This is a genomic window from Anatilimnocola floriformis (genome assembly GCF_024256385.1).
Taxonomy (GTDB): Bacteria; Planctomycetota; Planctomycetia; order Pirellulales; family Pirellulaceae; genus Anatilimnocola; species Anatilimnocola floriformis.
In genome coordinates, this window is sequence record NZ_JAMLFW010000002.1 from 458,336 (window position 1) to 573,678 (window position 115,343).

Below are 115,343 nucleotides of genomic sequence, written 5' to 3' on the forward strand. Positions count from 1 at the left end.
AAGTTCAACGGCGGGATGGAGGCGGGAGACGAGGGGGCGAGAGGCGGGAGGAAAGCAGGCACGTTTTAGTTAGAAGTCGGATGAACCGGCGGGATTTGGGTGGCGCACGGAATTTGGTATCCTCGCTGCATGAGCACTGAATCTGAAAATTTGCCGCTAACGCGAAGTCTGGAACTGATGTCGGTCGGCGATACCGGGCTGCTGGTCGTCGATATGCAGGGAAAGCTGCTGACGATGATTGCCGGGCATGAGCGGGTGACTTGGAACTGCCGGCGGCTGGTCGACGGGGCGAAGCTGCTCGGCATTCCGGTGGCCGGGACGGAGCAGTATCCGCAAGGGTTGGGGCCGACGACGCCGGTGCTCGCCGAACGCATTGGGCCGATGCCGGCGAAGAAGCTATTTAGCTCGCGCGAGTGCGCCGAGATTTTTTACGGCTGGCGCGATGCGGGCATTTATAAGGTGCTGGTCTGCGGCATCGAAGCCCATGTGTGTGTGCAGCAGACGGTGCTCGATTTACTCAGCGAGGGCTTTCGCGTCTATCTCGCCGTCGATGCGATCGGCTCCCGCGGCGTGCTCGATGCCGAGGTTGCCGTGCGGCGGATGGATGCCAGCGGCGCGACCATCACCACCACCGAAGCGGCTCTCTTCGAGTGGTGTGAAACGGCGGCCAATCCGCAGTTCAAGGCGATCAGCGGATTGGTGAAAGAATCGGCGCCTGCTTGAGAGAGGACGCCTACCTAAGTAGGACGGACCATTGGTCCGTCCGGGTGCGGGTACACACGCCAAATTTCATCAGTTCGCTGCCCTTAGACGGACCAATGGTCCGTCCTACGGCGACAACGAGTAATTACTTGACGTGAACAGGCGCTGCCAGGTCCGAGATCGAAAAGCTGGTCTGATCAACGGGCGGCGTGGGAACCTGAATCGGCGTGGTCGTGGCAGGTGCGGCAGGAACCGGAGCAGGCGCACACTGCGTGCAAGGAGCACCAGCGGCAGCGCACTTTGCACAAGGAATGACGCGGCAGACCTTCACCGGCACCCGTTGGACCACCGGCTCCGGCACGCACTTCGTCGTGCATTCTTCGCTGACGACGATTTCCTTTTTGATCAGCACCTTCTTGTAGCGGGCACAGCATTCACATTCCTTGCATTGCTCGCAGCAGGTGTCGTGCTTCAGCGGGCAAGAGAGCTTGTGTACGCAATAGGGAACTTCCTTGCATTCGTAGACGGTCTTCTTCTTTTGCTTTTTGTCAGGATGCAACTTGCAGACGTGTGTGACGACGTCTTGGTAGACGATTTCCTCGACCACCTGGCAATGAGGGCAGCCGCAGTGATGGCCTGGGAACATTTCAGCCGCCGAGACGTAGACTGCTGCGATTGAGGCGAGCAGGCAGACGGCGGTGATGAGGCGATGGGAAGTAGACATGGACATAAGATGATCCTTGCGGATTTGATTTTGGTTCTTGTGTGGTTGGGTCCTGTTGCAGGTTGGCCCCTCACCCCGGCCCTCTCTCCTGAGTACAGGAGAGAGGGAGTAAGGAAAGAAGAGGAGCCTGCGGCGATTAAAAGTCGTGCGCGAGACGCATGCCGAAGCCTTGGATCAAGCCATCGCCGGTGTTGCCCGGCAGCGGAGCGTCGCGGTGCGTGGCCATGTAGTTCCACTGCACCTTCATGTTTGGATTCAGGAACCAGTTGAGACCGACCGTGACGTTGTGCAGCACGCCACCGTTGAGGCCGGCGTCGTTCAGGTCAAGGTAGTTGTAACGAGCACCGATCTGCCAGGCACCGCGGCCGAAGCAGTTGCAGCCCGAGCTATCCTTCACGAGGAAGAAGTTTTCGGCCGGTTTGACGCGTTCGAAGAAGCCGGTCTTCTTGCTGTAACTGTCGCTTTCGCCGGTGAGGAAGTAGAGGCACTGCACATAACCACCGTGATAGACGGCAGTGTTACCAAGCGGATCGAGCGGGTTGAGGCGAGCGTCTTGCAAAGCGTTGACCAGGTATTCGGCTTGCATGGTGAACGAGCCGTTGACCATCACGAGTTCGGCGTTGGCCGTTTGTTCGTCATCGCCGAAGAGAGTGATGTTCGCGGGGGTCGGCCAGTTGGCCGAGAGACCGGTGCGGATCGCATCACGAGTACGGAATTGATGCGAGCGGAGATCGGTCGTCGAACCAGCGCCAACGTTGGTGCTGGTCGCTGTCGCCTGACGGAGCGAGCCACCAATGTGCAGCAGCTGGCGGCCATCGTCTTCGTACCACATCAAATAGGTCATGCGTCCGGTGAGCGAATAATCGCCGTCGCCGGTGTTGAATGCAAAAACATTGTTCGTCGGCTTAAAGACACCGATGTTATAGGTGCCGATTTCGTCTTCGCCATAAGTTCCGAGGCAGGTAATGCCCGGTTGAAAGCCGTTGAACAGACCACCGTAGAACGTGTCTTGGTTGTACGAACGTTCCATGAAGGGTTGAAATCGGCTGCTCACCATGTGCTCGAAGCCGATCGCCTCTTTTTGATTGCCGATCTTGATGTTCTGGACGAACGGCAGTTCTTTGATCTGCCACCACAGGTCGGTGGGAGCAGTCACCGTGCGGGCCGTGCCGGCGAAGGCAGCGGAGTTGACGAAGTCATACTCGGCGGCCCAATCGATCACTTCATACATCGTGCCGTCGATGCGGAGACGAGCACGGCGCACATCCACGCCATCGCCATACACGTTGCCGAGGCCTGGAGTCGGGGTGTTGATGCCGCCCACCTGGTTATAGACGTTTGGGTCGACATTAAACCAACCGGCGTCGAACTGTGTTCGGCCACCGATGTGAACGCGGAAGTCTTTGTTCTTGGTCGCGAATTCGAGACCGTTATTCCAGCTTCCCGTCATCTTCAGATCGGAGCCGACTTCGTGCCCCTTATCGGCAGCGGCGGCTGCTTCGGCGGCCATCGCCTCGAGGTTGGCCGAGTGGACCGACATGTACTCTTCGACGATCGAGCGCAACTGTTCGTTGTTCACTGGCGGCGCACCGATCTCGGGCGCGAAGTTATACGGCGCAGGCGTTGCTACCGGATACTGTGGCCGTTGTTGTTGCTGTTGTTGAACAGCCGATCGCAACTCAGCGTTTTGCGCTTCGAGCGCGTCGAGCCGCGCCTTGAGCGCAGAGAGTTCCGATTCTGGAACTTGTCCCCAGGCAGGGGCTGCCATGGCGATCCCCGCGCACATGGCTAAGAACAAGACAATCCGTTTCATTTGTCACCCGCCAAAAATTCAGTTTGTACCGGTCCTACCGCACATGAGGGCGGTAGCGGTGCTAACGAATCTTTCGGAGGTATTGGTTTTCCTACCTAATTGTTAAGATTGTGAGGAAAACAAATTGTGCAGCTTGCCTGGCTTCAACAAGAAACGCCGTCAGCCAACCTCGCCGAAACAGCGCTAGTTGGTGACGATGCTGGCAACCGATGGTATTCGCTGCAATGACAGCGGCGAGCCGGCGAGCGAATCGTTGCGAAGTGTCGGGGCCTGCTTCTTAGTAATTGAATTGAAACTGGCAGCGAAGGATCTCGCCTTCGAATTGTTGATACGAGCGGACATTCGCCTGGCTGAAGGCCGTCGTGTTGGTGCGGTCGGTGATGGTGTAGCCGACGGTCAGTTCCATGTGCTTGTCGATCTGCCATTCGAGGCCGAGTTCGACTTCATCGACAAAGCTGTAAGGCGCGTTGCGCTCTGGCTTGTAGCCACCCTTGAAGTAGTTGTAGCGAGCGAACGGAATGAACGTGCCGTGGCAGTAGCTGTCGTACTTGTAGAAGAGCTGGGCATAGCCGCCCTGCAACGGCCGCACGATGACTTGCGTTTGGGCATCATTGAGCGCGGGACCTTCGCCCCAGTTCCATTCGGTTTGAAAACCAATCGGCTGCGGATACCAAATGAACGAGGTTGCCATCCGCTTGTCGAGCAGACCGTCGCGATTGTCATTGAGCGTGCCGGTTGGAGTAACGGCTGGGCCGACACCGAGCGGGCTGATGGCGGAGCCCAGCACGGTATACATGCCGGTGTAGCCCTGAATGCCGACTTCCATTCGCTGACCGTTGTCGAAGACATGCGGCAGCGTGAGCCGCGCGACGAAGTGCAGGTTGTCGTTCTGCTCTAAGAACGACCCACCTTGGCCGTTATAAAAACCGCAGCCAAAGACACCGTAGTTGCCCGAGCCCTTCAGTCCCTGGTCGATCACTTCTTTGAAAAACTGCTGAGCCGGTTCTGGCGTCCAGTAATAAAACACGCCGAGATCCCGTTCGTTTCGAACGGCGCTGTTGAGCGCGTCGTTACGATCGAGCGCCACGCGGTTCATACTCGATTGCATGTTCTCCCAGCCATACGGCACCTTCGATTGGCCGACGCGAAAGCGATGGACCTTCGTCGTGTCGACGTAACAATCGGCGTACCAGTCGCGGATCTGCACGAACTGATTGGCGTCGGTGCTGCCTGGCGGATTTGAAGCAAAATCGGGCTGCAGATAAACGTAGGTGTGCTCCCCGACATCGCCCGAGAGAATGACGCGGGCTCGGCGAATGAGAAAACTCTGGTTTTCGCCGATCGAGCGATCGCCCACGTACTGCGCCGGCGCGCTGCCGGGATCTTCGTGCGTCACTTCATTGATGCGGATCTGAGCGTAGCCGCGAATGCTGAGCTTGTCGTACCACTTCTTTTCCTTGGGCTTGTCGTCCTTCTTTTTCTCCTCCGGCTTGAGCGCGTCATTGAGCATCGTTTCGGCGGAGTAGAACGAAGCGTCGTAGTTGTTCGGCGCTGGACTCGTTCCTTCGGGAGTAAACTGCTGCGTTTGCATGTGTTGCAGCGCGGCTTCGGCACGTTCCAGGCGTGCCAGGATTTGCTCCATCGATGGCCCGGGTGCCGCCGTTTGATAAGGGTCGTACGGCTGCTGAGCTTGGGCAACGGTGCTGACCAACAACGACAACGCCACGCTCGTGAGAGCTAGCAGGATAGCGCGCATGAATACCACGATTACAAGACTGTAAGGTTGCTTGTTTGAATGGACGGTTTAATCGTCACGGTCGATTTAACGACTACAACCCCAAGGGCCTCTTCATCCACTATTAACAATCCGCCGCTGCGCGCTCATTCGGCGGGTGGAAGTCGCGGCGTGCTAGCGAAAATTGCTCACGCCTGGCCAGCAGATCAAGCAGCCAGCTTGGCTGAAGTGTTCAACGCTTAGTAGTTGAACTGAAACTGAAACCGCGCGATCTGACCTTGGAACTGACCGTAAGAGAGGTCGTTCGCCGCGCTCATAGCTACGGTGTTGGTGCGGTCGGTGAAGACATACATGCCGACCAATTCCATCTGCTTGTTGATCTGCCACTCGACGCCGAAGTCGTATTCATCGATCGACGCATACGGCGCATTGCGCTCTTCTTTGTAGCCACCGCGATACGTCGCGTAGCGCGCGAATGGAAAGAACGTGCCATGGCAAGGGCTGTCGTACTTATACATGCACATCACGTAACCGCCGTGCAGCGAACGGACGACAACTTGTGTTTGCGTGTCGTTCAGCGCCGGACCTTCGCCGACATTCCATTCGGCTTGAATGCCGAAAGGCTGTGGATACCAGACGAACGTGCCACAGACTCGCTTGTCGAGCAAGCCGGCCTGGTTGCCGGTCTCGAGCGTGCCGAGCGGTCGCACTGCCGGACCGATGCCCAGCGGACTGATCGGTGATGACAGGACCGTGAACATACCGGTGTAGCCCTGCACGCTGAGTTCCATTAGCTGGTTGTTCTCGAACGTGAAGGGAAGCGTCAGCCGAGCGCCAAAATGGAGATTGTCGTTTTGCTCCAGCAGCGAGCCACCTTGGCCGTTGTAAAAGCCGCAACCGAAGACGCCGTAATTTCCCGAACCCTTCAGGCCCCAGTCGAGCGCGTTCTGAAAAAACTCCTGCGCGTATTCCGGCGTCCAGTAATAAAACACGCCGAGGTCCCGTTCGTTGCGCACCGAGCTATTGATCGCATCCGAGCGATCGAGCGGAATGCGATTGCTGCTCGATTGCATGTTCTCCCAACCGTAGGGCAACTTCTGCTGACCGACGCGAATGCGATGGACCTTCGTGGTATCGATGTAGCAATCGGCCCACCAATCGCGAATCACGGCGAAGTAAGTCGCGTCGGTGCTCCCTGGCGGCGTGTTCGCAAAATCGGCTTGCACCAGCACGGCCATGTGATCCGACACATCGCCCGAAATCGCGAGCCGAGCACGGCGAATCAAAAAGCCTTGGTTGTCGCCCACCGAGCGATCGCCCACGTGTTGCGGCGGCGCCGAGCCCGGTTCGAGATGCGTGACATCGTTGTAGCGAACCTGCGCGTAACCACGCAGGCTCAGCTTTTCGTACCACTTCTTTTCATGCTCCGTCTCCGGTTCGTCATCTGGTTCGGACGTCGGCGACAGCTGTTGCTTTTGAATAACTAAGAGGGCGTTTTCGGCTCGTTCTAACCGGGCCAACACTTGTTCCAGCGACTGGTCCGCTGCGGGCGGAACTGGTTCGTCTTGGGCAGGCAAGTTGCTAGCAAAACAGATTGTCGCTAGCAGCAACCAAGCTGAGAAAGAGAAACGCCTCATCAAAAGTAGAATGCATGCGAGATAACAAGCCGGCCCGTGGCCGCGATCTTCATCGTCAAAGTTTGCGCTATCGCTACATATACATTGTTAAGATCTTCACAATTCTCCAGCTTCCCAATTTCGGCGACAGTCTGTCGCTAGCAAAATTCCTCTTCGCGCTTCTGGGCCAATTCGGTAAATACACGCACCCGCATTTCTTTCCGCATCTGTTTTTCGCGCGTGAATGGCTGCACCCATGGACCTGTCCGTCATTGTTCCGATTCACAATGAGCTTGAGAACATTCCCGTCCTGCACGAGCGCGTCACCACGGCGCTCGCGCCGCTGGGGCTCGATTTCGAACTGGTGCTCGTCGACGACGGCTCGAAAGACGGCAGCACGCAGCTGCTGCGCGAGTTATCGGAACAAGATAAACGCGTCCGCGTGATTGAGCTGCGCCGCAACTTCGGCCAGAGCGCTGCCATGCTCGCCGGCATTCGCGAGAGCAGCGGCAATTATGTGGTGACGATGGACGGCGACCTGCAGAACGACCCGACCGATATTCCGCGAATGATTGCCAAGCTGGGCGAAGGTTATGACTTGGTGCACGGCTGGCGACGAGATCGGAAAGATCGTTGGCTCGATCGCAAATTGCCGTCGCTGCTGGCGAACAAACTGATCTCGAACGTGACGAAGTTCACCGTGCATGATCTCGGTTGCACGCTGAAAGCGTTTCGCCGCGAAGTGGCCGTGGAACTCGAACTTTACGGCGAAATGCATCGCTTCATTCCGATTCTCGCCGACATGCGCGGCGCGAAGTGCTTTGAAATGGAAGTGCAACATCATCCGCGGATCTTCGGCAAAACCAAATACGGCATCGATCGGACGCTCCGCGTGCTGCTCGATCTGATCACGGTTGCCTATCTGAAGCGGTATGCGGCGAGCCCGATGAAATTGTTTGGTCGCTGGGCGCTCCTTTGCTGCGTGATTTCGATCGCGATGATCACCACCACGGCTCTGCATGCCGTGTTGACGCAAACGATGAGTGCGCCGCTGCTGGTCGGCAGCATTTTGGTCACTGGCCTGGCAGCCCAGTTCTTTGCCTTTGGGTGGGTGGCCGAAGTGGCATCGCGGATTTACTTCGCGGGGCGTGAAGAATCGGTCTACGCCGTCCGGCATCGCTGGGATCAGCGGGCTACTGCAGCACAGCAAACAGCAGCCAAGTCGGGCATTTGGCGGAAGGCGGGCTAAGCATGAGCATTTTGATCACCGGCGCCGCGGGTTTCTTCGGCAGTCATTTGATTCCGCTGCTACTTGAAACGAGCGATGATCGCCTCATCTGCCTCGATAACTTCAACGACAGCTATTCGCCCGAGCGTAAGTGGGCCAACCTTGCGCCGTTCAGCGATCAGCCGCGCGTGAAGATCGTGGCCGGCGACATTCGCGATGTGCAATTGCTGCGCAATACGTTCGAGCGCAACCAGGTCACGCAAGTCATTCATCTCGCCGCGCACGCCGGTGTTCGCCGCAGCGTCGACGAGCCGATGGAATACACCGACAACAATGTGAACGGCACCACGGCAGTGCTGGAGCAATGCCGCAAACAGCCGCTCGAGCGCGTGGTAATCGCTTCGTCGTCGACCGTGTATGGCAAGCAAGCCACCGTGCCGTTTGTCGAAGACGCGCCGCTCGGCACGCCGGCGAGTCCCTATGGCGCCACGAAGCGGGCCACCGAGTTGCTTGCGCAGACTTATCACGAGTTGCATGGCGTACCTGCCGTTTGCATTCGGCCGTTCAGCGCCATCGGTCCGCGCTTGCGTCCCGATCTGGGCATGAGCATCTTCGCTCGCACCATGCTCGCCGGTGAACCGCTGCCGCTTCTCGGCGATGGCTCGGTTCGTCGCGACTTCACGCATGTGCATGACATTTGCGTCGGCATTGCCTCGGCCCTCACGGCAGATAATGTGGTCGGCGAGTGCATCAACCTCGGCCACGATCAGCCCTGGACGATTCGCGAGTTGATCAACCTGCTCGAGCGCGAGCTCGGGTGTCAGGCGAAGATCAAACACCTGCCGCCGAATGCTGCCGATCTGCCGGCCACCTGCGCCGACCTGACGAAGGCCCGCCGGCTCCTTAATTACGAACCGCGGATCGATCTGGCCCAAGCCGTGCGCGAGTTCGCCGTGTGGTTCCGGCAAGAAGGAGTGTTTGCCCAGCGGTCGTCCAGTTCTTCCGCGCCAGCCGACATTCTTCCCTTTCGCGCTCCGCGTACCGATAAAACGCCTCGCCGCCGAGCTGCGTAACCCACTGCATAGGATCAGCATTGGTTGATCACATGCCTCGTTAGATCATCTTTTCCGCGACATTCTGTCGCGATGCCGCCAATTGGTCGCGTGATCGCTACAAAAGCCCCGTTTCGCGGCCAAATCGCTGTGAATTCGCGGTGAATTCCAGCGAATTCGTGGACATTTTCCCCCTCCGTATTCATAGTGAATCCGGCATTCGCGCAATCCCACAAACCAGCCGCGAAAACAGTCTTACGCACACGAACAGAACACAGAAGGAAGCCTCTCCATGTCATCCACCAAACGTCGCGCTGCCACGGCGCGCCGCCAGACGACCCGCCGTCAATTTTTGCAACTCGAACAGCTCGAAGAACGGTCGGTTCTCGCGGGGAACGTCACCATCATGGAGGCTGGCGGCATTGTGACGATGTTGGGTGACAATGCAGACAACCAAGTCACCGTCACGCTGAGCGGCACGAATGGCGCGGTGATCACGGGCCAAAATGGAACGACCATCACCAACGGCCTGACCGGCGCGAAGGGGAGCACCCAGAATGTCGCCAACTTCGCGACCTTCTTGAACGTGAATATGCTGGGCGGCAACGACTCGCTGACGTTCAACGGTTCGACCACGCAGCAGCTGCGAGTATCGAGCGCCAGCCTGATCAACTTGGGCGAAGGGAACGATACCCTGCGCTTCAACAACTTCTCGGCCGCGGGCGGCTTGATTGTGTACGGCGGCGGCGGCGACGACACCGTGGAAGGTTTGAAGAGCACCGACTCGACCGTCAACGGTGGTCTACGGGTGAACGGCGTCACGGTGCTGAACCTGGGCAACGGCAACGACAACCTCACGCTTCGCAACTCGGCGTTCAACAAGTCGTTCGTGGCCGATGGCGGCCTGGGGAACGACAAGTTCGATTTCACGAACAACGAGTTCCGCAATTTCACCAGCATCTCGGGTAGCCTCGGGAACGACTCGTTCAACAACTCCGGCAACACCTACACCCTGCCGCCGTTCGTCACCGGCATGGAAACCACCACGACGGCTCAGCCGCCAGTCGCAGTGGCCGACAGCGCGACGGTCGCCGAAGGCGGCAGCACTGTTATCAATGTGCTCACTAACGACACCGCTCCGGTCGGCAGCACGATTGTGCCGGGTAGCGTCGCCATCGTCACTCAACCGACTCGCGGCACGGTCAGCGTGAATACCACGACCGGCGCCATCACCTACACTCACAACGGCAGCGAGACCACCAGCGACTCGTTCACCTACCGCGTGACGGCTGCCAATGGCGCTGTGTCGGCTCCGGCTACGGTCAGTCTCACGGTGACTCCGGTCAACGATGCTCCGGTTGCTGTCGCCGATGCCTACACGGTCAACGAAGGTTCGACCACCACGTTGAACCTGGCTCAGAACGACACCGACGTCGACAGCCAACTGAACCTCGCCTCGATCGTCATCACGCAACAGCCGACCAACGGCACCGTGACCGTGAACAACGATGGCACGGTAACGTATGTCGCCAATGTCGGCACCGCGACCAGCGATTCGTTCCAATACACCATCGCCGATCAAGGCGTGGCTCCCAACGGCGGCGCTGTTTCGCAGCCAGCCACGGTCACGATCACGCTGACCCAGGTCGCCAACGCTCCGACGATCAGCGCGATCGACGACCTCACCACCAACGAAGATACCGCCACTGCCGCGATTCCCTTCACGGTGGGTGATGCCGAAACGCCGGTTGCCAATCTGACGGTCACCGCTGTCTCGGACAACGCCACCCTCGTGCCGAACAACGCCGCTAACATCACGCTCGGCGGTAGCGGCAGCGCTCGGACGATTGTGATCACTCCCGCCGCCAATCAATCCGGCACGGCCACCATCACCGTGACGGTAACCGATGGCGACAATCAAACGGCCACGGAAACCTTCGTCGTGACGGTCGCGCCGATCAACGATGCTCCGACCATCACCGGTGCTGCCGACATCACCACGCTGGAAGACACTGCCACGGCTGCCCAGACGATCACGGTTGGCGACATCGAAACCGCTGCTGCTGATCTGACGGTGTCGGCTACCTCAAGCGATGTCAACGTCGTCGCCAACAACGGTATCGCGATCACCGGCAGTGGCGCAACTCGTCAAGTCGTGGTCACTCCCGTCGCCAACGCCTTCGGCACGTCGACCATCACGCTGACTGTTTCCGACGGCACCACAACCTCGCAACAGACGTTTGTCGTGACGGTGACTTCGGTCAACGATGCGCCGACGCTCGCCGCGATCGATCCAGTGACCGTTGCAGTTGGCACGCCGATCGATCCGGTTAACTTGAGCTACAGCGATGTCGAAACGCTGGCCAGCGACCTGGTCTTTTCGGCCACTTCAGACAACACCGATCTGATCACCAATGCTGGCTTGCAATTTGTTGGCAGTGGCGCGACTCGCTCCCTGCAGATCACCCCTGAAGCAGGCGTGACTGGCTCGGCCAATATCACGGTTCGCGTTACGGACGCTGCCGGTGACTTCACCGAGCAGATCTTCACCGTCGTGATCGACTCACCGCCGACGATTAGCGCGATTGCCGATCAAACGGTGACCGGCACTTCCGTGGGCCCGCTCCCCTTCACCATCGGTGACACGCAAACCGCTACCGCCGATCTGACGGTGTCGGCCACCTCGTCGAACACCGATCTCGTCCCTGTCGCGAACATTGTCTTCGGCGGTTCGGAAGCGAATCGCGCAGTGACGGTGACCCCCGTGTCGGGCGTCACTGGCACTTCGACGATCACTGTCACGGTCACCGACGCGAGCGGTTTGACGGCCTCGGAAACGTTCCTGGTCACCGTCCAAGCGGCCAACACGCTGCCGACAATCACTCCCGATCCGATCGCTGACATCAACGTCGACGAAGATGCCCCGATTGCTTCGTTCGTGATCACGGTGAATGACGCGGAGACGGCGGGGAGTGCTTTGGATGTGAGTGCCACGAGCAGCAACACCGCGCTGATTCCGAATAGTGGGATCTCGATCAGCACCACCGGCAACGATCGTACGGTATCGATCACTCCTACTCCCGATGCTTTCGGCACTGCGATCATCACCATCGAAGTGGATGACGGTAACGGCGGCATCACGTCGCGTTCGTTCACCGTGAACATCGCGTCGGTCAACGATGCCCCGGTTGCCGGTTCCACGACCGTCACAGTTTTGGAAGGAAGCACGACGGTGATCGATCTGGGTGCGCTCTCCAGCGACGTCGACAGCGCGCTGAATACTGCCAGTGGCATCGTCGTCACGCCTTCGGCGACTTCGCACGGCACGTTGAACCTCAACGGTGACGGCACGGTGACCTACGTTCACGACGGTAGCGAAACGACCAGCGATTCGTTCACCTACACGATCGCCGACATTCAAGGAAACGTGTCAGCTCCCGCGACGGTGAACATCACCATCACCCCCGTCAACGATGCCCCCGTCGCCGGTGATGACGAGAATGTCGTTTCGTTCGTCGTTGGTTCGTCGATCCCGGTCGCCGTCAGCGGCAATGTGCTGACGAATGACACTGATGTCGACACCGCTCACGCGTTGCTCGCAGTGTCTGCTCAGCAGTCGGGTACGGTCGGCCAAGAGGTCCAGCTGACCTACGGCGACTTGACCATCAACAGCGACGGCTCGTACACCTACACCGTCGATCCAGCCTTGGTGGACCAGATCGTGACCGACGTCGATGAAGTGTTCAGCTACACGGTTTCGGATGGCGATCTGACCGATATCGCCACCCTCACGATTCACCTGCAATTCGTCACGGCCTAGTAAAGACTGCTGGCAGACCGAATAATCGCTACGATTCGCAAACTTGCGTACTCGCAGCAACCATTCGCGGGCCGGAGTTTCTTAAGTGGAACTCCGGCCTTTTTTATGCGCGCATTGCAACTTGCTGTCAGCGCACTCGCGAGTTAGAAGTGAGTCATGCCAACTCATCACTTCACGCAGCCGCTGCGCGGCATTGTTCCTCCGGTCGTCACTCCACTCACCGGGCGCGACCGGCTTGATCGGGACGCGCTCGCGCACTTAGTTGAAAGGATGATCGACGGCGGCGTGGCCGGGCTATTTGTACTCGGCACGACCGGTGAAGCGCCGGCGCTCGATTATCGCTTGCGCTACGAACTAGTCGAAGCAGCTGCAGAACTAATCGCGGGCCGCGTGCCGCTGTTGGTCGGCGTGACCGATCCATCGCTGACGGAATCGCTCGATCTGGCCCGTCACTCTTCCGAATGCGGCGCTGCTGCCATCGTCGCCGCGCCGCCGTATTACTTTCCGCTGCAGCAGCGCGACCTGGTTCGTTACTTCACACTGCTCGCCGATGAATCGCCGCTGCCGGTGTTTCTCTACAACATGCCGGCCTGCGTAAAGATCGACATCAGCCTGGAAACGATCGCCACGTGTACTCGCCACGCCAACATCTGCGGCGTGAAAGACAGCGGCGGCAACCTCGATTATTTCAAACAGCTGCTGACGCTCCGCGAGCAACGTCGCGACTGGACCTTTCTCATCGGCCCCGAACACCTGCTCGCCGAAAGCGTGCTCCTCGGCGGCGACGGCGGCGTGAACGGCGGCGCCAATCTGCATCCCTGCCTCTTCGTCGATTGGTTCGCCGCAGCCGTCGCCCGCGACCTGCCTCGCATCGCCGCCCTCCGCGAGCAAGTTCAACTCCTCGGCCAGATCTACCGCCAGGCGGATGAGTTCATGGCCGTCGTCCGTGGACTGAAGTGCGCGCTATCGATTGCCGGCCTCTGTTCCGATCAACTGTGCGAACCAGTCACCGCCTGCGATGCGACAACTCGCTCGCGGATTGCTGCGATCGTCGAGCAGTTGGGGCTGCTACCCGCAGAAAGTCCTCTCGCCTTAATGCACCGCGGCGAAGCCTGACGCAGTCCACACTCTTCGCCACCGTAGCAGTCTTGAGCCCGCGCGGTGGAATATATAACAGGTTTTTGAATTTCGCGCGATTCCGACAAGCTATTGGCAGGCAACGCCTTACGGCAAAACAAGGCCGTTATATCGCCCCCAGCCTATAACCTTTTTATAACCAGCGACGATCTTTCGCACGCGATTCAATCGATCGCGCCGCAGTGCTCCCTTCAACACCGATCGGCTCCTCTCAGCGCGCACCGGTAGCGCCGCGACAACTGTCGCTTTCAAAAAACATCAACCAAAGTGACAAAGATCACGCGTCAATTAAATACGCATGTAGTGACAACTTAGGTCAGAGATACGCACTGAATGTGACCCTTCACGCTGTCGCTGATTTTGGGAGGGCGAGGCTCCCGCCGAGCCGCGCCGGTCGAAAGCAGTCGCTAGCGGCCTTCGCAATTCCACCTCGGCGGCTCGGCAGGAGCCTCGCCCTCCCGTCGCTCACTCACGCGTCGGGCTTCCTGTTCGTTGCTGCGCAACGAAATCAAAATGCCGGGCGCAGCGAGGTAGAGGTAGCCCGACGCGTAAGCGAGGAAGAAGCGGGTACAACCGTGCCAGTGTGAATGGACCAAAAAATCTCAGCGGGCCAGCGGGTCGTCGTTAATCCAGGCTCAACGAATGCTTCGCCTCAACATTAATCATCCGCCGCATCCCCGTCCTTGATCACAAACCGCGCCTTCAGCCGTGCAACTTCCGTTGCCAGGCCAGCGAGCGCAACGCTGCGAAGAACTTCTTCGAAATCCTTGTAAGCAGCCGGCGCTTCGTCCTTCGGATAGGAGCGGCAGTTAGTCAGGATGTCAGCGGCGTCGAACGATTGGTCGACGCTGGCCTGGTCGAGTTCGCGGATCGCGCGTTTGCGGCCGAGCATGCGCCCCGCGCCGTGGTTCACGCTATAGCAGCTCACGCTCGCGCCCGGATCGGCGACCATCACGCTGGATCCTGCCTGTGGGTTGCCCGGCAGCAGGATCGGGTGGCCGGTGTTTTCGTAGATCGAACCCTTGAGCGCGTGGTGGCCCGCTGGGAACGCACGGGTCGCTCCCTTGCGATGCACCCACGCTGGTTGGTTGTCGACGATCTCCCGCCGCGCGATGTTGTGGCTGATGAAGTAGACGAGTTCCCCCTTCACGCCCGGAAACACTTGCTGAAACGCCTCGAGCACGAGGACGTTGATCAGCAGGTGATTGAGCGTGGCGAAGTTGGCGCCGAGGGCCATGTCGTCGAGATACGCGTCGGCTTCGGGCGTGCCGAGCGGCGCGTAGACGAGTTCGCGGTCCTCGCCTGGCAGCGGAATATCCCACTGCGCAAACTTGTGCTGCAGCGCGCGAAACTGTCCCATGGCCAGGTTATGGCCGATGCCGCGCGAACCGCAGTGCGACAAAAACGCGACCTTACCATTCTGCAGACCGAACACATCGGCGGCAGCGCGAGCGCGGTCGTTGTCTTCAACGTGCACGACTTCGCACTCGCCGAAATGATTACCGCCGCCGTACGAGCCGAGCTGCTGCACCTTTTCGGTGAACTTGTTAAACGTGCTCACGCGCAGATGCTTTTCCAGGCGATCGCCGAGGGCATCGTGCGTTTCATCATGACCAACGTGTGCATGGTCTTCGCACCGCTGGGCCCAATGCGTAGGAATGCCGAGCTGCGTGCAAACCGCTGCCGAAGCACCTTCGCGCAGCAACTGCTTACCCGTTTCCACCTCGATCTTACGGCCGTTCTTCGCATGCCGCTGACCACGACCCGCACCCGTGGGAATGCGTTCGCAAACCGCATTGATCAGCGCACGCCGGACCGGCCGATCGACGATCGCTTCCGCGTCGAGATCGAGCTGCAGCAAGCTCATCGAGCACTTGATGTCGACGCCCACCGGCCCTGGATAAACGTGCGTCGGCGACACGAGCACGCAACCGACCGGTGCACCGTAGCCGCAATGGCCATCAGGATTGAGCACGAGCTCGCTCACCCCCGGCGCGAGCCGAGAGTTCACTGCCTGGCGGAGGCAGCCTTCATCGAAGGTGCCGCGAATGGCTTCGGTGCCGATGACCGTAATCGGCTTGGTCTTTCCGCCGGTGGGGAGAATGGCGGTGGCTTCGCCGGTGGGGATGATTTCGTGCATGGGTTGGTTCTTTGTTCTTTGTTCTTTGTTCGTAGTTCTTTGTATTTGCTCCCTCGCCCCGCTTCGGGGAGAGGGTTGGGGTGAGGGGTTGAAGCGGAATCAAATCTCGGCATGCAGTAAGGATTTCCAGCGTTTCAAGATCACCGCTGCATTTATCACCTAATGAAATCTAGTCGTCGCACAGTTCTGCCCCTCCCCCGGCCCTCTCCCCGAAGCGGGGAGAGGGAGTAGGCACAAGGGATCACGCGGAGACATCTGCCGGCACGACGAAAGGGATGAAACATTTCCGCGCTCTGCCGTTGAGCTACAGCCCCTGTTGTTGCTGCGAGCACGCAGGTTGATGCTGCATGCTTCGCAAGTGGAGCTGGCGGGAGTCGAACCCGCTGCCTCGTCTTCCTAAAAGATGTAGTTCCATCGGCATTCGTGCCGGCAGGTGTCTCCGAGTGTAGTGATTTAAAAAGCCGACGACAAAAATTGCCGAGAGTTCTCTGCAACGCGATTCATTGCTGAACCGCGCGGCAGGGCGGGATTCGAACCCGCTGAGGCACCATGTACTCCCAGGCGGCATTCGTCGGTGTTTCGAGTTGGTTCGTTGATTTTTGAAAAACAGCCAGGCCGACAAAGGTTTGTTGAGATCCATTTGGAAGATGTAGTCCCAACGGCATTCGGCCTGATTGTTTCTCTACTTGCCTGATTCTTGTTTGATCCAAGTCTTCTCACGGACCGGCCCCTCACCCTAACCCTCTCCCCGGAGTACCGAGGAGAGGGAACAGGATTTAGGAGGTCTCTCACTAGTGAGGGACTTTACAACTTCATCTTCTGGATCTCGCGCACCCAGTGGTCTTTGTTGCTACTGCCGTTGGCGACGTCGGCGAGCATTGTGAAGACCTGATCGCTAAAGCCGCCGACGTTGATGATGTCTGCTCGCTCCGGAGCCTGCGTCGTCGACGTCGGCTGCAGATCGATGCACACCATCTTCGCGTGCGGGTTCCGCTGCTTGAACTTCGCCCATTCTTGCAGCGTCGCGGTCGCGCTGCCGCCGAAGCGGCCGTGCGTACCCGAGTCGATCCACGATTCGTTGTCCGAAACATAGACGATCAGGTCGGCGCTGGCCTTGCGCTCGTTCAAGTGCTTCAGCGGAGCGCTGCAGTTCGTACCGCCGGCTGGCAACGACGTGAGCGCCTTGGCACTCGTCATTACCGAATCGCGCGGGTTGAGCCGCAGACGCACCACATCCGACTCGAACGGGATCACTTCCGCCCGCGGGTTTCGCCGCAGGATGGCCGCCGCCACGAGGGCAGCGACATCGATGCAGCGAACCTTGGACGTCGCACCTACACGCACGCCCGTTACCGGCGAGTGCATGCTACCGGAGACGTCCGGGCAAACCACGACGCGGCCCGGCACGTGCGGCACGTTGCTGATGGCGAGCTCCATCGCGTCTTGCAGCGCCTCACGGATTTCGTGCGGCACTGTTTCCGACGCATTCAGGAACGCGGCCAGCAACTGGTACGGAAACACGCGAGCCTCTTCGATCAGCCGCGGGTTGCGCAGCCGGTTCGCAATCAGCTCGACGAGCTTCTCGCACTTGAAGACCTCGTGCCGTTCGAACGTGTTGAGGTTCATCCGCGTCATTTGCCAGGGCGCATTGCGAGCGATCTGCTTCCAGTCGCCCGCGGCCAGCGGCAAGGACGTCAACATTTGGAAAGGAACGTTCGGCACGTTGCCCTTCCGCTGCTTCGGATGAGTCTTGAACACTTCGTACTCCTGTACGACCTCCGGCAATTCCGCATGGATGTATTTCCGGCCGAGCAGGTACGCAAACAGCGCGGCCCGCGACGTGGTCGCCGGCTTCGGGTGAACGAGCTTGATCACGTCGGCCAGCGACGGATCGTTGCCGACCGAACCCGCGAACAACTGCACGTCGCTGCGCGACTCGATCCATTGCTGGATCAGCCGCTTCGGCAACGTACCGAGGCTCTTGCGGCCCACGACACCCGACCGCATGATCTGCACGAAGTTGCGGAGCATCTTCGGCGAGTCGATCACGCGATCGAAAATCTCAGCCATCAAGCCTGGCCCCTTCACCGACAACACGGCCAGCAGCAGCGCCGGCATGTCCTTCATGAACCCCTTTTGCCGCGAGTAGAGCGCCACGCGAGCGATGAACTCCGGCGCCACTTTTTGGCAGAGCTTCAGAACGGCAGCGAGTTGCTCATCGCCCGTCGCATAGAACGTGCTGTTGAGGCAGCCCGTCACGGCGTACTGAGCGAGTGCTTGTTCAGCCGAGCGCGAATAGGCCAGGCCGCCGGCTTCATTGCGAGCATTTGCCGGCGGCAGCAAAGCACCCTTGATCGATTGAAACAGCGACTTGTTGGCCACGATTGATTCTCCCTATTCAGCGACTTGATTCGTTGATGCGGGGAGGTAAAGCACGGCCAGTGCCAGAGCGAACAAAGATTTCGAATAATCGCGCAAGATGCTCCTGACAATGCACTTATGCCAATCTGCAGTTTGCCATCTGCGATCTGCAATCAGCCATTCGCGATAACTTGCTATCGTCGTTTATAATTAATTCTATGAACCAACCCCGCCATCACGTCGTCATCGGTATCGTCGGCAGCAAGCTCGATGCGGGCTTGGGGGAGAAACGTTGGAACCACTGGCGGCCCAGCGTGGCGCTTTGCCAGTACGACGACCTGCTCGTTGAGCGCTTCGAGTTGCTGCATCACGCTCACGATCGCAAGTTGGCCGAGGTGCTGAAGGCCGATATCGAATCGGTCTCGCCAGAGACGACCGTGCGATTGCACGAACTACCGATTCGCGACCCGTGGGATTTCGAAGAGGTCTTCGGCGTGCTGTACCAGTTCGCTCGCAACACAAAGTTCAAGACCGACGACGAAGACTATTTGATCCACATCACCACTGGTTCGCATGTGCAGCAGATCTGTTTGTTCCTGCTCGCCGAGTCGCGGCACTTGCCGGGGAAGCTGCTGCAGACTTCGCCGCCGAATCCGCATCGCAAGGACGACGAGCCGTATTCGATCATCGATCTTGATCTGTCGCGCTACGATGCGCTCGCCACGCGTTTCGCGCAAGAGCATCAAGCTGGGCTGACGTTCTTGAAATCGGGTATCGAAACGCGCAATAAGGAATTCAATCAGCTCATCGAACGAATCGAACGCGTGGCCATCGCCACTACCGCGCCGCTGTTACTCACTGGCCCGACTGGCGCAGGCAAATCGCATCTCGCGCGGAAGATCTACGAACTCAAGCGCCAGCGCGAGCAAGTTCGCGGCGAATTTGTCGAGTGCAACTGCGCCACGCTCCGCGGCGATCAAGCCATGTCGGCCCTCTTCGGTCATGTGAAGGGCGCGTTCACCGGCGCGACAAATGCCCGCGGCGGTTTGCTGAAAGGAGCCGACGGCGGTGTGCTATTCTTGGATGAAATTGGCGAACTCGGTAGCGACGAGCAAGCGATGCTGCTGCGCGCCATTGAAGAAAAACGCTTCCTGCCGGTCGGCGCAGATAAAGAAACGTCGAGCGATTTTCAACTGCTCGCCGGCACCAACCGCGATCTGGCCGCTGCCGTCGCTGCGGGGCACTTTCGCGACGATTTGCTCGCGCGGATCAACCTCTGGACGTTTCGTCTCCCCGGCCTCGCGCAGCGCCGCGAAGACATCGAGCCGAATCTCGATTATGAACTGGAACGTTATGCTACTCGCACCGGCCAGAAGGTGACCATCAACAAAGAAGCCCGTCAACAATTTGTACGCTTCGCCGAATCCCCCGAGGCCATTTGGTCGGCTAACTTTCGCGACCTGAACGCTGCCGTCACGCGCATGGCAACGCTCGCCGCCAGCGGTCGCATCACCGTCGATGATGTCGCCGAAGAAACGACGCGGCTAAGATCCTCCTGGACTCAAAGCGCACCAACCGACGGCAGCGAAATCCTGTCGGCCATTCTCAGCGACGAACAGCTAGCGAACATCGATCTCTTCGACCGTGCGCAGCTAGCCACTGTCATCCGTATCTGCCGCGCGAGTGAGTCGCTATCGATCGCTGGCCGGCAGCTGTTTGCTGTCAGTCGTCTGGCGAAAGCACAGCCGAACGACGCCGATCGGCTGCGCAAATATCTCGCGCGGTTTGGGCTGACTTTCGAACAAATTCGCGAGTAACGAAAACTATTCCACAGCGATTTTTACATCGCAATTTGTCTTCAGCCAATCTTTCCACTTCACGACAAACTCGAGTTGCTTGTCAGGTTCGATCTTGCCGCCGATCATGGTGCCGGTCGAAGACACACCGAGCCCAAAAGAAGAAAAACCTCCGTCGCTTCCAGATGCCGTCATCCAAGGACCCTCGGAATACGAGTACGAGGCGACAATTCCGTTTTCCTTTCTTGGATCGTTCTCGCCGGTCAGCGAAAAAAGCAGCGAGAGCAGCCAAGCACGCTTTCCCGGTGACAGATCTTTCTTTTGCACCTCATCGATGAGCAGCGGCACTGCCGGCCTGCCAAAGCCGAGCAGCTTGCCAGCCGCTGAATTCGGTGAAATCAAGTCATGGGCCCAACGGCCATACTTTCCGGCAGCAATCTTGAGCGGAGCATCGCCATCGAGTTCGCCAACAAACTTACGCACCACAGCGGCATCGGCGGCTGAAACATTGATCTTGAACTTTTCGATGTTCAGTTCGATCGGCTTGGATTTGCACACGATCAAGCTGCCGATGTCTTCCATTCGCGCGAGGTCGCACTCGTTGTGAAACAAGATTTGCAACGTGTATTTGCCCGGCTTGGGCGTTTCGATAAAGTTGCGCACGACAATTTGCACGCCCCAAGTCTCCCCATACTCCAGCGGACCGGAAGTGGACAAGCCGCCGCCCGTAAAGCCGAATGACAGGATCGGTTTGACTTCGTTTCCTTTCTCATCTTTGACGATGACGCGCCAGCGCTCTGGCCGGCCCGTGCGATAGTCCCCGCCTCGTTGCAGAAAAGCGGGTTCTTTCTTCGCGTCCACGTTCTTCACGGCCACTTTGAACTCTGGGAGCCGATCGGCCGAAGTGGTGATGGCTGGCTTGTCGATATCGATGACGACTTCGAGCGGATCGGGCAAGCCTTCCGCGCGTCGCAATGCCGTCAACACTTCGATGTTCCGCCCAGCGTCGTCGCCAGCCTTCAAGCGTTCTCGCAATTCAGGCGTCGCCCACGGATATTGCAACGGCGCAACCTTGGCCAGCAATGGAATTGCCCACTTTTTGTCGCGCTTCAGCATCTCCGACAACACAAAATCGCCGGCTCCTTCGACGGGATAAACAGGCGGTTGCTTAACTGGATTCATGAGCCGGTTCTCGAGTTCCACGTCCGACATCTTCTGCAATTCGGCGCGCAACGCACTACGGCGCTTCAGCACTTCTTCATCCGCGCGACTCGCGGTTGCGAGCACCAGGCCGGCTAGAAAAGCAAGAAATGCCAAGCCAAGACGAAAATCAGACACAAACATCGCACGCTCCCTTTCCCGACAGGAATGAAAAGATCGTGAACCAACGTTTTCAAGCAGAGAAGTGCTGTGCATTCTAAAAAACAGTGATTGGCGGCGACATCTTTTTCTAATTCGCAGAATGTGATTCAAGTTATTCACCGCTAGCAGCCGGAGCGCGAGATCATCGCGGCAACCTACACCGGCAGGGAGCATCGGTAATAGAGAATTTGACGGCGTTTGCCGAAAGCATTCTGGTACGGAATGCGGCAGAGGGGCGGGAACTCTCCAGCGGCAAGACGCCGCGAATGCATTCCTACGTAGCAATCTACGCGGAAGCGCGACGAAGATGGATTTTCGACGCAGCGGACAGCTCGACGAGCGCCGCCGGCGCGTTCTCATGGATGAGAGTGCAGCGCCAGGCAGCGACAGCGAGAAAGCTCAGCCGACATCGGCCAAGGGCCCCGTTCGCGCCTACAACGAAAACGTCCTCAGCGATCGCCAGCGGCGGGTGAGCGAGCTCATTCCGATCCGCCCGTTCAAGGTCATCGCGACCATTCTGCTGCTGATCACCGCCGTCGCCGCCATCGAAGCCCTTTATATTTTCACGGCGCCCCTTGCCGGGCACACGAAGGGTGAGCATCCCTTTGCCGCGCTCGATCTGGCCGCCCGCGGCAACATCGGCGATTGGTTTTCGTCGTTGCTGTTTGCATCGGGCGCGATGGCCGTGATGGGGCTGCTGTCGATTCGTTCGCATCGCGTCGACGACTACAAAGGCCGCTATCGCGTGTGGTGGTGGATCGCCGCCGCCCTGCTGTGGGCCAGCGTCGATACGGCGACCGGCTTGCACGATGCACTTGGCCACGGCATTCAAATGCTGGCCGGCGACAAGATGCCCGGCGGCGCACGACTGATGTGGGTCGGCATGTATGGTCTGATTTTTGGCACGCTGGCCACGCGGGCCGCGTTTGAAATCTGGTCGTCGTCGCTGTCGATCGTCGGCTCTTCACTGGCCGCGTTGCTGTACTTTGCCTGCATCGCCTTTCAACTCGAAATGACACCGCCGCTCGGCGATGCCGTGCTGACCACCGTCGTGCGAAACAGCGTCGAGCTCCTCGCGCATGTGTCGCTCGTCAGCAGCGTGCTCCTGTACGCTCGCCACGTTCATCTCGATGCCCAAGGCCGGCTGATGATTTCGGCCGATGGCGCCGCCAATCCCAAGAAGAAGCCGAAGAGCAAGGCCAAGCTCGCCGTGGTTGCCGACGACGAAGAGAAGGTCGAAAAGAAAACGACCGCCAAGGATACGGCGAAGGACAAGGACAAGAAAGAGCCCGAAAAGAAAGAAGCGGCTGCCCCTGCTGCCCCCGCCAAGCCTGCTGCTGCTTCGGCTGCGGCGGGACTCAAGTTCGGTTCGTCGACTGCTCCTGCCGCCTCGGCCAGCATCGGCAAAGTAACGCCCGCTACGACGAACAAGCAAGCCGATGATGACGATGAAGACGAGGATGAGGACGAAGACGACAGCGTCTCGAAGTCCGATCGCAAGCGCCTGAAGAAAATGGCCCGCCGCGAAGCGCAGCAAGGACGACGGGCAGCGTAGTCGGCACTCTTTGATGCGACGGATCATTGGTCCGTTGCGCGCGTTACCTCTGTAACGATCGCAACGATTCCCCGTGTGAAACGGCAACAAATATCGCGTGCGAACCGAACGCGCAAGTTTTGTATGCCAGATTACAGGTGAGTCATTTTCATGAGCGATCGGAAGGGCTGCGCTTGCGCACCTCCCGGAAAGGAAGTCTCCACCCGTGCCCGCTGTGCTGAAGAAATCGAACGAACCGATTCCAGGCTACAAGCTGATGCAACGCATTGGCGCCGGCGGTTATGGCGAAGTTTGGACAGCCGAAGCTCCGGGCGGCTTGATCAAAGCGCTCAAGTTCGTCTACGGTCTGCTCGATGAAGATCGCGCCACGCGCGAAATGAAAGCCATCCAGCGCATCAAGGGTGTGCGACATCCGTTTCTTCTGTCGATCGAACGCATCGAAGTCGTCGACGGCCAACTGATCTTCGTCACCGAACTCGCCGACAACAGCCTCAAAGACCGCTTCGATCAATGCCGCAAGGAAGGCCGACCCGGCATTCCCCGCGACGAACTGTTGCAGCACTTGCGCGACACAGCCGACGCGCTCGACTACATGAGCGAGCACCACTCGCTGCAACACCTCGATGTGAAGCCCGAAAACCTGCTCCTCGTTGGTGGGCGCATCAAGGTGGCCGACTTCGGCCTCGTGAAAGATCTGCACGAGGGGAGCGCGTCGATGATGGGCGGCCTCACGCCGATCTACGCGCCGCCGGAAGTTTTTGAAGGACGGCCGACAAAGCACAGCGATCAATACAGCCTGGCCATCGTTTATCAAGAAATGCTCAGCGGCGTGTTGCCGTTCCCGGGCAAGACGGCTGCGCAACTTGCGGCGCAGCACTTAAACGCTCGCCCGCGGATGGCTGCTCTGCCCGAAGCCGATCAGCAAGTCATCGGTAAAAGCCTTTCGAAAAATCCGAGCGAGCGATATCCCAATTGCCGCGAGATGGTTGCCGCGCTGAACAAAGCCACGCAAGCCATCGTCGCCGCGCGCATGACGCAGAGTCGCAGCGACATCACCCACGAACTGGGTCGGCACATCACCCAAGGCGCGACGCAGGCCAACACTTCGCCACCAGCGCCAGTGCAACCCGCGCAGCCAGTGACCGAACAGCCGCTGCCGCCGATGTCGTATGCGACCGAAGCGGTGCGCACGCCCGATCAGATGCTGGCCAATCTCGACGAAGCGTCGCAAGCAGCCGATTCTCTGCAAGCCAGCCCGGCGCTTGCCTCGTCGACCGATAATCTGACCGTCAATCTGCAACAGATTCTGTGTGCCGCCGACACCGCGCCGCCGGAGTTCGACGTTCTCAATTGGTCGCCACAGCCCACGCTGATTGTCGGGCTCGGCGGACTCGGCGGCAAAGTCATCGGCCGACTGAAGCGAACCTTCGCCGAACAACCACTCGGCGCCGCGCTGCAATTGCTGGTGATCGATACCGATCGCCGCGAAGCCTCCGAAGCAAACATGGTCTCGTCCGGCACCAGCACTTGCCGCAACGGCGAATTCGTTCACGTGCCGCTCCGCAAGAGCTGCGACTATCGCGAAGACTCGCGTAAAATGCTTGAGTGGCTCGGCCGCCGCTGGCTCTATAACATTCCGCGCTCGCAACAAACCGAAGGGCTCCGACCCCTCGGCCGCTTGGCGCTCGTCGATCACAACGAAGTCATCTGGAACAGCTGCCGTAGCGCTCTGAAGAAGCTCGCTCAGCCGTTGCCGGGTAGCGATCAACCACAACAGCCACGGATCGTCGTGCTCAGCGCCTCGGGAGGCGGCACCGGCGGCGGCATGGTGCTCGACCTGGTCGTCGGTCTGCGTCAGTTGCTCGACGAGCTGAAACTGAAAGACACCAAAGCCAGCGACATCAGCGTGATCCTCGCCCACACGACGCCGCGCAACGCCGCCGGCTCGCAACTGGCGATGGCCAACACCTGTGCGCTCCTCGCCGAATGGCAACACCTGCTGCATCCCGGCGCGCAGTTTCCTGGCGATCCGGCCTGTGCTCTCAAGTCGCGCACGATCGATCAGCCGCCGCGGACCCGACTCATCGACATGGGTGAAGAGCTGTCGAACGAAGCCTTTGAACTGGCCTGCAGCCGCCTGGCCGATTTGATTGCGCTCGACGTTTCCACACCGGCCGATAGTTTCTTCCGCGCCAGCGAACAAGCATCGGCAGGCCGAATCACCGATCAAGAAGCGGTCGTGCTCCGCACGGCTGGCCTCGTTCGCGTCGGCTTTACGCAGGATGAATTGGCCACTCGCGCTGCTCGCCGGTTGTCGCATGAGTTGCTGGTGCGCTGGGTCGGTAAGCCAAAACCGCCCGAATCGCCGAAGACCTCCACGACGAATCGCGCGACGAGCATCCTGCCGGTTCGTCAGACGCAAGACAACACCGAATGCAAGATGAAAGATGCATTCCTCGAGCTGCAAGCGCAGAACCAGTTGCGCAGTTGGGGGCTCGACGCCGAAACGCTCATCAATCATTGGATCGAAGTCGCCGGCGCTCAGCTCGGTGCGAACACCGATCGCTTTTTCCTCGACCTCACGCAAGCAATTGCCAAGGAATCGGCCACCCTCTCGCCAGTGCCGCGCTGGTTGGCTGCGACGACCGAGATCTTCGGCGCACGAACCTCCGAAGCCACGGCGCCCGGTCAGGCCGCCACCGTGCCCGCCCTCGTGCAAGCCACCGAAGGCGCGCTCAAGGAACGCATCACCGCAACCGGCAAGGCTGTCCGCGAATGGCTGCTGCAATGGCTCGATGATCCGCAGCAACGACTATATGCTTCGCAGAAAGCGCTGTCGTGCTTGCAGGGGCAGTTCCGGGCCATGCTCGATCAGTTCCGCGAACTCCGTCGCCGTTTCGCGCAAGAAACCGGCTCGCTCGAGCAATACCTGGTTTCTTTGCCCAGCGATTGGAAGAAAGCCCGCGCGAACGTCAAGAAGTCGCAAGGCCCCGATCCAGACGTCGCCATTCAACAGTTCTGCCGGCTTCGGCTGCAAGATTTTGCCGTGATTCTCGCGGGCAAGTTCATCCAATCGTTGCAAAGCGTGCTCAGCGGCACGGGCGATCTGCTCGTCGATTTGAATCGCGAGTTGCAAGTCCTCGTCGGTCAGTACGACGACGGCGGCGAAGAGGATGCGGGCGCTGCTCCGGTGCTCTTCGGTCAGCTACGTAAACTCGTCAGCGAACAAGTCGAAGCCGGCACGGCAGCTCAAGCCGCGGTGCTCGATGAAGTTCTTACCAAACAGGTTCTGACTCCGTTTGGCGGTTTGCTCAGCGCGCTGACCGGCGGCGGCGACTATCGTCACAAGTTGCTCGAAACGCTCGAAGCCGAAAGCCGAAAAGTTATTTTGCGGCTCCTCGAAACGCTCGATATCGCCGCTGTGCTCGCCGAAGGCGCTGCGATCGATCCCCAACTGGCAGCCGACTGGAGAACACTCGTCGATCAGGCTCGCCCGCGCTGGCAAGGCGTGACGGCCGATCGCCGGCTGCTGTGCGTATTGCCCGAACGCTCGCAAGCGACTCGCGAGCCGCAACTGTGGAAGCAATGTCTGCAGGCGACTTCGTTCCAGCAAACTCCCGCGCTCATTGATGCGCCGGGAGCGGACTTGCTCCTCTGCTTCGACGTCGGCCCGCTCAGCGTGACCGACTTGCTTTCGCAACTGCTCAACGAATGCCCCGACCTGGGCGAAGCCGCCGGCCGATTGCACACCCGGGCCGACGTCTCGTGGCCCGAAATCGTGGCGAGCTAAGCAGACCAGTTCAACTACTCGGCCTGGCCCCACACGCGTGGCGCCTTGAAATTCTCTTCGGCTGGCGACGACTTCGGCGTCACGGCCTGAGCAGCGTGGGCGGCCAATTTGCTCTGCAGCTCTTTGACTTTCTCCGGCTGCGCGTCAGCGAGGTTCTTTGCCTCGCTCACATCGTGCGCCAGGTCAAACAGTTCGATCTTCTCTTCCTTCTTGGCACGGTGCACGACCAGTTTCCAATCGCCCACGCGAATGGCACCGGAATCGGGCGCGGTGTTGAGTACGAATTCTTTCCGCGTCGATTCGGCTTTTTCCGTTAGCACCGGCCAGATGTTGTGACCGTCAATCGGCAGCTTCTGTTCTGCTTTAGCGCCGGCCAGTTGCAGCAACGTGGGATACCAATCGGTCACGTGCAGCGGCGTTTCGACATCGCCGGCGGGAATGCGACCTTCCCAATGGGCAAACGCACACACGCGCACGCCACCTTCATAGACGGTCGCTTTGCCGGCTCGGAGTTTGCCATTGTCGGTCAATTTTTCAGGATTCGGCCCGCCGTTGTCGCTGCTGAAAATGATCAGCGTGTTCGAGAGTAGCTTCTCGTCGCGCAGCGCAGCCACCACGCGGCCCACGGCTTCGTCGACTGCCGTCACCATGCCGGCGTAGATCTTCCGCTCTCCCTTGTACTGGGTGTAAGGGGCCGAGTACTTTTCCGGCACCTGATGCGGCGCATGCACACCGTTGAACGGCACGTAGAGGAACAACGGCTTGTCCTTGTTCCGCTCTTTGATCAGACGCTCGGCTTCTTTGGCGAGCAGTTCGGTCGAATAACCTTCGTCCCGATTTTCTTTGTCATCGCGATGCCAATCGAAGCCGCCGTCGCGAACATGCGTGAAGTAATCGAGTGCGCCGTTGTAATGGCCATACTGATGATCAAACCCGCGGCGCGTCGGCAGATAATCCGGCTGAAAGTGCCCCAAGTGCCATTTGCCGACGATCGCCGTTTCATAACCTGCATCATGCAAGGCCGCGGGCAACACACGCTCTTCCAACGGCAAACCATATTGCGCCCATGGCCTCACAACGCCCGTTTGAAAACCATAGCGAAACGGATAACGCCCCGTGAGCAGCGCGGCCCGCGTCGGCGAACAAACCGGTTGCACATAAAACTGGTTGAGTCGCGCACCTTTCGCGGCCAAGCCGTCCAGGTTCGGCGTCTTGATATCGCTGCCGCGCCAACCGACATCGTGCGATCCCAGATCGTCGGCAAGCAGAATCACAATGTTCGGCCGCGCGTCGGCAGCCTCGACCGTAGGGCCGGCGGCGAACAGACAGATCACCAAACACAGCCCAGAGATGTAGGTTCGCAATGAATATCCTTTCAAATGAGTTGCTGAGTACAAATTTTTAGTACCGCCGGTCGTTGCCATAGAACGGCGCACTAAAGTCGCTGGTGAAGTCATTCGCTTCCGCATAGAAGTCGTCATCACCAGTGCCGCCGGAGAGTTGGTCTGGGGCATTGTCGCTGCCCGCGAGGAGCGCGCCGAGCAGGTTGGGCGTGTGGAAGCTCGACCAGTTGTTCAGCAGCGAAAGCAACGCGTTGTCGGCTGCGTCGCTGATCGAGGTGCTGCTGCCGATGGTGAGCTCGCGATCCACGAGTACATCGCTGCCGTCTTGGCCGTTCAGCGAATCGGCGCCAGCGCCGCCGATCAGCAGGTCGTTGCCGGTGCCGCCGTTGAGTGTGTCGCTCCCCGCGCCACCGGAGATCACATCGTCGCCGTCGCTGCCGTAAAGTTGATCGAGTCCTTCGCCGCCATAGATGCGATCGTTGCCGCTGCCGGCGTCGATCACATCGTCTCCCGCGCCGCCATAGACATAGTCGTCGCCGTCGCCGGGAAAGAGTTGGTCGTTACCGCCGCCGCCAAACAGCAGGTCAAGACCGCCGAGCGAGCTCAGGACGTCGTCGCCGCCGATCGGCGAATCCTGTTCGTTGAGATTGTCGCCCCACACCACGTTGTTGCCGCCGCTGGCATTGACCCGGTCATTGCCGAGGCCGCCGATGATCGTGTCGTTCTGCACGCCGCTCGAGATGTAATCATCTCCCGCGCCGCCATCGATCGTCGTTGGCGTCAGCACGCCGGCGACCACGATGTAATCGTTCGAATCGGCGCCGTTGATAACAAGCTGATTCGTCACCGCGAAATCACCAAAACCGAATTGCGTGCGTACGCGCACCGTCGTCGCCGTCAGGTTCGACACGATGAGCTGATCGGGACTCGGCGTGCCGACAACGATCAAATCGCCGCCGCTCTGCGTGATCGTTGGTGCTGCTCCTTGCACCACGATCCGCACTGTCGCCGTATCGCTGCTGATTCCATCGGTCACGCGGAACTGAAACAGGTCGAGGCCCGATGCGCCGGGAGTCGGCGTGTAAGTGAACGCGCCGGTTGTTGCGTTAAATGCCGTCAGCGTGCCAAGCACCGGCGGCGTGATGATCGAATAAGTCAGCGTCGGGCTGTCAACATCGGTCGCCGACAACACACCACTGATCGGCGTGCCGGCGACAGTCGAGCGGGTCGCATCGTTGGCATCCGGCGGTGCGTTGTAAGGAACAACAATCACGCTGAACTGCGTCGTTACCACACCATCGTCACTCGTGAGGAACGAACCATCAGGCCCGGCGTCACGCACCGTCACCGTGATCGTCGCCGCGCTGGTCTGAGTCGCCGATGCGAGCGTCAGCGTGCCGGTGGCATTCGGCGAGGTGTAACCGATCGTCGGATTGGCCACGATCGACGGATTGTTGCTCGTCGCCGTCACTTGCAAGGCTTGCGTTTCGCCAAGACCTGCCGTGATGCCGCTGAGCTGCACGATCGGCCCGGCGACGCCGACCATTTGTGTGACATTGGCGATTGAGTTGATCGTCGGCAGCGCGTTCAGCGGAGTCGGCAGAATCGTGATTGTGAACGTCTGCGATGCGCTGGCATCAACGCCGCCGTTCGCCACACCGCCGTTATCTTGCGCGAAAACTGTGACCGTCGTAGTGCCACTCGCGCCGGTTTGCGGCGTGAACGTCAACGTGCCATTCGCAGTAATCGCCGGTTGCACGGCGAAGAGCGACGTGTTGTTGTTGGAAACGTTGAACGTCACCGTTTGGCCGTTTTCATTGGCAGGACCGGCCAAAATCGCCGTAGCCCAAGCAGCAAACGTTTGCGCCGGTTCGCTGAGATGCACGCTGATGTCGGCCCCCTTGGTGAATGACGGCGCGTCGTTGACGGCCACGATGTTGAAGCCAACGGTCGCGCTGCCGGTCGAAAGCGGCGCGGCAGCGCCGTTCGTCGTGCCGTTGTCCTGCGCGATGTAGCTGAAGGAAGCAGCGCCGTTGAAGTTTGCCGTTGGCGTAAAGATCACATTCGTGCCGCTGATCGTTACTGTGCCGCCCGCGATCGCAGTCACACTGGTGACCGTCAGCGTCTGTGCGCTTTCGTTCGTTGGGCCGGTTGAGTCGTTGGCGAGAAGCGCGCTGAACGGAATCGTCCGCACGCCGCTGTCTTCGTTCACGCTTGTAAGCGAATCGTTGTTCGCCGTCGGCGCATCGTTCACTTCGGTGATATTCAGCGTGAAGGTATCAACCGAGTTCAAGCCAGCGCCGTCGGTCACGGTGAGCGTGATCGTCACACTGCCGTTGATGTTCGCAGCCGGCGTGATCGAAACGGTTCGACCACCACCGCCGGTGTTCGCGACAATGATCGCGGCATCGGGAATGATGGCTTGATTCGAAGAACTGCCGACAACCGAGAGCGAAGCCGCAGCCGTTTCGAGATCACCCACCGTGAACGCCACCGGCACGAGGTTGCCGTCTTCGGCAATCGTTTGGTTCGGCACATCGCTGATCGTCGGCGCTGTGTTGGCTGCGACGTTGACGGTAAACGTATCGCTAGTCGTCGTCGTGCCATCGCTTACCGTCACTGTGATGATGGCCGAACCGGTCTGGCCAGCGGCAGGAATGACGTTGATCGTCCGGCTCGCGCCGCTGCCGCCGAGCACCAGATTCGCCGCATTATTCGGCACAAGTGTCGCGTTGTTGCTCGTGGCAGTGACGATCAAGCTCGCCGCCGCCGTTTCGACATCGCCGATCGTAAAGCTCAGCGCGCCGGTGCTGCTGTTCACGCCGATGTTCTGATTCACGATGTCGCTGATCGTCGGATCGTCATTCACGGGCGTGATGGTGAACGATACATTCCCCGTCGCCGTCAGCGGCGGCAAACCGCTGTCTTGCACGACATAGGTGAACGACGCCGGACCGTTGTAGTTGAGCGTTGGCGTGAAAAGAACATTCGTGCCGCTGATCGCCACCGTGCCGCCCAACGGCGAACTCACGCTGATGATCGTCAACGTCTGCGTGCTTTCGCCAGGCCCAGCCGAATCGTTGCCCGTCAGCGCACTGAACGCGATCGTCCGCACGCCGCTGTCTTCGGCAATGTTCGACAGCACGTCCGCCGTCGCCGTTGGTGGATCGTTGATATCGGCAATCGTGAACGTAACGGTTCCCGTGCCGGACTGTGGCGATGAAATCCCACCGCTCAAACCATTGTCGGTGATCGTGTATTGAAACGACGCCGTGCCACTAAAGCCCGCAGCTGGCGTGAACGTGATCGTCGTTCCCGCGAGCGAAACGGTGCCGCCCACCGGCGAACCAACCGACGTGATCGCAAACGTCTGCCCGCTCTCGTTCGGCGCACCAGCGTTGTCATTCGCGAGCAACGTGGCGGCTGCAATCGTAAAGGCCGGGCCGTTTTCGGTGGCTAATACACCGAGCGAATCCGCCGTAGCGACCGGCGCATCATTCACATCGACAAGGGTGATGTTGAATGAATCGGTGTCCGTCAGCGTGCCATCGCTGGTGACGATCGTCACCGTCGTCGCGCCATCGCTTGGAGTATTCCGATTCAGCGCCGGTGTGAACTGCAACGTGGCCAGCGCGAGATTGATCTGTACCTGCGGCCCAGCGATCGTGATCGAATTGCTGCCCCCACCGCTGATCGTCGCCGTGCCGCCACCGTTCGTCGCCGCAAACGTACCAACGCCAACCGGCACCGAAATAATCGTCGAAATCGGCGAAGCCCCGGCATCGCCATCGCTCACACTAATCGCATTCCCGCCGACAAAACTCACGACCACATCCTCGGTCGAAAGAATCGGCCCCACCGGCGCACTATTCACCGGCGCCTGCGGCCCACCGGCAGTCACCGCCACGGTCTGCGTCGTCGTCGCGGTCAATCCACCATTCTGCGCGATGGCCACATTGAGCACGCGATTCCCCGCCGCCGCACTGGTCGCAAACGTCACCTGCCGCAGCAACGCCTGCACCCCCGCACTCAGCACTGGATTCGCCGAGCCATTGGCATTAAACGTGACCACCAGGCTTGTGTTATTCAAACCACTCCCTGCGCCACTCGTCGGATAGGTGCCAATCTGCGTTCCATTGAAAGTCACAACCCCCGCGCCAGCGACGATGCCATTCCCATCGATCAGCCCCAGGTTGTCTCCAGCCAATCCGCCGGACGCGTAGGTGATCCTCAAGGATCCACCAGCCAGATTCGAAGCGTCGTTAAACGTTGCAGCGTTAGCAAAGCTCGTCGCCGCAGCCCCCGAAGAATAATTCGTCGTTCCACCTAAACCACCGATGGCGGTGATCCCTTCATCGGGCGTGGCGACGATGCCGCGATAGGCTTGCCGCGATGGCGCGGTGGCGAGCGCGCTCGAGATAGTCGCCGCCGGTGCGGCGTTGTAGCCCGACGTGTCGACGATCGATACAAAGTTGGCTCCGCCGCGCGTCGAATATAGCGTGACAGTGTTGCCGCTGACCAAACCGGTGAGGCCGCGATAGTTGTTCGAGCCCACGCCGATCGAGCCGTTCAGCACCCAGGTCGTGCCATCGAACGAATACTTGAAGACGCCCCCCGTCGTATCGGAATCATCGGCGAGGTAGAGCGTGTCGAGGCCCGCGACGCTCGCGTTCAAATCGGCAAAGAAATATCCGCTGGGAGCAAACACGGCAGTGCCGTCGCCCACCGCCACACCGGGCAATGCCACTGGCGCCGAAACCGTAGTGGTTGGCAAGTTCGCTCCGACCGTTGCCAGGCGGCTGTTGTTGGTGGACGTATTGTTCGACGTCGACGCATACAGCTGACCGTTGAAAATATTCAGCTGACGAATCTGCACGCCGGCGACAAGCGAGATCGGCGTGGCTGCGAGCGACGACAGATACCGCACGCCCCCTTCACCGCCGTACCAGATCTGATTGCCGTCGGTCGAAACCACGGTGCGAATCGCCGCTCCCGACATATTGCTGACCGAAACCGTGCTGTTGACCGCGCAAGCTTGATCGACGCGAGCGATGCCACGATTCACGCCAGTGCTCGCGGCCAGTCCTGTCGAACCGCCGAGCGTCGTGTTGTAACCCGTCAACAGCAGGTAGCGGCCATCGACGGAACGCGTCAGATATCCTTCCGCCGCTTGCGAGCCGGCGGCGATGATCGGTTGATTCGCGCCATCCACGACCGTTGGCATGGCGATCGATTGCACCAGCACACCCGCCGTCGTGTATTCGTCGATGATGATCGAACTGCCGTTGTTGGTCAGCGCAGCCGTGCCATCGCCGACGCGATAGATGGCGAGATTGCCTGGCGTAAACGGCATCGGCGTGGCGAGCGTGATCGAGAAGGTATCGGTGTCGGCCAGTGGCGTGCCTGTGATCGGCGCGCCAGTCGCATCGGTCGCCGAGCCGCCGCTGTCGTTCGTGACGACGGTCACTGTGGTCACGCCGTTCGCGGCAGTGTTGCGGTGCAGCGTGGGAGAATAGTAGAGCGACGTCAGGGCAACATTGACCTTGGCCCGCATGCCAGTAAAGGTGATCGATGTGGTGCCGCTGCCAGTCACCGTGACTGTCGATTCGCCGCCGTTGGTCGCACCGAGTGTGCCCACGCCCGCAGGAATCGACACCGTAACGCTGATCGAGGCTGCGCCAGAATCATCGGCGATGCGAATCGCATTGCTGCCGTTCAGCAGCACCGGCACATCCTGAAAACCAGCAACCGTTGTCGGCACGGTGTTGACCGGGGCTGCATTCGCGCGATTGGCGGGGGCTGCGGTGGGAACAAACGAGACGCCGCGAAAACCAACGTTCGTTGCCGCCGTCATCAGCACCGTGATTGGTGAAGCCGACGGATTGCCAGTGAAACCGCTGGTGTCGACGATCGATACAAGTTCGCCGCCGCCGGCAGCGCCATTGATCACCTTCCGCGTCGCATACAGCGTGACGGCGGTTCCCACGACTTGGGCTGTGAGACCGCTGTACGAGTTCGCACCGGCGTCGATCTTGCCGGCCAGTGTCCAGTTGGCGCCTTGATTGGCCGACGAGTATTTCAAAATCGATCCGCCTGCTGCCGTGGTATCGACGAGATAGAGCAAGTCGGGGCCGGGCAACGCATCGGTGCTCGCGAAGAAAAAGCCGCTCGTAGCGGCGCCGGTGTTGATCGTTCCCGGCAAGTTGGTGAGACTCGCGGTTCCTTCGATCGGCACGCCGGTTCCCACCGTGGCAAAGCGACTGCCGGCGGCGACATACAGTTGGCCGTTGAAAATCCGCAGTTCCTTGCCGTCGACCGTATTCGCCGTGACCAGCGTCGATGTGGTGTTGCCGATTGTCGCGTAACGAATACCGCCAGTCCCCGCCGAATCGGCGCTCACCCAGAAATCGGTGCCATCGGTCGAGTAAACCGATTTCGGACTCGAACCGCTGCCGTAATCGGTGAGCGCGGTCGAGGTATCGATCGAGCCGTCGAAGCCCACGCGGCCAACGACGCGCGGCACGGTCGCCGAAGTGGTGCTTTGCAGCGCACCCGAAGCCGGCAGTGTCGTGGCATAACCGGTCAGCATCAGATAGCGGCCGTCCTGGCTCAGCGTGAGATGTCCTTCTTCCGACTGCCGCCCTTGCGCGACGAGCGGTTTGTTCGAACCGCTCGCGGTCGTCGGCATGGCGATGGTTTGCACCACGGTGCCGGTCGGCGTCACCTCATCGAGAAACACCGCATTGCCGGTATTCGGCATTGCCGGGCCACCCGCCGTACCCACGCGATAGATCACCAGGTTCCCCGGTGTGAACGCCGCCATCAGCGAACGATCTTCCAGCGATTCCAAAAACAAGCGGCGGCTGCGGCGAAGCCGATTTGAGACCAGACGGACCGTGGGCGATGTGGGTTTCATGTGTGTGGTGGGCAGCGCATCCTTGCGTGCGGTCGGCAGGGGCGTCTGCCTCCGGGAGAGCGGTGGGCAGTTGCAGGGCGGAAAACTTCGTCCGGTCTTCGGATCGAGTCGGGTGGTGATCCCGTGGCCGCTGCGAATTGCGATTGCTATGCCAAGAGTAGGGAATATGCCGCCAAACGGGGATTTCCCGAAAAAGGCCCTGAAAACGGGCCTTTGAGCCAGAGCACCGTCGCTGTGACTCAAGCTGTCAGCAGGTCGGCGAATTGAGCCCAGCAAAAATCATGGAATTGCCCGTGAGCCGTCACGGCTGTCGCCCAGCAAAACCATCAAGCAATGATTCGACCGCCGAGGCTAGCATCCTCGCTACCTTCGACAGACATTTGATCGACGACCTTGATCACGCCGGCTACGTGCTTCGTGGCGGAGTAAATCATTTGTCGCTGGTAGTACGTTGGCACGTTGCCGGAAAGGGTGACCGCGCCTTGCTTCACTTCGATCTTCACGCGCCCGCCAAACGTCAGTTGGCGGTTTTGCAAGTGCAGCGCGACGCGCTCTTGCAGGAGTCGTGAGGCGCTATCGATGGAATAAATCGGCAGAGTGATCATGGTTGCCCATCACGGCTTGAGGTTGACAGATGCGACCCAAGCCGTAATTGCAAAGCCTATGCCGCGTTTAGATGCCGCCGCCACCATCGAACACATCGCTACGCACCTTCGCCTGAGTAATGTTGCTTCCCGGCGGCACGCTTTGCGTCAGCCAGACATTGCCGCCGATGCTCGAGCCGCGGCCGATGGTGATCCGGCCCAGAATCGTCGCACCCGCATACACCACCACATCGTCTTCCACGATCGGATGCCGCGGCGCGCCCTTGATGAGAATGCCCTGTTCATCTTTCGGAAAGCGTTTGGCGCCGAGCGTCACGGCTTGATACAGCCGAACTCGCTGGCCGATGATCGCCGTCTCGCCGATCACCACGCCCGTGCCGTGATCGATGAAAAAGCTCCCTTGAATCTGCGCGCCGGGATGAATATCGATGCCGGTCACCGAATGAGAAATCTCGGCGATCATCCGCGCAACGAGTGGTGCACCGAGCACAAATAAATTGTGGGCCAGGCGATGATTGCAAATCGCCGTGATGCCTGGATAGCAAACGAGGACTTCATCTTCGCTGCGAGCCGCGGGATCTCCTTCGTAGGCCGCCCGCAGATCGCTTTCGAGCAACTTGCGCACGGCAGGCAGCCGCGCGGCAAATTCGCGAGTGATCTGACTCGCCCGGCTCCGCTGATCGGCGTGTAAACCCTCGAGGGCAGCCGCATATTGCAGCTCGAGCAGCACCTGATCGAACAAATCACGCAGCGTCAGATCGAGCGTATGCGCGACAAAATAATCGACCCCTTCGCCGGTCAGATCGGAACGGCCCAAACGATTGGGAAACAGCGTGATGCTTAGGCCGTCGATGATTTCGATGAGTGCTTTGCGCGACGGCATCTTGGTTTGTTCTTCGGTCCGCTGCCGCGAAGCCAGCGAGTCGTTGCGCAGCTTGCCGAGCTCGGCGACCACGCCGCTGATGTTCCAATTAGCCTCGCGGGGCCGTCGTTGAATTTCTTCCGTCGCGCTCGTCATGGGCATCGCACTTTGCAAACAAGAGAAGGAACGAATGCTGCCAGAACACAAAAAAAGCCAGCAGGCCGCGAGCGCGACGTGCTGGCTTCCGGTCTTCCGGTCAGCGATTGAATTACTGGCAAACTAGCCGCGAATTTCCTTCTCTGTCAAGCCGTCGTCGTTCGCCCCGCTCGCTCTCGGCGCGCGAGCGCGGCATATTGTTGGCCGCGGCAGCCTGTTGTTGTCATCTCCATTCCGGATTCAACCATGCCCGGCTCCAGTGATCTCGCCCGGCCTTTTTCGCGTCGTCACGTGCTCGCCGCGCTCGCCACCCTCGGTGTGGGAACGGCTGCCTTTCAGCGCGCTCTCGCTGCCCAGGCCGAGCAAGCGGGCCGCGTCACGCCAGAGCTGATCGATCAAGCCGCCTGGATTGCGGGAATTCAAATCAGCGAAGACGACCGCCAGGCCGTGGCCGACGCAGTGCAACGCGATCAACGCAAATTCGCCGCGATCCGCAAAGTCGAACTAAAGAACAGCGTGCCGCCAGCTCTCTCGTTTTTTGCCGCGCCGCCCCCAGCAACCACGACGACCATCGATCGCCAGGCAATCCAACCGCTGCCGAGCAAAGCTGCCATCGAACGTCCCGATAACGACGATGACCTTGCCTTCCTGCCGGTCACAAAACTGGCCGCGCTGCTCAAGGCGAAGAAGATCACTTCCACCGAACTGACGAAACTCTATCTCGCGCGGTTGAAGAAATACGACGCACAGCTGAAATGCGTGGTCACGCTCACCGAAGAGCTCGCGCTAAAGCAAGCCGCCCAAGCCGATGAAGAAATTGCGGCTGGCAAGTATCGCGGACCGTTGCACGGCATGCCGTGGGGTGCGAAGGACATCATCGCTGTGCCTGGTTACAAAACGACCTGGGGAGCGGGGCACTATCAAGAGCAAGCGTTCGACGCGCCGGCCACCGTCGTTCGTCGTTTGGACGAAGCCGGCGCAGTACTCGTCGCCAAGTTGACCGTCGGCTCGCTCGCGCTCGGCGATGAGTGGTTCGGCGGCATGACGCGCAATCCGTGGAACACCGACGAGGGCTCCAGCGGTTCTTCGGCGGGTTCCACTGCTGCCGTCGTCGCCGGCCTCGTCGGCTTCGCCCTCGGCAGCGAAACGCTGGGTAGCATCATCTCTCCTTGTCGTCGCTGCAGCGCTTCCGGATTGCGGCCGACGTTCGGCCGCGTCAGTCGCGCGGGCTGCATGACGCTGTCATGGAGCATGGACAAGATCGGCCCGATCGCGCGCTCGATCGAAGATTGCGCGCTCATCTTCGGCGCCATTCACGGCAGCGATCCGCAAGACATCACCGCCGTCGATCGCCCGTTCGCCTGGCCTGCCGCGACCGACATCAAGTCGCTCAAGGTCGGTTACTTCGCAGCCGACGATCGACCGGCCGGTGAGAAGCGAGCGGTTGATCCGCTGAAGGAGCTCGGCGTGACGCTAGTGCCGATGCAGTTGCCGAGAAAATATCCGGTCGGGCCGCTCACGTTGATTCTCAACACCGAAGCAGCAGCCGCCTTTGACGATCTGACGCGCGATGGCGTGCGCGAGGGTATCGGCCATTGGGGCACAACCTTTCGTCAGGGACAATTTGTTCCTGCGGTCGAATACCTGCGGGCCTGCCGAGTACGGACGCTCGTGATGCAAGAGATGGCCCAAGCGATGGAAGGTGTTGACGCTTACGTCGGCGGCGATGATCTCACGCTGACGAATTTCACCGGCCATCCAACCGTGATCATTCCCGACGGCGAGCGTGAGGATAGCAAAAGTGGTCAGCCAGACACGATCACGTTCACTGGCACACTCTTTGGCGAATCAAAATTGCTCGCTCTCGCGCACGCGTATCAGCAAACTACAGCCGCTCATTGGAAGCGACCGAAACTGTAGGCGAGTCACTCCGTGACTCGCAACACTTGTTTGGCTCGAAAAAGTCACGAGCTTCACTCGCTGCTGTAACTCGCTGTTGCAACCAGAGGAGCGGACAGCGGCACTGCTCTACATCGCTTGCCAAATGGCTGTTGCGAGTCACGGAGTGACTCGCCTACGGTCAGCGCTTCTTCGGCTCGGCTTCTTCTTTCTTTTCCACCGTACCGCCCGTTAGTTCGGCCGGCGCGAACTTCCCCCATTCCGATTTCAGCAGATCGCTGAGCGAGAAGTTCAGCTTGTCCTGCTTCTTGGCAATTTGTTTGTTCAATGCGCTGACGAGCTTCGGCCGCCGATCGGCAATTTCTTTTTCTAAGACACCGCGAGTTTCATCGCTCAGCGATTTCACCAGCGGGCCATCGAACTTCCCGACGCGGTGAAGTTCGAATTCGGCGATTCTGGCATCAGCCGTCGTCACGACGGGAACGAGTGCGACATCGGGCGGGAACTTGGTCGGATTGAGTTTCAGGGTAATCTCGACGGTTCCCGTCAGCTTCACTTTGGCATCGGCTTCGGCGCTGAGGCTGACGAGCTGCACGCCATGTTCCCACTGCGACATACGACCGAAGAGCTTCACTTTCGAAACCGCGGCCAGCTGCACGCGCACTTTGTTGCCGGCGAGTTGCTCGATCCGCTCGACGCGAACGGCGAAGTGCTTCTCCGGTTTGATCGGCGTCACGCGATAGCTGGTCCAAGTGCCGTCGTTCACATCTTTCCAACGGCGTCGCGTTTCCAGCTTCAAGCCGTCGGCTTCGAGGTCCCAACCGGCGAAGACCTTTTTTGTGTGTCCCCAGTTACTTTTCTTTTCGTAGTCCTCGGGGAGTTGGTCGCGCACGAGATCGGTGACCCAGGCCTGAAAACTCTCGGACGGCGTGAAGCCGAGCTCGGTATCTTCCGCGGAGACGTTTGCCGCAAGCGAAAGCAGAACCAACGAGGCGCAGCAGGCCCAACTGGCGGTCAGGGGAAATCTCATGTTAGGCTGGCCCTGCTAGCGGCGAGGTCTTCGTCCGTGAATCGCGGTTCAGCATGCAGTAAATGAGGCGGAGATGTCAACGTCGTTTGGAGTTGCCCTGATTGGCACTGGTTTTATCGGGCCGATTCACATCGAAGCCGTGCGCCGAGCCGGCCAGCAGGTGGTGGGCATTTTGGGCTCTTCGCCGGCGCGCTCGCAGGCCGCCGCAGAGAAGTACGGCATTCCCCGGGCTTATGGTTCGCTCGAAGAATTGCTCGCCGATCGAGCGGTGCAAGCAGTGCACATCACCTCGCCCAACCGCCATCACGCCGAGCAAACGGCGGCGGCCATGCGGGCCGGCAAACATGTGCTCTGCGAAAAGCCTCTAGCGATGACATCGGCTGAGTCGGCAGCGCTCGTTGAACTGGCGAAAGAGACTGGCGTGCATGCGGGTGTTTGCTACAACGTTCGCTTCTATCCACTTTGCCACGAAGCTCGCGCACGAATCGCCACCGGCGAAGTCGGGCCGCTGCTGCATGTGACCGGCTCCTATGTGCAAGATTGGCTGCTGAAGGAGACCGATTTCAATTGGCGAGTCCTCGCGAGTGAAGGTGGCGAACTCCGCGCCATCGCCGACATCGGCACGCATTGGCTCGATCTGGTGCAGTTCATCGTCGGCGACGAAGTGACGGCAGTCTGCGCCGATCTGCAGACGGTGCATCCGGTCCGGAAACGGCCGAGCGGCATGACCAGCGTCGAAACCTTTCAAGCCGATCGCGCCACGCCGGTGCACGACGAGGAAGTGCCGATCGATACCGAGGACGCCGGCAATATCTTGCTGCAGTTCGCCAGCGGCGCGAAAGGGAATTTGCACGTTTCGCAAACCACCGCCGGCCGAAAAAACTGTATCCGCTACGAAATCGCCGGCCGCAGCGAAGCCCTCGGCTGGAACAGCGAATGCCCCAACGAACTTTGGATCGGCCAGCGCGATCGCGCCAGCGAACTCCTGGTTCGCGACCCGGCTCTCCTCTCGCCACTCGCCCGCGGCATCGCCACTTATCCCGGCGGCCACAACGAAGGCTTTTCGGATTCCTTTAAGCAGCTCTTTCGCATGTTCTACGGCAGCTTGTCAAAATCGCCGACCGGCCCGCAGCCTTATCCGACACTCGCCGAAGGGCACCGAGAGATTGTGCTGTGCGAAGCGATTTTGAAGAGTCATCGAGAGCGGCGGTGGGTGGAGGTTCCTGGTTCTTAGTCCTTTGTTCTTCGTTGAATGCGAATGCAATAAACCAGGCCGAACTTCTCTAAACTAAGAACAAAGAACCACGAACTAACAACAGGAAATCCCCATGAAACTTGGCTTCGTCAGCGCTATCTTGGCCGACTTGAGTTTCGAAGAAGTGCTGCAATTCGCCGCGCTGCACGATTACGACTGCGTCGAAGTGATGTGCTGGCCGGTCAGCAAAGCCGAGCGACGGTACGCTGGCGTGACGCACATCGACGTGACCAACTTCGATGAGCAGCAAGCCGCGGAAGTGAAGAAGGTCATCTCCGCATCGCGCGTCGAGGTGAGTGCGCTCGGCTATTATCCGAATGCCCTCTCGCCGAATGCCGACGAAGCGGCAAAGAGCGTTGAGCATCTAAAAAAGCTAATCGCCGCTGCGCCGCTGCTCGGCTTGAACACGGTGAACACCTTCATCGGCCGCGACTGGACAAAATCGGTCGACGACAATTGGCCGCGACTGCTCGAAACGTGGCGGCCGCTCGTCAAACTGGCCGAACAGCACCACGTGCGGATCGGCATCGAGAACTGCCCGATGTCCTTTACCAAGGATGAATGGCCCGGCGGCAAGAACATCGCCACCAGCCCGAAGATTTGGCGTCGACTGTTCGCCGATCTCGCCAGCCCAAACATCGGCCTCAATTATGATCCGTCGCATATGATCTGGCAGCAGATGGATTACACACGGCCGATGCGCGACTTCAAGGATCGCCTCTTCCACATCCACGCCAAGGACGTCCGCGTCGACACCGACAAGCTTAACGACGTCGGCATCCTCGCGCACCCCAACGAATACCACATTCCCAAGCTCCCCGGCCTGGGCGACGTCGACTGGGGCCGTTTCTTCGCCGCCCTCTCCGAAACCGGCTACCGCGGCCCGGTCTGCGTGGAAGTCGAAGACCGAGCCTACGAAGATTCCCTCGCCAGCCGCCAGCGCGCGTTGAAACAAAGCGCCATTTACTTACGGCAGTTCATCGGGCGGTGAAAAACTATTACTCCACCGTAAGCGGTGGTTCGCGCCGCAGCTCGTACGAGAACGCGCCGAGCATGGTTCCTTCGCGCACTTCGTGACATTGCAGGCAGTTCTGCCCCGCGCGGATCGCGCCGACGAACTCGATTCGGTTTGTCGTGCTCGACGTTGGCAGTTCGCCGCCTTCTTGTAGCTTGGCCAGGCTCGCGCTTTCGAACTTCGTTAGCGGTCGAGTCGGCGCATCGCGCAACTCATCCATCCGCGGCAGGTGCTTTGATTCATAGACGCGCGGCTCGGCTTGCTTCAACAGGCTGACGAGTTCGAGGCGGGCGATCTTCCAGCGGTTGGGATCTTGCGGCGGATCGCTACCCGGCGGGGCAAACTGCGGCAGCCGGTACGAATCGACCGACATTTTCGGCCCTTCGGTGAACGCGTGAGGCAGAAAGCCCGCGACCTCGTCGCGACTCTTCACGTGACCGAAGCCCCACACCGGCAGAAACCAGTACTGCGCGCCGCGATGAAAGTTAGCCACCTCGCTCCGCGTCGGCATGAGCTTCAGCATGGCAGGATCGGCTGCATCGGCGGGAGCTTTTTCTCCCAAGAGAAACGACGTGGGTTTGAGGGCCGCTTCTTCAGCCGAGAGGGGCGGCAGTTTGTCGAACGGAATCGACTGCACGGGCGGCCCGCTCTGCAGATATTCGGGCGCCGGAGCCATCATCCGCCGAAAACCCAAACCCTGATTGGCGATGAACCGTTCGACTTGATTGGAATGGAGCATTTCGAGCGACTGCGCTCGCAAGCTGAGCTCCGACTTTTTTTTCTGGGCCTGCTTGTCGCTGGACTCGTCCGGCTTGGCTGGCGGTTCCAGCTTTTTGGCGGCGTCTTCGCGGTGCGCGTCCTCATACTTCAAACGTTCGGCCAGCGAGACGTAGGGAAACTGTTTGCGCCAGACTTCGATCTGATCCTTCTGCGCCGCGGTCAACGGCTTCGGCTCGGGAGGCGGCCCGAACCGATTTCCCTGAGCCTGCACGCCAACGACTCCGGTGCCGGCCAGCACCAACGTCATTCCCAAAAACGCCGTTCGCCCGAGTTGCAACCGCATAAATCGTCTCCTGGCACCGCTGCGCCCCAGCAGCTGGCTGTGGAGATAGACGCTCGACCGGCGGAAAAAGATTTATCTATTTCGGGAAAAATAGATCTGCGGCAGCGGCCAAAAAGACAGTACCCCCAGCGGGATTCGAACCCACGACCTTCTGTTTAGGAATTGGATGGTCGTTTCCCTAAATCGCGACAGTGACTAGCCTTGCGCCGCCACTTTAGAGGCTGTGCGCGTTTCTGGCTCTTTTTGTACCATCGCAAGCACGTGTTCCGGGGCCTTCGCGGCAGCGAATGGAATCGCGGAAATTGCGTCGCGTTTCGCCTTCTCCGTCGCCCGGGCGTATACCTTCATCGTCAGCGCGAGCGTGGAATGTCCCAAAATCGACTGTACAGCCTTCGGGCTTGCGCCGTGCTCCATGGCCAGCGTGGTGAAGGTGACCCGGAGCGAGTGAATGTCGACGCTGCCGCCTGGCTCCGCTCCGTCGATGCCGGCCCGTTTGCAAACCGCGTAGAACGCACGCAGCAGGTTGTTCTTGCGTGGAGTGTTGTAAGCCGTCACGAAGACGTGATTCGCCGAGAATCGGCCCGGTGGCGTTTTGCCGGCGATTGATCGTCGGTCGCGCGCAGCCTCCCGCAGCTCCAGCAGCAACGCGTACGTTTGCTCATCAAGCGGGATGTCGCGCGCCTTCCCGTTTTTCGCGACGTTGGCCCGTACGGTGAGAGCGCGCGACTCAAAGTCGATATCGGAAAACAGCAACTGCACCGCCTCATCGTGCCGCATTCCGGTGGTGGCGAAAAGTCGCAGGATCGGCACGAACCACGCTGGAGCATGCGAGAAGAGTTTGCCGGCTTCCTCGACGGTCAGCGCGCGGCGTTGCTTTCGCGGTTCATCGATAGCCAGGGGCGCTATTTTGGCGATCGGATTGTGGCCGATGCGTTTCCATTCAACGCCGCGGTTCAGCATCGCTCGCAGTGTGGCAACTTCAAGGTTGACAGTCTGCGGCGAAGGAAGCTTCGGCTTGTAGTTCTCTCTTTTTTCAACCTTCAGGCCGGCGGGATAGATCGGTTGCACCAGCCGCCATTCGCGGAAGCCAACAACGTACTCGTGATCGATCTGACGAATGCTGTTGACCTTCAAGTACTTCTCGAATTGCTCGAGGTGCCGCTGAAGTTCCCCTGGCCGCTCGATCGACTGTTGAGCCCACCGCATGAATTCTTTCTTCAGCGTGTCCCACTTGTAATCGTTGTCGACGATGCCGAAGTCCGCCCGATCGGCCCGGGCCCGCAACGCGTTGAGCGCTTCCTTGGCGACATCGAACGAACGGGAGAGACGCTCCCGCACGTATCGGCCGTTCTTGCGGAATCGGGCATAGTAGACGCCGCCGCGCTTCCACATGCCGGCGGGTAGTTTTTGTTTTCGGGGCATGATTCGTCTCCGGATCTTGGGGATAAAAATAAAGGCCCGCGGCGTTTGCCACGGGCCATCCTTGCCACTTTGGTAATTGAACCGGCGGACAACTTAGGTCCGCCCGCTCGCACTTTTCATGATTGCTCAGCGGCGGCCACATTGGAGGCTGCCGTTCTTCTCCATTCGTGAATTGCCGCAGCTGCTTTGAGCATCGCGTCGACGGCCGCGGCTTCGCCCGTCGAAAGCTCATCATCAAACGAGCTCACGAGTAGATCGCTGAGGTTGCGAACGCAGCGCGTGATGTGGCGCCGCATCCGCTCCTTGCGCTCGATCGCCTCTTGCACAGCAACGGTCGCTCGATCGATCGCCTCGTCGGCGGCCGTCAACGCATCGTCGCGTAAACTCACTCAACACCTCCCGGACCGCTCCTCTGACGAATCACATCGGCGATGCCTGGCAACACAACAGCGTCAACCATCCTGCCGATTTGCGATGCAGCCGCGGCTGCAAACAATGCAGGCTGAACCGCCGCCGGCGTGTCCATCAAATCGCAGCCGTGCCAATTGCAGTGATCTTCGTCGACGTCGACCACGCCAAGAAACTCGAGCAGATGCAGGTCTCGGCGAATCGTTCTCGGATTCCAGTCGCGCCCAGTTACTTCGCTGATCTCATACGCCAGATCGGCGATGCTCATGCCAAGCCGCCGCGACCGTAGTTGCTCAGCAATGCGAAATAACCGTTCGAACTGAATACCGCGCCGAGTCTCCGTCCGGTGTTGAAAGTTTGGTGCAATCAACGGACACCGCCGATCGCCGCGAGCTCGGCTGCCGTGGGGCGGACGAGGCGAACCGGCATATGGCCGCAGGAGTTCAACTGACCCATGTCACCAGTCATTTCGATGCTGATGAGGTACTCAAGTGAGCAGCTGCCAACTTCGATTGCCAGCCACCATTCGTCACTCTCCTCGCTCCAGTCATTCAGCAACGGCCGATTCTGCTTTACGACAGTTCGCAGTACTTCGGATCGCGTTTGATACCCTGAAAACAGTTGATCGCCGATCGGATTGAAGGAAGTCGTTAGCTCTGGAATGTCCAACAGACTTGCAGGCGTAAACTTGAAATCGCGATCCCACAACTCGCACTGCACTGCGACGAAGCGCGAATCGAATGTCACCGGGATTTTTTGCGTGCGGTATCCCTCCTCATAAAACCATCGCCTGTTCCGGCTCACGTGCCGCTTAACATCGCGTTGGTTCGCAGCGAAACTTATCGCCGAGCCCGCCAATACTTTGTTTTTGGTGAAGACCGCCAACGCTTCGATCGTTTCTGTTTTTGGTGTTCTCTTCATGCTGCACCGCCTTCGCGTCGACGCGTGACGATGTAACTACCGATCGAGACGGCCGCGGCGTTGTCATTGCTGTTGAATGCCGCGAGGGCATCGGCCAGCAGATCGAACTGACCGAGCTCGCAGCCGTCGACGTCGACGACGCGAAAGGGCCATTTGACGGGAACGAATCTATCTTCAGGCCGCACGGATTTTTCCGCCGGCTGATTGCTGATGTACATGAGAATCCTTCCGAGGACTGGGAGTGAAATTGAAAGCCGGTCTCGCGGATCCGATGGCGTCATGCCGACGGTCGGCGCGCGGAAAGGTCCGCGACGCCGCGCCATTGCCAAACGACAGTCGATCCGCGTTTACCCCCGCCCGATGGTTCGACGTAGCCTCGACGGTGCAACAGCCGCAGATCCCTCAGCACGGTTCGCTTGCTCCAAGGTTTGCTTGTCCGCTCAGCGAGGCGATCGGCAAGAGTGCCGGCGCTCAATGGGCAGGACGCGTGGCGGAGCAATTCCGTGATGTACAGAACGCGATCGATTGCAGTCTCAGCGTCGAAATTGGCGGGAGCGATCATCGGTTACCCTCGGGGATGACGGGGGAAACAGCCTGGCGATAGCACAGGCGGATGAAGCGGACCGGGCAAAATAGTGCGACAGCCGGTGTCGCACTTCCCAATCTCAGAATTGCCGCTCCGAATTGCGGCTTGTAGAATCAACATCGCAACGTTCCTTATCCGGGACCATTTGCACCGGCTCGCTGATGGGTTCCAGCCTTCAGCGGGCTTTTTTCGTATCCACACGGCTCCCTGCCGCGGTAACGGGTGAGCGGGCAATATGACACCCGCAACACACCACTGTCAACTATCTCGCAATGTGGGATATGTAGCACTGCGGCAAAAGTCGCACTGCCGGTGACCTGCGCAGCTGTTTAGACTCCGGCCTTATGGCAAAAGTCACCGAACAACTTCGCGCCCACTTGATCGCTCGTGGCGATTCGCAAAACCGAATCCATAAGCAAACTGGGCTCAGTCGAAAAACGGTGGCCGATTTTCTCAGCGGCGAGAACATCCGCGGCGAGACACTCGACACGCTTTGTGAATATGTCGGAGCTGTGCTGACTCTCCCGCCGCTTCCTAAAGAGCCAGGCAAGAAGGCAAAACCTGCTAAAGGTTCGGGGTAGCAAGGGGTAGCAGCATGTTCAATCGAATAGCCGCCGTCATCCTTCTCTGTTGTATCGCCGGCTGCAGCGGTCAACCGCGACTGAAGATCGCAAAGGTCGACGACGTTCACGCCGAGGTGACACGCGTCGCGGCGACTCTCGAGCCGGCAGCCGCGGCCGAGTTCACCACGGCCGCTGAGGTGCTCGCGATGCATGCGGCACTGAGCGCCACGACGGACAACGCAAAGTTGCTCGCACCGGTCTCCGCTCTGAATGGGAAGACGCCGGCCGCGATCGTCGCCGAGTACAAAAAGCTGCCGGCCGATTTGCAACTGAGGTACGGCCGTGAGATCAGCGCGGCACGATCTGAATCCGACTGGCAGCGTGCAAGCCGTCTTCTGGCTGAAATCATGCGGAGCCCGGGCTACGCGGATAATCTGCCGCTGTTGACTGCAGTTGCCAACGTGAATCGGATTTCGGTAGACGAAAAAAGGCCGGACAAATGGACCGCAGATCAGTTCGCCAAAGGCATCGATTACCTGATCACCGAGTACGGACCAGATAGCAAATATGGTCCGTAAGCTCATTGCTTCCACCAGTCGGCTTCGTCGCGGCCTTGATCGTGAGGACCGTCGATCACATGATCGCGGACATGCTTGGTCAGATCCCGCAGATGCTCGGTGAGCGTGCCAACTTGCTGAGCAACAACCAGCAGTTGTTCGGATAGTGCCACCACTGTGGCTTCCAGACGAGCGATTCTTTCAGATTCGGCCATTGTTACGGTCCTGCCTTTGCGACCATTTTTCGCGTGTTGCGCTCGACGTCGGCCAGTGTCTCTCTGGCTTTCTGCAGAGTCTTGTTGCTTTCGGTCATGAACTTCAGATGCTCGCGCGAAACTTTGTTGCTGTCGGCTGCGAAGTCGAGCGATTCTTTCATCAACTCCGCGTTCTTCTCTGCTGCCTTGGCCGCCCGCTCTTGTGGATTGCCACCAGATGTACCGCGGCCCATGGCAATCGCCGCTGCTGCCGAGAACGTCGCCGTCATCGACTTTGCATTGAGCATCCCTTGCACTGCCGCGCCGGCTTCGCCGCCACCGGCAACGCCGAGATCCGGACCAAGCAATTTGTCGACTTCATCCCACGCGTCGCGACGATCCTTCTCTCCTCGCTTTTTGCGCGCTTCGGCGTTCAGCACGTCGAGTTCCTTCTGTGCATCTGCGATCGCGGCATTTGCGTTGTCCGGTCGACCTTGCAACAAGTCATCCAACGCCGCGTTGGATGCCTCATTGTTGATTTCTGCCGTGCGGTTCATCTCCGCGATGACCTTGTCGAGCCCAGTCGCAGTCGCACCTGTGAATTCTTTGGCGAACTGCTTCGTTTGGTCGAGAACATTTGGGGCTATTACTGTGCCGCGCCCCTTGGCCAATTCGGCCTTTGTGTTTTCAAGTCCACGTCGCTGATTTTCTGCAGTCGCTGTGTCGCCGCGGGCCTCTGCCTCTGCGATCGCTTTTTCGTGCTGTTGCAATTTGAGTTCGAGAGTCCGCTTTTGTCGCTCCCAAGTAACGCCCTTTCGCTGATCTTCCTTGGACATGTCGACACCGAGGATGCCGCTGGCAATCAAACCAAGCGCGCCGCCGGCAAGGGATGCTTCGAGAAGAAAATCGCTTATCGCATTCACACCGCTTTTCCAAGCGGCCACGACTTGCGTGATGGCGCCGGTGAACGTCTTCACCACACCCTCAGACCACGAATCCCAAACGGCTGCCATCGTCTTGACGGTCGTTTCCCAGGCTCCTTTGAAGTCGCCGCCGGCGAGCTTGCCACCGATGTCCTTCACCGCTTTGCCCCACGTGCCACCGATCAGGTTGCCGAGGTTCTCCATACCGGTGACGATGGCGAGCTTCAGCCCAGCGATCGCGATTTTGCCGGCAAGCGCCAAGTCGCCTGCTTTGATCGCGTCGTAAATTCCGCCGAACGTCTTTTGAGCGATCTGCAGGAACGGCTCCAGTGCGGCCGTCACTTGATTCAACGCGGCCTTTCCCTCGGCGCTGTACTGCGTCCAGAGATACACGCCGCCAGCCACCGCGGCGATGAGCAGCGTGGCTGGATTGAGCATGGCCACCAGACTGCTACCGATCATCATCAGCTGCGGAGCGATCATTGCGACCTGGCCGAGAGCACCGCCAGCCCCTCCGCCAAGCATGCTGATCAAACCAGCAACGCCGGACAACGCACCGCCGATGCCGCGAGCACCAGCGCCCACCCCGCGGGCCATCATCCCGGCCGTTGAGGCTCCCATGGATCGAATGCGATTGAATGCCCCCATCGCCGCGGTCGTCAACCCGCGAGCGATCGCTGGTCCCGCCGATGCAAACGCAGAAATAACTCCTCGGGCGGCCCATGCTGCATAACCAGCAAGCTTGCGGAGATCCTGGCCGATCAACGGAGCCGTGGCACCAAACTGCTGCTTGAGGCGATTGAGAAGGGAGTTTGCCGAGCCGGCCACCGCGTTCCACGCAGCCGCCGCGCGAGTCGAGATCGCAGCCGTTGCCGCTCCCCAGGCTTGGCCGATCTTGCCAGCAAGCGGACTGGCCACTGCGCCGAGTCGGGAAGTAATCGACGTCACCGCGGCGGAGAGAGCACTGCCGACTCTGGCTGACACACTTGACCACGCCGCGCGAACGCCGTCGGCGGCCGTAGCGGCGATTCCCCGGATCCTGCCCATCGCGTTGGCCATGCCGGTGGCGAGATCCATCGCGAGGATCGGAAACGCTGCTTTGAAGTACGTCAGCGGTCGACCGAGCCAATACTGCAACTCGGTGCTGAACTTGCTCGCAACGGAGGTTGCGCTTGCGAATGCCGAGCGAGCACTGGCAACGATCGCGTTGAACGCAGCGGGGACCTTGCTGGCTGCATTACTCAAACTTGCCCACAGTGCATTTCCCGCCGAGACCGCAGCCGCTCCAACCACGTCGGCCATTGTGCGAGCGGCGACCGCAACTGTGCCAAGTGCGGATCGGCCAAGGTTTAGTGCTGTCACAAATCCGCTGCCGATCGACATGCCGACGCGCTGCACGCTGCCGATGGCACTGATCGCAAATCGCTGAATGCCGGCGAGTGACGAGTTGAAAAGGTTCGTCGCGTAGATAGCCGGCGAAAGCATTGTGCTGAACACGCCGAGCGCGGTACCTGCACCGCTAATCGCCAAGCCGAACCCAATGAGGCCAGCGCCGCCGGCAGCAATTACACCACCGATCGCGATGCCAGCAACGGCAACTTGTGCGATCGACACAGCCAGGCCGCTGTTCGCCTTGATCCACTTGCCCACGACTTCGACGATTTCACGGCCGCGCGTGATCAGCGGCGTGACAACCGGGAGCAGGTCGTTGCCGAATGCCTCTGCAGTATTCTTGATCGCACCCTGCAAGGCCTTCAGTTGGTTCGAGAATGACCCGGCGGTTTTGATGGCATCGCCGATGGCACCCTGGCGGCCCATCGATTCTCTGATGATCGATATGCGAGCCAGCACCTTTTGCGTTTCCGTCGCGCCCTTCTGAATCGACGGAAAGCCCATCGCCAGCATCTTCTGATTGAGTGCTGCCTCTTTAATATTTACGCCGAACATGTCCAACACTTCGCCCGAACCGCTGAGGGCAGAAATGAACCGCTGCAGTGCTTCAGGATCCGAAATGTTGTGGAATGACGCGAAGTCGACGCTGAGTGCGGTCAGCTCTTTGGATAAGTCTGCAGCCTTCCCCGAACCCATCCCCAGGCCCCGAAAGAATGCCTGCAACGCTGAGAGTGACGTCAACGTTTCGGACTTCGACCGGCCAACTGCTGCCGCAAACTCTTCAGACCACTTGCGAGTCGCGCCTGCCTGATCGGCAAAGACTGCTTCGAACTTGCTGACGGTTTCCATCAGATCGCCGGCGGCCTTGATGGGCATCGCGAGCGCAGAGGCAACTAGGCCAAACGTTGCAGCGATGCTGAACCCAATTCGTGCCACGCTGGAACCGAGTACCTGCATGCCCGCGCCAAACGCCTGCAACTGCTGCTTGGCGCCATTGAGAGCTCGCGCCATGCCGGCGGGGAGATTGTTCTTCACGCTGAGTTCGACGAATGCCCGGCCCGCGCGAATATCACTTGCAGCCACAACTAGCCTCCTGAGCCAATGCCCGAATAACTGCTCCCCATCCCGCCGTCGCCGATGCGGCCGCTGAACGATGAGCCCAGCAGACTCTCTTTTCGATCAAGCGCCGGACCAATAAACGGCCGAGGGGCGAGGTGCTCCAAAGAAGAGGTCGACGGCCGATCTTCGCCGTGCTCCAGTGAGCCACCGACGTCACCGATGATCGAATAACCCGTGCCGATCACCGCGGTATCGCTTGCCTTGTCGACGTCGTACCGAATTGCGGCACGGATGTTCTTCCGGGGCATACCGCGAGTGAGCGGCGCTTCACCCGGCCGTGAGTTTTGCCTTCGAGCCCGCCGCCCCCGTCGACGGCCACCGCCACTTGCTGGCGGGGCTCTTTTGATCGTGCTCTTAGCATCTTGGCTGATTGCGTACGACGTCCGCTGTAGCGCGCGGTCGATTTCCTTTTCAGCCGCCGACAGAATCGGCTTCGAGGTATCTTCGAACTGCGTTTTGACGTCGAACATCGCTATTCACTTGCTTGGTGGTAATTTTTCCACCAACCAACTTTCGAAGGTTAGGAGTCGCCGTTCGCGATCTTCGCGAGCAGCTTCTCGAAGTCGCTTTGAAAACGCTGCTCAAGCGCGCCATCGATCTGCGTTTGAATGCTCTCGTCATTCAACTTTTCGAGAGCATTGGTCATGCCGCGTTCATTGGCGTCGGTGATCTTCTTAACCACCGAAAGCACAACCTCGCGCTTTCGTTTCGGGAAGATATCCGCAATCGCGGCGAGAAGTGCCACCGTTGCCGGCTCGATGACATCGCCGACAAGAGCGCGGCCGAATTGCTCCGCGGTTATCTTCTGTTCGTCGGCCTGAGGACGGCAAGCGACATACAACACATCCACCAACAAGCACATGTCGTCGCTCAGGCGCTGAAAACCGGCCGCATCCATGGCGATCGGATCGAAGTTACACTCGCGACGGATCACGCTGACTTTGTTGGTGTCGAGGTTTACCAGCCATTCGCGGCCGGCATTGTCTTTAAAACTTGGCACTGACAATCTCCATGAGCATGAAGTGAAAAATTATTCGGTGATCTCGAGCTCGGATGGTGAGCAATTGGCTGTCATGCCGAGCATCGGGTAAGGAAATGGGAACGTAAAATTGGCGATTGCGAGGCAACTTCCCAGCCTTCGTAATGCAATCCAACGCTAAGCGGGTCCTGATCTGAGCCGTAAACTGTCGCTCCGATTTTGCCACCTGGTTGCGTCAGACCGCTGAGAAATTCGCGGGGATTGGGAGTGATCGCGCCCAGATCAGGATCAACGCACGGGTCGACATTCTGGTTGATCGTGTAATAAAGGCGATACAGGTCACCCCAGGTCTCTGCTGCCCCTTCGACGTAGTTGCCACCGTTGCGCGAACCAAGAATATCGGGATTGATGTCGGTGTAGTCGCAAAGCTTCCAAGCCGGCGGGCCGCTGCCTTTGCAGCAGCAACACTTGCCATCCGGTCCGGCACGCAGAAGCTTCCCGTTGCGCCTGAGGAGTTTTCCGTTTTTTGAGCAGAGCTTCGCCATAGGTGACCGGCAAATACGAGAGGCTTCGCGGCGCTATTCCAGCTGACCCGCGAAGCCGCCCGACGATCGTATTAAAAAGGCCGCGCGGCCAAAGCAGAGAACGGTCCGCGCGGCCCCCAAGCTAAACGAATAAAAGTGGATTCTTGCGACGCAGTTCAGCCAGCTTGCCTGGCGCCGAATTGGCGTCCGCATTCGCACGCCAAGCGAGGATCCTGCGCTCGCTGGCCGCTTTGATCTCAGCCTTGTAACGACTCTCGAGCTCAGCGTGATCTGCTACCGCCGCTTTCACCTCAGCAATCGCCGCATCTGTATTTTTCGCCAACTCCGTAAGCTCGTCCGCTTCACGAAGCAAGGCGACGTCGCGCACCGCACGCTCACGGTCGAACGCCTCATGCGTGCAGCTTGATTCCTTGCACGCCTTTTGAATTTCTGGCCCATCATTCGCAAATCGGCAATGAAGAGACGCGCAGACTTCGGCCAGCAATTTCACATCGCCGTCGACGGTCTCATTGTTTTTCATCCGCGTGATCACCTCGCGGTAGATCGCCAAGGTTTTCTGCCGTGCCTCAATTGCGGCTTTGTCTTCTGCAGAGTTCCACTCGCCGACAATGTCGAAGGCCTGATGAACCGGGTCGGCATCACGTTTCGCCGTGGCGTTGGCGTTGGCGGCAGTCTCGACAGCTGTTGCCGCGACTTCGTTGTCGGCATTTTTCCGCTGGCGAAGAATTCGCACGGCAAGCGAGGGAGACCAGGTGGGGACGATGTTGTATTTCTCGACCCAAGTTCGAAGCGCGTCGAATGTCAGGTAGCCGCCATGCTCCGAGTGTCCTTCAGCATTTCGTATCTCGCCAGCTTGCAATGCCGCGGTGAGCCTGTCACCAGGAAATCCAAGCAGCTGTACGGCCGTTTGGAAGTTCGTAATGTCGTTTCGGCCGAAACCCACCTTGGGGTTCGAGAGCGGCAGCGCTTCGCTAAGCGTGAGTGACTGCAGTACTTCAATCACCTTTGTGACTTTGATCGAAACCTTCGTCTTGCGCAGAAACTCTACTGCGGTAGAAACTCCAATTCCGTCATGAGTAAATGTGTGATGGTGGCCGCTGGCCGTATAAGTCACACGCTGAAACGTGCTTCGGATTTCCTTTTCCGCTTCGGCAGTTCGCAACGCCGATGAGGCTTCGTCATTCAACATCAGCAACCAATCGCTGCGCTCGATGGTTCGATCACCGAAGTGTTTCACGAGCCAATCGAGAACGCCATGTGGATCTGGATTCACTTCGTCGACATCAACGGCAATATCGTCGTCGTCTCCGATTCCCTTCAGAGATTCGAGTTCAGCGGCGGTCACTGCGGCACGTGCGGACATGGTTTGATTTCCTGGAGCTTGGTGATTGGAGCTTGAGCGGTGTTCAAAAGGCGGGTGATCCGCCTTTTTAGGCTCCTCGTTCGGTTTGATCTTTGGCCCGCTCAAGGACATCAATCAGGTGTCGCCGAGCGAGCGACGGGGAAGCTGTAATCGTGAGCGGATTCCATCGTTTTGTGGCATCGAACGATGTGTAGTTGACGACGGCTCCCAAGAATTCCGCTCGCGTGGCTAAACCCGTGATCATCAGAGGAGCAATCGCGCCGTTGCGGCTGACGAGTTCGTTGATCAACTCAGCTGGTGTGGCGACTGAAATATCCATAACGGACCCTTCTTTGCGGCCGATCAGCGCAGGCTGACAGTCGCGATGAATGTGCTTGGAAAGGCGAACTTCACGAACCGACAATTGAAAATGGCGTCCGGCAGAATGAAGTCTTTGCCTGGGGTGACGGTGAATGTGACAGCGTTTCCCGCGCTGATGAGCGGTGCATACTCGCCTTTGGCCGAATCGCAACTATGAACAGTCACCACGCCGGCAATTGCCGCTGGAGTGCGAAACACGCCGCGAGACGCCCCAAAAACGCAAAGTGGGGTGGTTTCATCAGCGGCGACGTCGCCGGCGGTGATTTGTTCAATCGGGAAGCGAGACATTGCGTTTTGTCCTAGTCAAATGCGGCTGAATTGGGATTCGTTGCGCGGAGAAATTGCGCGTGCAGAGTCGGGTTTTCACGCGCAGCAATCGCGCTCGCCTTGTGACGGTCGACCTTGCGACTTTCGGCGATCGCTGCGACTTGCCGGACCCAAGCAGACTTGACCTCGGCGCGGTTCGCCGCGCTCATCGATGCCGCCGGCTTGTGGTTCGTGTGATCGACGTACGCCTGATGGAGATCAGGCCGTGACTTGGCAACCTGCATGACTGCTTGAGGGCGAGCCACGCCCCGCGCGACGAGATCTGCTACGTGATCGCTGAACGACTCCGCTCGTTCTGCGGTAGTCAGCTTGCGAGTTTGTGCGACGTCTGGCATTGTTTCGCTCCGGATGTTCGCCGGCGGCGACGTCGGCAATGAGGCTGAAGGCTTTGCCGCGGGCGAAGTACCCGGGCGTGATTTGGTTGCTGAGAGAAGTTCGGCGTACGCTTGATCGAACGTTCGCACGCCGTCAATGAGTCCCTTCGCCGCGGCGTCGGTCGCGAACAACACGCGGCCGTCGGCGAGTGCGCGAATCGATGCGGGCGACTTCCGCAGGCCTTTCGCGATCATGTCGATGTAAGAATCATTCATGCCATCGATCAAACGCTGCATCTCGGCGAGGTGAGCGTCAGTCACCGCGGAGCCTTGCTCGCCCATTCCCTTGAAGTCACCAGCCCGAACGACGTGAACCTTGATGCCGGCTTTTTCAGCCGCTTGGCTGTAGTCGACCAGCACACCGTAGGTGCCCATCGAGCCGTAGACGGCCTTCTCGGTGTTGGCATATCGTTTGGTTGCCTGGCTCGCGACCGAGACGCCGGCAGACGCGCACATGTCTTCGATGAAAGAGAAGATCGGTTTCTCGGCAGCGAACGCGGCGACGTCGGCACAGAGATCGGCATTGCCTTTCACCGTGCCGCCAGGCGTATCCATTCGCAAAATGGCGCCAACGACTGAAGAATCTCGTTTCGCAGCGCGAAGTCGCTGCCGTGCGAGTACGGTGCTGCAACCGCCAGCGAGCGAGCTTGGCGATTTCATCATCGCACCGACGATCTCGATGATTGCTATGCCATCGGCGGTGGTTTGATACTCGGCCGACATTGGCGATCGTGGTTGCGACATCGATTGCCGCACATGCTCGCCCACGTTCAGGCCGCTGTGGCGCTCCGCAAATGCTCGGAACACGGGTTCGTAAATCGACCAGATGCCGAAATAGTCATCAACTCGCGGATAAGAGTTAACCGCAAGCTCCAGATTATCGAGTCGAATTTGTTGGTTCGTATCCATGGCCGTGATTGAAGCAGATCGAAAAAGGCGATTTCCAGATTCTGGAAGAAAAACTGCAAATCTGGAAAAAAACGGGAAATCATTTAGCGTAGGTGATGAACTTTGCTTGGCACTTTTCGTCGCTGCAGGTGACACGCTGATATACGCTGCCGTCGTTTTCTTGGACTTTGCCGCGATCGGCGGTGAAGGCGGTTCCATCGCAAAGCGGACAGCGCGGTCGCACCCACTCTGCGTACCGATTCGGTTCGCCCTCTCGCGGCAGCCGTCGCTTGTTCTTCGTCGAAGGTTTTGCCGCGGACTTCACGACTTCGCACCCCGCACATAATCGGCGACTTCGCAGCAGAGACGCAGAAACTGCTCATCGGTCATTCCGCCTTTCGCGAGCCGCACCTCGTGCGCGACGATGCGGATGTTGCCAACCTCGGGCCGGCCGCCGACTGTCAGCGGCGTGATGTAATCCGCGCTTGCGGTACCGGGCGTCAGTTGCCGACCGGTCAACGGGCAGCGATGACGTTGCGAATCAAGAATCGCGAGCAGTTCTGCGGCGGTGACGTTCAGCGGCTTTCGTGACAGCTCTGGAGGCACGCTCCGACCAGACGCCCCAGGTTTCGGCGAATCGGAGTTCGACTTTTCTGACGGCTTGGCTGAGTCGACGCGCGGCTTGCGGCCAGGTGCTCGGCGGGTTGTTTCGGGCGTGGAAGTTTGGCGATCGCCGACGGCATGCGAGGTTTTGTCGCTCACGGCGGCCCCAGCCCTTCCACGTTTCGGCTTTGGCACGGAGCCGACCGCCAAGTCGGTGGATTTCGGCGGGAGCCCAGCGGAGCCAGGAACGTCTGCATTGCATAAATCGCTCGCGGGACTGGGTTTATCGCTAGTTGTGGCACCCTGGCGGCTAGCCGGACGGACTATCTCTATGGGGTGGGTGATGGCGGTTGGCAACGTTCCAGCAGCATCTGCCAGGAAAGGACCCAAAGCCCCCGGGGGCGTAGCGCCCTCCCCCGCGCCCCCATCGTCTCGACTTGAGACAGGCTCACTTTGAGACGGCTTCGGGGGCGGCGGCACGGGCGGCGTGGCGTAGCTGCGTGCGAGCTCCGTGCGTTCATCCCAGCCCAGTCGAATGCGTTTGCAACCCGCAGCGATCTCCTCGGGCGTTGGATCGGGAGACTTCAGCAATTGGCGAATGCGCAGCGCTCCGTTCGGATCCCGCGCATCGGCGAGCGGCCGTAACGTTAGTCGCCATGTAGGTTGCTGTTTCATTTGGACTCAGTGGGAAACTTTCCCGATGACCTACTGCCACGGGAACGAGCACGACCGGGAACGGGAAAGGAGGGGTCTTATAGACCCCCTTTCCCTTTCCCGGTGCTCCCGGTCAGTGGGAACGTGTTTTCCTGATGGTTGTTTTCCCGGTTTTCCCGGTGGGTATCTTGTGTGTTCAATCTGAAGCCTTCGCGCGGCGTCCTCTGGCCACTCTTTCGGACTTCGCAGGGGACGATTTGCCGTTCGTCGATGCCTTCGCGGATGGCGGCGGCTACCTGGCTGCTGTTGAGCGCGGTGTTATTTCGAATTGCGGTTTGGGTCTCGCCCTCAGGGAACTTCAAGAGAACGGTCAGGATCGTTTGCAAGTTCTCGCGAATCTTGGCTTGCTTTGCTGTCTCGCGAGCAGATGTCTTTTGATCCTGATCTGATCGCCTCGCCTCATCGCCTTGCTGCAGAGTTACGTTCCAAAGCCGCGGCCTACCTTCCTCGAATTCCCCCTGATCAATATCGAGTGCCCACAACCCAGCGTGCCCAGCAGATCCACCCGCAGAGAACCAGAGTTTGTGCACAGGGTTTGGCGGCAAGTACTCCTCTCGTCGACTCATCAGAAGCCACCAGCGAACATGCTCAGCAATGCCGGCATATGTGAGATCGCCAAGTTTTGCTGGATCGTATAGACGAGAGGCAGGCTTACTGACGTGATGAACAACAATCAACGTAACCGTGCGTTCCTCGCACCACTTCTGCAGGTGCATGAGCTTGGCGCCTTGAATCATTAGATTTTCGGCACCGTCGCCGCTGATCGCTTTGAACAGTGGATCGATTACCAAAACTTCGAATGGAAACTCAAGGTAGGCGTGGTCCAGTCGCCGCAGATCGTCGTCTATGCCAATCTTCGGAAGTGTCGTGCACCATCGGAGGTTCGCCCGCAAGAGTTCATCTCCTACGATTTCTCCATTTACGCGTTGTGGCCAATCGAGACCAGCAGAATGGCAAACAGATGCTGCAGTCTTCTTCAGCGTTGATAGCCCACTCTCCGCGCTCATGAACAGCGTTTTCACCGGCCGGCGAACGCGGAAGAATCCAAGGCACATGCCGCCAGTCGGTAGCGATATGCAGATGTCAGTACAAACCGACGTCTTCATGCCTTTGTAAGGTGCACCGATCACTCCAGGCTGCCCCTTCACGATGAGACCGTCGGCCAGATACTCCTCGTCAGGCCACTCTGCGACTTGATCACATGTGAGCAACTGAAATGCATCGGACGTGTCGCGCAATTGCCGATTTGCGAGATACTGCTCAAGCAATCCATCAATGTCGCGCGGCGGCAAATTGGCGAGCACTTGCCGTTGAATCTCTTCGGCCAATTGCGACTGTCGACGGCGAGCCGCTGCATCGAGCACCATCTCTGCGTAGGTTCGGACGTCCGCCGTCGTGCCGATACTACTGCTGATTTCGAAAAACAATCGCCGATGATCAGTTACACAGTTCGCTCTAAAGATTTCAACCACACGAGTATCAACGACCGGCCTTCCTTCATCACGCAACCGATCGATCGCGTAAGCGACCTGCTGTAGGTCCGGGTCGAGGTAGTGGGTATGCCGCACACGTGCGACGTCCGAAAGCAACAGCACCGCTGGATCAACAAGAATGCAGGCAAGCAATTGCCGCTCGGCGTTTTGACTGAGGAACGTCTCAACGCTGAAAACATTCGCGTGGCCGTTCACCTTCACTGTCTTGCCGTCGCTTCGTGTTTTGCTCGAGCGAGTCACGAAACCTCCACGGCTGGTGCGATGCTCTTCTTAATCAACTCCATGCCGATCCAGTCGACGGCCGCTCGCAAAGCGGTTGCAGCGCGGATAGCGGCATCGACATCGTCGCAGCGAAGTTGCTCAGCGAGATCTGCGGCACGCTGCTCGATGTGATCGGCCAGCTTGTACCGCGCGGAATCGCGAGCGATTGCTCCGATGCTCTCGTTTGGCAAAGTAATCACGTGCCCTCCTTCGCAAGCTCGGGGGGAGATTACCGATCAGCCGAAGAACGCATGTAGCTGTCGAGTTCCGCGCGGGACACCACGACGCGCCGACCTACCCGATAGCGCGTGAGTTTTTTCGCGTCCAGAAGGTTGCGGATCGTTTTTCCTGCAACGCCGATGTACTGGCCGGCGGCGTTAATTCCGAGATATGCCGCCTCCAGTTCTGACGGCTTCTTTTCTACCTTGGCAACCATCGTTAAGTCTCTCTTCAACAAATGTGGGACAAAAACGAAAAAGCCCGCGACCCTGCGACTGGCGCAGAATGCGGGCCTGAGCGTGAAACCGAACTACGTCGGTAGCGCGAAATAGAATGACGGCACGAAGGCACGGCAAACCATTGGGGTCGGAACCACTCGCACGGCAATCCGATGCCGTCGCTGAGCGCAGATCAATTTGTTTCAAACACGCCGCATGAAGAAAGCGCGTTTAAACCGTCCCCTGCCAGTCCGGAGCTATAGCCGCAAGAGTAGGACGATTTTGTGTTTCCGACAGTGGAATATGCAGGTCGTGCCTTTCTGCCGTAACACGTCCCCAAATTTAGCGAGGGTCACAAAGCTGTCAAGCGACCGCAAGTGGAATGACGCTACCTCATTTGACTTCGTGCGTCCGAGAGGCTGGCCAAGTGACTGTGCGCTGTTCTGCGCCCAAACGTACGCCACGTGAGGGCATTCCAGGCCACATCAGCGAGCAGCGGCGGCCAGAAACACAAGCCAAGAAATGCGAAAACACGCGGTAAAACGCGTGTTTTCTTGGATACCCCCAGCGGGATTCGAACCCACGACCTTCTGTTTAGGAAACAGATGCTCTATCCAGCTGAGCTATGAGGGCGGACTAACAAAGCCATTGTAGCAGACGGCGTTGAACGCATGAAACACGCTGCAAAACAGGGTGTTTTGCCGGATTCGGCTTTTCGTGCTCACTGAAGATTACCTGCCGGCCGTCTACTTTGGTTGATCGTTCAAGTGCTTCGCCAGCGCTCCGCCCAGCGTGAGGAGTACCGTGCGGTCGGCAGGGTTCTTGGCGTCTTGCGCGAGTTCAGCCAGTTCCTGCAGTCGCTCTGGCGTTTGCTCATTCATAAAGGTCTCGGCGAAAGTTTCCCAGCGCTCGAACGAACCGCCGATCTTGCTGTACGACGCGATCGCCGCGGCTCCCAGTTTGCGGGCTTGCTTTCCATCTCCTGCCTTACGATATAACCGCGATGCCTGCACGAAGAATTGAAATCGAATCACTGCATCGTCGTGTGCGTTGAGGGCGAGTTGCTCTGGCGCGACGGGGGCAGCAGGGGCCGGCCTCGCAGGAGTCCATGGCGCGAACCCAGGGGGCGCCGGCGGGCCGCCGAAGCCTTCCCGCAACTGCGGATGCCGCGGCCGGGGACGTTGCCAGTGTTCAGGGGAGAATTCTTCATTCGCCGTGTTTTCACCAAACGAAAGCAGGGTCTCAGCTTCCAAGATCAACAAGGCCTGCGCCATTTCGCGCTCGAATCCGGCTTGATCCTTGGCCTGCAACCGCTGATCCGCAGCCGTCAGCCGCAATTGGAGAGAATGGAACGAGGTGCCAAATTTTTTCAGCAGCGCATCCCCTTCCCGCTCGGCGCCAACCAGAATGTAGGCCTGACCGACGGCCAAGCCGGCAGAACGCTGTTGCACTGGGTCTTTGATTTGTGGCAGCAACTTCTCAGCGCGGGCCACCAGCGCGCGAGCTCGTTCGGGCTCTCGTTGGTCCGACACCTTGACTCCCCAGGCCGCGAGCGCGTGGGCGCGGACATCGTCGTAAACCAAATCGTTTAACGCTTGCTCTGCCGTGTCGCGATCATCGGCTGGCAGGAGCGCTAATGCGGCGACTACGTGAGGATAGGCGATGCGAATATCGTCGATCCGCCGTGCTGCGGCCAAAGCTTCGCGGGGCTTCTTCGCGCGCAGATACTCGATCGCGAGTTCCCGCCCCGTTTCATCGGAAACACTTTCCGCATCTGCCAGGCGACCGGCGCTAATCAGGGCCAGCGAGATTGTTCTGCGCCGAATTTTCTGACGAAAGGCATCACCATTGCTATCAGCCAGTTTCAACGCGTCGTCGATGCGCCCTTGAGCGACTCGTAAATCGATCAGGCAGTTGATCGCATGGAAGTGTCGATGTGACTCGCGCGGTGTCTGCTCGAGCAGCTCTGTCAGCAGCGTTACTTGCTGGGCATCGCAGGTAGCGACAATTTCCTTCACAACACTCTGGACACGACCAAAGCAGCGGGCCAAGTCGGCATCGGACATCGTGAACACATTTCGCAACAGCAGCTCGATGCCGCGCTTCACGTGCGGAGCCTTCTGGGTTTTTGACGAGCGGCAGAGCAAGATGTCTATCAGTGCTAGGTTGCCCCGTTCGCCCCCCACCTTCGCCAGAACTCTTTCCGCGTCCTTGATGTCTGACTCTGCCAGACGATAGGCCAGCGAGCTGAGGGCTCCCGAGCGCAGGGTCGGATCCTTGATCTTGTCGGCCAGTTCCTCCACAAATTTTGCATCTTGTTCCGCGGCTCGCGAAATGTTTGACGAGCGGCAGAGCAAGATGTCTATCAGTGCTAGGTTGCCCCGTTCGCCCCCCACCTTCGCCAGAACTCTTTCCGCGTCCTTGATGTCTGACTCTGCCAGACGATAGGCCAGCGAGCTGAGGGCTCCCGAGCGCAGGGTCGGATCCTTGATCTTGTCGGCCAGTTCCTCCACAAATTTTGCATCTTGTTCCGCGGCTCGCGAAATGAGTGAGCGCCGATCAGAATCGATTTGGCTCATCGACTCGTCCTTTATCATTTCCAGGTTGCTGGCCTCGCGCTCCGCCTGATCCAGCGCCTCGGCTGCTCGCCGATAGTAGCCCAGCGTGTCGTATTGCCGGGCTGCCTCGCGCGAGAGCTGCCAGTCTTGCACGCCAGGGCGGCCTCGGTATTTCGCACGCAGCGCATCGACCTGTTTTACGGCTTCGTCTTCGGTGACTTCTTGCGAAGCGGCAGCCAGTTGCCCGAGCAGATTTCGCTGCTCTGGATCGGGAATACGCGCGGCCTCAGCCCGGGCGGCCTGGTACCAGGCTGCTGCATCGCGCAAATCGGCAGGCGGTTCCGCAGCAATCGCGGGCAAATATGCAAGTGCCAGAACAATGGCGAGCATGCGCAGCAGCATAAGAATCCTTTCAGGTGTTAGCCAATTGTCACCTTTCGGGGCACTGCGGGCTATACCGATGGAGGGGTTCGGCAGGGTGCCAATATCGGTCAGGCTCAACTCGCCGAACTTGCTGGAATATCGCTTGCGCTCATTCCAGCGTTTATCTGCCTGCCACCGCCACCACCGAATATGGAATATTCGGCGACGATCTGCGGCGATGAGTCGCCAAGAAATAAAATGAGGGGACGACAAACCATCCAGGCTTGTCGTCCCCTCCCAGCGGGTATCCACCCTTATGTTGAAGGCGGCGAGGCTGCGGATCCGTGGAATGAAAGGCGGATCCGCGGTAACAACTCGCCGCCGGTTAAAGCAGCGTTCCTTGTGGCAGCCGCAAGTTAGTTGGCGGCCAGGCCGTCCAGATCGGGGGCCAGGCGGGCTTCTTGCAGCATGCCGTTGAGGAACTTTTGAGCGTGCGTGTATTCCTGCGAGCTGAACCAGCGGTCTTCACTCTTCAGGTAATTCTTCAGTCGGTCTCGCATCTGCGACGTGCTTTGATTTACCTGTTGATAGAACGGGCTGTTCACCCCGAAGTCGCCGGCCGCGCGGCGAGCATACAAGTCGTCCAGGACCAGCCGATGGCCATCGAAGACCTGGGCTTGGAGCACAGCGGGCCATTGCAGGGCGCCGGTGTCGGTGTTGTACTCTTGGCGAGACAACCGATTGGGCTGATCCTGGCGGTTCCACTGATCCAGTTTTTCCTTGGACAACGGACGCGGCATATTTTGAGCGCGGAAATCCGCGTTGATTTGCTTCACCTTAAAGTGAGTGATCACTTCCTGCTGGCGATTCTCCAGCTGCTTCTTGTAACCATCCTGAGCACGCACATAAGCGTCAGCCGTCAGCTGGTTGTACAAACCCTGAGCGTGCAGCAAACGAGCCTGGCCGGTCAGCACACCTTCTTCGTAAGTCGAAGCGTGCCGATAGGCGAACCAGGGAAACGCCGAAGCTTGTGGAGCTTCGTTGCCGCCACTGCTGTAGGTCTGAGCTTGAACGGCCGAAACCCCCGCCAGACCAATGATCGCGGCAACTGCAAATTGAAAGAACCGTTTCATCTCATCTCTCCCCGTGTCTCGTGTCTGGCTGACTGTTCTGGCTTTGTGTTGAGTTCGTTTTGTCATCCGTGTTGATGTGCTCCCTTAAAGCAAGCGTGATGCCAATTCGCAACGCGATCGCAAGATTGCCCTGCAAGACGTTCAAAAATAAGGGTTTGCGGCAAATTGAGATTTTTACTGCAGGTGGATTGGGCTCGAATCTCGTCTCAATTTTGAGGGCGCATCTCAGAATGAGAATTCCAGAAATGAGACTCAAGGAATTGCGATCCTGTATGATGAATCGCAGGGGTCACTTCTTCAGACGAGGCGGAATCGTCTTATGTATCTGCGTGATTCTGGACGGTGCGCGGTCGCGTTCATTCTTCTCTACTTGTCTGCAGCTTCTTCCGCAGCCGAGCTATCGCAGGAAGATGCGGTTGCCCTGTCGCGCGATTATCTGGCTGCCAGCCGAAGCTCCGAGCGCGAAGGGATCGCCGCGCAGCTGCAAAGCTATCGCGGGCTGATCGAGCCCGTGCTGCAGCAGTTGCAGCGGCGGACTTACAACCGAGTGAAGTCTGGCTATCTGCCGGATGAGAGCTTTTCGATTCCGGAGCTCGACGAAAAACATCCGAACGATTTGCTCTTCTTCAATGTGCCGCCGAACTACACGCCCAAGGAACCGCATGGGTTGATTGTGTTTTTGCACGGTGGCGGAGCAACGACGGGCCGTCGCGCGCCACGGGTCACCATGAACTATCCCGAAGCCGGCGTGAGCGAGCGCGACAGCGGCCAGATGGGAACGGTCTTCAATGCCGCCGGCCTGGTCGCGGTGGGGCCGTCGGCGCCGTGGAACGAGAACTCGTATTACCGTTGGTGCCTGCGCGAGAGTGACGAATACATCGCCGATGTCATTCGCGAATGCCAGAGCCGCTTTAACATCGATCCCGATCGCGTGATCCTGCTGGGCCATTCGATGGGAGGTTTTGGCGCTTATCACCATGCGTTGCGACAGCCCGATCGTTTTTCAACGGTCATCGCGCACGCGGGTTCCTGGTCACGCGGCTTTTTGCCTGCCATGCGCGGCACGCCGCTGTGCATCGTGCAGGGGATCAACGACGCGCGCGATGGAGCGCGCTGGCATTACACCGATATCGAGTACGCGCGCGAAACGGTGAAGCTCCTCACGGCTTACAAGCTGGAGCATCGCTACTATGAGCACGACGGCATGCATGCACTAAGCGAGGGCAAGGAGTACGTTGCCGATTATTTAAAAGCCGCCAAGAATCTGCGGCGGGATGCCTATACTCCGCGTGTGACACTCGCCACACCGGCCGGTTATAGCGCGTACCAATCATCGCGACTTCGTCACAACCGCTGGCTGACGATCAACGCAGTCACGCCCGGCACGATTCCGTTCGATCAACTCGTCTCCAACGGCGAGGAAGACTTTCATCGCTGGAAGCTCTCGCACGAACGAGTCGAGCGCGAAGGCTCGCTCGTCGACGCGATGAACTACGGCGGCAATCTGATCGCGGTAAACACGCAGCACGTTTCGCGGTTCACCGTCTGGCTCCATCCCCGGATGATCGACATCAGCAAACCCGTGCAGATTCACGTCAATCAAAAGCCGGTCTTCAAAGAACGCGTCACTCCCACGCTGGTGACCGCGCTCGACTCGTATCGCCGGCGTGGCGATTGGGGGCTGATTTATCCGATCAAAGTCGAAATCGACGTACCGTAAAGGATCAGGCGACTGCTTTCGACCGCCGCGGCTCGGCGGGAGCCTCGCCCTCCCTGGCTTAATCTTCCCAGTGCCGCACGACGTCGTAGAGAATGTCCGCCGCTGTTTGCAGCTGTCCGAGGTCGAGCCATTCGTCCTTGGTATGCGCCTGGGCGATGCTGCCGGGACCGAAGACCACGGTTGGGCAACCGGTGGCTGCATAGTGCGGTGCGTCGGTGCCGAAGGGGACGCCGATGCGCTGGCCTGCTGTCGGCGCGTGGAGATGAATCGATTGGGCCAGGCGTTCGGCCAGGGCTGAGTTGTGGTCGTCGTTCAAACCCTTGGTCAGCATGAACGGCCGATCGTGAATCACCGGCGTGCCGGCGACGACGTACGAATTGAGATGCGTCACCGCGTGCGTGAACGCCGCGTCGGGATCTTCGCCCGGCAGCACGCGGCGATCGATCTCGATCGTGCAGCGATCGGGAACAGTGTTCACACTAATGCCGCCATTGATCAAGCCGACGCTCAAGGTCGGATGTCCGACGAGCGGATGAGTGGTCAGGTGCGGTACGACATCGCGCGCATATTGCTCGAGCACGAGCAGCACGCGGGCCATGTGATAGAACGCATTATCGCCGCGCTCGGGCTGCGAACTGTGCGAAGCCAGGCCCGTCGTGTGACAGCGCCACCGGCAAGCACCCTTGTGGGCGACCACGACATTCAACTCGGTTGGTTCGGCGACGACACACGCATCGGGCGCGCGGTGTAGGAGTTTTGATTTCCCTTTTTTGCCGGTGTACGTTTCGGCCCAGTGCGTCGCGCCCGTAAAGCCGTGCTCTTCGTTCACGGTGCAGGCGAGAATGACGGTCGGCCGATTGGCGGGGCGTTCGTCAGCGAGGCGCGCGATCACACTGAGCATCGCACTCATGCCACCCTTGATGTCGCAAGCGCCACGACCATACAGCCGGCCGTCTTCGATATCGGCGGCAAAGGGATCGATCTCCATGCCGTCGATCGGCACGGTGTCTTGATGGGCTTCGAACATCAGCACCGGGCCGCCATCCTCGGGCGGGGTGCTTCCTTCGACGCGAACGACGATGTTCTCGCGGAGCGGCGCGACTTCAAACCGCTCGAAAGGGAGCGACAAGCGGCGGAACAGCGATTCGAGATACGCAGTGACCCGATGTTCGTAATAAATGTCGCCCGAAACGTTCCGCCCCATGGGGTTCACGCTCGGAATCTTCACCAGGTCGGCCAATGTCTCAACGACATCCAGCGGCATATCGCACAGTCCCTTCGCACGCACGTCAGTTCAACAAGGAACCGCATTGTACGGGGACCGCCGGCGATGTGGGAGTTGGGTGCGTCTTCAAGACTGCGACGAATTCGGGAGCAGTCTCGAAAAAATCAGCCGCCGGGCGCTAGCCCCGGCTTGGTCGGTGACGACCGCCTAGAGCCGGAGGCTAGCGCCTGGCGGCTGATGAGACGAACGGAATTAACCATGTTCTGCGGCGCTAACGGCAGCGAGTTCGGTTTCCATCGAGATCGGCCGAGCCGAGGTTACGGGCTGACGGAGTCGGCCCGCAATCCAAATGCTGAAGAGCGTGATCGCACAGGCAAACAGACCGACTGTGCCGAAGTGTTGCAAATGGCCGTCGGCTGCTTCGGTGACCACGTAACTGGCGAGCAGCGTCCCGAGACCACTCGCGATGTGTTGCATCGAAGCATTGGCACTCAGGAACGCACCGCGCTGTTGCGGCGGCACGGTGCCGGTGATCATCGCCATGGCGGCGATCATGCGGCCCGAATTCGTCACGATCAAACCCGATACCACCAACACCGCGAGGAGCGGTGGCAACGGCGGCAGGAAAGTAACCGCAATCAACATCAACGCCGACAGCGGCGCCGTGATGCGGAACATCAGCAACTTGCCAAAGCGATCGGCCAGACGGCCCACGATCGGCGAGATGATGAGCGTCAGCAAACCGCCAGTGAAATAAACCAGCGGCAGATAAGCCTTCGGCACACCGACGTTGGCGACGAGGTACGGATTGATATACGGAATGACCGCGAACGAGCCAATCATCAGCGCACCCATAAGGGCGAACGCATTCAGGTTGCTGCTGCTTTGAAAAGTCTGTAGCAGAGCCTGCAGCGGCGGCGTGTGGGATTTGGCCAAGTGATCGCGCAGCGGCGGCAATGTGACCGCGGCCAAGGCGAACACTGGAATGCCGAGAATCACCAGCGCGACAAACGGCACGTGCCAGCCGAAGTTTTGACCGAGCATCAAACCAAACGGCACACCCATGATCGAGGCAATCGCAAAGGCCGACATCAGCGCGCCAGTCGCGCGACCACGGCGTTCTTCGGGAAAAACATCGCCGACGATGGCCATCGCCATGCCGCCGAGAATGCCGCCGAAAAATCCGGTAACCGCGCGAGCGGCGATCAACAATTGATAATTGGGAGCGAGGGCACAACAGAGCGTGCCGATCAAAAAACCAGCAAAGAGAGTCAGGAACGCACTGCGCCGCGAGAAGCGATCGACCAGCGCAGCCGCCACGAGTCCGGCGATGCCCGCCGCGAACGTGTACGACTCCACGATCAACCCATATTCAAACGGCCCGATCTTGAGGGCCTTCATCAGCTCAGGGCCGAGGGGCATGACCACCACGAAGTCGACGATGGCAGTGAATTGAATCGCTGCCAGCACCAGCAAGATCAGCATTTCCTGGCGGCGAACCGCCGCGGCGGCGATCGCGGCCGGATCTGGCACGATGGGCGCGCTGGCTTCGGCGGGCGAGGCGTAAGGGTTGAGTTGCTCGCGCGAGCCACCTTTTTCGGGCGGTTCAGCGGATAGCAACGGGCGCGACATCACAACTCCAGACATCCTGTGCACTTCTCTCTGCGATTGTACGCAATCAAACCAACAAGAACGGGGCATCCTGCCCTGGATCAACGATATACCGGCGAAGCCGACATTTCTTACGACAAAAATCTCCCCAACTGGTTCACGCGGCCAAAATCACGCCGCGATCTTTCAATTGCCACCCTTGCGAGCGAGGGAAATATAACAAGCAATACGATTCGCGAAACGAGTTCAGTTCCTTTCCCCGCAAGGGCTTAGAGCAAATCGACCAGCAATTCATATTGCAATAATCCACCTGATTAAGCGTCGAATATTGCAGACATTGCAATACCAATGCAATTCATCACGTTCGGCGTGCGGACCAGCCCAGAGCAACCCAGCAGAACCGACCTGCACTCGCAAAAAATGACAGATCACATCGACTAGAACTCCAGTCGATGTGTTGCAAAGGAAGCGGCCAACTTTTCAGATTTCGCTGACAAGCAGCGGAGCTAATAATATACAAAAGATCACTATTTGTCAAGAAGGGCCTCACCTCACTGGGGCAGCCGCCTAGCCGCGGTAGCGGCGACCAGATGCCCAGCCCGCAGCGAAAGCTGTGGGAAAGGAACGTTTCGCAATCAACAAAGGTGCGGCAGCAGCGACAGATCGCTGGCTGAAAATGATGCGGTAGTAGAGCAACGTGTGGGTATGGGCCATGGCAGAAACCCTCTGGGGTTTGCAATTGCTTGTCAGGCATACGAAAAGGCGCTGTAGCGGAAAAGTCCATCCTTTTCGAAGCCGGTCCGAATCTGTCGCTGCTACCGCAGCTTAAATGAGGACCGAATACTCTCCCTTTCCCACAGCTTACGCTGTGGGCTGGGCATCTTGCCGCCGCTACTGCGGCTAAGGCATTCGACTCCTCTCTGTCTCCCGTCTCCCGTCTCCCGCCTCTCGCCTCCCGCATCCCGCCGCCTCCCCACCACCTCGGCTATAATCCCTCGCATGGCCGATCTCATTGCTCAAGGTTCGCAACCGCAGTTTCGTTGGCGGCGTCGTTTGCCGCTCGACGCACCGCAGGTGCTCGGCCGAGCAAGTCATCCTTGGTCGATCCCGTGGGATGAGCGCATCAGCCGCAAGCATGCCGAGCTCACGCTCACCGAAGGGCGGCTGAAAATACGCCTCTTGCCGGAAGCTCGCAACCCGATTTTCTATCGCGGTCGGCGAAGTGACAATTTTGAAATCCAACCAGGTGACCATTTCGTAATCGGCGAGACGACATTCACTCTTGCCAACGAAAAAGTGCTCCTCGGCGCGCTCGAGCCGAACCCGATCACCGAGCGGACATTTAGTATCGAAGAGCTGCACAGCTGTCCGTATCGCCGACCCGACCAGCGGATGGAAGTGCTCGGCCGCTTGCCCGACGTCATCACCAGTTCGGCGAACGACAGCGAGCTCTATACGCGGTTAGTGAATCTCTTGCTCGGCGGCATCGGCCGGGCTGCGGCAGCCGCGATTGTCGAGATTGCTGGCGACGACCAAAAGTCACAGCTCAAAGTGCTTCACTGGGATCGGCGAATTCTGAGCGGCGCCGATTTCAATCCGAGCGAACGACTCATCCGCCAGGCCGTGACCACCAAGCAGAGCGTCGCCTATGTTTGGAGCGGTGCCGAGCGCGGGCCAGGCGACTTCACGCTGAGCGAAGGACTCGACTGGGCGTTCTGCACGCCGATCACCGGTCAGGCTTGCAAGGGACTCGCGCTGTATGTGACGGGAAGTTTCGCCGGCGATGCAGCGCTCGATCTCGGGTCCGATGTCGAATCGCTGGGCGAAGAAATCAAATTCACCGAGCTCACGGCGGCGACCTTCAGCGCGCTGCGCGAAGCTCGCTTCCTCGCCCGCAAACAGGCCGGGCTGAGTCAGTTCTTTTCGCCGGTCGTGCTCGAAGCACTCGCCGATCAAGATGCCGATGTAGTGCTGCAGCCGCGCGAAGCCGATGTGACCGTTCTCTTCTGCGACCTGCGCGGCTTCTCGCGCACGAGCGAAAAGCTCAGCGCGCAGTTGCATGAGTTGCTGCAGCGGGTGAGTCAGGCCCTCGGTGTGACGACGCATCACATTTTGCAAACCGGCGGCGTGGTCGGCGATTTTCATGGCGATGCGGTGATGGGCTTTTGGGGTTGGCCGTTGCCGCAGGCCGATGCGGTTCGTCGCGCTTGTCAGGCCGCGCTCGGCATTCGCGCCGAGTTTGCCGCTGCCACGAACTTTCGCGTCGGCATTGGCATCGCCACCGGTCGCGCCGTCGCGGGCAAGATCGGCACCGTCGATCAAGTGAAAGTCACCGTCTTCGGCCCGGTTGTGAATCTAGCTTCGCGACTTGAAGGCCTGACCAAGGATCTGCGCGTGCCGATTCTGCTCGATGAAGTCACGGCAGCGGCTGCCCGGCAGCAGTTGCCCGCCGATGTCGCTCGTCTGCGACAACTGGCCAAAGTTCGCCCGCATGGGATCGAAACGCCGGTGAGTGTCAGCGAGCTTTTGCCGCCGCTGGCCGAATATCCACAGCTGACCGACGAACACCTGGCAGCCTTTGAATCTGCCGTGCGCGCCTTGAACACCCGCGATTGGCCGCGGGCGCTTCAGCTGTTGCATCAGGTGCCGCCCGATGACCTGGCCAAAGATTTTCTCACGGTCTTCATCGCTCAGCACAATCGCACTCCGCCCGAAAACTGGGACGGCGTGGTGCCAGTGGGAAGAAACTGAGACTTGAAAACAAAACCATGTCCTGTTTTTGACCCCACCGAGCTTGCTCGGTGGGGACGGGGTGTTTTGATCGCACGGTGGCTGGTGCAAAATCATGGCTCCACCGAGCAAGCTCGGTAGTGGCCGAATGCGGAAGTTATGAAGTCACGCATTTAAGACTGGCAACGAGGAAGAAATAGGAACGCAATGAAGCGACCCGAAAAGAAGAACTCGAAATCGGCCGAACCGCAGACTCCCTCGAATCCCTTCGGCTTGCTGCTGCGAAAATCATTCGAAGCCTGGCATTCCTATCCGCTGTATCTGCGGATTGTCGCCGGCGTGATCTTGGGGCTGATCGTCGGCCTGCTTCTCGGCGCGATTGCCGACGACGGCAAGCCAGCGGCCGAACCGCCAGTCGCTGCGCAGGCTGAAGAGAACGGATCGCCAAAGCCAGAAGAAAAAAAGCCAGAGGAGAAAAAAGACGAGCGACAAACGGTTCACACGCATGCCCGCGACATTCTGCACGCGATGGAGATTCCGGCGAATCTCGTGCTGCGAGTTCTCGGCGCGCTTGCGCCGCCGTTGATTTTGCTCGCGGTCATTCAAGCGCTGATGAATGCGCAATTCCCGCCAGGCACCTTGCCGCGGCTCGGCTTTTTGCTGGTGCTCAATACGATTGCCGCGATTCTGATTGGTTTGTTTGTCGCCAACGCACTACAGCCTGGCAAATGGCAGTTCGGCGAAAAGCCGAAAGAAGTGGTCCTCACCAAAGAAGAGCACAAGCAATCGTCGATGGAGCAATTCCTCGACAACATTCCCAAGAGTCTGCTCGGCCCGCTCACCGACAACGGCAAAGCCATTTCGGTCATCATTCTCGCCATCGCGGTCGGCCTCGCTATTCGACCGCTGCGCGATCAACCGATCGTGAAGGTCGCCGATCTGGTCGATGTCTTTTTCAACGTGCTGCTGCAGATGCTGCATTGGGTAATCGAAGTCATCCCGCTAGCCGTGTTTTGCAAAGTGGCGAACCTGGTCGGCATCAAGGGCTTCGCGCCGTTCATGTCGCTCGGTGGTTTCATTGTCGCGGTGCTGATCGGCTTGGCACTGCAGATGGTTTATTACCTGGTGCGAATCAAGTTCGCCTCGTGGTGTTCGCCGCTGGCGGTGCTCTACGGCATGCGCGATGCGCTGGTGATGGCTTTTTCGACCGGCAGCTCGACGGCGACGATGCCGGTGACCTACGCCTGTCTGCGCGAAAAGGTTGGCCTGCGCGAACAATCGGCGAGCCTTGGTTCGCTGGTCGGCGCCAACTTCAACAACGACGGCACGGCGCTGTACGAAGCCATGTCGGCCCTCTTCATCGCCCAACTAATCGGCCAACACTTATCTCTGTGGCATCAGTTCTTAGTCGTCATTACCAGCGTCATCGCTTCCGTCGGTGCGGCCGGCATTCCCGAAGCGGGGCTGGTGACCATGACCCTCGTCTTTACCGCCGTCGGCCTCGATCCCAAGCACATTCCCATGCTCTTGGCCGTCGATTGGTTCCTCGATCGCTGCCGAACGGCCCTGAATGTGATGGGCGATGTGAATGTGAGCTGTATTTTGGACGGATATGAGCCGGAAAAAGCCGGCGGCAAGTAGAATAGATTGGCTCGCGGGGCCTACGCAGTTTTGCCTGTGCGAGTTAACTTTACGTCTCGCGACCGCTGGGCTCGTCCCGGCGGGGCGATCACTGGCGAGCTACCTGGGACAGTACCCACTGTCAGGCGACCACTGGCCTCGTGCCAGTGGGGCCTTCACTGAATCGCTACGAAGCTGTGCAGTGAGCGTTCCACGGGGACAAGCCCCGTGGTCACGAAGGCGGTGGTCGATCGGTAGCTGACCAATGAGCGCCCCACCGGCACATGGCCGGTGGTCGCGAGAGAGCACCCTGACAGATAGTTGCTGGCGAATCAGCAGTGCAGTATGCGGTGGCGATGTGGCTTCGAAGCGTTTGACGAGTTCTATCCTCGCGGGAATCGGTCGGGTTCTCAGCGGGGCGACCGTGCGCTGGCATGAATCGCAGCCGGACCCTTGTCAGCGGATTTACTTTGCCAATCACACCAGCCACCTCGATGCGCTCGTCCTCTGGTCGTCGCTGCCGCGCTTGGTGCGCGAAGTAACGCGGCCGGTCGCGGCCAAGGACTATTGGAACAAAGGGCCGATCCGGCGGTACATTGCCGATTGCTTCAACGCCATGCTGATCGACCGCGAAGAGATCAAGGTGCATCAGAGCCCAGTCGATGTGATGATTCGCGAGATCGGCCTCAAGTATTCGTTGATTGTGTTTCCCGAAGGGACGCGCAATCACGAAGAAGAGATGCAAGACTTCAAAAGCGGGTTGTATTATTTGAGTAAGAAGCGGCCCGATCTGGAGTTGGTGCCGGTGTATATGGATAACCTTAACCGCGTTCTGCCGCGCGGTGAGTTTTTGCCCGTGCCGCTGCTGAGTTGCATCACGTTTGGCCCGCCGATGTGGTTGGAAGCCAAGGAATCGAAAGTTGATTTTCTGAAACGGGCCCGCGAGGCAGTCCGCCGGTTGAAAGATCTATGACGCCGAACCTGCTCGCCCATTTCGAATTCGCCTGGCTGGCCAGCACCGCTGACGCCACGGCGCTGCTCGCCGACTGGTGGGAGATCGTCAATCCGCAGATGCTGCGCGATCAGCGAACCAACATTCTGCTGGGCACCGTTCTCGGTCTGCTCATCCTCGCGTTCTTTATCGGCCGCGTGCTGAAGCGTCAACCCGAGAGCACGGCCAACCCCGCCGTGGTCCGTACGTTCAACCTTCGCGTCCGCGCTTGGCTGTTGATGTGCGCGATGCTGATCTTCGGCTTTGTGCTGGGTTACTCGGTTACGCTCGTGATGTTCGGCCTGATTTCTTTCTGGGCCCTGCGCGAGTTCATCACTATGACGCCGACGCGGCGCGGGGATCACCGCGCGCTGTTTTGGACGTTCATGCTCTTCACGCCGCTGCAGTACGTGCTCGTCGCGCAGGGTGGCAACTTCTATGCGATCTACACCGTGATGATTCCCGTGTACGCGTCGCTGTTCATTCCCGCGCGCATCGCGTTTGCCGGCGATCCCAAGCGGTTTCTCGAACGGACCGCCAAGATTCAAGCCGGCCTGCTAATTTGCGTCTATTCGCTGAGTCACGCGCCGGCGATCTTGACGCTGAGGCTCACCGATTCGGCTGGCAAACCCTGGCCGCAAGCCGCCCAGACCGCGTCGCCCATGGGTGAAACCGAACCGATGCCGACGACGCCAGCGGCTACCACTCCGAAAGCCGCCGCCGATGAACGAACACCGCAGCAACTCGGCAGCAACGCCGGCGTGCTGTTCTTCTTCATTCTGCTGGTGCAGCTCAACGACGTGTTTCAATACGGCTGGGGTATCTTGCTCGGCAAGCATGTGATCGCGCCCGAGATCAATGCGAGTCGCACCTGGGAAGGGCTGATCGGCGGCTGCCTCTGCACGGTGCTGGTCGGCGTCATTTTGTGCTGGGTCACGCCGTTTCGCTGGGACCAGGCCGCGGTGATCTCGCTGATCGTCGCCCTAATGGGCTATGCCGGCGGCATGACCATGTCGGCCATCAAGCGCGACCGCGGCGTGAAGGACTTCGGCTCACTGGTGCAAGGTCACGCCGGCGTGCTCGACCGCATCGACAGCCTGTGCTTTGCCGCGCCGGTCTTCTTTCACATCACGCGGTTTTTCTTCACGGCCTAGAGTCGTCGAACGCTCCGCGGTCGATGAATGGAAGCCAACCAATCGCACGCTGCCGAAAGAGCTCTGCGACTTTCGGCGCTTTGGCGAGTGAACTTAGCGGTGTGATTGTAGAGAGGTTAGGGATTAGCGGTCACTTGCCGAAGCCGGAATATCGCGGCGCTCATTCCTTGGCACGCGGTTGGTCAGCCTCTAATCATCGACCGCGGAGCGTTCGACGACTGTTACTGCCGCAGCATTGTTTGCCACGAACGAATCACGCCTTCGGGATCTTGATACAGCCAGTAAGTCGCCCAGCCGGCCAGCGTCAAACCGCAGAGCATCAAGCTAGCGCCATACGGATTCGGGGCCCCTTCGAGCTTCCGAAAAGCTCGGTCGAGTTCGAGCTCCAATCGCCGCCAACCGGCCAGGTTCTGCTGCGGACCTGCCGAGATCAGCTGCACGTTTTTGAACATCGCGTTGGCTTCGACGTGCAACTGCACGCCGAGCTCTGGCAAGCTCAGGGCATCGCCGGCCCAGCGGGCCTCAGGGTCAAGCTTCGGCACGAATTCGCTTAGCACCGGTCGCAGCTGTTCGCTGGTGATGTTGTAAATGACGAGTCGCGGTCGTAGCAGGAGCACGATCAGTACGAGCGACAGCAGGTACAGCGTGACGAGCATCGCCCATGCCCAAATGTGCAAATGGGCGGCAGCTGCTTCGGGCAAGAACAATTCCATCGGGCCGACGATGATAAAGCCGACGATGCCGATGCCCAGCGACATGGCGTCGCGCCCGCCGGTGGTGATGAACGGCCTACGGCGGAGATTGATGAGCCCCAGCAGCAAAAAATAGACGCACAGGGGCCCTACGGCGATGCAAAAATGTAGGGGGTCCAAAGGAGCGGCATCCGGTGCGAGAAATGTGGGGCAGCAGGAGCCTACAAACTAGCCCGCACAAGGAGAGTGGTCAATGTAGTCAGCTCGCTCAACCCAAAGCTGCCAGCTGTGCGGGGTGACGCTTATCGCATTTTTGACAGCCGACTTTGGGTTGTAGATAATGCGGCGGTTATAAGTGCTTGTATTGCAGGCCTCACCGCATGAATCAAACTCCCGCCTTTGATCCCTACCACGAGTTGCTCGGCATCGGCCCTTCGGAGCAGCCGGCTTCGCTCTATCGCTTGCTGGGCGTTACGAATTATGAGAGCAATCCGACGGTCATCGAGCGGGCCGCCGATCGGCAGATGGCTCATCTCCGCACGTTTCAAGCCGGCAAACATCAGGCCGACAGCCAGCGGTTGCTGAACGAACTCACCCGCGCTCGGCAGACCTTGTTGAACGACAAAGAACGGGCCGCCTACGACGTAAAACTCAAGCAGCAGATAGCTGAAAAAGAAAAGCCCGCCACGCCGCTGAAAATCGCCAAGGCGATTCCGCTTTCGGCGACGCCGGCGCCTGTCGTCGCTCAACCGCTCGCGCCGGCTCCGATCGCGCCGGCTCCGATCACCCCTGCGCCGCTAGTTGCGCAGCCCCTTTATGCGCTGCCGGTTCAACCGGTGGCAGCACAACCCACAGGCGAGCTGAACCTCGCTCTCAACACTTCTCACACGCGGAAGAAGCCTGCGAAACGCAGCAGCTCGCCGATGCTGGGCTTGTTGATTGTCGGTGTGCTGGTGGCGGGCATCGGCGTGGCGTTTTTCGTGTTCAATCGTCCGTCGCCCGTGGTAGTGAAGAATGAGCCGCGGCCCAAAACACCAACTCCGAAAGCCGATCCCGCGGCGACTCCCAAACCTGCGGTAACGAAGGCTCCCGAACCCACTCCGCCGAGCGAGCCCAAGCCAGCAACGGTGGATCAAACTCCCGCCACGCCGGTAGCGCCCACTATCCCGCAACCGCCGGAGCCGATTCCCGTCACGCCGATTCCTGAGCCGGTTCCCGCGACGCCCGATATACCGCCGGAAACGATGCCGCCCGAAACTTCGCCCCCTGTCGAAGCCTTTGTGAAGGAGCGGGCCGAAGTGGCCGCGGCGCGCGAAGCGCTGCAATCGTTGCCGAAATTTAAAAAGTACTACGACCATCTCGCCGCGAATCCCGATTCGCTGGCGGTGAACGGTCCCAAGCTCGCCGCCATCGTGCAGACCGAGGTGGCTAGCAACGCTACGATTCGCGAGCACGCGCCATCGCATCTCGCGGCTTTGCAGGAAGTCGAACGCCTCGCCACGGCGGGCGGCGATTACAAACTGGCGTTGCCGGCGATCGATGCCCAGCTGGCTCACTCCCTGCCGCTCCTCACACCCGAGGCAGCTCGTACCGCTAAGGGCAAACTCTTCGAAGCGGCTGCCGATACCGCCAATCGACAGAAAGCCAAACAGTCTGACCGCGAAGCGCTCCTCACGGTCGTGCGCGGTCTGCTGCGCGAGGTCCTATCGGCCGTCGATGTCGAAACACTCGCAGCCATCATCGCTGCCGACGCCAAGCTCGGTTGGACAGCGAATGAAAAATTCGAATCGGTGCAATTCTTTTTGCCTTTCGCCGAGCAAGAGGTTGGCCAGGAACAGGCAGCCACCAGCACGCTGCTGCTCGAACATCTGGATGCTCAACTCACCAAGAGCCCCGTCGGCAAGCCGCGCAAAGAAGCCCTCGACGCGGTCATCGCGTTGCGTGAGCAGCTGAAACTGGTCAGCGATGTGCAGCAAGCCAAGAAGGTGCTGGCTGCCACGCCGCAAGATCCCGCCGCTAATCAGACACTGGCCGTTTATCTGCTCATGCAGCGCGGCGAATGGCGTGAAAGCCTCGATCACTTCGCGCAAGGTTCGCAGCCCGAGTGGAAGACGCTCGCCGCCGAAACGCTGCAAGCCAAAACCACTGCCGAGAAAATCGGCCTGGCCGATCGTTGGGCTGGCAGCGAAGGCAACTCATCTGGCAACTCTTCCGGCAAAGAGATCGCGCGGCACCTCTATCAAGAGGCCCTGGCCGACACCGCGCTGGTCGGCATTCCGCGAGCTGCCGCCGAAGAGAAAGCCAAGACCCTCGGCCCTTCGCCCGTCAAAGTAGCTGCCTTGCCAATTTCTCCAGCCGTCGCCTTCGGTCGTCCCGCGACCCGTGACCGCGGGAATCATCAAAATATTCTCCGGGCAAACCATCGGCGCCTTTTCGAACGACGGCCGTTGGTTGGCAACCGCCGATACCGAGGGGACGCTGCATTTGTGGGAAATGGCCGAGCTGCGCGAGGTGAAGGAATTCAAGGGACACCAGGGACGCGTCCTTGCCATCGCGTTTTCGCCTGACGGATCGCGCTTGTATTCGGTAGGAAACGATCAAACGGCCCGAATCTGGAACGTGGCGAAAGGGTCGGAGACGCGTTCGTTCACGATCACGCAAAAACCTGTGCGGGCATTCCTGACGGCCGATTGCAAGAAGTGGACGATGATCGTCGGCACGACCGCGTTTACCTACGACGCCGACAGCGGCAAGCCTTTGAAAGAAACGCAACTCGGCGGCGGCAACGAAGTCTCGATCACCTCCGTCTCTGCCGACGGCCGTTACGCTTCGGTCGGCGGGCAGCACAACACCGTGCGGGTTTGCAATCTGGCCTCGGGGCAACAAGTTTCGCTGGAGAACGGCAAGCACACTTATGCTTCTACCCTCTCTCCCGACGGCGCCTTGGCCGTGACTGGCGGTGGTGAGTCACTCGTGCGGCTGTGGAATGTTGCCAATCAAAAAGTCTTATTCGAGTGCAAACTCGACGGCCACATCTACAACGTCGCCGTGAGTCGCGACGGCAAGCGATTCCTGGGCTTCAATTCCAACAAGCGGCTTCATGTTTGGAATGCCACCGCCAACGACCCCGGTCAATTTTTCGACTGCCCGTTCGGCATCGGTCCGGTGGCCTTCAGCGCCGACGGTCGCTACGTGCAAGCCGCAGGCGACGGGGGCGTGATGCTGATCGCCGTTCCGACTGCTCCGCCGGCGAGCACGCCTACCAGTGCGCCAGCCGCGACTTCTGCGGCCGAAAAGGGCAAAGACTTGCCGCTGAATAAGTGGGTCGAAATCAATTCCCACGTCGATATCGATCAGGATTTGGTGCGCGGTCATTGGCACAAGACGAACGGCAGCCTGAGCGTGGAAGATATCGGGGTGCACTCGCGGCTGCGACTGCCAGTTCTGCTGAAGAACTGCAGCTACGATTGGCGGGTCGATTTTCGCGTGGGCGACAAACATGACGAAATCCACTTCTTGTTGCCAATCGGCGAGCGCATCGTGATTCTGTCGCTCGATGGCTATGGTGGTGAAACGACCGGTTTGACGCTCGTTAAAAAAAGAGCCGCATCCGAGGTCAGCACCTCCGTTCGTCGCGCACTCTTGGCGCCCAACAGCAACAACCGCATGGAAATCTCGGTGCGGCTGGACAAAGGGCAGGTTAAGGTGACGATGGCGCTCAACGGAGTTGCCGTCTTCGAGCATGTAGGGGCCAGCGCCGATTTATCGGTCGAACGTGAACAGTCGCTCGGCACGAATGCGCAACCAGGTTTGATGGTGCACGAGCGGGCCATCACCTACGTCAGCAATCAAGTGCGGATCGTCGAGGGAAACGGCGCGATCGGGCGCGACGTGCCGCTGCGCGAACCGCTCCCGGCCCGAATTCTCAACCTAAAGCCGACTTCACTGACAAGCTTGAAGCCCAAGATCCTTCGCAACCACGAAGACTTGTTTGCCGTGAACCAAGGGACCAGAAGTCCGCTGTTGAACAACAAAGAATGCAACGAGTTCCTCTTCACGCACGCGCCGACGACCTTGCAGTACGAGATTCCCGCCAAGGCCAGATACTTCACCGCCGTCGCTTACGCGGCCCGCCACCCGGCCATCAAATTCATCGTTCGCGTCGATGGCAAGGAAATGTATTCCAGCAAGAACGAGGCGATTGCGAACGTGCTGGTGGAAATTCCTCCCGGCAGCACAACCCTTGAGCTCGAATGCGATCCACTGGGCGATGTCGCGCGGAAGCACAGCTGTTGGTGCTATCCAGCGTTCCGGTAGTGAGAGGTTGCCGCGTCTGCGACAGCTCGCCGCGATCGGGCGAAACTTGGATCAGTGGATACCGCTGCTTATAATGCAGTGGAAGTAAGAAGGAATAGCGGCGGCGTTCTAACCAGCCCTATTCAAGAATCTAGATCTCCACCTACTTGGAACCAGTTGAATGGATCGGGGAGAACTCAACGACTTGATTCGACAAGGCCCGATTCGCATCACCATGAATAGTGGCGATACGGTCGATATTCTGCACCGCGAAATGGTGACCGTCAGTTCGATGGCAGCGGCAATTCTCGTGAAAGGTGCGGACGGAAAATATCGGCACCATCTTTATCCGCTGGTCACGATGAGCAAGGTCGAGCAGCTAGAGCCTGCTTCGTAGCAACACCGCAGGATAAACGAGCGTCAGGCCGCCGAGCGTTTTTGTTCCACTTGCGGACCACGCCAGGCGTGCAACACGAGCAAGCACGCGCCGCACACCAGCATGCAATCGGCGATGTTGAAATTCGGCCAAGTGTATTGCTGGTAACGAAAGAGAATCCAGTCGCGCACACCGTGCTCGAATTCCGGCGGCAAGCCACTCGCATCCCACAGGCCGAGGCGGTCGTAGAGGTTGCCGAAGATGCCCGACATCACCGAGCCGAGGGCCACTGTCAGCAGCCAATCGTGGGCCGCGCGATAGTAGAACAGCCAGATGATGATGCCGACAGCGGCGACGACCGAAAGCAGCGAGAACACCCACCAGTAGCCTTCGCCCATGCCGAAGAGGGCGCCGCGATTGACCGCGGTTTGAAAGCCGACGTAGCCTTCGACGATCCAGAAATATTTATCCTGCTGCGGCAAGCCGAGCCAGGAAAACATGATTTGCTTGGTGATCCAATCGACGGCAAAGCCGACGATGGCCAGGCTCAAGAAGGCGACGTACCGATTGGTCGGCACGGCCGCTAGCGGCAGTTCAAGATCTGCCGCTGAGTCCGTAGTTTCTTCCCGCACTCGCTGAGCACTCGGATTGCTCGTGGCGGATTTAGTGGGTCGTCGGCTGCTTTTCGGCGCACTTGACACAGTAAGGCGTATGCGGAAGGACCTGGAGACGAGTCTTGGGAATCTTGGCCTGACATTCGATGCAGACACCATAGAGACCAGCTTCGACTCGCTCAAGAGCAGCTTCGATCTGATCCAGGGTCGTGCCGTCGTGTTCCATCAAGCTGAGGGTAAATTCCTGCTCGAAGGCGTCGGTCCCCATGTCGGCCATGTGGATCGGCATGCGGGAGAGATCGCCGCTCGATTCGCTGCGGGTCATGCCGAGAGCGGCGTCGGCGAGGGCCGACACATCGCCACGCAACCGGGCCCTGAGGGTGAGGAGCAATGTCTTGAACTCTTTGGCCTCGATCTTTTTCACGCGCGAGCTCCCTCAACTCAAAAAGGGGCGCTGGAGTCATCTCGTCAGCAGCCCAAAAATCGCTGCAAGCCGTTTGAAACAAATAAACGGCCCCTAGCCCCATTATTGTACTTGTGCAATAAGCCTCCGTCAAAGGTGTGGTAAAAATCTAGTTAATTACTGGCAAAAGGCGACAGGTGGGCGCTCAGGGCTCCGTCACATTCTGTTGCCTTTTCGCTAGCAAGCAGGCACAATCCGCCTCAGCTTTCTTTGCGGGCACAGGAGGCGGCCATGGCCATTTCGAATCGGCAAAAAAATCTGCTCACCATCGCGGGCCTGGCCATCGTCGTGGCTGCGATGATCTCGGCGACGTTCATGCTGGCGGACCACAGCGAGCAACACAAAGTCCACCACGTTCACAACGAAACTCGGCTATCCAACGGCAGACCGCAGCACGAATGGGAGGCTTCTGCCGCCATGTGGCAGAAACTATTAGAGGACGCAAAAGCCGCTAATAATGCGCAACTGATCGAGGAGTGCAGCCAAAAAATTGCCGAAGCAGAGCGAAACATCGCCCGGCTTAAGAACTAACTCGAGCGCTCACGATTTCCAAGGCCGGTCACGATCAACCACGCCGAGCGCCCCGCGCAGCGAGCGAATCAGTAATCCCGCATCGCTGCCGAGGCCGATTAGCCGAAAACCCTGTTCACGGCGCTTTAACAAATCATCGTTGCTGGTCGCCAGCAAGCCGCAGTACTTGCCGGCCTTCGTCAACGTTTCTTGCATTTGTAGGATCTGCTCGGCGCATCCCGGCCCTTCCCACTGACCGCGATAGCCAGCCGTCGACGAGTAATCGGCGGGGCCGAACCAAAAGAGTTCGCTGCCGTCGACCTCGGCGAGCTGCTGAATCTGCTGCTGCGTCCGAACCGTTTCGATGATCGGCACGACCAGCACGTGGTCGTTGGCATCGCGCGTATGTTCGACCAGCGTCTGTCCCCAGTGAGTCGCCCGCTCCGCGCCGATCCCCCGCAGTCCCTCGGGCGGATAGCGCGACCAACTGATCGCTTGTTGCAACTGCTCCGCCGTTTCGACCCACGGAATCACCACGCCATCGGCGCCAATGTCGAGCGCTCGCTTGATCAGCCCACCGTTCAATTCCGTGACGCGCACGAGCGCGACGCAGTTGCTCCGCACCATCGCCCGCAAGTGCTGCACGATGTCTTGCCAATCAAGATGACCATGCTCGGCATCGATCACCACAAAGTCGAGCCCCGCCGCCACGGCCATCTCGGTGATGCTCGCCGATTCGAGCGTGACCCACAGGCCATAAGTGGTCGCGCCTGCTTTGAGTTTTTGTCGCAAGGCACGGATTGCTTCGATTTTCATGGGAGGTCATTCTTGAATTGCAGCGAGGAAAATTCGTTCGCCGCGGTCGAATGGGGTCTGCTCAAACGATAGCCGCAATGGCGAATGATCGCGGTGAAGATCAGCACCCAGACGACACTCGCGACATTGTTCCACAGAAACACGTGACCGAGGTATTCGGATGGTCCCAGGCCGCCGATGCAGCGGTCGGCATACCAGAAGTCCAGGATCGTAACGCCACCAACACCAAGCAGCACGGCAGCCAACAAGAGTCGTCGATTTCGCGGCAACACTGCCGCGCCGATCAAGGGGAAATTGATTACGACTTGATGTAACGTCAAAGTGCACCACAAGCAAAACTCGCTGCTTTTGATTGGGCCGACCGCAGAACACTGAATGAATAGCCTCAACCACGCAAACAGCACGGCGATGAGCGCTGTGAATACCAAGACGTGTTTGATTTTGAATTGTCGAGGCGTCTGCGAGGTCAAGTCGCGATCGTCTGCTTGATAACGCAATTGCAAGTCGAGGAAGATTGCAGTTGCGCTGAACGGAACCATCGCCATTAGCCAAAGCGTTATGGTGAGAAGCGGAAAGATGGCTACGTCCACTTCGTTCGGCATGAATAGCTCGCCGATTGCCAGCGAGACACCCACGACCACCGCCCACATCAACGATTGAGGAATGCGTACACTCACCTTCCCAGGTCCCCAGGCGGCCCACGCGGCTGCCAATATCGGCTGTGTAAAGACGGTTCCTAAAATGAGTCCCGCAATCCAGAAGGCTGGAGTGTTTTTCATCACTGGCAGCAACACGTTGGGCGCAATACACCCAATGGCAACCAGCCACCACGTTCGCCGATAAATTGCATTGCTATCAGGCATGGTACTTTGCTTTGAAAAGTTCAGATTCAACCTGATAGCCGCCACTCCTCAAGGCCCAGGCAAACAAGCACGCCCACAACGCCGCGAAACCGTACATCCAATAAAAGAGCAGGTTGCCTTCTCGAGGCGCGGCGCGATCTAAGCTTTCAACTTCAATGAATGTCCCTGCCGCAATCAGCAATGCACCCACCAACAAGCTGATCATCACGTGGCGACGCCGCAAGAGACAGAATCCAAGCGAGAATTGGATGATCACGTGCGACGCAGATAGGATGCCCAGCACGCGTAGATTGGCGCCAGCGAGAAGTCGCCAACCTAGGGCCTCGCGTGACAGTGCGGTGATCACGCACACCACGACCATCAGCAGCATTAGATGACGCAAGTGAAACTGCGTTTTGTTCCGGCTGGCTCCAGGTATTTCGATTCGCACTCGCAGCGACCAGGCCAGCAACCAGCCAGGAATTTGTCCCACCAGCCACAGGGCAAGCGCGAGGGCGCACAGGGCTTCCGGCCCTCTCTCTTCTGGATCGTGGAGCAGGGGAACGGCTGCAGCACCGATCAGCAGCACCAACCAACCGAATGACAAACCGAGTCGTGAGGAAAACGTCCCCGGCCCCAAGCTGACCCAACTGGCGGCCAGCATCGCATGCTGAAAGAGAGTGGCGTACAGCAAACCCGAACCCACCGCACCGATCGGTGAATTTCCGGCGAGACAGCCAACGCAAATCAGGCCGCTGGCGATCAAGCCGGTTACTCGCCAGTGAAGCGGCACCTCGGGTAATTTCACAAATCGGCTCGCAGGTAACGAATGCAATTCATCTCGTCGCCACACTACTTCGTCGCGCCAAAGTGATAATAGCTGCTACGAATCATGGCAGCGAAGATCAGCACCCAGATCGCGCCGAACAGGTTCGTCCAGATCGCAATCCAACAATCTTCGCCTATGAAGACACTCAGAATCCTAGCCTCAATGACGGTAGCAATGCCCACAATCGCCACGCCGATCACGCTTGAGCGCCACGACCACTTCGGCAGCAGGGCGGTAAATAGCAGCGACAAGGTGATCAGCATTTGAGTGGCAAACATCAATGCCATCATCTGTAACTCGATGATGTCGGGCATTTTGACTGCGCCGCCGAGGACAATCAGTCTGCCGATTGCCAGCAGCACCGCGATGAAGGCCATAAAAGCCATCAACTGGCTAGTGCTGAATTGACCCTGCTTCGGTGGATCGGTTTCCGGCGGATAGCCATGATGTTGCAACCGCAGGCCGAAGCTCAGCGACGTTAGCCAAAGTGGAATCTGACCGACTAGCCACAGACTTGAGGTTGCGATGATGAATACCAGTCTGGGCGCATGTGGCCCCATCATCAGCGGCACCTCCAGCGCGGCCCCCATCAGGCCCGCCCAAACCAACGACAATGGCATCCGCCACATCAACTTGCACGGTCCAATCGCTGACCAGGCCGCGGCGAGCACTGTCTGCTGCAGCATCGTTCCCATGACTAGGCCGACAATCCAGGGGTGGGCGCTAGGCGAGGAAAAAACAGCGCCCCCGCTGATCAACAGCATCCCCACGACGATTAGTGCCCCGCCGTTAAAGTAAATGGCATCGGGTGGCATAACGACTGATGGAAAGGGGTGCGGCTGAGGAACATTTGCATGATAACCGTCTCTCGAGCAGCACGACCATCTTGGTTACAGGCGAATGGCAGCGTTCTAAGATACTCTCGGTTATCCGGACTTGATTGAAACCGGTCGAAACAACCCAACAAACTCAATTGGTTCTCCCATGAATCTGCGCATGGACAAGCATGGCAATCCAATTCTGGATCAATACAGCGAAGAAGGCTTTGTCGATTTGACATTTCGCATCAGCGACTTGAGTGGTGATCGTAAGTACTTTCGCTTTCACCTGGCCGCTGCACACCAGCAACAGGTTGTGGGAATGGACGTGCAAGTGGTTAAAGGAATTCAAGGTGGCTTTGATGCGCAGATGGACCTTGTCAAGAATCACGTCTACAGGTTGGGTGTTCGGTTTTTCCGCTCGGGACCCGAGAGCGATCGACTAATCTCCGCTATCGCCGAACTGTATGGACAGGGAGATCTGCCCAGGAAGATGGTTAACGAAGAAACCTTCACCGCAATTGCGTTGCATCAAGGACGCCTCGATTTGAAAAACGAGGCCGTGAAGCTAAAGATTTTTGGGCAGGATGGAGAACCCTTCAACGAAGATGAGTATTACGAGTCGTTTTTCAACATCGATTTGCCGAACGGATTTGTCTTTTGGAACGAGAAGGATTCTGACTATCGGCTTCCGCTGCTGCGCGGCCTGACCGCGCAATCTTCGGCCAATTGCTAGCTGCATTGCGATCGCCGTTTGTTTCATCTCGTCGCCCCTGGTGGATTTGCGTAAGATGCACGTAGCCTGAATCAACCCAATCAATCCTGTTCTTCTCTTCCTCGCTCCTCACACCCGCATGGACTTCCGCGTCGACCTCACCACCTTCCGCGGCCCACTCGATCTGCTCCTGTACCTGGTGCGGAAGCAGGAGGTCGATTTGCAGAATATCTCGATCGCCACGGTGACCGAGCAGTACCTGCAATACCTGGAAGTGCTCGAGCAGCTCGATGTAAACAGCGTGGCCGATTTTCTCGATCTGGCCAGCACGCTGATCGAGATCAAGTCGCGGGCGGTGCTGCCGCACGGCGGTGAAGAGGTCGAAACATTCGACGACCCGCGCGAGAACCTCGTGCAAAAGTTGCTCGAGTACAAGCAGTTCAAAGACGCGGCCAGCATGCTCGAAGAGCGCGGCCGAGACTGGCAACGCCACGTGCCGCGGCTCGCCAGCGACCTGCCGCCGCGCGAAATCGCGCCAGCCGATCAGCCGATCCACGAAGTGGAGCTATGGGATCTCGTCAGTGCGATGGGACGCATTCTGCGCGAGAAGAACAAGGTGGCGAAGCAATCGACCATCGTCTACGACGAAACGCCGATCCAGGTTTACATGCAGCGGATCCACTCCAAACTTACCGAGCAACAGCGAGCTTCGTTCAGCGAGATGTTTCAGCCGGGCATGCACAAATCAGCGATGATCGGCGTCTTCCTTGCGGTGCTCGAACTCGTCCGCCATCACAGCGTGCGGGCCGAGCAGAACGACATGCACGGCGAAATCTGGATCGTCCCCGACGCCGAGTTCGATCCCACCAAGGAAATCGTCGCGGCCGACGATTATGCCAACAAACCGGTCAGCGACGACATGCACGTCGGCGGCCGGTAAATCAGACAAACCACCGAAACACCACCAGTAGCAGCCCCGACATCAGCATGGTTGCCGGCAGCGTGAGTAGCCAGGCGAGCGCGATCTTGTAGACAGTTCGCTGCTCAACTCCCGAACGGTTGGCAGCCATCGTGCCAGCGACAGCCGATGACAGAACGTGCGTAGTGCTTACTGGCAGGCCGCCGAACACGGCCATGCCGATGGTGCTCATCGCCACGATTTCAGCGATGCCGCCCTGAGCGTAAGTCAGATGGCTCTTGCCGATCCGCTCGCCGACGGTCACCACGATTCGCTTCCAACCAATTGTCGTACCCAGGCCCAGTGAAACCGCCACTGCCATCAACACCCAAGACGGGGCGTACTCAGTCGCTGCGGCCAGTTCCTTGCGCAGCTTCGACAGTTGTTTTCGCTTGGCTTCGGGCAATTCCTTCCCATGGGCTTTCACGTACTCCTGGGCATGGTAATCCAGGTGCAAAAGCGCCGAACGGACTTGCCAGCGTTGCTCGGGCGCGACTTCTTGGAACGATTTCTTTCCCTCTAAAACTTCGCGAACACAGCCCGAGTGAAGTCGCGGAGCATCAACAGCACGGCCAGGCTCGGCGACCAAATCGTCAACCTCTGTCGCGGCCTTGATGACTCGGGCGATCTGGGTTGGGTCGTGATGCAAATTCAGCGCGTACTGCGCCGGGAGCAGGCCGATGAGAATCAGCATCACCATGCCGACCCCTTTTTGGCCATCGTTCGAGCCGTGTACAACGCTCACGCCCGTGCAGGTCAGAAAGAGAATCGCGCGCAGCCAAAAGGGCGGCGGCTTGCCGTTCTCGGGCGCAGTGTAGAGCTGGGGATTGGGAATCAGTTGGCGCGAAATCAGCAGCAGAATTCCAGCCAGGCAGAATCCCAACAACGGCGATAGCAGCAGTGCGAGTCCCACCTCAAATACTTTGTGCCAATTCAATCCCACACCGAAGTAATGGCCAGCGAGCAAGCCATTGGTCAGCCCTACTCCGAGAATCGCGCCGATGAGCGCGTGCGAACTACTGGCGGGCAGGCTCAAGTACCAGGTGCCGAAGTTCCAAGTAATCGCCGAGATCAGCAGGGCCAGCACCATCGCAAAGCCGGCGTTGGTGTTGATATTTACCAGCATGTCGACCGGCAGCAGATGCACAATGCTGAAGGCGACGGCGATGCCTCCCAGATACACACCGCAAAAATTGCACAGACCCGACCAGATCACCGCTGGAATGGGGCGCATGCTGTTGGTGTAGATCACCGTAGCCACGGCGTTGGCCGTGTCGTGAAACCCGTTCACGAATTCGAACATGAAGACAATGGCCAGCGCGAGCACAAGAAAAGACAAGTGCCCGACGGTTAGGCCATCAAGCATTGCCAGGGGCATTCGACACCGGTCAGGGAGAGGATTTCGGAGAGGACTAGCCTATCCTCGCCGCTAGCATCGAGCAAGTCGCTCGGATGTCGCTTCGTCGATTGGGGGGCATTGCGCCCTCCTCCCAAGTTTCACGGTCGATCGGCAGCGACCACTTCTTCAGGAAGCAGCAATTCTTCCGTGCTGCGGGCCAGGTACGGAGGCACCGTCATCAGCAGGCGCTGACCCTGACTGTTTTCAAACTTCCACAGTTTGCCCGCTTGCTCCGCAGCGACCGTCGCGGCAAACCACCCCTCTTCTACCTTGCCGAAGTCGATGACGGGTTTGCCGTCGGGATCGATGAGCGATCCGGAAATGCGCGGCGCCCAGTTAGCAATCCGCGAAGCCCAGCCGCCGACCACTTTGGTTCCCTTGGGCACATAAAAATACATCGTCCACGCGCCACGAAAGTGGCTCGTTACATCCGGCGAATCGATGCCCGATTCAATCGTCACCGGCATGGCCGCCGGCCATTTGATGTGCGTGTAGTCGCCGCCATCCCAAGTCTCGACGCGATGCAGGCCGGCGTAAGGAGTTTTGAGTTTGATAACGCGCTCTACTCCGTCGGGCTGATAGCTGTCATCGGTGGCCACCGCATTCAGCGTTACTTCCAGCGGCGAAAAGAGACTGACCTTCGGCAATCGATTGACCCAGCGCTTTTGCACCGCGATCGAGAGATCCACACTACCAGCCTTCTCGGGCACCCAAATGAAATATTGCTGATGATCTTGCGCTGCCGTGGGAAAACGTCCCTGCGGCACGTTGGCTAGCTTGAGTGCCGCCGCGGCTGGAACGAGTTGGCGACTGTATTCTTTTCCTTCAAAGCCAGGATCGACGGGCTGCTGCTTCTTGATCCCTTCGGCCAGGATGTGGACGAGTTCTTCTCGACTGAAAGGTTCTTCGTTCTTCAGCGGATGATTGGGGGTGAGCGCCGCTTGCTGACTGATGAGCCGAGCCCACAAACCATAGCTGTGCACCATCATTGTTTTGCGCATGCGATAGGCATGCCTGGCCACATCGTCCTTCGACCCGCCGCCGTTTGCAAAGGCGTGATACAACTCGGCGTGACGCGTGTAGAGCGTCAGGTGGTCGATGCGCTCCAGCACTTTGGGATTGGTCGTGGCTGCGCGAGCGGCGGCGAGTTGGCGATACATCCGGCCGAGCAAATCGGCAGGTGGCCGGCGCTGCGTGTCGAGGTTGATCAGTCGATAAAACTCCTTCATCGGCACTTTGGCATCGGCAAATGCCTTGTCGAGGAAGTCTTCGAGAATCGCGTCGAGACGCTCCGCCTCGGCCACGTCCCACAACACGCGGCTCGCGAAATAATAGCCTAGGCCACACGGCCCCCAGCAATCGCCCGACTCGGCGTCGTAAAACCGAACTCCCTTAGCATGGATATCGGGCAGAAACTTGGCCAGCTGCGCCGGGCGCGAGCCACTTCCGCCGCGCGGCAGGTTCCAATCCCAATCGACCACACTCAGATAATCGTAAACTCCCATCCGCGCGCCTTGCGCCTGCCAACCGCGGACAACTTGGTCGAAAGAAAAGCCACCGCCGATGAAGGCGGTCGTGGCGCTCGGAATAACATTCGGATGCACCTTGATCGTCGGTGGCGCCGAGTGCTGGTTGTAGGCATACATGCCGACGTACTTCGGGCCGAGCTTCAGATCGTTGATGCCGACGGCAACGTCGTTTGCCAACGTGACCACGCGATTGCTGACGCTGCCGACCTTGCGACACTCCTCGCATTCGCACCAATTGCCGCCATCGCTCGGATCCATCGAAATGCTGTCGAGCTGCGGATTGGCTTGGAACGTCCGCTGCGCGTGCGCGACGACCAGTTTGCGCAGCTCGGCATTTGATATGCAGAATTTGACATCGGGGCGCAACTTGCGTTCGCCCTGCACGAGCGCAAAGTATTCCGGATGCTTGTCGAACTCGGCGCGGTTTGCCGCGATGATCCCTTCGTAGGCATGGCCGCTGTTGAGATCGAAGCCTTTGATGGCTCGGTTGCGCTGGCACCACTGGCGATAGGGTTCGTCGTTGTAACCCCAGAGGCCCCAGTTGTACCAAATGCGACGAGCTTGGAACGACGGACTTTCCCGCTTGTCGATCGCGATCTGAACATCGTCAAGCTTCGGCACGACTTCCCAAGTTTCACCCGGAAAGAACTGCCGGTAACCAAGACGATGGAGCAAGTCCCACGTCGCATGCGTAACGGCCTGATCGGTTGCGCCAAGTAAGTAAAGCGCGCCACCCATGCGAACGAAGGAGATAATCCTCACGCTCAAATGGTCCGCTCCCAAACTCAATCGCAAACGGCAGCTTCTCAAAATCCTTCGGCAGACCAAGGACGATTCCGCCGCTGCCGTCTCCTTCGGCAACTTTGAACTCACCGCCACTCATGCGGCTCAGGTATGTGGCCAAATCCTGCGCTGAGGCTTTGACCGCAGCACTCGCCTTCGAGCTCGTAGTCACGATCAGCAAGGCTTTGCCGTTGCCCGCGAGGCGAACCGCGGGCGCTTCAGCGCAGGCAACGTGCGCGCTGCAGAGGAGCAGCGCGACGAGCAACAAATTGCGGATCATGGCAATCCTACTTGGCATAGAGGAAGGGTCGGCGGAACATGCCGCCCATGTGATGAGGATTGTTGATGCGGAGCGCGATCGTATTTTTCCCCTCCTTCAGCTTGCCGGCCACGGGCACGTCCCATTCGAACTCGTAGGCGTTGTACCACCACACGGGATTGTAGTTCTCGCGGTGGGCCACTTGCTCGCCGTTGATGTAGAGCCAACCTTCGTTGAACAAACCGGGAAACATCAGCTGCAGCTTGGCGCCGGCTTTGTCGGCGGGCAGATCGATCTCGGTGCGATACCAGGCCTGCCCCGTATAGCTCTGATGGTCGGCCGTGACGACGCCTTGGGCTTGCGCATAGACATCCGTTCGCAGCCATTGCCATTTGTCTTGTGACTTTTGCACATCATGCCAATCGACCGTGCCGGTCGGTTGCGCCGGCAAGTCGATTGCTGCTGTCGCCCAATTTTGATCGACACCGACTTTTTGCGAGTCGGTGCGAAAAAGCCACTGCAGCGGCAGCTTCTGCACCAGCGTTCCTCCATCGCCGCCAGTCAATTTCGCGAGCTTGCGATATTGCTCCACTTCGCCCGGAAACCAGGCGGCTCCGTGTTCGCCGATTACCTTGTATGTCGTCAGCGTGCCGCTAAGTGCCGTCAATCGTTCGCGCGCGGCGAGAGCATTTTCGCCATGACGCGCAGCCGCTGGATAGTCGACTTCGGTATTCGCGGCGCGAATCATCGCAGTGTATTCGGCGGTGACCTGATAACTGTCGCGCATGAAGGCGAGACGTTGTAGGTATACCTTGTCCCACGGCTTCTTTTCTGCCTCCGCAGCGGCCGCCTGCTTGCTGGCCTCGTCGATCCACTTGCCGAGTTGCTGCACGAGCTCCGGCGTGTAGATCGCCGGTATTACGTGATACTCATGTTCGGTGACGATCGATTCGGCCCAAGCCTTGTTGATTGCGGTCCAATAGGCCTGCATCGGTTCTGCAGCCGGTCCGAAGAAGTCGGCATAAAACTGTTTCTCTAACGCATCGACGTTCGCCTCGGGATTCCACAGCAGCTGGCCGCGATAGAACAAGTTGGTGAAGATCGTCGCAAACGCGCCTCGACTCTCCGTATCGACGCCAAGAATCCCGGCCTGTTGGTATTCCTTCACATCGTGACGAAACATCTGCACGCTCGGCGCCGGAATATCGCGCCACACCATCATCCCTTGGTCGTAGTCATAAATGACGACGCGGCCGTCCATCACCTCGGACCATTTCTTCAAGATCTCTTTGTACTCACGGCGCGGCGCCGACAGCGGAGAGTTCATGGCGTGAATCGGGTCGATGTCGATCGGAGCCAGGTACGCAACCAGCGGCCGGGCTGCCTTCTGCACTCGCACGGGCGGCAGCGTGATGTTGGCATAGGCCAGAAATCCGATTCGCGAAGCGCTATTCGGACTCTCCTTCAGCAGCCGTTCGGCCACCTTGTTGTAGAAGGTGAGAAATGCATCGGTGGCCGAGGGCATCAGAAAATGCTTGTCGTACTGCAGCGCCATCAGCTCTTTGTCGAGTGGCGAATCGCTCGAGTACAAGCCATCCTCCATGCCGAGCTGCACGTCCTTCCCCTGCGCAAACATGGGAGCGACTTGCTTCGCCACATGGTCCGCCGTTTTATCTTCAGCGATCGGCACGTTAAACATCGTCTTGCCTGGCGGAATCAGATCCTTGGTGTATTGCGCCAGGTTGTGTCCATTCGGCACGAGCAACTCATTGAAGAAGTTGCGGTGCGAAAACTCAGCCTGGCCGTCGTTACTCCCATTCCACGACAGCCAGTAACGACGCACTTCGAACGGCGAACCGTAGGCTTCATCGAGATCGCCGACGAGCAGCTCGCTGTGCCGCGGAATGCACTCGCCAAGCTCCGTCGGCAGGTACCAGCGGCAGCCCCATTCATTCAGCAGCATCACCACCGCGTAGTAATGAGCGTCGTCGTTGTTGCCAGCCAAATACACGCGATTCCCGTCACGCTGACGAACCACCGCATCGGCCCGCAGCAACGGCTTCTTCTTGGCCGATGCCACCAGCCGATCTCGCAAGGCAGCTTTCTGTTCGAGTGCCAACCGACCGACCAATAGTTGCGGCCCGGTGTGCTTCAGAGCGGAATCGATCGCTTCCTTGGTATTGGCCAGCGCCGGTTTGCCGCCACTCAGCCGCTCGATGTACGTGACCAAGTCTTCCGCGGCCCGCTTCTCCCAAGCCCCCGCGTCGGGAGCAACCAGCACGATTGCTGCCGATTTGCCACCAGTCGCGATGACCAGATCGGCTTTGCCAGCCTTCCCCGCCGTCGCAGCAAACGAAGAAAGAGGGAAGAGCAACAGCAGCAACATGAACGAGCGCATGCGGACCTCCTAGCTGATAGATGAGCCGCCATGCTAAGCGAATGAATTGGTTGCTTCCATCTACCTACGGGTCTTTGCCCGCTTCAAGCAACTTGCTCACGTTCCAGATTCTCACCATGCAATCGTGTGCGCCAGAGGCGAGAATGTCTTCGGTCGGCGAAAAAGCGACGCACTGCACACGGCTGAAATGCCCTGGCAGCGTACGCACAAGCTTCAGCTCGGGGAGTGAGTAAATTTCAATCTCACCCGACTGACGACCAATCGCCCCCAACTTGCCGTCGCGAGAAATGGCGACTGCAATGGCCGGATTTTCCCGACGTTCTGGCGTACGTTCCCCCTTCTTCTCCTCCAGGTTGTAAAACTGCACAGAACCATCGAGCGCGGCGCACAGAATATGTTTGCTGTCTGGATGAGGCGCCAACTTTTGCAGCCACGGCCCCTTATGAACCTCGCGCAGCGTCTCTTGCTGCGGTGAACCATCGTCTCCGAAGGTCCACGCAAACAATCCTCCCTCACGTGTCGAGACAATCAACCTGCCATCTGCCAGGAACGTGGCGCCGAATAGTTTTTCGGGATGCTCTAGCTTGGCGGGGTTTTTGAGGTCGTCAAACTGCCAGACAAAGGCCTGCTTGGCGCCACCCACTGCCGCAAACCTCTTGCCGTCGGGACTGATGGTGAACTGCTCTGCAGTTCCCGGCTCGAATTTGAAAATCTGTGGCAACCGCGGCGCAGCGTCAGTGGGGAGGATTTGACCTTCGAAATGGTTCGACTGCACATGCCCACTGTAGACCAGTAACAACTTTTCACGCGGATGAACTGCCAAGGCATGTTCGTATGGTGCAGGTGTGCGAAATGAACATGCGCGCTGCCCCGAAGGGAGCGATAGCGAGTAGACACGATCGTTGTCGCCACCGACGAACAATTGCTTGCCATCGGGCTGAAAGGCGATCGCGACAATTCCGCCGGGCCAGGCATACGTCGATTGAAGTTCAGCGGGAGGAGCGCCAGACGCGGCCCACTCGCGCCAGCTGTCGACGTACGGCTGTTGGTACCAAAGTTTGGTACGGACCGAGTTGTCGCCGAACCGCGAGAACAGTTCACTGGCCAACTCTTTATCCTGTTGCAAGCAGGCGAGCTGGCAAAACGTCTGCGTCAGCCGATCGGCGTCGGGATTCTGGCGCAGCCAGGCGATGGCGCCGCGTCTGACCTTGGCATAGTCGAGCTGAAACTCGGTGAACGTCCGCACGCCCTCAGTAAACGCGACATCCGTCGCGATCAACGCATATAGAATCTCGCCATTGCCATTTGGATTGCGAGTGAGCAACTCGTCGGCCAGTTCCACCGCCGACGACTGCGTGCCGCCCCACTGCGGCAAAAGTTGTTGAACGTACCCAGAGACCAGGTCGGTCAGCAGTGGCTGTTGATTAATACCGGCGTTGAACTCGCGCTTCATGGCTTCCGGCGTCATCGGGAGCGCAACCGCGGTCGAGATTTTCAGCGCGTGGTATTGCGCGTTCGTATCGCCGCGGGCCTTCACGCGGTCCAGGCACTCGTCAGCCTTTTGCGCACGTTCTCGAAAGGCCTCGAAATTGGACTTCGCGATGTTGATCGCAATATCTTCGCCGCGTGCTCGCCACGCATAACGCATCCAGGACTTGGCTTGCGTGAGGTCACACGGTGTGGAGTTGGGAAAGGCCTTCTTCCAGCCCGCGAGCTTCTCGAAATGGGCCTGCCAGGTGGCCTCGGATTGAGTCGTTGGATTGCCAAGGTAATCGAGCACATGTGTACCGAGCGGAGTTCCGGCGAGGGAATCTTTCGATTTGAAAGCGTCCTGGCAGACCTTTTCTAGCTCGGCAAATTTCTCCGCTTTCAGTAGCGCGATCAACAATTGGCCGTTCTCAAACATGCGAGTCCGTCGTGCGAGTTGCTCGGGAGTTGGCCGCGGCAACAGCCCATCTGGCGGCGGCTGTTTCTCGACACTCGGATCGAGCCAAACGGCATGAGCCGCGCCGCCACGACCTTCCGTGTTTGGGAGAAAGAAGGTTCGCAGGCAAAGTCGCGAAACACCTTTGATATTGACGACGACGTCGGCCTTCGAGGCTTTTGCTTTTAGACCGCGCGATTCCCAGAGCTTCGTCCCATCCCCTTCCACAACGAAGATGACTGGCCGGAGCGCTTTTCCCGAATCGTTGATGGCGACCGTGGCGCGGAACGTCTCGAATTTCTTGTCGAGGCGATAGTCCACACTAGCGTTGTCCGGGTGCATCCCAAGCCCGTGCTCGTAAGGCTTGCCATCGACGGTGATCTTCGTTCCCTTTTCGTTGAACTGGCCGTTCTTGCCGAACTTACCAAAGCCGACTTCTGCTGCTTCCTCCTGCAAATCGGACAGAAACACCTTTTCCCCGTCGGGGATTTTTGCAGCAGGCTTTGCTTCGACTCTTGGGGCGTCGGCAGCCTGCGCGTTTACAGCCACGGCCTGATCGGCGATGGCTGGGATCATAGGAGTGGGTTGTGAGCCACATCCCATGAAAAGCAAAGCGAAGATCGTCAGCAGGAATCGCTCGTTGAACATTTCGTTCTCCCTCGTTGAGGAATATCCTAGCTGGCCGAAAATGTGGGCGGCAACGGACGAATGATGAATTCTTCGCGCCATGAAATTGGTTGTCGCCGTCGACAATTCGCACGCTATGGCGGTTAAAGACGATGTGCATGTCGAAGGGAGTTGCCTTACACTGCTGGCAACTCCCGCCTCATAAAAACTGCTGCGAAACCTGCCATGCGAAACCTCTGCCTGATCGGCCTGCTGTTGCTCGCGACTTCGGCTAGCGCTCAACCCAACACCTGGCAACAACTCGAAGCCGCAAAGATCGAAGGCCGCCGCAGCGAAACGCCGCTCGGCTATTCGCCGGAGCTGAAAAAGTTCCTCGTGCTCGGCGGGCGAACGAACAGCGGCGAATACAAAAAGCCGCGCTCGTTCGATCAGCTCGCTCTCGATCCGAATGCCGATGCCAAGACAGCACAGTGGGAAAATTGGTTCCCTGCCAACACCGATTGGGGACCGAAGTTCGGCGCGTGCACCGCGCCGCCATGGAAAGGCGAGAAATGGGAGTTCACCGACTCGGCTGGCAACACGCGGCCGAACTGGATGGTCTACGGCACGTTCTCGCTGGGCCACGCCTACGACTACGATCCCGATACGAAGACGTTTCTCTTCTTTGCGAAGGGAAAGACATTTCGCTACGACCCCGCCGCGCGGAGCTGGACCGATCTCAAACCGGATTCCAATCCCGAAAGCGAACTCGGCGGCACGCTACTGTGGTCGAGTCTTTGTTACGACCGGAAGCACCAGCAGTTCGTGCTCTTTGGCGGCGGCAACCTGCAAACCGACCGCGGCGATCCCGGCACCTGGATCTATTCGCCAGAGAAGAACACATGGTCCCAACTCGAGCTGAAAAAACAGCCGCCCCAGCGAGCCAATTCTCAACTCGTTTATGATCCGATCGCGCAAAAAGTCATCCTCTTCGGCGGCGATCAACTCCATCAGCTGATTGCCGACACTTGGGCCTTCGATCTCGCGACGCGCGAATGGCAGGAAGTGAAAACCGCCCGCGCGCCTTCGCCGCGCGCCGGTCATGCGCTCCTCTGGCTGCCGAAAGCGCAGAAGGTTCTGCTGCTCGGCGGTTACACCTACACGTCCGACACCGGTTATGTCGCCAACATGTTCAAGCCGTTGCCGTTTGAGGCTTGGACTTTTGACACGACGACGGGAACATGGGAACTGCTGCAGCGGTTTGCAGCGAAGGAAGCGCCGCAACCGCCGAACGTCGGCTTTCTGCATGCTGCCGCCGATGAGAACGACGTCGTTGTCGCGACTGGCAACGGCACGTGGCGAATCGAAATCGAGGCAACGAAAACCGATGCAGCCGGCACGGAAAAATTCGCCGGCAAATCGACCGATGTGGTGCGGCGCACCGGTCCGCACGATCCGGCCTGGTTCACGCAAGATGTTCCCGCCGCCGATCCGGACGTGGTGAAAAAAGATCTCGCCGCGCTCCCTGCCAACGAATGGGTGCTGCGGCCGACGCCGAAATTGCCGCGGCCGAACATGGATTGGGGCTCAGCCGTTTTTCTGCCCGAGCAGGATTTGATCGTTCGTTTTTCGGGCGGCCATTCGGCTTACAGCGGCACGGCGCCGATTGTGTACGACATCAAAACCGATCGCTACTCCCTGCCGTTCGCGCCCGAGTTGCCACTGGAATTTGTCTACAGCAATGATCAGGTCGACGGCGAATGGTCGTTTCAGCAGAATCCGTGGATGAGCGGACATACTTACAAAACGACGGGTTACGATCCACTCTCGCAGTCGCTGATCTACGCGGCGCATGACTACACCTATTTCTATTCGCCGACGACTCGCCGCTGGACGCGAGACGCGGAGAAGTGCCCCTTCAATCCCAACATGTATGTCGTCACGTTGGCGACGACGAAGGACAGCGTTGTGGCGTGGGCCGATAAGCGCGGCGGAAGCGGCGCAGGGCTGTGGCGTCTCGAAGGCAAAACCCAAACGTGGCAACCGCTGCCGCTCCAAGGCACGCTGCCCGACAAAAGCCCCGACCGCCACGGCATGGCCTATGACTCGCAGCGCGATCGCCTCCTTTTCTTCAGCGCAGTCGGTAAGCAAAAAGGAGATGTCGCCTCGTATGATCTCAAAACCGGCGCAGCAACTTGGCTCGATCCTGCCGGCAAATCACAAGCCGCTGTTTCCTCGCGCGAAACGATCTATCTGCCCGAGCAAGATGCCGTGCTGATCGGCGCCCGCGTAAAGGATGACGATGGCAAGTTTCTATGGACGATCTACGACTGTGCGAAGAATGCCTGGTTCGGCGTGGAACTCACCGGAGCTGATCCAATTAGCAAAGGGGAGTTCAACAACTCGATGGGGCTGATGGTCGATCCGGCGCGGAAACTCATCTGGGCTGTCGGCCAGAACAGCCATGTGCATGTGCTGCGGTTGGATTTGAAGTCGGCTAGGATTGTGCCGCTGAAGTGATTTGTATTCGCATTTGCTTTGTTCCCTCGCCCCGGTACTCCGGGGAGAGGGTTAGGGTGAGGGGCTGGAAGCGGATTCGAGTCTATTCAGCCACACCCCCTCACCCCGGCCCTCTCCCCGGAGTACCGAGGAGAGGGAGTAATTCTTTTTAGCCTTTGCCTTCATCTTCAAACAAACCCCATGACCCGTTTCGTCTCGCATCTCGAAGGTGGCATCGACGGCGCGCATTTGCCGGTCGACGAACTCCAATCGCTCCACAAAGACCGCCCGATTCTCGTGCGCTACGATCTGGCCGCGGTTGGCAAGTCGCTGACGAAAGAGAAGCTGAAATCGCGGCCCGAAACGATGTGGCGTTATCGCGAGTTGCTTCCCTACGCCGATGAAAAACAAATCGTTTCACTCGGCGAACGGATGTCGCCGTTACTCGCTTGCCCGCGGCTCGGTGCTCAACTCGGCCTCGAGAATCTCTTCATCAAAGACGAATCGCAACTCCCCACTGGCAGCTTCAAAAGTCGCGGCCTCGCCATGGCGATCACGCTCGCGAAGCAGTTCGGCGTGAAGAGAGTCGCGTTGCCGACGGCGGGGAATGCTGGCGGCGCGGCAGCCGCGTATGCGGCTCGCGCGGGGATGGAGTGTTATGTCTTCATGCCCGAAGACACTCCCGCGATCAATCAATATGAATGTGCCCTCGCCGGCGCGAAGACGTTTCTCGTCAACGGACTCATTAACGACTGTGGCCGCCTTGTGCGCGAGGGCAAAGCCGCGATGAACTGGTTCGATCTGTCGACGCTCAAAGAGCCGTATCGCATCGAAGGCAAAAAGACGATGGGCCTCGAGCTCGCCGAGCAGTTCGACTGGCAGCTGCCCGACGTCATTCTCTACCCCACCGGCGGCGGCACCGGCCTCATCGGCATGTGGAAAGCGTTTCAAGAACTGCGTGAGCTCGGTTGGCTCACGACCGCGAACATGCCGCGGATGGTCAGCGTGCAATCGACGGGCTGCGCGCCGATCGTCCGCGCATACGAAAAAGGCGAACGCTTCGCCGATGCATTTCCGAATGCAGCCACCCAAGCCAGCGGCATTCGCGTCCCCGTTGCTGTAGGAGATTTTCTGATCCTCGACGCCGTCCGTCAAAGCAACGGCTGTGCGATCGCTGTCGACGAAACGCAAATTCAGCGCGCGCTGCGCCAGTCGGTCGCCGCCGAAGGGATTCCCATCTGTCCCGAAGCCGCCGCGTGTGTCCTCGCCGCAGAACAACTCCTGGCGAGTGGCTGGTTGAAGCGAGATGAAAAAGTCGTCCTCTTCAACACCGGTGCAGTGCAGAAGTACATTGAAGCCATGAAGACCGATTTGCCGCGGCTGGATAAGAATCAACCGATTGATTGGAGTTCGCTGTAACTCGCGGAAGTCGCATGGCCGAAGCAGAGATCGTCGGATACTCACTCCGCTGGATTCGGCTGGAACGCCGCTCGATTCCATTCATCCGAACATGGCAGTTGTCTCGCACCGACGAACAAGGCCGGCGCTATTTGTCGCGGGTGCGAAAGACTGCGGAGAGAGAGTTTCCCGATGAGAGCATTTTTCGCGTCGTTCGCGAAAGCAGGCTTCGCGGCGGACTGTTGACGCTGGAGCAATTGGCGGCGGCAGTGCGTGTGGGACTCTCTCGAGCGCGGGGATGCCGGCACGTTGCGTATCACGTGTCTGGTGGTCCCACGGATTCGGGTACGCCGCGCCTGTTGATCATCACTCAGATCATTCGCAAGCACGCTTGCGGCAATTGCTGCACGCCCGATTGTGTGGCCAAGGCAGAGCTTTATCTGCGCGGCGGCCGGCTCGTGGCGCGGCGAAATCCGGTCCATTCGCGGGGTGAATATGCCAATTCCAAGTCTTGCAGTTTCGATCGACTTGATTTGTCGATCGAAGCCGTCATCGAACTACAACGAAGAATCTCAGCAGGTGCAATGCCGCCACTGCCGCCACGTGGGCACACCATTGGGATCGGCGATGGCACGCCGGCGGATCTAGAAGGTTTGGCCGACTGCGAAGTCATCACGGTCAGCGATCACAAAGCGCCGGACCTCAGTTGTCTGGCAGCGGCAGTTCGCGCCACCAAAGTCTGCTTCTTGCGCGGCGAACTCAAGGGGAGCCAGATCGATGCACTCCGTTCGATGCCGCAGCTCGAAGAGTTGATCATGTACGAGCCCAGCTTGAATGAAGCGGCCCTGCAGCGAATGCAGTGGCTATCGCCACGGACGGCAATAACTCTTTCGCTCTGGTCAGCCAGCGACGATCAAGTCCAACTTTTGGCGCGCATTCCTGGGCTCACCAACATTAGCTTCCGCGCGCCGCATGTGAGTAGTTTGAGTTTGCGAAAATTAACTCGCCGCGTTTCCTTACGCTCGCTCGATTTCAAGTATGGCCGAGTCACAAGTTTTGGCGCGGCGTTGCTGCCGCGGTTGCCCAAGCTACAGCGGTTGAGCCTGGCAGGCTGCCGTGTCTCGCGCGGCGCCATGTTGCTCGTCGGTCAGTGTTCCGAACTGGAGTCGCTCGACTTGAGTTGCCCGCGCATGAGCGACCGCTATTGCCAAATGCTGGCGGAATTGACGCGGCTAAAAAAGTTGCTGATCGACGGAACGGCTGTTTCCGATCGCGGCTTATCGCTGCTCGCCGGTTGCTCGACGCTGACAGAGATTTCGATCCGGCGCACGGTGCGAATTTCGCGGGCTGCTATCGAGCGTTTTCAAAAGAGACGGCCTGACGTTCAACTGAAGACAGGAACGTCGTTGCCGTTGCTTCCCGACTATTTTAATGAGCTGTTTGGTGGATGAGGCGACTCACAGGTTCCCCGCATCCTGCAAGTCCATAATGAACTTCACCAGAAATGGTTCCACCTGTGTCGCATCGGCCTGAATTTGCGCCTGTTTCATGTTGAAGTGAAACTTCCGCCACGACATTCCTTCCTCATACGTGCACCCCGACAGGTGCCCGAAATGCGGGCGGTCGGGGCAGCAGCGAATGCCGAAGCCGTATTTCCGCATCGGAAACTTATTACCTTTCCCCGCGGCTTCCTTCATTCGATTGTTGTAGATCTCAATCAGCGGCGACACATTCTGCGTCCAGTTGCGCGGCACGCCGCCGCCGAAGGTCCAGATGCCCGCGGCATCGGCGTTGGTCATCAGCTCGAGCAGCTTCGCCGTGTCCTTCTCCATATCCATCACGATCCGCTTCTTACCGGTTAGCTCCCGCAGCTTGTTGGTGCAATAGACATCATTCCCCAGCTCGGAATCGGTAAACGCCGGCACAAAGACCGGCACCTTTTTGCGATAAGCCGACAGCAGAATCGCCGGATGATCGGGGTAGTGATCTTCCAGATATTTTCCGAGCGCGCCGTGCAGCACACTGGGGCTGATCGTCTCCTCGCCGGAGAACGTCGCCAGCGCAGCGCTCATGATCTCGTCGATGTGATCGAAATTCGTCTCCGGCTCGAGCACGTCGGTAACGCGGTTCAACCCGAGCTTCGCCAGCTTTTCGTCGTCATCCTGAGGGTTGTACTTGTAATGCTTCAGCCCCAGCCCCGGCACCAACCCGTGCGCCATCAGCGCCCCTGTGCTCGTCACGCTGTGGATCATGCCGCGATCGATCATTTCGCAGATTACCAGCGACATCTGCGCAATGGTCATCGCCCCCGAGAGGGTCAGAAACCGGATGATCCCCTTCTTCTTCATCATCTGCTGCAGCACTTCCGCCGCCTGCCGCACCTGCATGCCGATACCCGGCATCGTCCCCAGCGACTCCACCAGTTCTCCTACCGTGTGCTTCGTCTCGTTCAGGCGCTCATCCAGCACCAGCGTCAGGATGGGCATGATGAAATTCGGATCCGCGAACACAGCATCCGGGAAAAAACCATCCTTCACCTGCCCCGGCGCGCACAGGTCATACGGGTTGATATAAATCGTCGTCCCCGGCTCGCGAGCAAAGAGCGTTGCTGCGTGACGTTCCGAAAAACTCCCCACCACCACCGCCCGCGTCATCCGCCCCCGGGCCTTCGCTGGCGTCTTTTCATACTCCTCGGGCGTCAGCACCGCGGAAAAGAATTCCGCTTCTTTGACCAGTTGGTGGTTCAACAGCTTCCCCAGCGGCGTGGAAGCGAGCCCGTCGTAAATAATCACCGGCTTTACGCGTTCACCGCACCACGCGGTCAGCGTTGCCGCCACCTCTCCCAGCATCCGTGCACCGAACGCGCAGCGGCTCATCCCATCCACGATGTCGCTTACCGTCTGACACTTCCCCAGATTCAACAATTCCAGCGGCTGCAATTTCAATTTCGTGGCCATCGTTTTCCTGCTACCTCAACTGATAGAACTTCTACCAGCAGAGTGTAACGCCTGCCCGCACTTTCGTGCTCGCCGCTGTGCAAATACGCGCTGCTCACACGCCGATGTCTTCATTCCACAACTGCGGCTTCTCGGCGATGAAATCGCGCAGCAGTTGGATGCATTCGGCGTTGTTGACCACTTCCACCTGCACGCCTTGGCTGCGGAGATAATCGACGCAGCCGGGATAGTTCACGTTTTCGCCGACGATGACTTTCGGAATTTTGTAGAGCAGCGTGGTGCCGGTGCACATCTCGCAGGGGGCGAGGGTGGTGTAGAGCGTAGCCCTCGCATAATCCTTGGCGGGGAGCCGCCCGGCGTTTTCAAAAGCGTCCATTTCGCCGTGCAGAATGGCGCTTCCTTTTTGCACGCGGCGGTTGTGCCCGCGGCCTACGATCTGGCCGTCGATCACGATGACCGAGCCGATCGGAATGCCACCCTCGCGGCGGCCGATGCGGGCTTCTTCGATGGCGGCTTCCAGAAATTCGTCCATGCGGTGTTTCCTCCCTTTCTCGGAGCTTACCAACAGCGGTTCGGCGCGGCGAGGCGGGCGCGAAAGGCGACTTTAGCCGCTGACGTTCGCGGGCAATTTTTGTTACCTTCTGGGTAACTACTTTTTTCGTTGAGATTTCGCGTGACCAAGCCGCAGGTCAAATACCTGGTGTTCGATATCGAGTCTGCCGCCGACGGCGCGCTCGTATCGCGAATTCGTTATCCGGGCGAGGATCTCTCGCCGCAGGAAGCCGTTCAAAAGTACCGCGCCCACCTGATGGCAAAGTACGAGAGCGACTTCATTCCGTACACGTTTCAAATTCCCGTGTCGGTCGTCGTCGCCAAGGTTGCCGCCGATTATCGGCTGCTCGATCTCGTCGCGATCGACGAACCGCACTATCGGCCGCACGTGCTCACCGCCCATTTTTGGAAAGGGTGGGAAGCCTACCGCCGGCCGACGCTGGTTAGTTTCAACGGCCGCACGTTTGATGTGCCGCTGCTCGAACTCGCCTCGTTTCGCTACGGAGTGAACTTGGCCGGCTGGTTCAATATGAACGGTAAGACGTTCGAGCAGCCCCGCAATCGCTACAACACCGAAGCCCATCTCGATCTGCATGATGTGCTGACGAACTTCGGCGCCGCCCGCTTCCAAGGCGGCTTGAATCTCGCCGCGTCGATCCTCGGCAAGCCGGGAAAAATGGACGTCCAAGGGCACATGGTGCAGGACCTGTACGACGCCGGCAAGCTCAACGAGATCACCGATTATTGCCGTTGCGACGTGCTCGATACCTACTTCATTTTTCTCCGCACAGCCGTGATGCTCGGACAGCTGACGCTCGAAGATGAGCAGCAGCGAGTGCACGAAGCCCAGGAATGGCTCGAAGGGCACGCGGTGACGATTCCGATTTTCCGCCGCTATCTCGACTCCTGGGGTCAGTGGCACAACCCGTGGGCGGAACCAGCCGCTGCGACGCCAATTCCAACACCAGCCGAGGTCGCGCAGTGACAAAGGGTCCCGACAAAACGCCCGCCAAGAAGCGTGGTCATCAAAAGCCCGGCGCGGCGCGTCCCGCCGCTGAAGGGGCCGACGACGAACTGCCGATCGCCGGCGTGCGAATCATCGGCGGCAAGTTTCGCGGCCGGCAGTTGCAATACAGCGGCGATCTCCGCACGCGGCCGATGAAGGACCGCACTCGCGAAGCCATTTTCAATCTCATCGGCGTCGATGTCGAAGGGCGACATGCGTTCGACCTCTTTGCCGGCACCGGCGCGCTCGGTTTGGAAGCGCTCAGTCGCGGTGCAGCCCGCGCGACGTTCGTCGAACGCCACCTGCCGACGCGCAACTTGATCGAAGACAACATTCGCTCGCTCGATTTGAGCGATCGCGCGACGGCGGTCTTCAGCGACAGCTTTATGTTCGTCCGCAAACTGCAGCCCGATGAACAAGGGACGCCCTGGGTTGCGTTCTGCTCGCCACCGTACGATTTTTTCGTCGATCGCCAAGCCGACATGCTGGCCATGATCGAGGGGATCCTCACCAAGATGCCCGTGCGCAGCACGCTCATCATCGAAGCCGATGAACGCTTCGATACGCAACTGCTGCCGCAAAACTTTGAATGGCGACAACGGACTTACTTCCCCGCCGTCGTCTGCATCGCCGAAAAAACTTAACCGCCTTCACGCAATCAGCCGCCAGGCGCTAGCCTCCGGCTTCCGCGGGGCTGCGAGCGACCGAGCCGTGGCTAGCGCCCGGCGGCTGATTTTGCGAACCGAGTGTTAACCAGGAATAGAAATGAACTTTGCCGATCGCCTCATCGCCGCCATTCGTCAGAAGCAAAACCCCGTGCTCGTCGGTCTCGATCCGCGGGCCGAAAGCCTGCCGCCGGGAATGCTCACGGCGAAAGATGTTGAGTCCACGGCCCGCGCTTACGTTACGTTTTGCCGTGGCGTGATCGATGTCGTCGCGCCGCTCGTCCCTGCGGTCAAACCGCAAGCTGCGTTCTTCGAGCAACTCGGCCCCGCCGGTTGCGTCGCGCTCGGTGAAGTTGTCCGTTACGCCGCGAGCAAGGGCTTGCTGGTAATCATGGACGGCAAACGCAATGACATCGGCACCACCGCGCAGGCTTATGCCGAAGCGTATCTCGGGCCCGGCGATCAAAGTCCGTGGGGCGCCGATGCTTTGACGGTCAGTCCTTATCTGGGCGACGACAGCCTCACGCCCTTCTTGCAATCGTCGAAGGATCACGGCGCGGGAATCTTCGTGCTGGTGAAGACTTCGAATCCCGGCGGTGGCCGCTTTCAAGATCTCGTCGCCAACGGCCTGCCGCTGTATCGCCACGTTGCCGCGTATGTCGAACAGCTTTCGGCCGCGACCGTCGGGGACAACGGCTTTGGCATTGTCGGCGCGGTGGCGGGCGCGACCTATCCGCAGCAGCTCGCCGAGCTCCGCACCGCCATGCCGCACACGTTCCTGCTCATTCCTGGCTTTGGCGCTCAGGGTGGCACGGCTGCCGATTGTGCAGCCGCCTTCGACGAGCGCGGTCTCGGCGGCATTGTGAACAACAGCCGCGGCATCATCTTCGCGTACCAGCGCGACGGCTATCGCGAAAAGTTCGGCGCTGCCCGCTGGCAAGATGCGGTCGCTGCCGCCACGCAGGAAATGATCGAACAACTGGCCGCTGCGACCACGGCGGGCAAGTTGCGTTCGTAAGTGCGCGCTACTTTCCCTTCGCGTCGTTCTCGTTGAACTTCTTGATCACCGCGGACGTAATGTCGACCCGCTCGCGGTAATAGTTGATCTCGGTCCGCCCTGCGCCGTCGGTGCGAAAGATCACATCAATCCCATGCTCTTCGGCGACGGCCATCACCGCGCTGCGAATCGCTTCGTAAGAGTCCCGCTCGAGCACGCGTTCCTTATCCATCAGCGGCTTGATGACGTCGGTCAGTTTCGTCCGGGCCGCACTCACCTCGGCCAATTCGCGCGTGAGCTGCGCAAACTCGTCGCTGTTTCGCGCCGCCTTCTCTAGCCGAGCACTCAGCGTGCGGCGATCGGCTTCGCGCTTGCTCAATTCCGTGCGCGAGGTTTGCAACTCTTGAAAAATCGGCTGGTACTTTTCGACTCCCTTCAGCACCCTGCCGTAATCCACCACCGCCACCGGCCCAAACTTCTGCGTCTCAGAATCCGCAGCAAAAGCTGAACAAGGCCAGGCCGACACAAGCAGCAACACCAACCAGCAACGGAGGGCAGGCATGATTCTCACTCCACAGATAAAGACGGGAGATCGGATTGCACTCCTTCAATTTTACCTGCGAGGTCAACTCACTGCCGCAGAATTTTCGGCTTACGCAAAGTAGCTGAATTCGCCAGAATTCAGAAAAACGGGCAACGAAAGGTCACCATCTGAATTCTGGCGAATTCAGCTACTCAGGAATCAGCCGCCCCACAGTTGCACCCACCATACGTAAATTGCCCGGCACACGCTGTTGTGATTCGACAGCCAATGGATGGGAAAATAAACAACTCGAATCCAGCCCGACTTCGCAGGAATCCAGTCGTGATAAATCAGCCAGATCACAGGCCCGTACGAAAAGAAATAAGCAAACGGCAACAGCACGATTCCCACTGTCATGCCGAGCGCACAGCCTGGACTTTTCGACTGCTTGCGCTCTTCGTCGGTCATGATCGCCTTCCGCTAGTTACTTCGCCTCAGTCGGTTTCTCTTCGGCCTTCACTTCCGGCTTTTCCTCTTTCTTCTCTTCCTTCTTCTCAGGCGGCGTGCCGACGAGAGGCGAGATGTTCTCGCGGATCCAGATGTTGCGATAGCGAACCGGGTTGCCGTGGAATTGCAGGTTGAGGTGATCCTTCTCGGGGTGCTTCGAATACTTCGGCGCTTCGACGTACGACGTGCCGCCCATCAGCTCGAAATGGTTGTGCATCAGCACGCCGTTGTGCAGCACCGTAACGTATGCCTTCTCGGTCACGCTGCCGTCCTTATCGAACTTCGGCGCGGTGAAGATGATGTCGAGCGTCTGCCATTCGCCCGGCTTGCGCGAGGCGTTGACCATCGGCGGTTGTTGCTTGTAGACCGACGCACATTGGCCGTCGAAATAGGTGTCGTTGTCGTACGAGTCGAGCACCTGCACTTCGTAGCGACCCATGATGTAAACGCCGCTGTTGCCGCGACCTTGCCCCTTCCCCTTCACCTCGCTGGGCGTGGCAAACTCGACGTGAATCTGGCAGCTGCCGAACTTCTGCTTGGTGTAGATGCTGGTGTTCTTCGCCGTGGCCACACCATCGGCGATTTCCCACTTGTCGCCATTCTGAAAAGCGTCGAGGTTCGTGCCATCGAACAGCACCACCGCATCGCTGGGCGCCTTGTCCGGCTCGGCAGTCACAATCGCCGGCTTCGGCCACACGATGCCGCTCTTGTACTCTTCAATCCACATGGCGCCGGCCGCAATCGTGCTGGTAACAACAAGCAGGCCGAAGATCAGAAGTGTTCGTTTCATAAGATTCTCGTGGGAAAGGATGGATTCTGATTTGATTTACTCCCTCTCTTCGGTATTCCGGGGAGAGGGTTGGGGTGAGTGGCCAGCGGCGGTATCGACCTCAGCGACAGCCATTCTATTCCGAGCCCATCGCGAAAACAGTCCATGACGAAATGGCTGAAGCTGTCGTAACTTTGGAGTACGATAATCCCATGCTCGATCCATCCCGCCAGCCGCGCATCATCGACCGCCGTCGCTTTCTCCAGCAAGGTTCGCTGGGCTCACTCGCGCTGTCGTTGCTCCTCGCCGGTCAACAGCCAGGCCGAGCTGCCGATCCGATCAAGCCGCAATACTCGCCCGAAAAACCCCACGCGCCGCGCAAGCCGCATTTCAAACCCGCAGCAGAACAAGTGCTGGTGATCTTCTGCTCGGGCGCGCTGAGTCACATCGATTCGTGGGACTACAAGCCGGAACTCATCAAGCGTCACGATCAGCCGCTGCCGGGCGGCGATGGCCTGGTGACGTTTCAGGGCGCGCAGGGAAACCTGGTGCAACCGCTCTGGCCGTTCAAGCCGCGCGGCGACAGTGGCAAAATGATTTCCGACCTGCTGCCGAATCTCGCCGAGCTCGCCGATGACCTCAGCTTCATTCACTCGATGACGGCCAAGTCGAACACGCACGGTCCTGCCGAAAATCAGCTCAGCACTGGTTTTGTGCTTGATGGTTTTCCCAGCATGGGCGCCTGGGTCAGCTACGCTCTCGGCAGCGAAGCCGAAGACCTGCCGTCGTTCGTCGCCATTCCCGATCCGCGCGGCGTGCCGCAAGTCGGACCGAATCATTGGAACAGCGCGTTCCTGCCGGCCATGTTTCAAGGCACGCCCTTCAACGCCGACAAGCCGATACCGAATCTCGCTACGCCGTCGCAGATCACGCCCAGCATGGAACGCGCCACGCGCGACCTGCTGAAAACGCTCAACGAAAAGCATCTCGAAAAACATCCGCGCGATGTAGAACTCAGTAGCCGCATTGCCAGCTACGAACTCGCCGCGCGCATGCAGCTCGGCGCTGCCGAAGCGGGCGATCTGTCGAAAGAAACAGCCGCAACCCATCGCGACTACGGCTTGGAAGATTCGAACCAACTCAAGGCCCGCTTCGGCAAGAACTGTTTGCTCGCGCGGCGACTCATCGAGCGCGGCGTGCGTTTCGTGCAGCTCTTCAACGGCAGCTACGCGATGGGCGAGGGCGTGGGCAACTGGGATGGCCACAAGACGCTGAAGACGCAGTACGACATCCATCGGCAGATTCTCGATCAACCCGCCGCGGCCCTCATCAAAGATCTGCGGCAGCGTGGTCTGCTCGAAAAAACCGTCGTCGCCTTCGTCACCGAGTTCGGCCGCATGCCCACGTTTCAAAAAGGCGCTAGCGGCCGCGATCACAACCCGCAGGGCTTCACCGTGTGGCTGACCGGCGCCGGCGTGAAACGTGGCACGACTTACGGCAGCACCGACGAATTCGGCTACAAAGCCGTGGAAAACGTCGCAACCATCTACGACCTGCATGCCACCCTCTTGCACTTGCTTGGCATCGACCACGAACGCCTGAGCTTCTATCACAACGGCATCGATCGGAGGCTAACCGACGTGCATGGTCATGTGATCAAAGGAATCCTGGCGTAGACCTTTGTCGCCGTTTTCTCCGAAAACGGTGGGTTGAGGCTGACCTGACGCGTGCCAAGGAACGAGCTCCGCGAAGTTCCGGCTTTGGCGGGTGGAGATGGAAGCTGAGTCGTCCGAAGCGTGACTCAACCGCTGCAAGCTCCACTCGCCGAACTTGCTGAAATATCGCTAACGCTTATTCCAGCGGTTCTTGACCTGTCACCGCCACCACCGAATATGGAATATTCGGCGACAATGGCTCGGCGACTCTCTATGAATGGCGCTCGCCTTTGAAGAATTTGCGGGCCAGTGGGGCGTTGTAGCTGGTCCAGTGGCTGTCGCTGCCGGTGTCTTCTTGCAGCAACAGTTTTACGTTGTGCATCTTGGCGTCGAGATTGTCGAGATAGTGCAGCGCCATGGCTTCCATGGTCATCGGCAGCTTGGGACTGCCGAAGGCGTATTCGCCGTGATGGCTGACGATCATGTGCTGGATGCGGAGGAGCAGCTCACGCGGGAAGGCGTCGCCGGAGAGCTTTTCGGCGTCGCGAGCTTTGTGCTCGACCATGCTGACGGCCATCACCACGTGGCCGATGAGTTGGCCTTCGTCGCTGTAGCCGAGTTCCTTTTCGTACGTTAGTTCATCGATTTTGCCGGCGTCGTGCAGGAACGCGCCGATGCGGAGAAGTTCGGGATCAATATCGGGATAATGCGGCGCGACCGACGAGCAGAGCTCCATCAGGCTGACGACGTGCTCGAGCAAACCGCCGCGGAAGGCATGATGATTTTTCACGCCAGCCGGAGCCGCGGTGAACTTCGCCATGAAGGCTTCGTCGACGAGAAAGGCCTCGGCCAGGCTGCGAAGGTGAACGTTACGAATCTCACGCAGCAACTCAGCCAGGCGGCGGGCGAGGCGATCGACATCGGCGGACTGCAGCGTTTGAAAATCGGTTTCATCGACCTGCGACGGATCGACGCGTTCGACCTTCGTCACAATCATCTGCAGCTGCTGATTGTGCATGTGCATCGTGCCAGTCACGCGGGCGTACTGACCACTCTCGATCTGCTTCGAGATGTTCTCGGTCGCGTTCCAGAGCATGCCCGTCAGCTGGCCGCTCTTATCACCAAGCCGCAACTGCAAATACAAATTCCCCTGCCGATTGGCCCGCAACTGTTTGTCGGCGATCAAATAGACTTCGCTGACTTGTTCGCGTTCGGCCAGCTGATTGATGTAACGTCGGGGCATTGGTGGGGGCAGGGTTGAAGGGTGGAAGAGACGAAGAGATGAAGAGGAATAGGAAAGGAAAGAAATGAGTACTCCCTCTCCTCGGTACTCCGGGGAGAGGGTTGGGGTGAGGGGGCGAAGCTGTGTGGACGCAGCGTCGAGAGTTACTTCACCGAAACCGCAGCCGGTGTCACAAACGCCTCATCCAATCGCGTTACTTGTTCGCCGGTCATTTCGCCGGCTTGCACCCAGACGCGATAGTTCAGCTCGAGCGGCTTGTTGGCGTCGACTTCGAATTCAAAGTACGAACCGAACCGGCCGTAGTCGCGCTCGCTGAAGCGGGCTTCCTTGGGATTCTCCGGGCGATCGAGCATGGCAACCGTGTAGCGCTGATCGTCGAGGACGATGCTGAGGGCATTCCACGGCAAGTTGATGTGCTGCTTGTCGTTCGGCCAGTTGCGAAACTTGCCCGGCTCGGCTTTGCCGTCGGGCCGCAGATAATAGGTCTGCTTCGCGGTCTTGTCGGGCACATCTTGCGTCGCGCGAAACTGAAAACCGGCGTGCTGCGGATCGCCATCGAGCTTGATCGGCCCGGCCAGCGAATCGAGGCGCGAGGCAAACTCGATGAGCGTGCCGCCGGGAGTGTTGTAAGCCGTCATCTCGCGAGTTTCTTGAGCAAAGGCTTTGCCATCCTGGCCGTGCCAGTCGATCTGCAACGTGTGTCGACCGAGGACCGGACCGGTCTCGCTGGCCAGAACCTTTTCGTGTGATTGATATTCACCCTTGTTGCAGTGCCAGGTGTCGGCCTTCTGCTTGAACCCTTCGCCGTAGCTGATCCGGTTGAAGCCGAAGTACAAACCGCGATGATGCGGAAAGAGGCCGCCGGGGCCCTTCGTCATCAACCGCTTGCCGGCAGGGTCGAACACGTGATGGTATGGCTTGAACGTCGCCGATCGCTTGTCGCCGCTGCTCTCATCGAGCTTGGCATACATGTAGCGCAGCACCGGCCGGCCATCGAACACCAGATCCATGTGCTCGCCGGGAGTGTCTTTCCATTCGGTCGTCGGCTTTTCGCCGCTGGCTTTTTCTTTGATCGTGGCTTTGCCGCGGAGAGTCGCCCCCGCTTTGAAGGCTGGCGCGAGGAACACCAACTCTGCATTCTGACCACCGGCGGCGGGCTGCTCGGGCTTGGCGAGCAGCGAAGGCTTCGTAACTTGAGCCGGGAGCGATTGACCATCGATCGTCACGGTTGATTCGGCTGCTTTAAATTCGGCAGGCAACACAACCGGCACGCGAATCGGCTGACCGGTGCGATCGACTTTGCCCGCGACAACTTCAAACTCTGGGCTGAAATCGGCAGCGGCCACCACCGCGGAAAATAATGCCGTCAGAAGTATCGCCAAGGTACGCATCGCTGTCTCGCTTATGTCTGCTGAGGTCGATTTTGGAAAATGCACGCCCCAACGGTCAGCATATAGTTGTCGCCATTTGGGCGAAAGGCGACGGCAGCTGTAGGACGGACCATTGGTCCGTCCAAGAAGCTCGCTGCGACAAATTTGGCTTGGTACCCGCTGCAGGAGCGGACCAATGGTCCGTCCTACTTACAGAGGTTCAGCCAGTTCGGTAGATTCGTACCAAAACCTCCCTCCGCGAAATCAGGACACTCTTGTGACCACATCCTCTCCTAAATTTTCTCTGGCGGGGCGCGTCGCGCTCGTCACGGGCAACAGCACCGGCCTCGGCAAATCGATGGGCCTTGCGCTCGGCTTGGCCGGGGCCAAAGTGCCGGTGAATTATGCCAACAATGAAAAGCGGGCCCAGCAAGCGCTCGCCGAATACAAAGCCGCCGGCATCGAGACCGTGCTCGTGCAAGCCGATGTGACGACCGAAGAAGGGGTCGACAAGCTGTTCAACGAAATCGAAGCTAAGCTCGGCAAGGTCGACATCGTGGTGCCGAATGCGACCTGCGAGCAGCCGCTCAAGCCGATCGAAGAATACGACTGGGCTTTCTATCAGCGGATGATCGACTTCTTCATCAAGAGCCCCGTGCTTCTCACCAAGCGGGCTCTGCCGCACTTGAAGCAGCAGAAGTGGGGCCGCATCATCAACATCACCAGCGAAGTGTTTCAGCGCTCGGTCGCACCGTTCACCGCCTATGTCGCAGCCAAGGGCGGCCAAATTGGTTTCTCGCGGAGCTTGAGTCGCGAGCTCGCGCCTTTCGGCATCACGGTCAACATGGTCGCGCCGGGTTGGATTCCCGTCGAACGCCACGAGAACGATCCGCAAGCCGACAAAGATGCTTACGTCGCGCTCGTGCCGGCTGGGCGCTGGGGCGTGCCGCAAGATGTCGCCGATGCGGTGATCTATCTGGCCAGCAACGAGGCTTCGTTCATCACCGGTCAAACGCTGTGTGTGAACGGCGGCATGACTCCCTGGTAAGTCGCGCCGCAGCAGCGGTTAAAACCGCCGATTGATCTGCACCTGCACTTCGCTATCGAAGAAGCGGTCGTCATCGGCGGCGCCCATCGGCACGACGCAGGCCACGCGGATCGACGTGAGAATGTTGTACTGGGCCTGCAGGCCTACGGTCATGTTGAGCACGTCGAAGCGATTGAACCCGTTGCGATAAGTGAAGGCCCGGCCCGCGGCATCGCCGGCCACTTCGTCGGTATCTTGCAGCGACGTGGTGTAGTGCAACTCGAGAATGGCGGCCAGGCTCGTAAAGCCGTCGTTCATTTCGTCGCGATACAGCCAGTAGCCGGTTCCCAAGTCGACGAACAGCAGGTTCTGTTCGTTGTAGAGCCCCAGCGTATCGACGGGGCCGCCAGCCGCAGGGCCCGACTGAATGCGATTGCCAGCCGTGGCTAGATCGCACTGCACAAAAGCATTGATGAAGTACGGCCCATCGTTGCTAAGCAGAACTCCCAAGAAGGGAAGCAGATGCAGCGCATCGTTCTGGAAGGTGATCTGGTTCGTCGGAAACGAAACGTTGTCGGTCAACACAAAATTGCTGCCGGTCGGTGTATCGATGCCCATGCCCGCGACGATGGCCATTTCGTCATCCATGTAAAGCAAGTGCTTCAGGATGAGAGCCAGGTTGCCGATCTGTCCGCCGTCACCGGCGACGGTCGCTCCTTGAAAGTTGAAGTCACCCTGAAAGGGCATGCGCACTTCGACCGACCACATGCCGTTTCCAAACGTTTTCTCGACGCCGAATGTATAGCGATCGATGGGGAACTGCTGCGTGACCGGAGTTCCGCCGCCGCCGAAAAAGTCGGTCTCGGTGTATTGCAGCGCGTTGTGAAAATGACTGTAGGAGAAGATGAACCGATCGGCAGGCAAGGCTTTGTTGTTTTCGCCGACCTTCACATGCCGGCTGCCGCCCGCCGAAGGGATGCTGAACGAACCGAACGCGCCATCTGCGGAGCCTGCTAGTTCATTGGGGCTGTACGTGACGTTGCCCCCCGACTGAAAGTAATCGCCAAACATTTCGGGCGCACTCGCCAGTCGGTTGTACGCCGGCGCAGGCGCCGCACGACTCGTCGCTGCGGGCGTGCGCGGAGTGGAGAGAGATGGCATTCGCGCAGCGGGTGGCTGCGCTGCGATCGAAGCCGAAACCAATTGGGCTTCGATCTTCTCTTCCTCTGTCAGTTCACGAGCGGGAACTTGTGCCGACGTCGGCGCAATCGTTACGACCGCGCAGGTCAACGCGTAGAGGGCTGCAATGAGCTTGTTGTGTCTTCCTGACATGCCTTGACTCGATCACTCCGTTCGTGGTCAACGCATCGTTCATCGTCATCGCGCCAGCTGAAAATTGCCTTGAGACGTTGATTCTCAAAGATGGTAGGAAATGACGCTGCTATCACGACCTGCGGCAGTACAAGCCGACGTTCAAACGCTCAGCGGCGGGCTCGTCTGCAGAATCGCGTTCACTTTTTCTATGGCCTGCTGCCGATCGTGAATGCCCTGCCAATGTGTCGCGCGCGGGATTCTCTCAAGCACCCGCCCGCCGAATAAATTGTCGTGCTGAAGACGCGGCAGATTTACGTAACCGATGTAGCAATCGCAGCTGAGATTGGGACAAGCTCGCCGGCTGAGCGCGGCTTGCCAGTCGCTGCCGTAGATATTTCCGAGCACTCCACTCACAAAATGGCAACGGCGGAGATTGCCATCGCCATCGATCGACACCGATGATTCGCCGGCGACACACTCTGCTCCGAGCGAGGGGTGGTTGGTCAGATTCAGGCGAAATAGGGGATCGACCTGCTCCAGCCGCGCCACCTGCTCGTCGGTGTAGTAGTCGGGCAGATCTTTAAAAGCGTTGACCCACAAATAAGCGTGTGATGGTAACTCGGCACGCAGGGCTTCGATCTCTTCAAAATTCTCCTGCAATCCGACCACACCCGCGCTGAACGACACGCCGCGATCGGCAACCATCTGGCATTGCTGCAAAAACTCGCGCCGTGAGATCTGCGTCGGATGAAAGGTGCACCACAGCGCAAGCCGCTGAGCGTTGGCCTCGCCAAGCCAATCGAGCGAACACGACAGATTTGTCTGAATCGCGACCCGGCGCACGTGAGCGAACTGACTGATACGCACCAGCGCCTGCTGATACCAGCGACGCGTCAGTCCTTCGCCCCAGGGCGTGAATAGGATCGAGAGCTCGCAATCCGTTTGCGCCGCAACCCAATCGACGAAACGTTCGAGGCATTGCCGATCGTGTTTGAGTTCAGCTGCCGATTCGTGCCGCTTAGCGAAGGGGCAATAGTTGCATTCGTAATTGCAACTCGAGAGAGGGCCGCGATAGAGGATCTGCAGCTTTAGCGCCATGCATACTCCTCCATCTGCTGCGCGATGGTTGCCGAGTACAGCCAGGGGCCGATGGCATCGGAGCGTTCCAAACCGGCCGGCGTGAGTCGCAGGCAATCGCCGTCCACCTCGGCCAGTTTGTGACTTAGCAGTTCGTAAAGTTCTGGAAAATCAGCCAGCGCCTCACTGCCAAAGCGTTTCGCATAATCCGCGCAGCGCAAACCTTCGGCTTGCAGGAGCGACAGAATCAGCACGCGACGGCGCTGCTCGTGCTCATCGAGCGTTGCGCCGAACTCGACTGCGCCGAAATCGCCCATCGATTTGCCGATGTAATCGGCGAGGATGCCCGCCACGTTGGCCGATTTCACAGCGTACTCGCGCGAGTAATGGAGCGAGTGTGTATACGAGCGCGCGCCACAACCGAGACCGACCATGCCATCGCTCTGGC

At 59.1% G+C, this 115,343-nt stretch carries 91 protein-coding genes and 1 tRNA gene (1 of these 92 cut by a window edge); 32 read left to right on the plus strand and 60 right to left on the minus strand.

Features of this window, described 5'->3' with window-relative positions:
• Positions 1-129: 129 nt before the first annotated feature.
• Positions 130-723, plus strand: coding sequence for an isochorismatase family protein (locus tag M9Q49_RS26560; RefSeq protein WP_254512321.1), 594 nt, complete (start codon positions 130-132; stop codon positions 721-723).
• Between the two features lie 124 nt (positions 724-847).
• Here the strand turns inward: M9Q49_RS26560 and M9Q49_RS26565 are convergent, their stop codons facing one another.
• The 4 genes from M9Q49_RS26565 to M9Q49_RS26580 all read right to left on the minus strand — a co-directional run bounded on the left by M9Q49_RS26565 (position 848) and on the right by M9Q49_RS26580 (position 6,551).
• The gene (locus M9Q49_RS26565; protein ID WP_254512322.1) at positions 848-1,426 is read right to left on the minus strand and encodes a hypothetical protein; all 579 of its coding nucleotides are present in this window, start codon (positions 1,424-1,426) and stop codon (positions 848-850) included.
• Between the two features lie 136 nt (positions 1,427-1,562).
• Positions 1,563-3,239: an OprO/OprP family phosphate-selective porin gene (locus M9Q49_RS26570; protein ID WP_254512323.1), complete on the minus strand. Its 1,677-nt coding sequence runs from the start codon at positions 3,237-3,239 to the stop codon at positions 1,563-1,565.
• Positions 3,240-3,516: 277 nt separating this feature from the next.
• Positions 3,517-4,995 carry a porin gene (locus tag M9Q49_RS26575; RefSeq protein WP_254512324.1) on the minus strand — a complete coding sequence of 493 codons (1,479 nt, stop codon included), beginning with the start codon at positions 4,993-4,995 and terminating at the stop codon, positions 3,517-3,519.
• Between the two features lie 218 nt (positions 4,996-5,213).
• Positions 5,214-6,551 carry a porin gene (locus M9Q49_RS26580; protein ID WP_254512325.1) on the minus strand — a complete coding sequence of 446 codons (1,338 nt, stop codon included), beginning with the start codon at positions 6,549-6,551 and terminating at the stop codon, positions 5,214-5,216.
• A 295-nt stretch (positions 6,552-6,846) separates the two neighbouring features.
• Between M9Q49_RS26580 and M9Q49_RS26585 the strand changes: the two genes are divergently transcribed.
• The 4 genes from M9Q49_RS26585 to M9Q49_RS26600 all read left to right on the plus strand — a co-directional run bounded on the left by M9Q49_RS26585 (position 6,847) and on the right by M9Q49_RS26600 (position 13,806).
• Entirely contained in the window at positions 6,847-7,839 is a 993-nt protein-coding gene (locus M9Q49_RS26585) for a glycosyltransferase family 2 protein (protein ID WP_254512326.1), read from the plus strand.
• A gap of 2 nt (positions 7,840-7,841) precedes the next feature.
• The gene (locus M9Q49_RS26590; protein WP_254512327.1) at positions 7,842-8,891 is read left to right on the plus strand and encodes a GDP-mannose 4,6-dehydratase; all 1,050 of its coding nucleotides are present in this window, start codon (positions 7,842-7,844) and stop codon (positions 8,889-8,891) included.
• Positions 8,892-9,162: 271 nt separating this feature from the next.
• Entirely contained in the window at positions 9,163-12,690 is a 3,528-nt protein-coding gene (locus M9Q49_RS26595) for a beta strand repeat-containing protein (protein WP_254512328.1), read from the plus strand.
• Between the two features lie 156 nt (positions 12,691-12,846).
• Entirely contained in the window at positions 12,847-13,806 is a 960-nt protein-coding gene (locus M9Q49_RS26600; protein WP_254512329.1) for a dihydrodipicolinate synthase family protein, read from the plus strand.
• 679 nt (positions 13,807-14,485) lie between these two features.
• On the opposite strand, the gene M9Q49_RS26605 is transcribed toward M9Q49_RS26600, so the two are convergent.
• Positions 14,486-15,967, minus strand: a complete 1,482-nt coding sequence (locus tag M9Q49_RS26605) for an RtcB family protein (RefSeq protein WP_254512330.1) — start codon at positions 15,965-15,967, stop codon at positions 14,486-14,488.
• Between the two features lie 804 nt (positions 15,968-16,771).
• Positions 16,772-18,349: an RNA-binding protein gene (locus M9Q49_RS26610; RefSeq protein WP_254512331.1), complete on the minus strand. Its 1,578-nt coding sequence runs from the start codon at positions 18,347-18,349 to the stop codon at positions 16,772-16,774.
• 197 nt (positions 18,350-18,546) lie between these two features.
• Between M9Q49_RS26610 and rtcR the strand changes: the two genes are divergently transcribed.
• On the plus strand, positions 18,547-20,145 hold the full coding sequence (rtcR, locus tag M9Q49_RS26615) for an RNA repair transcriptional activator RtcR (protein ID WP_254512332.1): 1,599 nt from the start codon (positions 18,547-18,549) through the stop codon (positions 20,143-20,145).
• A gap of 6 nt (positions 20,146-20,151) precedes the next feature.
• On the opposite strand, the gene M9Q49_RS26620 is transcribed toward rtcR, so the two are convergent.
• A complete protein-coding gene (locus tag M9Q49_RS26620) occupies positions 20,152-21,468 on the minus strand; it encodes a hypothetical protein (protein ID WP_254512333.1) in 1,317 nt (438 codons plus the stop codon).
• A gap of 325 nt (positions 21,469-21,793) precedes the next feature.
• Between M9Q49_RS26620 and M9Q49_RS26625 the strand changes: the two genes are divergently transcribed.
• On the plus strand, positions 21,794-23,041 hold the full coding sequence (locus M9Q49_RS26625; protein ID WP_254512334.1) for a hypothetical protein: 1,248 nt from the start codon (positions 21,794-21,796) through the stop codon (positions 23,039-23,041).
• A gap of 205 nt (positions 23,042-23,246) precedes the next feature.
• Positions 23,247-26,831, plus strand: a complete 3,585-nt coding sequence (locus M9Q49_RS26630) for a protein kinase domain-containing protein (protein WP_254512335.1) — start codon at positions 23,247-23,249, stop codon at positions 26,829-26,831.
• Positions 26,832-26,845: 14 nt separating this feature from the next.
• Here the strand turns inward: M9Q49_RS26630 and M9Q49_RS26635 are convergent, their stop codons facing one another.
• The 4 genes from M9Q49_RS26635 to epsC form a co-directional block, all read right to left on the minus strand.
• Positions 26,846-28,195, minus strand: coding sequence for an arylsulfatase B (locus M9Q49_RS26635; RefSeq protein ID WP_254512336.1), 1,350 nt, complete (start codon positions 28,193-28,195; stop codon positions 26,846-26,848).
• A gap of 37 nt (positions 28,196-28,232) precedes the next feature.
• The gene (locus tag M9Q49_RS26640) at positions 28,233-35,090 is read right to left on the minus strand and encodes a tandem-95 repeat protein (RefSeq protein ID WP_254512337.1); all 6,858 of its coding nucleotides are present in this window, start codon (positions 35,088-35,090) and stop codon (positions 28,233-28,235) included.
• A gap of 326 nt (positions 35,091-35,416) precedes the next feature.
• Complete coding sequence (locus M9Q49_RS26645) at positions 35,417-35,695, minus strand: BON domain-containing protein (protein WP_254512338.1); 279 nt, start codon at positions 35,693-35,695, stop codon at positions 35,417-35,419.
• Between the two features lie 67 nt (positions 35,696-35,762).
• Positions 35,763-36,713: a serine O-acetyltransferase EpsC gene (gene epsC / locus M9Q49_RS26650; RefSeq protein WP_254512339.1), complete on the minus strand. Its 951-nt coding sequence runs from the start codon at positions 36,711-36,713 to the stop codon at positions 35,763-35,765.
• A 246-nt stretch (positions 36,714-36,959) separates the two neighbouring features.
• Between epsC and M9Q49_RS26655 the strand changes: the two genes are divergently transcribed.
• Positions 36,960-38,633, plus strand: coding sequence for an amidase (locus M9Q49_RS26655; protein WP_254512340.1), 1,674 nt, complete (start codon positions 36,960-36,962; stop codon positions 38,631-38,633).
• A 160-nt stretch (positions 38,634-38,793) separates the two neighbouring features.
• On the opposite strand, the gene M9Q49_RS26660 is transcribed toward M9Q49_RS26655, so the two are convergent.
• Positions 38,794-39,642: a hypothetical protein gene (locus M9Q49_RS26660; RefSeq protein WP_254512341.1), complete on the minus strand. Its 849-nt coding sequence runs from the start codon at positions 39,640-39,642 to the stop codon at positions 38,794-38,796.
• 73 nt (positions 39,643-39,715) lie between these two features.
• Between M9Q49_RS26660 and M9Q49_RS26665 the strand changes: the two genes are divergently transcribed.
• Entirely contained in the window at positions 39,716-40,876 is a 1,161-nt protein-coding gene (locus M9Q49_RS26665; protein WP_254512342.1) for a Gfo/Idh/MocA family protein, read from the plus strand.
• A 94-nt stretch (positions 40,877-40,970) separates the two neighbouring features.
• A complete protein-coding gene (locus tag M9Q49_RS26670) occupies positions 40,971-41,888 on the plus strand; it encodes a sugar phosphate isomerase/epimerase family protein (RefSeq protein WP_254512343.1) in 918 nt (305 codons plus the stop codon).
• 7 nt (positions 41,889-41,895) lie between these two features.
• Here the strand turns inward: M9Q49_RS26670 and M9Q49_RS26675 are convergent, their stop codons facing one another.
• The 7 genes from M9Q49_RS26675 to M9Q49_RS36215 all read right to left on the minus strand — a co-directional run bounded on the left by M9Q49_RS26675 (position 41,896) and on the right by M9Q49_RS36215 (position 46,288).
• Positions 41,896-42,975 (minus strand): hypothetical protein, encoded by a 1,080-nt coding sequence (locus tag M9Q49_RS26675; RefSeq protein ID WP_254512344.1) that lies wholly within the window; start codon positions 42,973-42,975, stop codon positions 41,896-41,898.
• 195 nt (positions 42,976-43,170) lie between these two features.
• A complete protein-coding gene (locus M9Q49_RS26680; RefSeq protein WP_254512345.1) occupies positions 43,171-44,397 on the minus strand; it encodes a tyrosine-type recombinase/integrase in 1,227 nt (408 codons plus the stop codon).
• Between the two features lie 116 nt (positions 44,398-44,513).
• Positions 44,514-44,786, minus strand: coding sequence for a hypothetical protein (locus M9Q49_RS26685; RefSeq protein WP_254512346.1), 273 nt, complete (start codon positions 44,784-44,786; stop codon positions 44,514-44,516).
• Positions 44,783-45,073, minus strand: a complete 291-nt coding sequence (locus M9Q49_RS26690; RefSeq protein WP_254512347.1) for a hypothetical protein — start codon at positions 45,071-45,073, stop codon at positions 44,783-44,785. Before M9Q49_RS26690 ends, M9Q49_RS26685 begins: the two co-directional genes overlap by 4 nt.
• Positions 45,074-45,171: 98 nt before the next feature.
• A complete protein-coding gene (locus M9Q49_RS26695; protein WP_254512348.1) occupies positions 45,172-45,552 on the minus strand; it encodes a hypothetical protein in 381 nt (126 codons plus the stop codon).
• A gap of 170 nt (positions 45,553-45,722) precedes the next feature.
• Positions 45,723-45,944, minus strand: coding sequence for a hypothetical protein (locus M9Q49_RS26700; RefSeq protein WP_254512349.1), 222 nt, complete (start codon positions 45,942-45,944; stop codon positions 45,723-45,725).
• Positions 45,945-46,003: 59 nt separating this feature from the next.
• Positions 46,004-46,288 carry a winged-helix domain-containing protein gene (locus tag M9Q49_RS36215; protein ID WP_390845047.1) on the minus strand — a complete coding sequence of 95 codons (285 nt, stop codon included), beginning with the start codon at positions 46,286-46,288 and terminating at the stop codon, positions 46,004-46,006.
• Between the two features lie 368 nt (positions 46,289-46,656).
• On the opposite strand from M9Q49_RS36215, the gene M9Q49_RS36220 reads away from it, so the two are divergent.
• Together M9Q49_RS36220 and M9Q49_RS26705 are read left to right on the plus strand one after the other, a co-directional pair.
• Entirely contained in the window at positions 46,657-46,893 is a 237-nt protein-coding gene (locus tag M9Q49_RS36220) for a helix-turn-helix domain-containing protein (RefSeq protein ID WP_390845049.1), read from the plus strand.
• Between the two features lie 14 nt (positions 46,894-46,907).
• The gene (locus tag M9Q49_RS26705) at positions 46,908-47,453 is read left to right on the plus strand and encodes a hypothetical protein (protein WP_254512350.1); all 546 of its coding nucleotides are present in this window, start codon (positions 46,908-46,910) and stop codon (positions 47,451-47,453) included.
• A 2-nt stretch (positions 47,454-47,455) separates the two neighbouring features.
• On the opposite strand, the gene M9Q49_RS26710 is transcribed toward M9Q49_RS26705, so the two are convergent.
• The 16 genes from M9Q49_RS26710 to M9Q49_RS26785 all read right to left on the minus strand — a co-directional run bounded on the left by M9Q49_RS26710 (position 47,456) and on the right by M9Q49_RS26785 (position 63,458).
• Complete coding sequence (locus M9Q49_RS26710) at positions 47,456-47,647, minus strand: hypothetical protein (RefSeq protein ID WP_254512351.1); 192 nt, start codon at positions 47,645-47,647, stop codon at positions 47,456-47,458.
• Positions 47,648-47,649: 2 nt separating this feature from the next.
• Positions 47,650-51,024, minus strand: a complete 3,375-nt coding sequence (locus tag M9Q49_RS26715; protein WP_254512352.1) for a hypothetical protein — start codon at positions 51,022-51,024, stop codon at positions 47,650-47,652.
• Positions 51,025-51,026: 2 nt separating this feature from the next.
• A complete protein-coding gene (locus M9Q49_RS26720; RefSeq protein ID WP_254512353.1) occupies positions 51,027-51,530 on the minus strand; it encodes a hypothetical protein in 504 nt (167 codons plus the stop codon).
• Between the two features lie 50 nt (positions 51,531-51,580).
• A complete protein-coding gene (locus M9Q49_RS26725) occupies positions 51,581-52,060 on the minus strand; it encodes a hypothetical protein (protein WP_254512354.1) in 480 nt (159 codons plus the stop codon).
• A gap of 71 nt (positions 52,061-52,131) precedes the next feature.
• Positions 52,132-52,584 (minus strand): hypothetical protein, encoded by a 453-nt coding sequence (locus tag M9Q49_RS26730; protein WP_254512355.1) that lies wholly within the window; start codon positions 52,582-52,584, stop codon positions 52,132-52,134.
• A 121-nt stretch (positions 52,585-52,705) separates the two neighbouring features.
• Positions 52,706-54,052, minus strand: a complete 1,347-nt coding sequence (locus tag M9Q49_RS26735) for a hypothetical protein (protein WP_254512357.1) — start codon at positions 54,050-54,052, stop codon at positions 52,706-52,708.
• Positions 54,015-54,266 carry a hypothetical protein gene (locus tag M9Q49_RS26740; protein ID WP_254512359.1) on the minus strand — a complete coding sequence of 84 codons (252 nt, stop codon included), beginning with the start codon at positions 54,264-54,266 and terminating at the stop codon, positions 54,015-54,017. Before M9Q49_RS26740 ends, M9Q49_RS26735 begins: the two co-directional genes overlap by 38 nt.
• A gap of 23 nt (positions 54,267-54,289) precedes the next feature.
• On the minus strand, positions 54,290-54,595 hold the full coding sequence (locus M9Q49_RS26745) for a hypothetical protein (RefSeq protein ID WP_254512361.1): 306 nt from the start codon (positions 54,593-54,595) through the stop codon (positions 54,290-54,292).
• An 11-nt stretch (positions 54,596-54,606) separates the two neighbouring features.
• Entirely contained in the window at positions 54,607-55,917 is a 1,311-nt protein-coding gene (locus M9Q49_RS26750) for a S49 family peptidase (protein WP_254512363.1), read from the minus strand.
• A 300-nt stretch (positions 55,918-56,217) separates the two neighbouring features.
• Entirely contained in the window at positions 56,218-56,658 is a 441-nt protein-coding gene (locus M9Q49_RS26755; protein WP_254512365.1) for a hypothetical protein, read from the minus strand.
• Between the two features lie 593 nt (positions 56,659-57,251).
• Positions 57,252-58,946: an AAA family ATPase gene (locus M9Q49_RS26760; protein WP_254512366.1), complete on the minus strand. Its 1,695-nt coding sequence runs from the start codon at positions 58,944-58,946 to the stop codon at positions 57,252-57,254.
• Positions 58,943-59,167 (minus strand): hypothetical protein, encoded by a 225-nt coding sequence (locus tag M9Q49_RS26765; protein WP_254512368.1) that lies wholly within the window; start codon positions 59,165-59,167, stop codon positions 58,943-58,945. The genes M9Q49_RS26760 and M9Q49_RS26765 overlap by 4 nt, the downstream gene beginning before the upstream one ends.
• 29 nt (positions 59,168-59,196) lie before the next feature.
• Complete coding sequence (locus M9Q49_RS26770) at positions 59,197-59,403, minus strand: excisionase family DNA-binding protein (RefSeq protein WP_254512370.1); 207 nt, start codon at positions 59,401-59,403, stop codon at positions 59,197-59,199.
• Between the two features lie 560 nt (positions 59,404-59,963).
• Positions 59,964-60,037, minus strand: a tRNA-Arg gene (locus M9Q49_RS26775).
• A 113-nt stretch (positions 60,038-60,150) separates the two neighbouring features.
• Positions 60,151-62,364, minus strand: a complete 2,214-nt coding sequence (locus M9Q49_RS26780) for a hypothetical protein (RefSeq protein WP_254512372.1) — start codon at positions 62,362-62,364, stop codon at positions 60,151-60,153.
• A 377-nt stretch (positions 62,365-62,741) separates the two neighbouring features.
• Positions 62,742-63,458, minus strand: coding sequence for a hypothetical protein (locus M9Q49_RS26785; protein WP_254512373.1), 717 nt, complete (start codon positions 63,456-63,458; stop codon positions 62,742-62,744).
• A 319-nt stretch (positions 63,459-63,777) separates the two neighbouring features.
• Here M9Q49_RS26785 and M9Q49_RS26790 point away from each other — a divergent pair, with 319 nt between their 5' ends.
• Positions 63,778-65,178 carry an alpha/beta fold hydrolase gene (locus tag M9Q49_RS26790; RefSeq protein WP_254512374.1) on the plus strand — a complete coding sequence of 467 codons (1,401 nt, stop codon included), beginning with the start codon at positions 63,778-63,780 and terminating at the stop codon, positions 65,176-65,178.
• A 58-nt stretch (positions 65,179-65,236) separates the two neighbouring features.
• On the opposite strand, the gene M9Q49_RS26795 is transcribed toward M9Q49_RS26790, so the two are convergent.
• From M9Q49_RS26795 to M9Q49_RS26805, 3 genes are all read right to left on the minus strand, one after another.
• On the minus strand, positions 65,237-66,466 hold the full coding sequence (locus tag M9Q49_RS26795; RefSeq protein WP_254512375.1) for a M20 family metallopeptidase: 1,230 nt from the start codon (positions 66,464-66,466) through the stop codon (positions 65,237-65,239).
• Positions 66,467-66,655: 189 nt separating this feature from the next.
• Positions 66,656-68,035 (minus strand): MFS transporter, encoded by a 1,380-nt coding sequence (locus M9Q49_RS26800; protein WP_254512376.1) that lies wholly within the window; start codon positions 68,033-68,035, stop codon positions 66,656-66,658.
• Positions 68,036-68,581: 546 nt separating this feature from the next.
• Positions 68,582-68,728, minus strand: a complete 147-nt coding sequence (locus M9Q49_RS26805; RefSeq protein ID WP_254512377.1) for a hypothetical protein — start codon at positions 68,726-68,728, stop codon at positions 68,582-68,584.
• Positions 68,729-69,013: 285 nt separating this feature from the next.
• Here M9Q49_RS26805 and M9Q49_RS26810 point away from each other — a divergent pair, with 285 nt between their 5' ends.
• The 4 genes from M9Q49_RS26810 to M9Q49_RS26825 all read left to right on the plus strand — a co-directional run bounded on the left by M9Q49_RS26810 (position 69,014) and on the right by M9Q49_RS26825 (position 74,509).
• Positions 69,014-70,765 carry an adenylate/guanylate cyclase domain-containing protein gene (locus M9Q49_RS26810; RefSeq protein WP_254512378.1) on the plus strand — a complete coding sequence of 584 codons (1,752 nt, stop codon included), beginning with the start codon at positions 69,014-69,016 and terminating at the stop codon, positions 70,763-70,765.
• A 186-nt stretch (positions 70,766-70,951) separates the two neighbouring features.
• Positions 70,952-72,385, plus strand: coding sequence for a dicarboxylate/amino acid:cation symporter (locus tag M9Q49_RS26815; RefSeq protein ID WP_254512379.1), 1,434 nt, complete (start codon positions 70,952-70,954; stop codon positions 72,383-72,385).
• A 403-nt stretch (positions 72,386-72,788) separates the two neighbouring features.
• A complete protein-coding gene (locus M9Q49_RS26820) occupies positions 72,789-73,337 on the plus strand; it encodes a lysophospholipid acyltransferase family protein (RefSeq protein WP_254512380.1) in 549 nt (182 codons plus the stop codon).
• The gene (locus M9Q49_RS26825) at positions 73,334-74,509 is read left to right on the plus strand and encodes a phosphatidate cytidylyltransferase (protein ID WP_254512381.1); all 1,176 of its coding nucleotides are present in this window, start codon (positions 73,334-73,336) and stop codon (positions 74,507-74,509) included. Before M9Q49_RS26820 ends, M9Q49_RS26825 begins: the two co-directional genes overlap by 4 nt.
• A gap of 221 nt (positions 74,510-74,730) precedes the next feature.
• On the opposite strand, the gene M9Q49_RS26830 is transcribed toward M9Q49_RS26825, so the two are convergent.
• The gene (locus M9Q49_RS26830; RefSeq protein WP_254512382.1) at positions 74,731-75,381 is read right to left on the minus strand and encodes a hypothetical protein; all 651 of its coding nucleotides are present in this window, start codon (positions 75,379-75,381) and stop codon (positions 74,731-74,733) included.
• 200 nt (positions 75,382-75,581) lie between these two features.
• Here M9Q49_RS26830 and M9Q49_RS26835 point away from each other — a divergent pair, with 200 nt between their 5' ends.
• The 3 genes from M9Q49_RS26835 (at position 75,582) to M9Q49_RS26845 (ending at position 79,894) form a co-directional block, all read left to right on the plus strand.
• Positions 75,582-77,768, plus strand: coding sequence for a hypothetical protein (locus tag M9Q49_RS26835; RefSeq protein ID WP_254512383.1), 2,187 nt, complete (start codon positions 75,582-75,584; stop codon positions 77,766-77,768).
• Positions 77,653-79,518, plus strand: coding sequence for a hypothetical protein (locus tag M9Q49_RS26840; RefSeq protein ID WP_390845060.1), 1,866 nt, complete (start codon positions 77,653-77,655; stop codon positions 79,516-79,518). Before M9Q49_RS26835 ends, M9Q49_RS26840 begins: the two co-directional genes overlap by 116 nt.
• Before the next feature lie 160 nt (positions 79,519-79,678).
• A complete protein-coding gene (locus tag M9Q49_RS26845) occupies positions 79,679-79,894 on the plus strand; it encodes a hypothetical protein (protein WP_254512386.1) in 216 nt (71 codons plus the stop codon).
• A gap of 23 nt (positions 79,895-79,917) precedes the next feature.
• On the opposite strand, the gene M9Q49_RS26850 is transcribed toward M9Q49_RS26845, so the two are convergent.
• Both M9Q49_RS26850 and M9Q49_RS26855 read right to left on the minus strand, forming a co-directional pair.
• Positions 79,918-80,451 (minus strand): signal peptidase II, encoded by a 534-nt coding sequence (locus tag M9Q49_RS26850; protein ID WP_254512387.1) that lies wholly within the window; start codon positions 80,449-80,451, stop codon positions 79,918-79,920.
• An 85-nt stretch (positions 80,452-80,536) separates the two neighbouring features.
• Complete coding sequence (locus M9Q49_RS26855; RefSeq protein WP_254512388.1) at positions 80,537-80,911, minus strand: TraR/DksA family transcriptional regulator; 375 nt, start codon at positions 80,909-80,911, stop codon at positions 80,537-80,539.
• A gap of 270 nt (positions 80,912-81,181) precedes the next feature.
• On the opposite strand from M9Q49_RS26855, the gene M9Q49_RS26860 reads away from it, so the two are divergent.
• On the plus strand, positions 81,182-81,481 hold the full coding sequence (locus M9Q49_RS26860; RefSeq protein ID WP_254512389.1) for a hypothetical protein: 300 nt from the start codon (positions 81,182-81,184) through the stop codon (positions 81,479-81,481).
• A gap of 9 nt (positions 81,482-81,490) precedes the next feature.
• Here the strand turns inward: M9Q49_RS26860 and M9Q49_RS26865 are convergent, their stop codons facing one another.
• The 4 genes from M9Q49_RS26865 to M9Q49_RS26880 are packed head-to-tail and all read right to left on the minus strand — an operon-like array spanning position 81,491 to position 84,762.
• Positions 81,491-82,276 (minus strand): HpcH/HpaI aldolase family protein, encoded by a 786-nt coding sequence (locus M9Q49_RS26865; RefSeq protein ID WP_254512390.1) that lies wholly within the window; start codon positions 82,274-82,276, stop codon positions 81,491-81,493.
• A complete protein-coding gene (locus tag M9Q49_RS26870; protein WP_254512391.1) occupies positions 82,273-83,139 on the minus strand; it encodes a hypothetical protein in 867 nt (288 codons plus the stop codon). Before M9Q49_RS26870 ends, M9Q49_RS26865 begins: the two co-directional genes overlap by 4 nt.
• The gene (locus M9Q49_RS26875; RefSeq protein WP_254512392.1) at positions 83,132-83,926 is read right to left on the minus strand and encodes a hypothetical protein; all 795 of its coding nucleotides are present in this window, start codon (positions 83,924-83,926) and stop codon (positions 83,132-83,134) included. Before M9Q49_RS26875 ends, M9Q49_RS26870 begins: the two co-directional genes overlap by 8 nt.
• A 44-nt stretch (positions 83,927-83,970) precedes the next feature.
• Positions 83,971-84,762 carry a hypothetical protein gene (locus M9Q49_RS26880; RefSeq protein ID WP_254512393.1) on the minus strand — a complete coding sequence of 264 codons (792 nt, stop codon included), beginning with the start codon at positions 84,760-84,762 and terminating at the stop codon, positions 83,971-83,973.
• Positions 84,763-84,943: 181 nt separating this feature from the next.
• Between M9Q49_RS26880 and M9Q49_RS26885 the strand changes: the two genes are divergently transcribed.
• Both M9Q49_RS26885 and M9Q49_RS26890 read left to right on the plus strand, forming a co-directional pair.
• A complete protein-coding gene (locus M9Q49_RS26885; RefSeq protein ID WP_254512394.1) occupies positions 84,944-85,501 on the plus strand; it encodes a hypothetical protein in 558 nt (185 codons plus the stop codon).
• Between the two features lie 118 nt (positions 85,502-85,619).
• Positions 85,620-86,420, plus strand: coding sequence for a segregation and condensation protein A (locus tag M9Q49_RS26890; protein WP_254512395.1), 801 nt, complete (start codon positions 85,620-85,622; stop codon positions 86,418-86,420).
• 1 nt (position 86,421) lies between these two features.
• Here M9Q49_RS26890 and M9Q49_RS26895 read toward each other — a convergent pair whose 3' ends face one another.
• The 5 genes from M9Q49_RS26895 to M9Q49_RS26915 form a co-directional block, all read right to left on the minus strand.
• The gene (locus M9Q49_RS26895; RefSeq protein ID WP_254512397.1) at positions 86,422-87,816 is read right to left on the minus strand and encodes an inorganic phosphate transporter; all 1,395 of its coding nucleotides are present in this window, start codon (positions 87,814-87,816) and stop codon (positions 86,422-86,424) included.
• 119 nt (positions 87,817-87,935) lie between these two features.
• Positions 87,936-90,041, minus strand: coding sequence for a DUF4838 domain-containing protein (locus M9Q49_RS26900; RefSeq protein ID WP_254512398.1), 2,106 nt, complete (start codon positions 90,039-90,041; stop codon positions 87,936-87,938).
• Positions 90,001-90,429: a hypothetical protein gene (locus M9Q49_RS26905; protein WP_254512399.1), complete on the minus strand. Its 429-nt coding sequence runs from the start codon at positions 90,427-90,429 to the stop codon at positions 90,001-90,003. The genes M9Q49_RS26900 and M9Q49_RS26905 overlap by 41 nt, the downstream gene beginning before the upstream one ends.
• Positions 90,430-90,436: 7 nt before the next feature.
• Complete coding sequence (locus M9Q49_RS26910; RefSeq protein WP_254512401.1) at positions 90,437-92,806, minus strand: DUF4838 domain-containing protein; 2,370 nt, start codon at positions 92,804-92,806, stop codon at positions 90,437-90,439.
• 64 nt (positions 92,807-92,870) lie between these two features.
• Entirely contained in the window at positions 92,871-95,378 is a 2,508-nt protein-coding gene (locus M9Q49_RS26915; protein WP_254512403.1) for an NPCBM/NEW2 domain-containing protein, read from the minus strand.
• 204 nt (positions 95,379-95,582) lie between these two features.
• Here M9Q49_RS26915 and M9Q49_RS26920 point away from each other — a divergent pair, with 204 nt between their 5' ends.
• The 3 genes from M9Q49_RS26920 (at position 95,583) to M9Q49_RS26930 (ending at position 100,684) form a co-directional block, all read left to right on the plus strand.
• The gene (locus M9Q49_RS26920) at positions 95,583-97,856 is read left to right on the plus strand and encodes a Kelch repeat-containing protein (RefSeq protein WP_254512404.1); all 2,274 of its coding nucleotides are present in this window, start codon (positions 95,583-95,585) and stop codon (positions 97,854-97,856) included.
• 180 nt (positions 97,857-98,036) lie between these two features.
• A complete protein-coding gene (locus tag M9Q49_RS26925; RefSeq protein ID WP_254512405.1) occupies positions 98,037-99,254 on the plus strand; it encodes a threonine synthase in 1,218 nt (405 codons plus the stop codon).
• A gap of 14 nt (positions 99,255-99,268) precedes the next feature.
• Positions 99,269-100,684, plus strand: a complete 1,416-nt coding sequence (locus M9Q49_RS26930) for a hypothetical protein (RefSeq protein WP_254512406.1) — start codon at positions 99,269-99,271, stop codon at positions 100,682-100,684.
• A gap of 6 nt (positions 100,685-100,690) precedes the next feature.
• Here M9Q49_RS26930 and M9Q49_RS26935 read toward each other — a convergent pair whose 3' ends face one another.
• Together M9Q49_RS26935 and M9Q49_RS26940 are read right to left on the minus strand one after the other, a co-directional pair.
• Positions 100,691-102,190 (minus strand): deoxyhypusine synthase family protein, encoded by a 1,500-nt coding sequence (locus tag M9Q49_RS26935; RefSeq protein ID WP_254512407.1) that lies wholly within the window; start codon positions 102,188-102,190, stop codon positions 100,691-100,693.
• A 94-nt stretch (positions 102,191-102,284) separates the two neighbouring features.
• Positions 102,285-102,722: a nucleoside deaminase gene (locus M9Q49_RS26940; protein ID WP_254512408.1), complete on the minus strand. Its 438-nt coding sequence runs from the start codon at positions 102,720-102,722 to the stop codon at positions 102,285-102,287.
• Positions 102,723-102,863: 141 nt separating this feature from the next.
• Here M9Q49_RS26940 and M9Q49_RS26945 point away from each other — a divergent pair, with 141 nt between their 5' ends.
• From M9Q49_RS26945 to pyrF, 3 genes are all read left to right on the plus strand, one after another.
• Complete coding sequence (locus tag M9Q49_RS26945; protein WP_254512409.1) at positions 102,864-103,727, plus strand: 3'-5' exonuclease; 864 nt, start codon at positions 102,864-102,866, stop codon at positions 103,725-103,727.
• The gene (locus M9Q49_RS26950) at positions 103,724-104,392 is read left to right on the plus strand and encodes an RsmD family RNA methyltransferase (RefSeq protein ID WP_254512410.1); all 669 of its coding nucleotides are present in this window, start codon (positions 103,724-103,726) and stop codon (positions 104,390-104,392) included. The genes M9Q49_RS26945 and M9Q49_RS26950 overlap by 4 nt, the downstream gene beginning before the upstream one ends.
• 121 nt (positions 104,393-104,513) lie before the next feature.
• Positions 104,514-105,431 carry an orotidine-5'-phosphate decarboxylase gene (gene pyrF, locus M9Q49_RS26955; protein WP_254512411.1) on the plus strand — a complete coding sequence of 306 codons (918 nt, stop codon included), beginning with the start codon at positions 104,514-104,516 and terminating at the stop codon, positions 105,429-105,431.
• 7 nt (positions 105,432-105,438) lie between these two features.
• On the opposite strand, the gene M9Q49_RS26960 is transcribed toward pyrF, so the two are convergent.
• The 3 genes from M9Q49_RS26960 to M9Q49_RS26970 form a co-directional block, all read right to left on the minus strand.
• A complete protein-coding gene (locus tag M9Q49_RS26960) occupies positions 105,439-105,972 on the minus strand; it encodes an OmpH family outer membrane protein (protein WP_254512412.1) in 534 nt (177 codons plus the stop codon).
• Between the two features lie 180 nt (positions 105,973-106,152).
• Positions 106,153-106,401 carry a hypothetical protein gene (locus M9Q49_RS26965; protein WP_254512413.1) on the minus strand — a complete coding sequence of 83 codons (249 nt, stop codon included), beginning with the start codon at positions 106,399-106,401 and terminating at the stop codon, positions 106,153-106,155.
• Between the two features lie 16 nt (positions 106,402-106,417).
• Positions 106,418-107,230 (minus strand): 3-keto-disaccharide hydrolase, encoded by an 813-nt coding sequence (locus M9Q49_RS26970; RefSeq protein ID WP_254512414.1) that lies wholly within the window; start codon positions 107,228-107,230, stop codon positions 106,418-106,420.
• A gap of 191 nt (positions 107,231-107,421) precedes the next feature.
• Here M9Q49_RS26970 and M9Q49_RS26975 point away from each other — a divergent pair, with 191 nt between their 5' ends.
• A complete protein-coding gene (locus tag M9Q49_RS26975) occupies positions 107,422-108,885 on the plus strand; it encodes a DUF1501 domain-containing protein (RefSeq protein WP_254512415.1) in 1,464 nt (487 codons plus the stop codon).
• A gap of 250 nt (positions 108,886-109,135) precedes the next feature.
• Here the strand turns inward: M9Q49_RS26975 and M9Q49_RS26980 are convergent, their stop codons facing one another.
• Positions 109,136-110,107 (minus strand): 3'-5' exoribonuclease YhaM family protein, encoded by a 972-nt coding sequence (locus tag M9Q49_RS26980; RefSeq protein ID WP_254512416.1) that lies wholly within the window; start codon positions 110,105-110,107, stop codon positions 109,136-109,138.
• Between the two features lie 143 nt (positions 110,108-110,250).
• Entirely contained in the window at positions 110,251-111,498 is a 1,248-nt protein-coding gene (locus M9Q49_RS26985; RefSeq protein WP_254512417.1) for a DUF6807 family protein, read from the minus strand.
• Between the two features lie 256 nt (positions 111,499-111,754).
• Between M9Q49_RS26985 and M9Q49_RS26990 the strand changes: the two genes are divergently transcribed.
• Positions 111,755-112,525 (plus strand): SDR family NAD(P)-dependent oxidoreductase, encoded by a 771-nt coding sequence (locus tag M9Q49_RS26990; RefSeq protein ID WP_254512418.1) that lies wholly within the window; start codon positions 111,755-111,757, stop codon positions 112,523-112,525.
• An 18-nt stretch (positions 112,526-112,543) separates the two neighbouring features.
• On the opposite strand, the gene M9Q49_RS26995 is transcribed toward M9Q49_RS26990, so the two are convergent.
• The 3 genes from M9Q49_RS26995 to M9Q49_RS27005 all read right to left on the minus strand — a co-directional run.
• Positions 112,544-113,836: a hypothetical protein gene (locus tag M9Q49_RS26995; protein WP_254512419.1), complete on the minus strand. Its 1,293-nt coding sequence runs from the start codon at positions 113,834-113,836 to the stop codon at positions 112,544-112,546.
• A gap of 141 nt (positions 113,837-113,977) precedes the next feature.
• Positions 113,978-114,916, minus strand: coding sequence for an STM4011 family radical SAM protein (locus M9Q49_RS27000; RefSeq protein WP_254512420.1), 939 nt, complete (start codon positions 114,914-114,916; stop codon positions 113,978-113,980).
• Positions 114,907-115,343: the 3' portion of an STM4012 family radical SAM protein gene (locus M9Q49_RS27005; protein ID WP_254512421.1), read on the minus strand. 892 nt of this gene lie beyond the right edge of the window; the window shows 437 of its 1,329 coding nt (coding positions 893-1,329); its start codon lies off the right edge, out of view; it ends in the stop codon at positions 114,907-114,909. The genes M9Q49_RS27000 and M9Q49_RS27005 overlap by 10 nt, the downstream gene beginning before the upstream one ends.

What these genes read in the sequence shown, in the direction of transcription:
- M9Q49_RS26980 (WP_254512416.1), bottom strand. Translation starts at nt 110,107, where the DNA reads ATGCCCCGACGTTACATCAATCAGCTGGCCGAACGCGAACAAGTCAGC.
- M9Q49_RS26575 (WP_254512324.1), bottom strand. Translation starts at nt 4,995, where the DNA reads ATGCGCGCTATCCTGCTAGCTCTCACGAGCGTGGCGTTGTCGTTGTTG.
- M9Q49_RS26905 (WP_254512399.1), bottom strand. Translation starts at nt 90,429, where the DNA reads ATGATCCGCAATTTGTTGCTCGTCGCGCTGCTCCTCTGCAGCGCGCAC.
- M9Q49_RS26785 (WP_254512373.1), bottom strand. Translation starts at nt 63,458, where the DNA reads ATGAAACGGTTCTTTCAATTTGCAGTTGCCGCGATCATTGGTCTGGCG.
- M9Q49_RS26995 (WP_254512419.1), bottom strand. Translation starts at nt 113,836, where the DNA reads ATGTCAGGAAGACACAACAAGCTCATTGCAGCCCTCTACGCGTTGACC.
- M9Q49_RS26960 (WP_254512412.1), bottom strand. Translation starts at nt 105,972, where the DNA reads ATGCCTGCCCTCCGTTGCTGGTTGGTGTTGCTGCTTGTGTCGGCCTGG.
- M9Q49_RS26825 (WP_254512381.1), top strand. Translation starts at nt 73,334, where the DNA reads ATGACGCCGAACCTGCTCGCCCATTTCGAATTCGCCTGGCTGGCCAGC.
- M9Q49_RS26860 (WP_254512389.1), top strand. Translation starts at nt 81,182, where the DNA reads ATGGCCATTTCGAATCGGCAAAAAAATCTGCTCACCATCGCGGGCCTG.
- rtcR (WP_254512332.1), top strand. Translation starts at nt 18,547, where the DNA reads ATGAACCAACCCCGCCATCACGTCGTCATCGGTATCGTCGGCAGCAAG.
- M9Q49_RS26920 (WP_254512404.1), top strand. Translation starts at nt 95,583, where the DNA reads ATGCGAAACCTCTGCCTGATCGGCCTGCTGTTGCTCGCGACTTCGGCT.
- M9Q49_RS26940 (WP_254512408.1), bottom strand. Translation starts at nt 102,722, where the DNA reads ATGGACGAATTTCTGGAAGCCGCCATCGAAGAAGCCCGCATCGGCCGC.
- M9Q49_RS26700 (WP_254512349.1), bottom strand. Translation starts at nt 45,944, where the DNA reads ATGTACATCAGCAATCAGCCGGCGGAAAAATCCGTGCGGCCTGAAGAT.
- epsC (WP_254512339.1), bottom strand. Translation starts at nt 36,713, where the DNA reads ATGACGAGCGCGACGGAAGAAATTCAACGACGGCCCCGCGAGGCTAAT.
- M9Q49_RS26815 (WP_254512379.1), top strand. Translation starts at nt 70,952, where the DNA reads ATGAAGCGACCCGAAAAGAAGAACTCGAAATCGGCCGAACCGCAGACT.
- M9Q49_RS26915 (WP_254512403.1), bottom strand. Translation starts at nt 95,378, where the DNA reads ATGTTCAACGAGCGATTCCTGCTGACGATCTTCGCTTTGCTTTTCATG.
- M9Q49_RS26590 (WP_254512327.1), top strand. Translation starts at nt 7,842, where the DNA reads ATGAGCATTTTGATCACCGGCGCCGCGGGTTTCTTCGGCAGTCATTTG.
- M9Q49_RS26845 (WP_254512386.1), top strand. Translation starts at nt 79,679, where the DNA reads ATGGATCGGGGAGAACTCAACGACTTGATTCGACAAGGCCCGATTCGC.
- M9Q49_RS26595 (WP_254512328.1), top strand. Translation starts at nt 9,163, where the DNA reads ATGTCATCCACCAAACGTCGCGCTGCCACGGCGCGCCGCCAGACGACC.
- M9Q49_RS26745 (WP_254512361.1), bottom strand. Translation starts at nt 54,595, where the DNA reads ATGTCTCGCTTCCCGATTGAACAAATCACCGCCGGCGACGTCGCCGCT.
- M9Q49_RS26605 (WP_254512330.1), bottom strand. Translation starts at nt 15,967, where the DNA reads ATGCACGAAATCATCCCCACCGGCGAAGCCACCGCCATTCTCCCCACC.
- M9Q49_RS26740 (WP_254512359.1), bottom strand. Translation starts at nt 54,266, where the DNA reads ATGGATATTTCAGTCGCCACACCAGCTGAGTTGATCAACGAACTCGTC.
- M9Q49_RS26710 (WP_254512351.1), bottom strand. Translation starts at nt 47,647, where the DNA reads ATGGCCGAATCTGAAAGAATCGCTCGTCTGGAAGCCACAGTGGTGGCA.
- M9Q49_RS26665 (WP_254512342.1), top strand. Translation starts at nt 39,716, where the DNA reads ATGTCAACGTCGTTTGGAGTTGCCCTGATTGGCACTGGTTTTATCGGG.
- M9Q49_RS26600 (WP_254512329.1), top strand. Translation starts at nt 12,847, where the DNA reads ATGCCAACTCATCACTTCACGCAGCCGCTGCGCGGCATTGTTCCTCCG.
- M9Q49_RS26560 (WP_254512321.1), top strand. Translation starts at nt 130, where the DNA reads ATGAGCACTGAATCTGAAAATTTGCCGCTAACGCGAAGTCTGGAACTG.
- M9Q49_RS26970 (WP_254512414.1), bottom strand. Translation starts at nt 107,230, where the DNA reads ATGAAACGAACACTTCTGATCTTCGGCCTGCTTGTTGTTACCAGCACG.
- M9Q49_RS36215 (WP_390845047.1), bottom strand. Translation starts at nt 46,288, where the DNA reads ATGATCGCTCCCGCCAATTTCGACGCTGAGACTGCAATCGATCGCGTT.
- M9Q49_RS26800 (WP_254512376.1), bottom strand. Translation starts at nt 68,035, where the DNA reads ATGTCGCGCCCGTTGCTATCCGCTGAACCGCCCGAAAAAGGTGGCTCG.
- M9Q49_RS26985 (WP_254512417.1), bottom strand. Translation starts at nt 111,498, where the DNA reads ATGCGTACCTTGGCGATACTTCTGACGGCATTATTTTCCGCGGTGGTG.
- M9Q49_RS26585 (WP_254512326.1), top strand. Translation starts at nt 6,847, where the DNA reads ATGGACCTGTCCGTCATTGTTCCGATTCACAATGAGCTTGAGAACATT.
- M9Q49_RS26885 (WP_254512394.1), top strand. Translation starts at nt 84,944, where the DNA reads ATGGACAAGCATGGCAATCCAATTCTGGATCAATACAGCGAAGAAGGC.
- M9Q49_RS26730 (WP_254512355.1), bottom strand. Translation starts at nt 52,584, where the DNA reads ATGGCGAAGCTCTGCTCAAAAAACGGAAAACTCCTCAGGCGCAACGGG.
- pyrF (WP_254512411.1), top strand. Translation starts at nt 104,514, where the DNA reads ATGAACTTTGCCGATCGCCTCATCGCCGCCATTCGTCAGAAGCAAAAC.
- M9Q49_RS26870 (WP_254512391.1), bottom strand. Translation starts at nt 83,139, where the DNA reads ATGCCTGATAGCAATGCAATTTATCGGCGAACGTGGTGGCTGGTTGCC.
- M9Q49_RS36220 (WP_390845049.1), top strand. Translation starts at nt 46,657, where the DNA reads ATGGCAAAAGTCACCGAACAACTTCGCGCCCACTTGATCGCTCGTGGC.
- M9Q49_RS26645 (WP_254512338.1), bottom strand. Translation starts at nt 35,695, where the DNA reads ATGATCACTCTGCCGATTTATTCCATCGATAGCGCCTCACGACTCCTG.
- M9Q49_RS26805 (WP_254512377.1), bottom strand. Translation starts at nt 68,728, where the DNA reads ATGGCCCATACCCACACGTTGCTCTACTACCGCATCATTTTCAGCCAG.
- M9Q49_RS26675 (WP_254512344.1), bottom strand. Translation starts at nt 42,975, where the DNA reads ATGCGGTTGCAACTCGGGCGAACGGCGTTTTTGGGAATGACGTTGGTG.
- M9Q49_RS26625 (WP_254512334.1), top strand. Translation starts at nt 21,794, where the DNA reads ATGGATTTTCGACGCAGCGGACAGCTCGACGAGCGCCGCCGGCGCGTT.
- M9Q49_RS26910 (WP_254512401.1), bottom strand. Translation starts at nt 92,806, where the DNA reads ATGCGCTCGTTCATGTTGCTGCTGTTGCTCTTCCCTCTTTCTTCGTTT.
- M9Q49_RS26670 (WP_254512343.1), top strand. Translation starts at nt 40,971, where the DNA reads ATGAAACTTGGCTTCGTCAGCGCTATCTTGGCCGACTTGAGTTTCGAA.
- M9Q49_RS26780 (WP_254512372.1), bottom strand. Translation starts at nt 62,364, where the DNA reads ATGCTGCTGCGCATGCTCGCCATTGTTCTGGCACTTGCATATTTGCCC.
- M9Q49_RS26975 (WP_254512415.1), top strand. Translation starts at nt 107,422, where the DNA reads ATGCTCGATCCATCCCGCCAGCCGCGCATCATCGACCGCCGTCGCTTT.
- M9Q49_RS26655 (WP_254512340.1), top strand. Translation starts at nt 36,960, where the DNA reads ATGCCCGGCTCCAGTGATCTCGCCCGGCCTTTTTCGCGTCGTCACGTG.
- M9Q49_RS26810 (WP_254512378.1), top strand. Translation starts at nt 69,014, where the DNA reads ATGGCCGATCTCATTGCTCAAGGTTCGCAACCGCAGTTTCGTTGGCGG.
- M9Q49_RS26570 (WP_254512323.1), bottom strand. Translation starts at nt 3,239, where the DNA reads ATGAAACGGATTGTCTTGTTCTTAGCCATGTGCGCGGGGATCGCCATG.
- M9Q49_RS26835 (WP_254512383.1), top strand. Translation starts at nt 75,582, where the DNA reads ATGAATCAAACTCCCGCCTTTGATCCCTACCACGAGTTGCTCGGCATC.
- M9Q49_RS26705 (WP_254512350.1), top strand. Translation starts at nt 46,908, where the DNA reads ATGTTCAATCGAATAGCCGCCGTCATCCTTCTCTGTTGTATCGCCGGC.
- M9Q49_RS26790 (WP_254512374.1), top strand. Translation starts at nt 63,778, where the DNA reads ATGTATCTGCGTGATTCTGGACGGTGCGCGGTCGCGTTCATTCTTCTC.
- M9Q49_RS26925 (WP_254512405.1), top strand. Translation starts at nt 98,037, where the DNA reads ATGACCCGTTTCGTCTCGCATCTCGAAGGTGGCATCGACGGCGCGCAT.
- M9Q49_RS26865 (WP_254512390.1), bottom strand. Translation starts at nt 82,276, where the DNA reads ATGAAAATCGAAGCAATCCGTGCCTTGCGACAAAAACTCAAAGCAGGC.
- M9Q49_RS26750 (WP_254512363.1), bottom strand. Translation starts at nt 55,917, where the DNA reads ATGGATACGAACCAACAAATTCGACTCGATAATCTGGAGCTTGCGGTT.
- M9Q49_RS26965 (WP_254512413.1), bottom strand. Translation starts at nt 106,401, where the DNA reads ATGACCGACGAAGAGCGCAAGCAGTCGAAAAGTCCAGGCTGTGCGCTC.
- M9Q49_RS26770 (WP_254512370.1), bottom strand. Translation starts at nt 59,403, where the DNA reads ATGGTTGCCAAGGTAGAAAAGAAGCCGTCAGAACTGGAGGCGGCATAT.
- M9Q49_RS26660 (WP_254512341.1), bottom strand. Translation starts at nt 39,642, where the DNA reads ATGAGATTTCCCCTGACCGCCAGTTGGGCCTGCTGCGCCTCGTTGGTT.
- M9Q49_RS26890 (WP_254512395.1), top strand. Translation starts at nt 85,620, where the DNA reads ATGGACTTCCGCGTCGACCTCACCACCTTCCGCGGCCCACTCGATCTG.
- M9Q49_RS26640 (WP_254512337.1), bottom strand. Translation starts at nt 35,090, where the DNA reads ATGAAACCCACATCGCCCACGGTCCGTCTGGTCTCAAATCGGCTTCGC.
- M9Q49_RS26895 (WP_254512397.1), bottom strand. Translation starts at nt 87,816, where the DNA reads ATGCCCCTGGCAATGCTTGATGGCCTAACCGTCGGGCACTTGTCTTTT.
- M9Q49_RS26880 (WP_254512393.1), bottom strand. Translation starts at nt 84,762, where the DNA reads ATGCCACCCGATGCCATTTACTTTAACGGCGGGGCACTAATCGTCGTG.
- M9Q49_RS26565 (WP_254512322.1), bottom strand. Translation starts at nt 1,426, where the DNA reads ATGTCTACTTCCCATCGCCTCATCACCGCCGTCTGCCTGCTCGCCTCA.
- M9Q49_RS26720 (WP_254512353.1), bottom strand. Translation starts at nt 51,530, where the DNA reads ATGTTCGACGTCAAAACGCAGTTCGAAGATACCTCGAAGCCGATTCTG.
- M9Q49_RS26680 (WP_254512345.1), bottom strand. Translation starts at nt 44,397, where the DNA reads ATGCCCCGAAAACAAAAACTACCCGCCGGCATGTGGAAGCGCGGCGGC.
- M9Q49_RS26930 (WP_254512406.1), top strand. Translation starts at nt 99,269, where the DNA reads ATGGCCGAAGCAGAGATCGTCGGATACTCACTCCGCTGGATTCGGCTG.
- M9Q49_RS26620 (WP_254512333.1), bottom strand. Translation starts at nt 21,468, where the DNA reads ATGTTTGTGTCTGATTTTCGTCTTGGCTTGGCATTTCTTGCTTTTCTA.
- M9Q49_RS26935 (WP_254512407.1), bottom strand. Translation starts at nt 102,190, where the DNA reads ATGGCCACGAAATTGAAATTGCAGCCGCTGGAATTGTTGAATCTGGGG.
- M9Q49_RS26690 (WP_254512347.1), bottom strand. Translation starts at nt 45,073, where the DNA reads ATGAGCATCGCCGATCTGGCGTATGAGATCAGCGAAGTAACTGGGCGC.
- M9Q49_RS27000 (WP_254512420.1), bottom strand. Translation starts at nt 114,916, where the DNA reads ATGGCGCTAAAGCTGCAGATCCTCTATCGCGGCCCTCTCTCGAGTTGC.